The 110,415-nt window shown below is 62.9% G+C and carries 122 protein-coding genes, 2 tRNA genes and 1 pseudogene (2 of these 125 only partly in view); 58 read left to right on the top strand and 67 right to left on the bottom strand.

The window, feature by feature from the left end:
- A protein-coding gene (locus tag C444_RS12650) for a phosphoribosylamine--glycine ligase (RefSeq protein ID WP_004593294.1) crosses the window boundary here: on the bottom strand, positions 1-270 show its 5' end (the start). 1,041 nt of this gene lie to the left of the window's left edge; 270 of the gene's 1,311 nt are visible here — the first part of the coding sequence; its start codon is at positions 268-270; its stop codon lies off the left edge, out of view.
- 177 nt (positions 271-447) lie between these two features.
- On the opposite strand from C444_RS12650, the gene C444_RS12645 reads away from it, so the two are divergent.
- The gene (locus tag C444_RS12645; protein WP_004593293.1) at positions 448-720 is read left to right on the top strand and encodes a DUF7553 family protein; all 273 of its coding nucleotides are present in this window, start codon (positions 448-450) and stop codon (positions 718-720) included.
- Positions 721-797: 77 nt separating this feature from the next.
- On the opposite strand, the gene C444_RS12640 is transcribed toward C444_RS12645, so the two are convergent.
- The gene (locus C444_RS12640; protein WP_004593292.1) at positions 798-1,625 is read right to left on the bottom strand and encodes a hypothetical protein; all 828 of its coding nucleotides are present in this window, start codon (positions 1,623-1,625) and stop codon (positions 798-800) included.
- Between the two features lie 305 nt (positions 1,626-1,930).
- On the opposite strand from C444_RS12640, the gene C444_RS12635 reads away from it, so the two are divergent.
- On the top strand, positions 1,931-2,710 hold the full coding sequence (locus tag C444_RS12635) for a winged helix-turn-helix domain-containing protein (protein WP_004593291.1): 780 nt from the start codon (positions 1,931-1,933) through the stop codon (positions 2,708-2,710).
- Here C444_RS12635 and C444_RS12630 read toward each other — a convergent pair.
- From C444_RS12630 to crtD, 7 genes are all read right to left on the bottom strand, one after another.
- A complete protein-coding gene (locus C444_RS12630) occupies positions 2,707-3,030 on the bottom strand; it encodes a transcription factor S (RefSeq protein ID WP_004593290.1) in 324 nt (107 codons plus the stop codon). The two genes, C444_RS12635 and C444_RS12630, sit on opposite strands and share 4 nt — an antisense overlap.
- Before the next feature lie 32 nt (positions 3,031-3,062).
- Positions 3,063-3,701 carry a hypothetical protein gene (locus C444_RS12625; protein ID WP_004593289.1) on the bottom strand — a complete coding sequence of 213 codons (639 nt, stop codon included), beginning with the start codon at positions 3,699-3,701 and terminating at the stop codon, positions 3,063-3,065.
- Complete coding sequence (locus C444_RS12620) at positions 3,694-4,566, bottom strand: hypothetical protein (protein WP_004593288.1); 873 nt, start codon at positions 4,564-4,566, stop codon at positions 3,694-3,696. Before C444_RS12620 ends, C444_RS12625 begins: the two co-directional genes overlap by 8 nt.
- Positions 4,567-4,699: 133 nt before the next feature.
- Positions 4,700-5,536 (bottom strand): RAD55 family ATPase, encoded by an 837-nt coding sequence (locus tag C444_RS12615; protein ID WP_004593287.1) that lies wholly within the window; start codon positions 5,534-5,536, stop codon positions 4,700-4,702.
- 80 nt (positions 5,537-5,616) lie between these two features.
- Positions 5,617-6,498: a bisanhydrobacterioruberin hydratase gene (gene cruF, locus C444_RS12610; protein WP_004593286.1), complete on the bottom strand. Its 882-nt coding sequence runs from the start codon at positions 6,496-6,498 to the stop codon at positions 5,617-5,619.
- Positions 6,491-7,375, bottom strand: a complete 885-nt coding sequence (locus C444_RS12605; RefSeq protein ID WP_004593285.1) for a prenyltransferase — start codon at positions 7,373-7,375, stop codon at positions 6,491-6,493. The genes cruF and C444_RS12605 overlap by 8 nt, the downstream gene beginning before the upstream one ends.
- Positions 7,376-7,378: 3 nt before the next feature.
- Positions 7,379-8,866 carry a carotenoid 3,4-desaturase gene (gene crtD, locus C444_RS12600; protein ID WP_004593284.1) on the bottom strand — a complete coding sequence of 496 codons (1,488 nt, stop codon included), beginning with the start codon at positions 8,864-8,866 and terminating at the stop codon, positions 7,379-7,381.
- A gap of 134 nt (positions 8,867-9,000) precedes the next feature.
- Between crtD and C444_RS12595 the strand changes: the two genes are divergently transcribed.
- From C444_RS12595 to C444_RS12590, 3 genes are all read left to right on the top strand, one after another.
- On the top strand, positions 9,001-10,176 hold the full coding sequence (locus C444_RS12595; protein WP_004593283.1) for a M24 family metallopeptidase: 1,176 nt from the start codon (positions 9,001-9,003) through the stop codon (positions 10,174-10,176).
- 245 nt (positions 10,177-10,421) lie between these two features.
- On the top strand, positions 10,422-10,592 hold the full coding sequence (locus C444_RS22365; protein WP_004593282.1) for a hypothetical protein: 171 nt from the start codon (positions 10,422-10,424) through the stop codon (positions 10,590-10,592).
- Positions 10,593-10,636: 44 nt separating this feature from the next.
- Positions 10,637-10,846 carry a ribbon-helix-helix domain-containing protein gene (locus tag C444_RS12590; protein ID WP_004593281.1) on the top strand — a complete coding sequence of 70 codons (210 nt, stop codon included), beginning with the start codon at positions 10,637-10,639 and terminating at the stop codon, positions 10,844-10,846.
- 8 nt (positions 10,847-10,854) lie between these two features.
- Here the strand turns inward: C444_RS12590 and C444_RS12585 are convergent, their stop codons facing one another.
- Together C444_RS12585 and C444_RS12580 are read right to left on the bottom strand one after the other, a co-directional pair.
- Positions 10,855-11,265: a hypothetical protein gene (locus C444_RS12585; protein WP_004593280.1), complete on the bottom strand. Its 411-nt coding sequence runs from the start codon at positions 11,263-11,265 to the stop codon at positions 10,855-10,857.
- Positions 11,266-11,312: 47 nt separating this feature from the next.
- The gene (locus C444_RS12580; protein ID WP_004593279.1) at positions 11,313-11,993 is read right to left on the bottom strand and encodes a hypothetical protein; all 681 of its coding nucleotides are present in this window, start codon (positions 11,991-11,993) and stop codon (positions 11,313-11,315) included.
- A 117-nt stretch (positions 11,994-12,110) separates the two neighbouring features.
- On the opposite strand from C444_RS12580, the gene C444_RS12575 reads away from it, so the two are divergent.
- From C444_RS12575 to C444_RS12565, 3 genes are all read left to right on the top strand, one after another.
- Positions 12,111-12,797, top strand: coding sequence for a VOC family protein (locus C444_RS12575; RefSeq protein ID WP_049909508.1), 687 nt, complete (start codon positions 12,111-12,113; stop codon positions 12,795-12,797).
- Between the two features lie 161 nt (positions 12,798-12,958).
- Positions 12,959-13,237, top strand: a complete 279-nt coding sequence (locus C444_RS12570; protein WP_004593277.1) for a hypothetical protein — start codon at positions 12,959-12,961, stop codon at positions 13,235-13,237.
- A gap of 132 nt (positions 13,238-13,369) precedes the next feature.
- A complete protein-coding gene (locus C444_RS12565) occupies positions 13,370-14,695 on the top strand; it encodes a hypothetical protein (RefSeq protein ID WP_004593276.1) in 1,326 nt (441 codons plus the stop codon).
- A gap of 66 nt (positions 14,696-14,761) precedes the next feature.
- On the opposite strand, the gene C444_RS12560 is transcribed toward C444_RS12565, so the two are convergent.
- A complete protein-coding gene (locus C444_RS12560; protein ID WP_004593275.1) occupies positions 14,762-15,064 on the bottom strand; it encodes a DUF5779 family protein in 303 nt (100 codons plus the stop codon).
- Positions 15,065-15,191: 127 nt separating this feature from the next.
- On the opposite strand from C444_RS12560, the gene C444_RS12555 reads away from it, so the two are divergent.
- The 12 genes from C444_RS12555 (at position 15,192) to pfkB (ending at position 27,362) form a co-directional block, all read left to right on the top strand.
- On the top strand, positions 15,192-16,436 hold the full coding sequence (locus C444_RS12555) for a LeuA family protein (RefSeq protein WP_004593274.1): 1,245 nt from the start codon (positions 15,192-15,194) through the stop codon (positions 16,434-16,436).
- A 345-nt stretch (positions 16,437-16,781) separates the two neighbouring features.
- Positions 16,782-18,539 (top strand): biosynthetic-type acetolactate synthase large subunit, encoded by a 1,758-nt coding sequence (ilvB, locus tag C444_RS12550; protein ID WP_004593272.1) that lies wholly within the window; start codon positions 16,782-16,784, stop codon positions 18,537-18,539.
- Positions 18,540-18,553: 14 nt separating this feature from the next.
- Positions 18,554-19,141, top strand: a complete 588-nt coding sequence (gene ilvN / locus C444_RS12545) for an acetolactate synthase small subunit (protein ID WP_004593270.1) — start codon at positions 18,554-18,556, stop codon at positions 19,139-19,141.
- The gene (gene ilvC / locus C444_RS12540) at positions 19,134-20,165 is read left to right on the top strand and encodes a ketol-acid reductoisomerase (RefSeq protein WP_004593268.1); all 1,032 of its coding nucleotides are present in this window, start codon (positions 19,134-19,136) and stop codon (positions 20,163-20,165) included. The genes ilvN and ilvC overlap by 8 nt, the downstream gene beginning before the upstream one ends.
- Entirely contained in the window at positions 20,158-20,421 is a 264-nt protein-coding gene (locus C444_RS12535; RefSeq protein ID WP_004593266.1) for a hypothetical protein, read from the top strand. Before ilvC ends, C444_RS12535 begins: the two co-directional genes overlap by 8 nt.
- Positions 20,418-21,839, top strand: coding sequence for a 3-isopropylmalate dehydratase large subunit (gene leuC / locus C444_RS12530; RefSeq protein WP_004593264.1), 1,422 nt, complete (start codon positions 20,418-20,420; stop codon positions 21,837-21,839). The genes C444_RS12535 and leuC overlap by 4 nt, the downstream gene beginning before the upstream one ends.
- On the top strand, positions 21,836-22,480 hold the full coding sequence (leuD, locus tag C444_RS12525; protein WP_004593262.1) for a 3-isopropylmalate dehydratase small subunit: 645 nt from the start codon (positions 21,836-21,838) through the stop codon (positions 22,478-22,480). Before leuC ends, leuD begins: the two co-directional genes overlap by 4 nt.
- A 149-nt stretch (positions 22,481-22,629) precedes the next feature.
- A complete protein-coding gene (locus C444_RS12520; protein ID WP_004593260.1) occupies positions 22,630-23,370 on the top strand; it encodes an HFX_2341 family transcriptional regulator domain-containing protein in 741 nt (246 codons plus the stop codon).
- Between the two features lie 96 nt (positions 23,371-23,466).
- Entirely contained in the window at positions 23,467-24,228 is a 762-nt protein-coding gene (locus C444_RS12515) for a response regulator (protein ID WP_004593258.1), read from the top strand.
- Positions 24,229-24,623: 395 nt separating this feature from the next.
- Positions 24,624-25,607: an isocitrate/isopropylmalate dehydrogenase family protein gene (locus tag C444_RS12510; protein WP_004593256.1), complete on the top strand. Its 984-nt coding sequence runs from the start codon at positions 24,624-24,626 to the stop codon at positions 25,605-25,607.
- 88 nt (positions 25,608-25,695) lie between these two features.
- Positions 25,696-26,457 carry an HTH-type transcriptional regulator GlpR gene (glpR, locus tag C444_RS12505; protein WP_004593253.1) on the top strand — a complete coding sequence of 254 codons (762 nt, stop codon included), beginning with the start codon at positions 25,696-25,698 and terminating at the stop codon, positions 26,455-26,457.
- Positions 26,454-27,362 (top strand): 1-phosphofructokinase, encoded by a 909-nt coding sequence (gene pfkB, locus C444_RS12500; RefSeq protein WP_004593252.1) that lies wholly within the window; start codon positions 26,454-26,456, stop codon positions 27,360-27,362. Before glpR ends, pfkB begins: the two co-directional genes overlap by 4 nt.
- 38 nt (positions 27,363-27,400) lie before the next feature.
- Here the strand turns inward: pfkB and C444_RS12495 are convergent, their stop codons facing one another.
- Together C444_RS12495 and C444_RS12490 are read right to left on the bottom strand one after the other, a co-directional pair.
- The gene (locus tag C444_RS12495; protein ID WP_004593250.1) at positions 27,401-28,528 is read right to left on the bottom strand and encodes a hypothetical protein; all 1,128 of its coding nucleotides are present in this window, start codon (positions 28,526-28,528) and stop codon (positions 27,401-27,403) included.
- 3 nt (positions 28,529-28,531) lie between these two features.
- On the bottom strand, positions 28,532-29,314 hold the full coding sequence (locus tag C444_RS12490) for a class I fructose-bisphosphate aldolase (RefSeq protein WP_004593248.1): 783 nt from the start codon (positions 29,312-29,314) through the stop codon (positions 28,532-28,534).
- Between the two features lie 119 nt (positions 29,315-29,433).
- On the opposite strand from C444_RS12490, the gene C444_RS22360 reads away from it, so the two are divergent.
- Complete coding sequence (locus C444_RS22360; RefSeq protein ID WP_004593246.1) at positions 29,434-29,583, top strand: DUF7557 family protein; 150 nt, start codon at positions 29,434-29,436, stop codon at positions 29,581-29,583.
- Here the strand turns inward: C444_RS22360 and C444_RS12485 are convergent.
- Positions 29,580-30,026, bottom strand: coding sequence for a DUF5799 family protein (locus C444_RS12485; protein WP_004593244.1), 447 nt, complete (start codon positions 30,024-30,026; stop codon positions 29,580-29,582). The genes C444_RS22360 and C444_RS12485 overlap by 4 nt on opposite strands.
- A gap of 175 nt (positions 30,027-30,201) precedes the next feature.
- Between C444_RS12485 and C444_RS12480 the strand changes: the two genes are divergently transcribed.
- On the top strand, positions 30,202-31,485 hold the full coding sequence (locus C444_RS12480; RefSeq protein WP_049909477.1) for an FIST N-terminal domain-containing protein: 1,284 nt from the start codon (positions 30,202-30,204) through the stop codon (positions 31,483-31,485).
- A 56-nt stretch (positions 31,486-31,541) separates the two neighbouring features.
- Here C444_RS12480 and C444_RS12475 read toward each other — a convergent pair whose 3' ends face one another.
- On the bottom strand, positions 31,542-31,937 hold the full coding sequence (locus C444_RS12475; protein ID WP_004593241.1) for an OsmC family protein: 396 nt from the start codon (positions 31,935-31,937) through the stop codon (positions 31,542-31,544).
- Positions 31,938-32,104: 167 nt separating this feature from the next.
- Between C444_RS12475 and C444_RS12470 the strand changes: the two genes are divergently transcribed.
- Positions 32,105-32,476, top strand: a complete 372-nt coding sequence (locus C444_RS12470) for a hypothetical protein (protein ID WP_004593238.1) — start codon at positions 32,105-32,107, stop codon at positions 32,474-32,476.
- A 52-nt stretch (positions 32,477-32,528) separates the two neighbouring features.
- Positions 32,529-33,383, top strand: a complete 855-nt coding sequence (locus tag C444_RS12465) for a UbiA family prenyltransferase (RefSeq protein WP_004593237.1) — start codon at positions 32,529-32,531, stop codon at positions 33,381-33,383.
- 74 nt (positions 33,384-33,457) lie between these two features.
- On the opposite strand, the gene C444_RS12460 is transcribed toward C444_RS12465, so the two are convergent.
- Positions 33,458-34,117: a DnaJ domain-containing protein gene (locus tag C444_RS12460; protein WP_004593236.1), complete on the bottom strand. Its 660-nt coding sequence runs from the start codon at positions 34,115-34,117 to the stop codon at positions 33,458-33,460.
- A 127-nt stretch (positions 34,118-34,244) separates the two neighbouring features.
- On the opposite strand from C444_RS12460, the gene C444_RS12455 reads away from it, so the two are divergent.
- The 3 genes from C444_RS12455 to C444_RS12445 all read left to right on the top strand — a co-directional run bounded on the left by C444_RS12455 (position 34,245) and on the right by C444_RS12445 (position 36,301).
- The gene (locus C444_RS12455) at positions 34,245-34,793 is read left to right on the top strand and encodes a DUF1684 domain-containing protein (RefSeq protein WP_004593234.1); all 549 of its coding nucleotides are present in this window, start codon (positions 34,245-34,247) and stop codon (positions 34,791-34,793) included.
- 61 nt (positions 34,794-34,854) lie between these two features.
- Entirely contained in the window at positions 34,855-35,715 is an 861-nt protein-coding gene (locus C444_RS12450) for a CPBP family intramembrane glutamic endopeptidase (RefSeq protein ID WP_004593232.1), read from the top strand.
- Between the two features lie 274 nt (positions 35,716-35,989).
- Positions 35,990-36,301: a response regulator gene (locus tag C444_RS12445; RefSeq protein ID WP_004593230.1), complete on the top strand. Its 312-nt coding sequence runs from the start codon at positions 35,990-35,992 to the stop codon at positions 36,299-36,301.
- 446 nt (positions 36,302-36,747) lie between these two features.
- Here the strand turns inward: C444_RS12445 and C444_RS21290 are convergent, their stop codons facing one another.
- The 4 genes from C444_RS21290 to C444_RS12425 form a co-directional block, all read right to left on the bottom strand.
- Positions 36,748-37,500 (bottom strand): HVO_2922 family protein, encoded by a 753-nt coding sequence (locus tag C444_RS21290; protein WP_080509707.1) that lies wholly within the window; start codon positions 37,498-37,500, stop codon positions 36,748-36,750.
- On the bottom strand, positions 37,497-39,209 hold the full coding sequence (locus C444_RS12435) for a sugar-transfer associated ATP-grasp domain-containing protein (protein WP_004593224.1): 1,713 nt from the start codon (positions 39,207-39,209) through the stop codon (positions 37,497-37,499). The genes C444_RS21290 and C444_RS12435 overlap by 4 nt, the downstream gene beginning before the upstream one ends.
- Before the next feature lie 793 nt (positions 39,210-40,002).
- Entirely contained in the window at positions 40,003-41,361 is a 1,359-nt protein-coding gene (locus C444_RS12430) for an NAD(P)/FAD-dependent oxidoreductase (protein WP_004593222.1), read from the bottom strand.
- Between the two features lie 96 nt (positions 41,362-41,457).
- Positions 41,458-41,979 (bottom strand): response regulator, encoded by a 522-nt coding sequence (locus C444_RS12425; RefSeq protein WP_049909475.1) that lies wholly within the window; start codon positions 41,977-41,979, stop codon positions 41,458-41,460.
- Between the two features lie 216 nt (positions 41,980-42,195).
- Here C444_RS12425 and C444_RS12420 point away from each other — a divergent pair, with 216 nt between their 5' ends.
- The gene (locus tag C444_RS12420; protein WP_004593219.1) at positions 42,196-43,149 is read left to right on the top strand and encodes a D-2-hydroxyacid dehydrogenase; all 954 of its coding nucleotides are present in this window, start codon (positions 42,196-42,198) and stop codon (positions 43,147-43,149) included.
- Here C444_RS12420 and C444_RS12415 read toward each other — a convergent pair whose 3' ends face one another.
- The 3 genes from C444_RS12415 to C444_RS12405 all read right to left on the bottom strand — a co-directional run bounded on the left by C444_RS12415 (position 43,150) and on the right by C444_RS12405 (position 45,164).
- Complete coding sequence (locus C444_RS12415; RefSeq protein WP_004593218.1) at positions 43,150-43,530, bottom strand: hypothetical protein; 381 nt, start codon at positions 43,528-43,530, stop codon at positions 43,150-43,152. It abuts the gene before it with no gap.
- 92 nt (positions 43,531-43,622) lie between these two features.
- Positions 43,623-44,660: an aspartate-semialdehyde dehydrogenase gene (gene asd / locus C444_RS12410; protein WP_004593217.1), complete on the bottom strand. Its 1,038-nt coding sequence runs from the start codon at positions 44,658-44,660 to the stop codon at positions 43,623-43,625.
- A gap of 69 nt (positions 44,661-44,729) precedes the next feature.
- Positions 44,730-45,164 carry a hypothetical protein gene (locus tag C444_RS12405; RefSeq protein WP_004593216.1) on the bottom strand — a complete coding sequence of 145 codons (435 nt, stop codon included), beginning with the start codon at positions 45,162-45,164 and terminating at the stop codon, positions 44,730-44,732.
- A gap of 169 nt (positions 45,165-45,333) precedes the next feature.
- Here C444_RS12405 and C444_RS12400 point away from each other — a divergent pair, with 169 nt between their 5' ends.
- The 3 genes from C444_RS12400 (at position 45,334) to C444_RS12390 (ending at position 47,288) form a co-directional block, all read left to right on the top strand.
- The gene (locus C444_RS12400) at positions 45,334-46,374 is read left to right on the top strand and encodes a tyrosine--tRNA ligase (RefSeq protein ID WP_004593215.1); all 1,041 of its coding nucleotides are present in this window, start codon (positions 45,334-45,336) and stop codon (positions 46,372-46,374) included.
- Between the two features lie 12 nt (positions 46,375-46,386).
- Entirely contained in the window at positions 46,387-47,076 is a 690-nt protein-coding gene (locus C444_RS12395; RefSeq protein ID WP_004593214.1) for a class I SAM-dependent methyltransferase, read from the top strand.
- A gap of 141 nt (positions 47,077-47,217) precedes the next feature.
- Positions 47,218-47,288, top strand: a tRNA-Gly gene (locus C444_RS12390).
- A gap of 199 nt (positions 47,289-47,487) precedes the next feature.
- Here the strand turns inward: C444_RS12390 and C444_RS12385 are convergent.
- The gene (locus C444_RS12385; RefSeq protein ID WP_004593213.1) at positions 47,488-47,802 is read right to left on the bottom strand and encodes a hypothetical protein; all 315 of its coding nucleotides are present in this window, start codon (positions 47,800-47,802) and stop codon (positions 47,488-47,490) included.
- A gap of 392 nt (positions 47,803-48,194) precedes the next feature.
- Between C444_RS12385 and dinB the strand changes: the two genes are divergently transcribed.
- A complete protein-coding gene (gene dinB, locus C444_RS12380) occupies positions 48,195-49,553 on the top strand; it encodes a DNA polymerase IV (protein ID WP_004593212.1) in 1,359 nt (452 codons plus the stop codon).
- 6 nt (positions 49,554-49,559) lie between these two features.
- On the opposite strand, the gene C444_RS12375 is transcribed toward dinB, so the two are convergent.
- Entirely contained in the window at positions 49,560-49,907 is a 348-nt protein-coding gene (locus C444_RS12375) for a hypothetical protein (RefSeq protein ID WP_004593211.1), read from the bottom strand.
- Positions 49,908-50,054: 147 nt separating this feature from the next.
- On the opposite strand from C444_RS12375, the gene C444_RS12370 reads away from it, so the two are divergent.
- Positions 50,055-51,959: a helicase HerA domain-containing protein gene (locus tag C444_RS12370; protein WP_004593210.1), complete on the top strand. Its 1,905-nt coding sequence runs from the start codon at positions 50,055-50,057 to the stop codon at positions 51,957-51,959.
- A 27-nt stretch (positions 51,960-51,986) separates the two neighbouring features.
- On the opposite strand, the gene tpiA is transcribed toward C444_RS12370, so the two are convergent.
- Positions 51,987-52,634, bottom strand: coding sequence for a triose-phosphate isomerase (gene tpiA, locus C444_RS12365; protein WP_004593209.1), 648 nt, complete (start codon positions 52,632-52,634; stop codon positions 51,987-51,989).
- Positions 52,635-52,732: 98 nt separating this feature from the next.
- Here tpiA and C444_RS12360 point away from each other — a divergent pair, with 98 nt between their 5' ends.
- Positions 52,733-53,338, top strand: coding sequence for a response regulator transcription factor (locus C444_RS12360; RefSeq protein WP_004593208.1), 606 nt, complete (start codon positions 52,733-52,735; stop codon positions 53,336-53,338).
- Here the strand turns inward: C444_RS12360 and C444_RS12355 are convergent, their stop codons facing one another.
- From C444_RS12355 to hisC, 4 genes are read right to left on the bottom strand one after another with little or no spacing between them, the layout of a single operon-like run.
- Positions 53,339-53,869, bottom strand: a complete 531-nt coding sequence (locus C444_RS12355) for a multiprotein bridging factor aMBF1 (RefSeq protein ID WP_004593207.1) — start codon at positions 53,867-53,869, stop codon at positions 53,339-53,341.
- Positions 53,870-53,910: 41 nt separating this feature from the next.
- Positions 53,911-54,519, bottom strand: coding sequence for a CDP-alcohol phosphatidyltransferase family protein (locus C444_RS12350; RefSeq protein WP_004593206.1), 609 nt, complete (start codon positions 54,517-54,519; stop codon positions 53,911-53,913).
- The gene (locus C444_RS12345; RefSeq protein ID WP_004593205.1) at positions 54,516-55,022 is read right to left on the bottom strand and encodes an adenylate kinase family protein; all 507 of its coding nucleotides are present in this window, start codon (positions 55,020-55,022) and stop codon (positions 54,516-54,518) included. The genes C444_RS12350 and C444_RS12345 overlap by 4 nt, the downstream gene beginning before the upstream one ends.
- The gene (hisC, locus tag C444_RS12340; RefSeq protein WP_004593204.1) at positions 55,019-56,101 is read right to left on the bottom strand and encodes a histidinol-phosphate transaminase; all 1,083 of its coding nucleotides are present in this window, start codon (positions 56,099-56,101) and stop codon (positions 55,019-55,021) included. Before hisC ends, C444_RS12345 begins: the two co-directional genes overlap by 4 nt.
- Positions 56,102-56,356: 255 nt before the next feature.
- On the opposite strand from hisC, the gene C444_RS12335 reads away from it, so the two are divergent.
- From C444_RS12335 to C444_RS12325, 3 genes are all read left to right on the top strand, one after another.
- On the top strand, positions 56,357-57,055 hold the full coding sequence (locus tag C444_RS12335; RefSeq protein WP_004593203.1) for a chemotaxis protein CheC: 699 nt from the start codon (positions 56,357-56,359) through the stop codon (positions 57,053-57,055).
- A 48-nt stretch (positions 57,056-57,103) separates the two neighbouring features.
- Positions 57,104-57,556, top strand: a complete 453-nt coding sequence (locus C444_RS12330; protein ID WP_004593202.1) for a hypothetical protein — start codon at positions 57,104-57,106, stop codon at positions 57,554-57,556.
- Positions 57,557-57,640: 84 nt separating this feature from the next.
- On the top strand, positions 57,641-58,219 hold the full coding sequence (locus C444_RS12325) for a metal-dependent hydrolase (protein WP_004593201.1): 579 nt from the start codon (positions 57,641-57,643) through the stop codon (positions 58,217-58,219).
- Here C444_RS12325 and C444_RS12320 read toward each other — a convergent pair.
- From C444_RS12320 to C444_RS12310, 3 genes are all read right to left on the bottom strand, one after another.
- Positions 58,216-59,847 (bottom strand): GMC family oxidoreductase, encoded by a 1,632-nt coding sequence (locus tag C444_RS12320; RefSeq protein ID WP_004593200.1) that lies wholly within the window; start codon positions 59,845-59,847, stop codon positions 58,216-58,218. The genes C444_RS12325 and C444_RS12320 overlap by 4 nt on opposite strands.
- 279 nt (positions 59,848-60,126) lie before the next feature.
- Positions 60,127-60,200 (bottom strand) — tRNA-Arg (locus C444_RS12315).
- Positions 60,201-60,277: 77 nt separating this feature from the next.
- A complete protein-coding gene (locus C444_RS12310; RefSeq protein ID WP_004593199.1) occupies positions 60,278-60,517 on the bottom strand; it encodes a twin-arginine translocase TatA/TatE family subunit in 240 nt (79 codons plus the stop codon).
- Positions 60,518-61,071: 554 nt separating this feature from the next.
- Here C444_RS12310 and C444_RS12305 point away from each other — a divergent pair.
- The 7 genes from C444_RS12305 (at position 61,072) to C444_RS12275 (ending at position 66,925) form a co-directional block, all read left to right on the top strand.
- Positions 61,072-61,317 (top strand): hypothetical protein, encoded by a 246-nt coding sequence (locus C444_RS12305; RefSeq protein WP_004593198.1) that lies wholly within the window; start codon positions 61,072-61,074, stop codon positions 61,315-61,317.
- Between the two features lie 56 nt (positions 61,318-61,373).
- Positions 61,374-61,841: a peroxiredoxin gene (locus C444_RS12300; protein ID WP_004593197.1), complete on the top strand. Its 468-nt coding sequence runs from the start codon at positions 61,374-61,376 to the stop codon at positions 61,839-61,841.
- A gap of 46 nt (positions 61,842-61,887) precedes the next feature.
- The gene (locus C444_RS12295) at positions 61,888-62,700 is read left to right on the top strand and encodes an HD domain-containing protein (RefSeq protein ID WP_004593196.1); all 813 of its coding nucleotides are present in this window, start codon (positions 61,888-61,890) and stop codon (positions 62,698-62,700) included.
- Between the two features lie 62 nt (positions 62,701-62,762).
- Positions 62,763-63,161, top strand: a complete 399-nt coding sequence (locus tag C444_RS12290; protein ID WP_004593195.1) for a hypothetical protein — start codon at positions 62,763-62,765, stop codon at positions 63,159-63,161.
- A 788-nt stretch (positions 63,162-63,949) separates the two neighbouring features.
- Positions 63,950-65,200, top strand: coding sequence for an alanyl-tRNA editing protein (locus tag C444_RS12285; RefSeq protein WP_004593192.1), 1,251 nt, complete (start codon positions 63,950-63,952; stop codon positions 65,198-65,200).
- A gap of 145 nt (positions 65,201-65,345) precedes the next feature.
- Entirely contained in the window at positions 65,346-66,242 is an 897-nt protein-coding gene (locus tag C444_RS12280; protein WP_239641296.1) for a GAF domain-containing protein, read from the top strand.
- The gene (locus C444_RS12275) at positions 66,239-66,925 is read left to right on the top strand and encodes a DUF7504 family protein (protein ID WP_004593190.1); all 687 of its coding nucleotides are present in this window, start codon (positions 66,239-66,241) and stop codon (positions 66,923-66,925) included. Before C444_RS12280 ends, C444_RS12275 begins: the two co-directional genes overlap by 4 nt.
- Before the next feature lie 11 nt (positions 66,926-66,936).
- Here C444_RS12275 and C444_RS12270 read toward each other — a convergent pair.
- The 4 genes and pseudogenes from C444_RS12270 to C444_RS12255 form a co-directional block, all read right to left on the bottom strand.
- Positions 66,937-67,746, bottom strand: a pseudogene (locus tag C444_RS12270) (DMT family transporter).
- Positions 67,747-67,752: 6 nt separating this feature from the next.
- The gene (gene surE, locus C444_RS12265) at positions 67,753-68,562 is read right to left on the bottom strand and encodes a 5'/3'-nucleotidase SurE (protein WP_004593188.1); all 810 of its coding nucleotides are present in this window, start codon (positions 68,560-68,562) and stop codon (positions 67,753-67,755) included.
- Positions 68,563-68,598: 36 nt separating this feature from the next.
- Complete coding sequence (locus C444_RS12260; RefSeq protein WP_004593187.1) at positions 68,599-70,068, bottom strand: small ribosomal subunit Rsm22 family protein; 1,470 nt, start codon at positions 70,066-70,068, stop codon at positions 68,599-68,601.
- Positions 70,065-70,799: a prephenate dehydrogenase/arogenate dehydrogenase family protein gene (locus C444_RS12255; RefSeq protein ID WP_004593186.1), complete on the bottom strand. Its 735-nt coding sequence runs from the start codon at positions 70,797-70,799 to the stop codon at positions 70,065-70,067. The genes C444_RS12260 and C444_RS12255 overlap by 4 nt, the downstream gene beginning before the upstream one ends.
- 162 nt (positions 70,800-70,961) lie before the next feature.
- Between C444_RS12255 and C444_RS12250 the strand changes: the two genes are divergently transcribed.
- Positions 70,962-71,735 (top strand): fumarylacetoacetate hydrolase family protein, encoded by a 774-nt coding sequence (locus tag C444_RS12250; protein WP_004593185.1) that lies wholly within the window; start codon positions 70,962-70,964, stop codon positions 71,733-71,735.
- A gap of 41 nt (positions 71,736-71,776) precedes the next feature.
- On the opposite strand, the gene C444_RS12245 is transcribed toward C444_RS12250, so the two are convergent.
- On the bottom strand, positions 71,777-72,583 hold the full coding sequence (locus C444_RS12245; RefSeq protein ID WP_049909472.1) for a halocyanin domain-containing protein: 807 nt from the start codon (positions 72,581-72,583) through the stop codon (positions 71,777-71,779).
- Between the two features lie 157 nt (positions 72,584-72,740).
- Positions 72,741-73,661: a halocyanin domain-containing protein gene (locus C444_RS12240; protein WP_239641295.1), complete on the bottom strand. Its 921-nt coding sequence runs from the start codon at positions 73,659-73,661 to the stop codon at positions 72,741-72,743.
- 241 nt (positions 73,662-73,902) lie between these two features.
- Here C444_RS12240 and C444_RS12235 point away from each other — a divergent pair, with 241 nt between their 5' ends.
- A complete protein-coding gene (locus C444_RS12235) occupies positions 73,903-74,265 on the top strand; it encodes a winged helix-turn-helix domain-containing protein (protein WP_004593182.1) in 363 nt (120 codons plus the stop codon).
- The gene (locus C444_RS12230; protein WP_004593181.1) at positions 74,262-74,564 is read left to right on the top strand and encodes a DUF7521 family protein; all 303 of its coding nucleotides are present in this window, start codon (positions 74,262-74,264) and stop codon (positions 74,562-74,564) included. The genes C444_RS12235 and C444_RS12230 overlap by 4 nt, the downstream gene beginning before the upstream one ends.
- Positions 74,565-74,585: 21 nt before the next feature.
- On the opposite strand, the gene C444_RS12225 is transcribed toward C444_RS12230, so the two are convergent.
- Positions 74,586-75,167: a halocyanin domain-containing protein gene (locus C444_RS12225; protein WP_004593180.1), complete on the bottom strand. Its 582-nt coding sequence runs from the start codon at positions 75,165-75,167 to the stop codon at positions 74,586-74,588.
- Positions 75,168-75,337: 170 nt separating this feature from the next.
- On the opposite strand from C444_RS12225, the gene C444_RS12220 reads away from it, so the two are divergent.
- Positions 75,338-76,864, top strand: a complete 1,527-nt coding sequence (locus C444_RS12220) for a cryptochrome/photolyase family protein (RefSeq protein WP_049909469.1) — start codon at positions 75,338-75,340, stop codon at positions 76,862-76,864.
- Between the two features lie 33 nt (positions 76,865-76,897).
- Here the strand turns inward: C444_RS12220 and C444_RS12215 are convergent, their stop codons facing one another.
- From C444_RS12215 to C444_RS12205, 3 genes are all read right to left on the bottom strand, one after another.
- A complete protein-coding gene (locus C444_RS12215) occupies positions 76,898-78,652 on the bottom strand; it encodes an ABC1 kinase family protein (protein WP_004593178.1) in 1,755 nt (584 codons plus the stop codon).
- A gap of 52 nt (positions 78,653-78,704) precedes the next feature.
- Positions 78,705-81,341 (bottom strand): heavy metal translocating P-type ATPase, encoded by a 2,637-nt coding sequence (locus tag C444_RS12210; protein ID WP_004593177.1) that lies wholly within the window; start codon positions 81,339-81,341, stop codon positions 78,705-78,707.
- 129 nt (positions 81,342-81,470) lie between these two features.
- Positions 81,471-82,061, bottom strand: a complete 591-nt coding sequence (locus tag C444_RS12205) for a winged helix-turn-helix transcriptional regulator (protein WP_004593176.1) — start codon at positions 82,059-82,061, stop codon at positions 81,471-81,473.
- Positions 82,062-82,214: 153 nt separating this feature from the next.
- Here C444_RS12205 and C444_RS12200 point away from each other — a divergent pair, with 153 nt between their 5' ends.
- From C444_RS12200 to C444_RS12190, 3 genes are read left to right on the top strand one after another with little or no spacing between them, the layout of a single operon-like run.
- Entirely contained in the window at positions 82,215-83,297 is a 1,083-nt protein-coding gene (locus tag C444_RS12200) for a metal ABC transporter substrate-binding protein (RefSeq protein WP_004593175.1), read from the top strand.
- A 2-nt stretch (positions 83,298-83,299) separates the two neighbouring features.
- The gene (locus C444_RS12195) at positions 83,300-84,103 is read left to right on the top strand and encodes a metal ABC transporter ATP-binding protein (RefSeq protein ID WP_004593174.1); all 804 of its coding nucleotides are present in this window, start codon (positions 83,300-83,302) and stop codon (positions 84,101-84,103) included.
- Positions 84,100-85,074 carry a metal ABC transporter permease gene (locus C444_RS12190; RefSeq protein WP_004593173.1) on the top strand — a complete coding sequence of 325 codons (975 nt, stop codon included), beginning with the start codon at positions 84,100-84,102 and terminating at the stop codon, positions 85,072-85,074. The genes C444_RS12195 and C444_RS12190 overlap by 4 nt, the downstream gene beginning before the upstream one ends.
- A 74-nt stretch (positions 85,075-85,148) precedes the next feature.
- On the opposite strand, the gene C444_RS12185 is transcribed toward C444_RS12190, so the two are convergent.
- The 12 genes from C444_RS12185 to C444_RS12140 form a co-directional block, all read right to left on the bottom strand.
- Positions 85,149-85,547, bottom strand: coding sequence for a hypothetical protein (locus tag C444_RS12185; protein WP_004593172.1), 399 nt, complete (start codon positions 85,545-85,547; stop codon positions 85,149-85,151).
- A gap of 62 nt (positions 85,548-85,609) precedes the next feature.
- Positions 85,610-86,317, bottom strand: a complete 708-nt coding sequence (locus C444_RS12180; RefSeq protein WP_004593171.1) for a TMEM165/GDT1 family protein — start codon at positions 86,315-86,317, stop codon at positions 85,610-85,612.
- Positions 86,314-87,006, bottom strand: a complete 693-nt coding sequence (locus C444_RS12175) for a metal-dependent transcriptional regulator (protein ID WP_004593170.1) — start codon at positions 87,004-87,006, stop codon at positions 86,314-86,316. Before C444_RS12175 ends, C444_RS12180 begins: the two co-directional genes overlap by 4 nt.
- A gap of 82 nt (positions 87,007-87,088) precedes the next feature.
- Positions 87,089-87,238 carry a hypothetical protein gene (locus C444_RS22355; RefSeq protein ID WP_004515676.1) on the bottom strand — a complete coding sequence of 50 codons (150 nt, stop codon included), beginning with the start codon at positions 87,236-87,238 and terminating at the stop codon, positions 87,089-87,091.
- Positions 87,239-87,367: 129 nt separating this feature from the next.
- Complete coding sequence (locus C444_RS12170; protein ID WP_004593169.1) at positions 87,368-87,616, bottom strand: MTH865 family protein; 249 nt, start codon at positions 87,614-87,616, stop codon at positions 87,368-87,370.
- A 160-nt stretch (positions 87,617-87,776) separates the two neighbouring features.
- Complete coding sequence (locus C444_RS22350; RefSeq protein ID WP_004593168.1) at positions 87,777-87,947, bottom strand: hypothetical protein; 171 nt, start codon at positions 87,945-87,947, stop codon at positions 87,777-87,779.
- Between the two features lie 2 nt (positions 87,948-87,949).
- A complete protein-coding gene (locus C444_RS12165; protein ID WP_004593167.1) occupies positions 87,950-88,177 on the bottom strand; it encodes a zinc ribbon domain-containing protein in 228 nt (75 codons plus the stop codon).
- Positions 88,178-88,404: 227 nt separating this feature from the next.
- Positions 88,405-88,995: a DJ-1/PfpI family protein gene (locus C444_RS12160; protein ID WP_004593166.1), complete on the bottom strand. Its 591-nt coding sequence runs from the start codon at positions 88,993-88,995 to the stop codon at positions 88,405-88,407.
- A gap of 66 nt (positions 88,996-89,061) precedes the next feature.
- A complete protein-coding gene (locus C444_RS12155) occupies positions 89,062-89,856 on the bottom strand; it encodes an HAD-IIA family hydrolase (protein ID WP_004593165.1) in 795 nt (264 codons plus the stop codon).
- A gap of 36 nt (positions 89,857-89,892) precedes the next feature.
- On the bottom strand, positions 89,893-91,278 hold the full coding sequence (locus C444_RS12150; RefSeq protein WP_049909467.1) for a response regulator: 1,386 nt from the start codon (positions 91,276-91,278) through the stop codon (positions 89,893-89,895).
- Between the two features lie 80 nt (positions 91,279-91,358).
- On the bottom strand, positions 91,359-92,033 hold the full coding sequence (locus C444_RS12145) for a DUF2071 domain-containing protein (protein WP_004593163.1): 675 nt from the start codon (positions 92,031-92,033) through the stop codon (positions 91,359-91,361).
- 21 nt (positions 92,034-92,054) lie between these two features.
- Positions 92,055-92,759, bottom strand: coding sequence for a YqjF family protein (locus C444_RS12140; RefSeq protein ID WP_004593162.1), 705 nt, complete (start codon positions 92,757-92,759; stop codon positions 92,055-92,057).
- 119 nt (positions 92,760-92,878) lie between these two features.
- Between C444_RS12140 and C444_RS12135 the strand changes: the two genes are divergently transcribed.
- Entirely contained in the window at positions 92,879-93,379 is a 501-nt protein-coding gene (locus C444_RS12135; RefSeq protein WP_049909465.1) for a macro domain-containing protein, read from the top strand.
- 7 nt (positions 93,380-93,386) lie between these two features.
- Here the strand turns inward: C444_RS12135 and C444_RS12130 are convergent, their stop codons facing one another.
- From C444_RS12130 to C444_RS12110, 5 genes are all read right to left on the bottom strand, one after another.
- Entirely contained in the window at positions 93,387-93,680 is a 294-nt protein-coding gene (locus C444_RS12130) for a hypothetical protein (protein ID WP_004593160.1), read from the bottom strand.
- 134 nt (positions 93,681-93,814) lie between these two features.
- Positions 93,815-94,792, bottom strand: a complete 978-nt coding sequence (locus tag C444_RS12125) for an aldo/keto reductase (RefSeq protein ID WP_004593159.1) — start codon at positions 94,790-94,792, stop codon at positions 93,815-93,817.
- A 43-nt stretch (positions 94,793-94,835) separates the two neighbouring features.
- The gene (locus C444_RS12120; RefSeq protein WP_049909463.1) at positions 94,836-95,924 is read right to left on the bottom strand and encodes an ABC transporter permease; all 1,089 of its coding nucleotides are present in this window, start codon (positions 95,922-95,924) and stop codon (positions 94,836-94,838) included.
- Complete coding sequence (locus C444_RS12115) at positions 95,917-97,791, bottom strand: ABC transporter permease family protein (protein ID WP_004593157.1); 1,875 nt, start codon at positions 97,789-97,791, stop codon at positions 95,917-95,919. The genes C444_RS12120 and C444_RS12115 overlap by 8 nt, the downstream gene beginning before the upstream one ends.
- Positions 97,792-98,694, bottom strand: coding sequence for an ABC transporter ATP-binding protein (locus tag C444_RS12110; protein WP_004593156.1), 903 nt, complete (start codon positions 98,692-98,694; stop codon positions 97,792-97,794).
- Positions 98,695-98,754: 60 nt separating this feature from the next.
- Here C444_RS12110 and C444_RS12105 point away from each other — a divergent pair, with 60 nt between their 5' ends.
- The gene (locus C444_RS12105) at positions 98,755-99,186 is read left to right on the top strand and encodes an SRPBCC family protein (protein ID WP_004593155.1); all 432 of its coding nucleotides are present in this window, start codon (positions 98,755-98,757) and stop codon (positions 99,184-99,186) included.
- A gap of 20 nt (positions 99,187-99,206) precedes the next feature.
- On the opposite strand, the gene C444_RS12100 is transcribed toward C444_RS12105, so the two are convergent.
- The 5 genes from C444_RS12100 to sucC all read right to left on the bottom strand — a co-directional run bounded on the left by C444_RS12100 (position 99,207) and on the right by sucC (position 104,030).
- Positions 99,207-100,232, bottom strand: coding sequence for a sensor histidine kinase (locus C444_RS12100; protein ID WP_004593154.1), 1,026 nt, complete (start codon positions 100,230-100,232; stop codon positions 99,207-99,209).
- Between the two features lie 265 nt (positions 100,233-100,497).
- Positions 100,498-100,734, bottom strand: coding sequence for a hypothetical protein (locus C444_RS12095; protein WP_004593153.1), 237 nt, complete (start codon positions 100,732-100,734; stop codon positions 100,498-100,500).
- Between the two features lie 242 nt (positions 100,735-100,976).
- Positions 100,977-101,969 carry an ATP-binding response regulator gene (locus C444_RS12090; RefSeq protein WP_049909461.1) on the bottom strand — a complete coding sequence of 331 codons (993 nt, stop codon included), beginning with the start codon at positions 101,967-101,969 and terminating at the stop codon, positions 100,977-100,979.
- Between the two features lie 43 nt (positions 101,970-102,012).
- A complete protein-coding gene (gene sucD / locus C444_RS12085; RefSeq protein WP_004593149.1) occupies positions 102,013-102,885 on the bottom strand; it encodes a succinate--CoA ligase subunit alpha in 873 nt (290 codons plus the stop codon).
- A complete protein-coding gene (gene sucC, locus C444_RS12080) occupies positions 102,882-104,030 on the bottom strand; it encodes an ADP-forming succinate--CoA ligase subunit beta (protein WP_004593147.1) in 1,149 nt (382 codons plus the stop codon). The genes sucD and sucC overlap by 4 nt, the downstream gene beginning before the upstream one ends.
- A gap of 232 nt (positions 104,031-104,262) precedes the next feature.
- Here sucC and C444_RS12075 point away from each other — a divergent pair, with 232 nt between their 5' ends.
- Positions 104,263-105,045, top strand: coding sequence for an NAD-dependent protein deacylase (locus tag C444_RS12075; RefSeq protein WP_004593145.1), 783 nt, complete (start codon positions 104,263-104,265; stop codon positions 105,043-105,045).
- A gap of 13 nt (positions 105,046-105,058) precedes the next feature.
- Here the strand turns inward: C444_RS12075 and C444_RS12070 are convergent, their stop codons facing one another.
- Positions 105,059-105,484 carry a DUF5793 family protein gene (locus C444_RS12070; RefSeq protein WP_004593144.1) on the bottom strand — a complete coding sequence of 142 codons (426 nt, stop codon included), beginning with the start codon at positions 105,482-105,484 and terminating at the stop codon, positions 105,059-105,061.
- A gap of 102 nt (positions 105,485-105,586) precedes the next feature.
- Here C444_RS12070 and C444_RS12065 point away from each other — a divergent pair, with 102 nt between their 5' ends.
- From C444_RS12065 to ligA, 4 genes are all read left to right on the top strand, one after another.
- Positions 105,587-106,087: a TIGR04206 family protein gene (locus tag C444_RS12065; protein WP_004593142.1), complete on the top strand. Its 501-nt coding sequence runs from the start codon at positions 105,587-105,589 to the stop codon at positions 106,085-106,087.
- A gap of 133 nt (positions 106,088-106,220) precedes the next feature.
- A complete protein-coding gene (locus C444_RS12060) occupies positions 106,221-107,843 on the top strand; it encodes a type II/IV secretion system ATPase subunit (protein ID WP_004593140.1) in 1,623 nt (540 codons plus the stop codon).
- Between the two features lies 1 nt (position 107,844).
- Positions 107,845-110,292, top strand: a complete 2,448-nt coding sequence (locus C444_RS12055) for a type II secretion system F family protein (protein ID WP_004593138.1) — start codon at positions 107,845-107,847, stop codon at positions 110,290-110,292.
- Positions 110,293-110,330: 38 nt separating this feature from the next.
- On the top strand, positions 110,331-110,415 hold the beginning of the coding sequence (gene ligA, locus C444_RS12050; RefSeq protein WP_004593136.1) for an ATP-dependent DNA ligase LigA. It continues 1,577 nt past the right edge of the window; 85 of the gene's 1,662 nt are visible here — the first part of the coding sequence; the start codon lies at positions 110,331-110,333; the stop codon falls past the right edge of the window.

The following is a 110,415-nucleotide window of genomic DNA, read 5'->3' as shown; positions in this document are numbered from 1 at the left end:
GCCAACGACGGCGTGCCCTTCCGCCCGGAGTTCCTGTGCAATCTCACCGGTACCGATGTCGCTGCCGACCCAGATGTCGTCAAAAATCACGACATCGGCCCAGTCGAGATCCCCACGCCAGTCGTCGGTTTTCGGGACGAAACCGTCAGCAATCTCCTGATCGCTGTCGGCCTCGATGTAGTACCGGACGTCGTGGCCCTCCTCGGCGACTTGCCAAGCGATGTCACCGATGAGTGCTGCGTCCAGCGAACAGAAGAGGAAGTGTGCCATGGCACGTCTGCGAGCGGGTGTGGGGTAAAAGTTGCCCGTTCTACCGGCCGCACGTCATTGCTATCGCGATGGTCGTACGCTGGACTGTCATGTCGGCCCGTTGAACACCCACTGTCTATTTAAAAACCCACTCGCGTAAGCCGAACCGTTTTAGTCCCCATCTGTAAATTGCCACGTATGACACGCGACGAACTCGCGTCCGCGAGTGAACTGCTCGAATCAGCAGCCGAAGACACCGACAGCGACGAGGCGAGCGAACGCCTCGCCGAACTCGCCGACCAGCTCGATACCCTCGCGACCGCCGAACGCGGCCCGGACCACGGCCGGCTCGCCCGCATTCAGTCGGCGCTCAACGACCTCAGTAGCGGTGACGCAGAAGACGTGACTGGCGCCATCGGAGACGCCGACGACCAGATCAACGAGTACCGGTCCGATCTCGAAGGGGTCTGAGGCGGCGCTCCTGCGCCAACGCACGGCTGTTCGGTGACGGTCTGCGACGAAAAGACGGCTTTCGAACCGATGGGCCGCTACGACTCGGTCGCGGTTTCCTCGTCGACCGGCTTGATCCGGTGTGTCGCGTCGTTGTGATCTTCGGGGGCCCGCAGATAGTACGTGACTTCACGCGGCTCTGTATTGTCGACGTACGGTGTTTTACCTTCGTGCGTAATTACTTCTGTTTCTCCCGGCTTCAGTTCCCCATCAAACCGGCCCGCGGGCGCGTAGGCGACACGCGGGCCGGTTCGGTTGAGCGCGAGGACGTACCGACCCGCGGTGTCGCCCGTGTTCGTGACCGTTATTTCAAGCGTCGGCATGGCGGGCTCAGTAACGTGTTCCGGACCATCGAGAGTCACGTCGAACGACGGTAACGGCGCTTTGAGCCTGTTCTGAACTGCCTCCGGCGGCGTCCACTCCCCGCCGGGCCAGGACAGTCGGGTGTCGCTGGCTGAGCCGGTTTCCGGGAGGTCGAAGACCAGCGGCCCACCGGCCTCGGTGAACTGTTGGCCCCATTCGCCGTCGCGATACAGACCGTTCCTGAACGTCTCAGGGCTGTACGTCGACCCGTCGAATCTGAGTGAGAACGCGGCGGGGTCCGTTCCCGAACCCTCGACGGTCGCTGTCAGCACAAGGAACTGGCCGTCGGCTGACCGAACATTGATAGAGTCTGTGCCGGGGACCACGACGCCGGGCGTCACTGCGGCGTCCGTGACTGTCACCGTGGGCGGCGACCCAGTGTCGGTTTCGCTGACGCCTGGTGACGGCACTGGCGTCACTGTCCCGGTGTCTTCGGTCTCACCCTGACAGCCGGCACCGGTAATAGCCAGTCCGCAGAGTGCCAGAACGCGACGGCGGTACATGGCTCTGTGTTGCCCCGCCCCGGATAAATGCTTTCAGAACGCCCGGGTTCAGTTTTGACCGACCGTTTCCAGTTCGGCCCGGAATCGGTCTCTCTCCTTGATCTGGGTAGTCTGTGTCGCTGAGGGAGCGGGTGGTGTCAGATTAAATAACATCTTAATTAATGTTTGTGACTAACCAAAAGCTTTTGACAATTCCATTGGTTTTAGTCAAACGTATATCAGGTCGGGGGATTGGGTGGCGGTACCTTCCCTACGTGGTGATCTCAATGAGTAAATCAACGAACGGCCGAACGGCCCCCAAATCGATGCGTCACAAGCAAATACTCGACGTAGCGGCCGAGAACCCAGAAGCGTCCATCGCAGAGCTTGCAGCCGAAGTACCGAGCGCAACAGCGGAACTGGTCGAGCGAGTTCTTGAGGAACACGGCGACCCGGCTGAGGCCGACGAGACGGAAACAGCCGACCAGTCACAGAGTGAACCGTCGACGGAGTCACAGTCATATCCAGCCCCTGCGGACCTCTCGTCGACAGAACGCGAAACGATCCGCGCAATCCAGAAACACCCCACCGCGTCCCAGCGGGACCTCGCGGAGAAGCTCGGCGTCACTGCCTCGACGGTGAGCAACCGTGTCAACGGGATCGATGGGTTCGACTGGGCGAACCGAGAAGCGTTCGCAAACGCCGTTTTCAACGATGGAGAAGCCGAACCAGCGACGGTCTCGGACGAGGCAGAAGCCCAGGCATCCGATACCCAATCGCCGGAGTCAACAGCCAACCCCGACGGAGCCGATAGTCAAGGACCAGGCCCTGATACTGCGCCCGACGACGGCGTCCGCTCGCCAACGGCGGTCGAGACAGCGGCCGGCGAGGTGAACACCACGCTGACTACGTTCCAGTCGACTGTCGAGGACCTCTCCGCACAGCTGGCCGAACTCGAAGGACAGGTCGAAACCGTCGCTGACGGCGGCGGCTCGCCACAGCCGTTTCAGGACCCGGAACTCGTCCATAAGGTCGTCCACGCGTGTATGGACTCCGACAAAATATCCGAGGATGAAGAGCTTCGGATTCTGGATTCGCTGCTCTAGTTGTACTCTCGCCACCGGTGGCCACACTCCTGGCATTTGAAGAACCGCGTCGGCGGTTCGTCGGCTGACCCGGTCTGTTTGATCGTGTACCACGCTTTGCCGTGTCCGCATTCCTCACAGGTCACGTCGTCAGCTGTCGGCTTCCCCTCGAAGTTCGAGCCTTCTTCGGTCTCTATCAGTTCGTCGTCGCTCTGTTCGTCCGTGCTGACGAACGCCGCCGCGCGGTCCTCGTCTTTCGCGACCCGTGCGCCACAGGACTGACAGACCATCTCGTCACCATCGGCGTGCATCATCGAACCACAGTCGTCGCAGAACTGCATACACGCTCGTCGGACACCGAAACAAAAAGCCGTTACTGCTCGCCCTCGATCTCGTGTTGCTCGGCGACGACTGGACAGTCCAGCAGTCGGACCGTCTCCATGTCGAGGAACTCCATGATTTCGGTCCCCTCGTTCGTGCAGTGTGCGTTCGGCGGTGCGGAGAAGTGTTCGCACTGCTCGCAGTAGCGGTGTTTCGATACCTCTGCGTAACGGCTCTCGGGCGCGGCGTCGCCGTCGTCGTCCTCGGCGATTTCCGCCCACACCTTGTCCGCGTCGATGTGGTCGACATCGACCCGCTCGAACGCGCTCTCGCCGCTTCCGAAGGGGTCCTCGCCGCGGTCGTCCATCCCCGAGAAGGGGTCGTTCGTGTCGGGTGACGGCTCTGGAACGGGACCGTCCGATTCAGTCGCCGAATCCGAACGGAACTCCTCGGTATCGACAGCCGAGAGCAGGTCATCATCATCGGCGGTCGAACCGGGACCTGTCTCGGACACATCGTCGACTGGCGTATCGCCTGATTCGACGTCCCCCCAGCCATCGTCGGGTGGCTGGCGTGGATCTGCCGAGCCGTCCGCGTCGTCAGGCCCCTCACTGAGGCGCTCGAACGGGTCGCCCTCGCGGTCGTCGCCGGAATCGAGCTCTTCGAAGGGGTTTCGCTCGTCGTCACTCATTGGTCTCGCCCGGTTCAAGCTGTGCTGCGGCCACCAGCCGCGCCTTCGAGCGGATAATGCCACCCTCGGGGCGCACGTCCGACACTGTCGTGTTGCAGTGTGGACACTGGGGCTCGGTTAGTAGCCCGATCTCGACCTGCTCGTCACAGTTCGAACACCGTGCCGTCGAGATGTTCTCCTGTGCCGCGGCGCGTTTTAGCCGGTCGACCGCTTTCTGGTTCTGGCCCCGGCCGCCCTGGTCGTCGCGAAGGTCGCTGACGACCCAGGCGACGCGGGTGAGTTTGTCTTCGACGTCGTCGAGACGGTCGTCGATATCAGCGACATGCTCGTCCTGCGTTTCGAGCGAGTCGGTCACGTCACCTCGGAGCGCGGCGAGTTCCGTCTCTATCTCTTCAATCTCTTGTGTGAGTGCATCGAGGCGGTCGAACTCTTCGTGGCTATGGTCAGTTGGCGCTTTCGCGTCGGCCTCCTGTTTGACCTGCACAACGCGCTCGCGGACGTCTTCGATCTTCGTCTGAAAGTCCGCTTCGAGCGCGTCGAACCGCTCGGCAAGCTGGCGTTCCACCGTGTCGGCGATATCGGGGAGATGGGAACTGACAGCGCTCTCGGTTGCCGCTTCGACTGAACCGTTCAGCTTCTTGTCCACGGTCGCGGCGACGACGGCATCAAGTTCGTCTGCCGACGGCTGGAGGAGGTCATCCATTTCAGCGTCCGAATTAGCCGCTGTCATGTATGCGGCCAACAGTTGTTCCATGACAGCATCACGAGGCACGCCGAGCGTCTCGGCCTGCTCGGTCAGCCACTCGTCTAGATCTGCAGATAGCTCGACGTACACTCCTCCGTCATCAGTCGACTCGGAGGACATTACGACACTCTTAACGAACAAGACTGATAAGGGTTTACCGCCGATTTCAGATACCGAGAGTGGAAGCGACCACTCAGCAGCCTTCTCGTTGTTCTCTGTCGACAGCTACTGCCAGTTGTACCGCTGACTATCGCTATCGAATCTTGCGAACGTCGCTAATATCGAAGCCCGCATCGCCCAGTTCGGTCTCGAACTGCACGATGTCCTCGTCCTCGATCTGTGAGAGGACGCCACGGAACTGCTGGACGACGAGGGTCCGGGCCCGGGTGGAACCACCGGATTCCCACGCGAACTCCATCGTGCCGTGGGATGCATCGACGAGCTGTCCGTGTTGCACCGACGACAGCGTCTCTGGGTTGACGTGTAAGAGGATGAGGCCACCCCACTGGTGGGCCGCCTTCTGGATCCCCTGAACGAGCGAGCTGATGTCCGACCAGCTGACTTCCTCGTCCGTCGCGCTGACGAGGTCCGACAGCGAGTCGATGACGACGAGATTATCTGCCGACACCTCGTTCAGAACCATACCGAGCGTGCCGAGCAGGTCCTCCCGCTCGTGGCGTGCCCGGAGATCAGTTATCGACGCGGTTTCGCTGGCGTACCAGTCCCGCGGCACCGGACTGATGTGGAAGTACCGCTCAGAGAGGTCGTGGAACTCGACGGCCTGACTCCCTTTGTCGACCACCTCGGCGTCCATCGCCAGTTGCATCTCGCTGACCAATTGCGATTCGTTTGTCGTAAACGAAACGTAGTGGACTTCGTCCGGGGCGACAGCGTCCGCCGAGCGGTCGCCGTAGTAGAGGTCGTGCAGTTCCGAATCAACCTTTTCGAGCCCGTTGATGAGTGCGCTCGTATGCATGAACTCCCGGGAGCCAGCGCCGGCCTCACCGGAGAGCAGGACGACGCTCCCAGCAGGTGCACCACCGTTGATGATGGAATCGAGCTGGCTGATTCCAAACGGGATTCGCTCCATACGTCCACCTACCTACGCCGTCGCTTAAACGCTTGGTCTGTCTCGCTGGTGTGATTAGGGGGCACCAGCAAACTCCGTCGTCACCGCCAGACGGCCCGACCGAGCCGCGTCTCCGAGAGGTCGAAGTCGAAGCGGTCCGTCCAGAGGAGGCCGGCCCCCAGCAACGCGGCCAGACCGAACGGCACCCAGTTCGTGTAAAAGAGGTTGATACCGCCCCACAGCAGGACAAAGCTCACCAGGTCATCGAGCATGAACGGACAGTCCCGGAGCCGCCGTCGGAGGCCCGCGCGGTCGAACCCGAAATCGAACAGGAGGACGGCGACTGATCCCGAGAGGAGCCAGCCGGCGTAGTTCTGCCACGGGACGCCGTAGAACTGCGGCATCTCGTAGATCCAGAAGCCGATAGCTACGGCTCCAGGATCCAGTACAAGGTCGACGAGCATGACCGTCGCCAGCGTCGAAAGCAGCCGAACCGTGGTCGACGCTGCCCTGTTGCCGAGCAACAGCAGGACGAGCAGATAGGCGTTCAGCACCAGAGGGAAGAAGAAGACCGGGAGCCCGAACGGCACATCGCCGAGCAGCATCGGGCCGAGGTCGACACCGTAGGTAAATTCGCCGTAGGGCCAGCCGGTCCGGACGCCGACGAGCTCGATGCCGTAGGAGTACAGCGTCAGCGCGACCAGCGCCAGCCCGGCCCGGCGGTCAACGAGCGGAAAGATACCGGCCACGAGGGGCAACCGCATCACGAACGTCCCGAACAGGACGAAGTAGGGGTTGAACGCGAGCGGGTCCGGCAAGAGTCCCTCGGCACTCGCGAGCAGGGTCACTGCGCCGACGAGCGGAAAGACGACAGCGATGGTAAACCGGTTCTCGGTGACGAACCGGTCGAACTGCGCGGTCGCGTCGGTCTTTGTCTCCGGCAGTGTCCAGCCCGCTAGCGTCCGGTCTTTGCCGCTACCCATACAGCATCACCCACAGCGCGATGAGTGTGAACACCATGCCGACGACGGTGTTGATGGCGGGGTACCACCAGTACGCCTCGTCGATGTCGACGCCAACGCCGAGAATCCCGAAGACGAGGCCGGGGTAAACGAGCAGTAGCACGCCGAACACCCAGTGTGTGAAATTGAATACGAACGCGGCCATAAGCCAGCACATCACGCAGTAGTAGTAGGTGTTTGACTCGCCCAGAAACGTTGCCGTCGTCTGGATGCCGGCCTCGCGGTCCGGTTCGATATCTGGAATCGCCGAGAAGGTGTGCATCCCCATCGCCCAGAGCCACGCGCCGACCACCGCCGTCGCTGGCGGGGCCACACCCTCGATAGCGGCGTAGCCGATGACACCGGGCAGGATGTACAGGCCGTTCGAAATGGAGTCGAGGAACGGTGTCGTCTTGAACCGCAGCGGCGGGGCCGAGTACTCGACAGAGAGCGCCATCCAGGCGAGCAGGGCCACAATCCCGAGCGTCGGCAACACGAGGGCGAACAGCAACGCGAGCGCGCCGCTGGCGACGACGATGGCTGTGACGGCGCTGTCCCCGCGGTAGCTGACCTCCCGGCCGTCGTCTTTTTTCGGATTGTGCTCGTCGATATCGGCGTCGAAGATGTCGTTAACGCCGTAGAGGAAGACGTTCCCAGGGATGGTGAAGTACAGAAACAGGGCGATAGCCAGCGGGGAGAACAGCTCTCCTGGGCCGTCAGCCGCGTAGCTGACGCCGACGATGACCGGACCACCGAGGTAGAGCCAGAACCGCGGCCGGGAGAGGCGCAACAGGTAGCCCAGGAGCGTCTCTTCGGGCGGAATGACGGCGGTGAGACGGTCTGTCGGGAGTTCTGGCATTACTCAGGCGATGTCCTCGATGAGCGCCTCTGCGGTGTGTTCACCGCTGATGAGACACATCGGCACGCCGATGCCTGGCGTCGTGAACGACCCCGTGAAGTAGAGCCCGTCGACGGCCGACGAGCGGTTGTTGGGCCGCAGCAGGGCCGTCTGGCGGAGCGTGTGGGCCAGCCCGAGGGCGGTTCCCTCCGTGGCGTTGTACCGCTCGCCGAAGTCGGAGACGGCGAACTGCTTCTCGTAGACGATGCGGTCGCGCAGGTCGACGCCGGTGTTGTCGGCGATGTCGGCGAGTACCTTCTCGCGGTACTCCTGGCGTATCTCGTCTCCGTCGTGCAGGCCCGGCGCGATGGGGACCAGCACGAACAGGTTCGAGTGGCCGTCGGGGGCGACGCTGTCGTCGGTCTTCGAGGGGACACAGAGGTAATACGCTGGGTCGTCGGGCCATGCAGGCTCGTCGAAGATATCGTCGAAGTGGGGGTCCCAGTCCGTCGGCAGGACGAGCGTGTGGTGTTCCAGCGGCTCTACGTCGCCCTCGACGCCCATGTACATGAGGAAGGCAGACGGCGCGTACGTCTTGTCGTCCCAGTAGTCGTCGTCGTACTGGCGCTCGTGGTCCGGCAGGAGTTCCCGTTCGGCGTGGGCGTAATCGGCGTTGACGACCACTTCGTCCGGATGGGTCGTGTCACCGTGGACCGTCTCGACGAGGAATCCTTCTTTCCGCCGGGAAATCTCTTCGACTTCGGCGTCGGTCTCATAGGTGACACCGAGTTCTTCGCCGAGTTCGACGAGGCCGTCGACGACTGCACCGACGCCGCCGTCGGGGTAGTAGACGCCGAGATTGAAATCGACGTGGCTCATCATGTTGTACAGGGCTGGCGTCGTCCGGGGCGAGCCACCGAGAAACACCAGCGTGTACTGCATGATTTGCTGGAGCTTCGGGTGCTCGAAGTAATCTTCAACGTGGCTCTGCATCGTGCCAATGAGCTGGAGGCCAACCGGCGCGGCAGTCATGACGTCGAGGTCGACCCAGTCGCGAAGCTCCGAGCGGTCCTGGTAGACGAACTTGTTCATGGCCGTCTCGTAGTGGCGTTCGCTGGTCGACAGATATTCTTCGAACGCCTCGCCCGCACCGGGTTCGTACTCCTCAAATTTCTGGGCCATCTCGTCGTTGTCGCCGGTCACGTCGATCTGGTCGCCATCCTTGAAGAAGATGCGGTAGTGCGGGTCCAGCCGCTGGAGGTCGTAGTAGTCGCGGGGCTCCTTGCCGAAGTACGCGAAAAAGCGCTCGAACACGTCGGGCATCAGGTACCACGACGGACCCATATCGAATCGGAACCCGTCCACCTCCAGCCGGGAGGCGCGACCCCCGAGTTGCTCGTTTTTCTCCAGTAGCGAGACGTCCGCGCCTGCGTCCGCCAGATAACACGCAGCGGAGAGCCCACCGATGCCGCCACCGACAACGGTCACGTCTTCACCGGACAAGTCACTCATTATTAGTGTTGAGGGGCTGGAACGTCAATAAATGAGCGGCCAAACTGCATTGGTATGGCATTCGTGGCCACATGTCGGGCCGCCGAGCGGCTCAGTGGGAGACGTATATGGGCATGGGGAACAGACTGACACGTATGGAACCTGATCTCGCAGCACTGGACGCATATCTCGATGACGCCGGCGTCGACGGCTACCTCCTTGACGCGGATTCCGAGGTGTCAGACCAGTACTATCTCTCGGGTTTCGACGCGCCGGACCCGTTCATCACGCTGTACGACGGTGACACACATCTCCTCTTCCCGCGGAGTCTAGAGTTCGGTCGCGCAAAGCGCGAGTCGCGAGCCGATACCGTCGAGCGGTACGTCGATTTCGACCATCAGCGGAAAGTCAAAGAGTACGGCCCGGACGAGGCGGTCTCGCACGTCCTCGCGGACTTCCTCGCAGCCTATGACGTGGACAGCGTGGCCGTACCGCCGCGGTTCCCGCTCCGGACCGCGGACGGCCTGCGGGCACGCGGCGTTGACGTGGCGGCCGACACCGACGGCATCGTCACGGAGATCCGGGCAACGAAAACCGAGACTGAAGTCGACCACATCCGGACGGCACAGCGGGCCAACGAGGCGGCGATGGACGCGGCCGAATCCCTGCTCGAAGCGTCGACGATTGCTGCCGACGACACGCTCGAAGTCGACGGCGAGACGCTGACGAGCGAGCGAGTGAAAGAGGAAATCGAGGTGACGCTGCTCCGGCACGGCTGTTCGCTGGACGAGACTATCGTCGCCTGCGGGGCGGACGCCGCGGACCCCCACGACCGCGGGAGCGGGCCACTCGTCGCTCACGAGCCGGTTATCATCGATATCTTCCCGCAGGACAAGGCGACGAAGTACCACGCCGACATGACGCGGACGTTCGTGAAAGGCGAGCCAAGCGAGACGATACGTGAGTGGTACGATCTGACAGAGCGTGCGATGGAAGCCGCGTTCGATGCGCTGGAACCCGGCACGACTGGTGAAGACGTCCACGACGCCGTGTGCGATGTGTACGAGGACGCTGGCGAGCCGACGCTGCGTGACGACGAACGAACTGAGACGGGGTTCATCCACAGCACTGGCCACGGCGTCGGGCTGGATGTCCACGAACTCCCACAGCTGTCACCGAGCGGCGGCGAACTCGAACCGGGGCATATCGTCACTATCGAGCCCGGCCTCTACGACCCTGCTGTCGGCGGGGTCAGAATCGAGGACATCGCTGTCGTCACCGCCGACGGCTACGAGAACCTGACCGAGTACGAGATCCAGTTCGTCGTCTGAGCCAGCCGAAAGGTCCGAAAGTCGTAGTACCAGTTTTATTCTGACTGCCGGTTCAGGTTGTGCTCATTCTCATCAACACACTTGTTACCATGAACCAGTATTTTCCACAGCTCCATCATGAACATTTATTATGGATGGGGCAAAAGGTGGTGATACTCAATGCTTGTATCCGACGTACGCCCCGCACGCGACACCCACACTGCACTGCCAACAAACCACAGACGCCGGCCGACACGACCCCCAGGATGACAACACGAATCACGACCCCCCGAAACGACGACTCGTACCCGACAACCACGCTGCCCTTCGACGACGCGGACGGCCAGTCCCGGTCCCGCCGCGCGCCGAAGATGTTCTCGCCGACCAATCACGCCACGATGGGCCAGTTCGACACCGAGGCCACGGACCCGCGCTGAACTGGGACACAACGCATATCCCGACGGCACGCCTCCGTCACGATATGGCTGATTACACCACAGTATCGATTCCGAAGGACCTCGCGGAGCGCGTTGAAGAGACAATCGAAGGGACGAGTTTCTCCAGTACGTCCGACCTCGTTCGGTTCCTGCTCCGGAGCATCGTCGTCGAACACCAGCGGGAAGGGGAACTGACCGAAGCGCAGTTCCAGGATATCACCGACCAGTTGCGGGACCTGGGCTATCTGGAGTAGCTGGGTCGCTACTGCGGATACTTCTCGGGCGGTTCGATATCGAGAACCGTGACCTCCTGTGCCTGCCCGGCTCTATCGAATGCCCCGAAGGCGTCGATATCCCACGGGGGGATACCGACGAAGATCACTTCGTGCAGATCGTCGGTTTTGCTCACGCCCATGTACCCATCGGGGTGGGAGACGAACCGGCCCTGTGTTTGGCCGGCCGGCGTGCCCAGATCGACGCCGAACACCGCCTTCACCGAGGCCCCGGCTGAGGGGAGATAAAAGTCAGTGAACACCGGAGTCTCGTCCGGCAAGTCGGCATCCGGGAACTCTCCGGCCGGCGTGACGGCCAGCGAAATCGTCACGTCGTCAGGTTCGGCCTCGCTGGCGAGCCGTAACAGCGTCTCGACGAGTCCGCGTGTGACGTAGACCACGTCACACTTTCGCACGGCCCCGATAAAACGGCGTCGTTTGGCCCGATTCAGCCAAGCACGAGCGACTTGAGGTTCTTCGCGTACAGCCCCGGCGTCCGGCCGCGGGACCCGCGAAGCGCGTAGGCGACGGCCTCGGCGGCGTCTTCCATCACGCCCTCGCCGTGCCCGACCAGCACTCGCTCGGGGTCGAGTCGCGTGAGCTTCTTGGGCGGGAACAGGCGCAACATCGGGTGGACGCCGAGGCGCTCGTCCCCGGCGAGGAAGTAATCCGCCGCCCCGACCGCCTCGGGAACGACTAACGTGTCGTCTTCGTCGCCATACAGCGCGGCTTCTTGCCAGAATGCGTTGTCGATAATCTTGTGTACGCCGTAGTCCGTACCGGATAGCTGTCGGTGAATGCGTTCGACCGGTGCGTCGATATCTTCTTCGACACCTGACATCCAGTCGGGGATATACACCGGCACGTCGTGTCGGTTCGCAACGGCGGCGCTGTCGCGTTTGTGCCGATCTAACAGGATGACAACGCCGGCCACCTCGCCGAACTCCGCGAACAGGTCGTCGATACTATCGACGTCTATCGGGTCGACGACGAACACGCCGGCATCCGTCTTGAGAACGTGACTCGCTCGCACCATCATCTCGTCGGGATAGGGTATGTAGCTCACCCCGCGCTCCCAGCGGTTCGTCTCCAGCCACGCCGCCGTTTCGTCCCGAGTGTTGGTTGGCATACGTCTCTGTACGAGCCTGACGTGAATAAATGGTCGCGACCGGGAGTCACGCGTTCTGTGTGTTTCGTCAGCGATGACGCCCACAGCGGCTTTGTCGGTGGCGGTCGAAGCACCGATATGCTCTCATCGCCCGTCTGGCTTACGCTAGAGGTGAAGTATCCGGACCGTGCGACGGCGTTCTACGAGGCCTTTCTGGAACTCGACGTACTCTCAGAGGCTCCGGACGAGGCCGTCCTTGCGGCTGGCGACACCGAAATACGACTCCGCGCGCCAGGGACGGTCCCACGCGGCGGGCTCCACACGCACTACGCACTAACCATTCCCGAGCAGGAGTACGATGACTGGTACGACCGACTGGACGAGCGCTTCGATCTAGTCGAACACTCCTTCGGGGACGCGCGCTCGCTGTACTTCTACGATCCACAGGGAAACTGCGTCGAACTCGGCGAACGGGCGGTCGACGGCACTGGCGTCACGGGCCTGTTCGAACTCGTCCTCGAAGTCGAGAATCTTTCCTCGGCAGTGGATTTCTACACCACGCTGGGGTTCGAACTGGTCGACGACGGCCGCGACGAAGGCCGCGTTCGGCTCTCGACCGGCGAAATCGACCTGGAACTGTGGTCACCACGGCTCGGCATCGCCGACGCCCGCGGCGGCGTCCACGTCGACTTCGGCGTCGTCGCTGAAGCTCCGAAATCGACGGCCAGGGAGGTCGCTGACGACGCACTCTCGGTCACCTCCGTCGACGAGGGCGTGCGAATCCGGGACCCGGACGGTCACTACCTGACGCTGGTGTCAGCGTGATGAACTCGCGGGGCCGTTAGCCGCAGTGTCCTGGGCCGGAATCGGTACCTCGAACATCGGGCGGGAGGTTATGAATATAATGACCTATGATACCGCTAGTAGCCGTCTAGTGGTATCATAGGCAGGTTCTTTCCGTGTCAAACACCGAGATACAGGTGACGATGTCCCCGACTGATTCCCGGGCTTCGCGGGATGTCCCGTCGAAAGCGACGCTGTTCTGTCCCGATTGCGGCCACCAGGGCCGCTACGACGGCGACTGGATTGTCGTCGAGCGCTACGGCGGGACACACTACCGCTGTCCGGACTGCCACGCCGAACTCACGGTCCGTCCCACCCACACCACTGGCCACCCCACTCGCGTCATGGACACGTACTGGCAGGCGGTCGACCGCAGTGTTCGGGCGTGGCGTGGCCTCTGGCATCGACTCCTCTCACCGTAGTCGAACCACATGCGGACCGTCCAGACCGCGTCTGTTATGCTGAACAGTCTGTCCATTCGTCGTTGACCGGTCAAACAGGTCGGCTGTTCGACACTCTTATCGGCTGGAGTTGGCTACAGCCCGACTGTCCAGATGGTCCCCGCTCCTCCAGCACTTAGCCGACGGCGACTACTCGGCGGTCTCGGGAGCCTCTGTGCTGCGGCGGGTACAGTCGCCGTCGGCCTCACGAAGCCGGCAGTACTGCCGGATGTCCTGACCGACGAAGCGACGAAACACTACCCGACGCCGCCGGAGGTGTCCGCGCATTGGCAGCCGACGGTGACTGAGTCTCACGCACAGGCGGTCATCGACCTGCTCGCAGAAACCGTCGAGGAAGGCAAACAGCTCTGGTCGCAACTCGACACGAACCGGCCGTTCACCGGTGCTGGGGGGTGGCTGGAGGACGCGCGCCAGGCACTCCGGGACGGCGACACGAACGAAGCACTCTCAGACGCAACGTATGGACTCCAGTTCGCAGCGGCGGACCTCGGCGAGGCCCGTGCCGAACTCGGGAACGCGGACCTCCAGGCGCTTGCGACCCAGGCGATTGCCCTCCGAGACCGGAGCCGAAAGGTGGCGAGCAACATCACGCCCTACCTCGTCGACGACCCGGGAACCGATTTGGCGTGGTATCTGCGTATCGAACAGGAGGCTATGATAGGCAAGCACCTGGCGACCTGGGACGGTATGCAGTCCGCGGCCGAGGGTATCGAAAACAACAACGGCGGGACCTCCACGTCTCACGACTACGGCGACCTCGTGGCCGACGTCCTGGTAGCGCAGGTCCACGTTCGGGCCGCCGAGCGGTTCCGGGACCTCTTGGCCGAGGCGCGTAGTGAGTCCGCCACTTCCCATACAGAGCAGCTGCAAACAGCGGCAAACCAGTTCCGGACCCGGCTTGAGGGCGCGCCGACAGCCGAGGAAATTCAGTCCCGATACGGGGTCAACGACCCGGAGTCGGTCGGCCCGTACGAGGTTGCACACATCGATCTCGCTAGGTGGTGTTTTCCCTCCGGCGTCCCGACGCCGTGGACCATCGATGTTGAAGAGGGACTGCTCGTGAGCACTGCTGTGGGGCTTTCGAAAGGCGTCGCCCGGATTCGGGCCCACGAGTTCGCGGTGGACCACCTCGTCGTGGAGCAGGGCGACGGGGGATTCGATTCGGGGCACGCTCTCGCCGAGAAGCGCCGCGCCCGCCGGGTCCACGAGCAGGTCATCGGCTCGGACCCGCCACCCTTACTTACCCGGCAGGCGGCCCGGGCCATCGAGGACCTGCAGGTCGCTGTCGTTGGATTTGCAGACAGCTACGAACAGCCGATGTGGCGCGAGCGACTCGATACGTACCTCTATGCCCTCCTTGGCCGGGCAAAACTCAAACAGTATCCCGCCGTGTACCGGACAGTCGTCGGCGAGGACTGACTCCCATAGCTGGCACACGTTACAGTCTTCGCAGTGTGGTTCGCCACCGGGTGGGCGGCCGCTGTTTCACTCTAGCCGTTCAGAGTCGATGCTGACCCCAGGCGGCGTCACAATCAGGAACCCGCGGAAGTGCATCAGTTCGCCGCCGGCCTCCCGGACCGGCCGGGCGAACCCGGCGGCGAGTTCGTTCAGGTCCCCTTCGACGTTGAGAACCAGTACCGACCCGCTTTCGATTGTGTTGAGCCACTGTTCGGGCGACTCCGACCCGTCGAGGACGCCCAGCACGACACGGTTGCTGCCGGCCCCGTCACGGTCCTCGTCCATCTGGTCCTCCACGGCCTGCAGGTCCAGGCCCTCGAAATCACTCATAGCCACACACATGCGCGGATAAAGCAAAAATCCTCCCCAAGCCGTCTGACGCGCGGCAGTCGCACTGGCTGTGGTTGTTCCCGTGTGCCATGTGTACGTGCCACCGCCTTATGGACAGGTATAAATAGTGGAAGCATCCAGTTACGGGTGCTTATGTCCAACAACGAGGGCACGTCGGAATCTCCGGCGGATCGAGTTCTTCCAGGGCACACTGGATTCCACGTCTGAGATTACAGACGCACGGATTTTCGACACCACGCTGCGCGATGGTGAGCAGTCACCACGTACGTCGTTCAACTACGAGGACAAACGCGAGATAGCCGCGCTGCTCGACGAGATGGGTACCCACGTCATCGAGGCCGGGTTCCCCGTCAACTCCGACGCGGAGTTCGAGGCAGTGCGCGACATCGCCGAGTCCACGCGAGTGACGACCTGCGGACTGGCGCGTGTGGTCGAGAAAGACATCGAGGCGGCTCTGGATTCCGGTGTGGACATGGTCCACACCTTCGTCTCGACGTCGGACGTACAGTTGCAGGATTCCATGCACGCGACCCGTCAGGAGGCGCTCGACACCGCTGTCGACTGTGTCGAGATGATCAAAGATGCGGGCGTCGAATGCATGTTCTCGCCGATGGACGCCACGAGGACCGACGAGGACTTCCTCGTCGAAGTCATCGAGGCCACGTCCGCGGCGGGGGCGGACTGGATCAACATTCCGGACACGTGTGGGGTCGCCACGCCGCGGCGGTTCTACGACCTCATCGAGATCGTCGACGACTGCACCGATGCCTACATCGACGTGCACACGCACGACGACTTCGGCCTGGCGTCGGCCAACGCCATCTCCGGCTTCGAGGCCGGAGCCAGCCAGGCGCAGGTGTCGGTCAACGGCATCGGCGAACGCGCCGGCAACGCGGCCTACGAAGAGGTCGTGATGGCGCTGGAGTCGCTTTACGACGTCGACACCGGAATCGACACCACCCGCATCACGGAGCTATCGCGGATCGTCGAGGAGAAGTCCGACATCGGGGTGCCGGCGAACAAGCCCGTCGTCGGGCGCAACGCCTTCTCCCACGAGAGCGGCATCCACGCCGCCGGTGTCATCGAGAACTCCGACACGTTCGAGCCGGGTGTCATGACCCCCGAGATGGTCGGCGCCACGCGCGAACTCGTGCTCGGCAAGCACACCGGGGCCCACTCGGTTCGGGAGCGACTCGTCGATGCCGGATACGACCCGAGCGAGGCGGAGGTCCGCGAAGTGACCCGCCGCGTCAAGGAGTACGGCGCGGAGGAGCAGGTCACCATGTCGGTGCTTGAACGGTTCGCCGAGGAGATCGGCGTGACCGAGGAGAGCGAGGAGGTCCGGGCGTAGGCCGATGACCTCGCCTCCGGCCGTCACTACGAGTGAGCAGCCACCGGTGAGTACCCGGTGTCGAGCTGCTGCCCGCCAACAACTATCACAGAACGTTTATTATTCGGGACGAACTGCATTCGGGTGTGATGACCGCGGCTGCTGGACGTCAGGTTCGACCACCCGCCAGCACCGCGACCGCTATTCTCGGCGTGCGTATTGTAGGGGCACTATAGCCCCTCTCTTTACCTTTTCACCCCCGGCCGAATTGATTCGTCACACCACCACAGAGTCATCAGTCATGCACGCAGCACACACATCACCGCGGTATCGACCCCGAACACGAACAGACGGAGGGATGACACGATGAGCGAACGCGCATCCGTCCCCAAGGAAGAGGACGAGACAGAGCCAGAAACGGAACAGGAGCCCGTTACGACGGGCGCGCAGTCGGTCATCCGGGCGCTTGAAAACGCCGGGACCGACTACGTCTTCGGCGTTCAGGGCGGCGCGATCATGCCCGTCTACGACGCGCTGTACGACTCCGACATCAACCACGTCACGATGGCCCACGAACAGGGGGCTTCGCACGCGGCGGACGCGTACGGGATCGTCACCGGCGACCCCGGCGTCTGTTTCGCCACGTCCGGCCCCGGCGCGACGAACCTCGTGACCGGCATCGCCGACGCAAACATGGACTCGGACCCGGTCATCGCCTTGACCGGCCAGGTCCCGACGGAGTTCGTCGGCAACGACGCCTTCCAGGAGACGGACACTGTCGGCATCACGCAGCCGATCACGAAGGAGAGCTACTTCGCTGCCGACTCGGACACCGTCGGCGACGATGTTAGCGAAGCGTTCGCGCTCGCTGACGCCGGCCGGCAGGGACCGACGCTGGTCGACCTGCCGAAGGACGTGACACAGGGCGAAACCGAGGTCGAACCCGGCAGGCCGGAGACGCCGGAGACCTACGAGGTGCCTGAGGAAGCAGACGACGAAAACGTCCAGGAAGCCGCAGAAGCATTGGCCGAAGCCGAGCACCCAGTCATCCTCTCGGGCGGCGGCGTCATCAAGGCGAACGCGTCGAACGCGCTCCGGGAGTTCGCAAAGGAGTACGAGATCCCGGTCATCACGACGATGCCCGGCATCGGGAGCTTCCCCGAGGACCACGAACTCTCGCTGGAATGGGCCGGGATGCACGGGACCGGGTACGCCAACATGGCGATTACCAACACCGACTGCATGCTGGCCATCGGGACGCGCTTCGACGACCGCCTGACCGGCGGTGTCGACTCCTTTGCCCCCGACGCGGAGGTCATCCACGTCGACATCGACCCGGCCGAAATCAGCAAGAACATCTACGCTGACTACCCGCTCATCGGGGACGCCCGGGAAGTGCTCCGGCAGCTGTTCGACGCCATGCCGCGCGCGCCGGACGCCGACGAGTGGCGCGACCAGTGCCAGACTTGGAAAGACGAGTACCCGATGGACTACGACACGCCCGACGACGAGCCGCTGAAGCCGCAGTACGTCGTCGAGCAGTTCTCGGAGATGACGCCGGACGACACTATCGTCTGTACCGGCGTCGGCCAGCACCAGATGTGGGCCTCCCAGTTCTGGGAGTACACCGAGCCCCGGACGTGGGTGTCGTCCCACGGCCTCGGAACGATGGGCTACGGCGTGCCCGCCGCCATCGGCGCGAAACTGGCTGCTCCGGACCAGGAAGTCGTCTGCTTCGACGGCGACGGCTCGTTCCTGATGACCGTGCAGGGACTGTCGGTCGCGGTTCGCGAGCAACTGGATATCACCTACGTCGTCCTGAACAACGAGGCGGTCGGGATGGTCCGCCAGTGGCAGGACGGCTTCTACGAGGGCCGCCGGATGGCCTCCGAGTACCCGTGGATCCCGCAGTTCGACAAGCTCGCCGAGGCCTTCGGCGCTCGCGGGTTCACGCTCGAATCCTACGACAACGTCGAGGAGACGATACAGGAAGCACGCGACTACGACGGCCCGAGCGTCATCGACGCCCACATCGACCCCGGGGAGAACGTCTTCCCGATGGTCCCCAGCGGCGGTGACAACGGCCAGTTCGCGCTCAACGAAGACCATCTGGACATGATCTAACAATGACTGGAGGAATGCCAGGCCCCGCGCCGGACGAACGGATGCGCCCGAAGGGCCGACGCAACACGCAGGGAATCCGCGTCGACCCCGAGGCCGAAGTGACCCACGAACCGCGACAGGCGGTGCTGTCGGCCCTGGTCAAACACCGACCGGGCGTCCTCTCAGAGGTGTCGGCGCTGTTTAGCCGACGGCAGTTCAACATCGAAAGCCTCACCGTCGGCCCGACAGTCGACGAGGACACAGCCCGGATGACGATCCTCATCGAGGAGCCGGAACCGGGGATCGACCAGGCGAAAAAGCAACTGCGGAAGCTCGTGCCCGTCATCTCCGTCAGGGAGCTCGAAGGCGAGGCCGTCCGTCGGGAGCTCGCGCTGGTGAAAGTCAGCGGCGAGAAGCCCGACGACATCAACGCCGTCGCCGATATGTACAACGGCCAGGCCGTCGACGCATCGACCGACTCGGTCACCGTCGAAATCACGGGCAGCAAGCAGAAGGTCGACGCCGCTATCGAGGCGTTCAAGCAGTTCGACGTGCAGGAGATCGTGCGAACCGGGGCCGCCGCACTGGAACGCGGCCCGAACACACTGGAGAAAGATGTCTGACGAATTCACCACAACAGTCTACTACGACGAAGACGCTGACGTATCGACACTCGATGACGAAACCGTAGCCGTGCTGGGCTACGGCTCACAGGGCCACGCCCACGCGCTGAACCTCCACGAATCGGGCGTCGACGTGGTCGTCGGCCTCCGGGAGGATTCCTCTTCGCGGGCCGACGCCGAGGACGCCGGCCTCCGCGTCGAGACCCCCGACGTGGCCGCCGCCGAGGCGGACCGCGTCGTGCTGCTGGTCCCCGACACGGTCCAGCCGTACGTGTACGAAGCCATCGAGGACGGACTGGACGCCGGCGACACGCTGCAGTTCGCCCACGGTTTCAACATCCACTACGGCCAGATCGAGCCGCCGGAGGACGTGGACGTGACGATGGTCGCGCCCAAGTCGCCGGGCCACCTCGTCCGCCGGACCTACGAGCGCGGTGAGGGCACACCGGGTCTCATCGCCGTCTACCAGGACGCGACCGGCGACGCCAAGGAGGAGTCCCTGGCCTACGCGAAGGGCATCGGCTGTACCCGCGCCGGCGTCATCGAGACCACCTTCCAGGAAGAGGTCGAGACGGACCTCTTCGGCGAGCAGGCCGTCCTCTGTGGCGGCGTCACCGAGATGGTCAAGGTCGGCTTCGAGACGCTCGTCGACGCCGGCTACGCGCCAGAGATGGCCTACTTCGAGTGCCTGAACGAACTCAAGCTCATTGTCGACCTGATGTACGAGGGCGGCCACATGGGCATGTGGAACTCCGTCTCCGACACCGCCGAGTACGGCGGCCTCACCCGCGGCGAAGACGTCATCGACCGCGAGGGGATGGAGAAGATACTCGAAGAGGTCCAGAACGGCGAGTTCGCCCGCGAGTGGATCAACGAGAACCAGGCCAACCGGCCGGCCTACAAGCAGTACCGCGACGCCGAACAGAACCACCAGATCGAGGAGGTCGGCGGCCGCCTGCGCGAACTGTTCGCGTGGGGCGAGGACGCCGACGCAGAGAAGACAGAAGCCCCAGCAGATGACTAACGAACGCACAGATTCGACGGACGGCGAACAGAGCGACTCACGCACAACGATGGGGAGCATCCAGCACACGCACCCGAAGACGAGTTCGACCTTCGGCGCGGTGTTTCGCCGCGGTCCGGTCGTGGCCGCCGACGGCGGCGAACGCGACGGGGAAGAGAGCGACGAGACGATGGAAGACATCGACCACGAGGCACCCGACGAAGGTGTCACTCGTGCGTACGAGCGCGGAACTGAAGGACGGGACGAGACAGTATGAGTTCGGGAACGCTGTACGACAAGGTGTGGGACCAGCACAAAGTCACGACCCTGCCGAACGGCCAGGACCAGCTGTTCGTCGGGCTACACCTCATCCACGAGGTCACCAGCCCGCAGGCGTTCGGGATGCTCAAAGAGCGCGGCCTTGAGGTCGCGCGCCCGGACCTGACCCATGCAACAGTCGACCACATCGTGCCGACCGCGAACCAGGACCGGCCCTACAGTGACGACGCGGCCGAGACGATGATGGCCGAACTCGAAGAGAACGTTCGCGACGCCGGCATCCAGTTCTCGGACCCGACGACGGGCGATCAGGGGATCGTCCACGTCATCGGCCCGGAGCAGGGCATCACCCAGCCCGGCAAGACCATCGTCTGCGGTGACAGCCACACCTCCACCCACGGCGCGTTCGGCGCGCTCGCGTTCGGTATCGGGACCAGCCAGATACGCGACGTGCTGGCCACCCAGACCATCGCGATGGAGAAGCAGAAGGTCCGCAAGATCGAGGTCACCGGCGAACTCGACGAGGGCGTCGAGGCCAAGGACATCATCCTCGAAATCATCCGCCGGCTCGGTACCGAGGGCGGCGTCGGCTACGTCTACGAGTACGCCGGCGAGACCATCGAGAACCTCGACATGGAAGGCCGGATGTCCATCTGTAACATGTCTATCGAGGGCGGCGCTCGTGCGGGCTACGTCAACCCCGACGAGACCACCTACGAATGGCTCGAAGAGACGGACTACTTCCAGGAGAATCCCGAGAAATTCGAGGAACTCAAACCGTACTGGGAGTCGATCCGCTCGGACGACGACGCCGAATACGACGACGTCGTCGAAATCGACGCCGGCGAACTGGACCCCGTCGTCACGTGGGGGACCACGCCCGGCCAGGGTATCGGCATCGACGACCCGATTCCGGAACCCGAGTCGCTGGCCGACGACAAGGTCGACACGGCCCGCCGCGCCCAGAAGCACATGCGCGTCGAGCCCGGCGAGACGATGGAAGGGTACGACATCGACGTCGCCTTCCTGGGTTCCTGTACCAACGCTCGCCTGCCAGACCTGCGCCGTGCGGCCCGCATCGTCAAGGGCCGCGAAGTCGCCGACGACGTGCGGGCGTTCGTCGTCCCCGGCAGCCAGCGCGTCCAGCGTGCCGCCGAGGAGGAAGGCCTGAAGGACATCTTCGAGGAGGCCGGCTTCGAGTGGCGCAACGCCGGCTGTTCGATGTGTCTGGGCATGAACGAGGACCAGCTGGAGGGCGACGAGGCCTGTGCCTCCTCTTCCAACCGGAACTTCGTCGGCCGACAGGGCAGCAAGGACGGCCGGACCGTCCTGATGAACCCGCGGATGGTGGCCGCCGCGGCCATCACCGGCGAGGTCTCTGACGTGCGCGACCTGAAGGAGGTGGCGCTGCAATGACCGACCCGACCGAGGATATCCCGTCTGTCGACTACGTGGAGGGGTCTGGTATCCCGATCCGCGGGAACGACATCGACACGGACCAGATCATCCCCGCGCGGTTCATGAAGGTCGTCACCTTCGACGGGCTGGGCGAGTTCGCGTTCTTCGACCTCCGGTTCGACGACGAGGACAACGAGAAGGACCATCCGTTCAACGAGGAGCGGTTCCAGGACTCGAACGTGATGGTCGTCAACGCCAACTTCGGCTGTGGCTCCTCCCGTGAGCACGCGCCGCAGGCGCTCATGCGCTGGGGGATCGACGCCATCATCGGTGAGTCCTTCGCCGAGATCTTCGCCGGGAACTGTCTCGCGCTCGGCATTCCGACGGTCACCGCCGACCACGAGACAATCAACGCACTCCAACAGTGGGTCGACGACAACCCCGACGGCGAGATAGAGGTCGACGTGCGGGCGGAGACCGTCACCTACGGTGATAACGAGGTCAACGTCAGCGTTGACCGCGCCCAGCGCGAGGCCCTCGTCGAGGGCAACTGGGACACGACGGCGCTGATGAAGGCCAATCAGAATGCTATCGAGGAGACGGCCTCGCAGTTGCCGTATCTCGATCAGACGCGGTCGGATCTCGAAGCGGACGATTAGCTATACGGCCTCTTGTAGCCGTGGCGTAAGCGTCCGGTTCGCAGAAGCGGACGATTGACGCGAGGTCGCTTTACCACCTCGGTTCGTGCGAACGGATCTTCTGTCTTGGAGATGGTAAGGCCAATAGCTGTGCGGGGCGGCGTTCGCCCATGGACGAGATCCGCGAGATACACATCGCGCCGCTGGGGCACGAACGCGACCGGATCGCCGAGCCGATTCACCAGCACAACGCTGATGACGTGTACCTCCTCACAACAACGACGGAGCCGTCACAGTTGACACCGTACCAGCAGGCACTCGTTGAGGAACTGGACGCTAACGGTGTTCGTGTCAAACTGCGCCGAACGGAGTTACACGACCTCTATGACGTGCTGGCCGAGGTCACGACGCTGACAGCCGACCATCCCGAGGACATCGTACGCGTTAACGTCTCCAGCGGGCCGAAGGTGGCGGCTATCGGCAGCGCTATCGCGTGTATGGCGACGGCAGCGACAGCATACTACGTCCATCCCGAGGAGCACGTCCCGTCGGTCTCTGCGGAGCCACTCACCCGCGGGATGGAGCGTGCGGAAGTCCTGCCGTCGTACCCCATCGAAGCGATCTCTCGGGACCAGGTCGCGGTGCTTGACTATCTCAAGCGGACCAACACGGACAGTTATACGGCAAAGAAATCGGACCTCATCGGGTTCGCCGAGGACGCCGGTCTTTCGTTCATCGACGACGCGGACCCGGCAAACGAGAAGGCGAAGTTTGCGCTGTTGAACGCCAACATCGTCGACCCGTTGGTCGAAGACGGCTACATCGAGGTCAATGATGTCGGGCGGACGAAACAGGTGGAACTGACCGAGACTGGCGAAAACGTCCTTCACGCCTTCCGGCACAAGCTCTGAAGTTCTGTCACTCAGACTGTCGTAACACGTATGAAACAGAACCTAACGTTTTCGTAGTTTCACACTGTAGTTGCATACAGTTGGGCAACGCCCCGCATGAACCACTTCTGGATAGAGGACATCAAGGTACTCCACGTCGACGACGATCCCGGCTTCGCCGAAATCGTCTCAGAGTTTCTTGAACGGGAAGATGCCGCCTTTTCCGTGGAGACCGCGACGAGTGTTGACGATGCGCTGGTGATGCTTCAGGACGGCAGGATCGATTGCATCGTCAGCGACTACGATATGCCGCGAAAGGACGGGCTGGACTTCCTGGAACTGGTCAGAGACGACTTCCCCGATCTCCCGTTTCTCCTGTTCACCGGCAAGGGGTCGGAGGAAATCGCGAGCCGGGCGATATCGGCCGGCGTTACTGACTACCTCCAGAAGGGAGCCGGAACGGAGCAGTACACCGTGTTGGCAAACCGAATCAGGAACGCGGTCCGGAGCGCACGGGCCGAAACTGCGGTCCAGCGCACTGAGGACAGGTACCACAACCTCGTCGACACTGCGCCGATCCCAATTCTCCTCTTTGACCGTGACTGGAAGGCTCTGTATGCCAATGAGGCGGCCATAGCATTCCTTGATGCGGGCTCCTTCGCAGAGATTGCCGGGAAGAAGGCGAGCGACTTCCTCCACCCCGACGAGCGGGACACCGCCAGAGAACGGTTCCAGCGGCTGATGCGCGAGGACGTCTCGGTTCCGGAAAGGGAGTACCGCGTGGTGACCGTTGAGGGCGAGGTGAAGCCAGCGACGATTGCCACTGCACCCGGCTACTACCGCGGCGAGAAGGTCGCTCAGGCGATGCTGTACCGATAACCCGGAGACGGTATTTTAGACCACTCCGTGCATCTGTTTCAGACCCCAATACTGTATCAGTAGTATCTATTGTAGCAATAGTATACACAGTATCAACTATATCTCTAGTATCAAGATAGAACCTACATAGTTACCCTCGCTACGAACAGTTGCGCACGGGTCGCCAGCGATCATCCCCAGATTCGCTTCGGCCCTCCACACGCTCACATCGTCCGCTGGTCGCCCGTGCCACTCCCCTGAACGTGTCTGCTTTCGCTCCAATCGCTGTTTTCTGCGCTGGCGCTCCGATAGAGCTACCGCTCACTCACAGGTGGTGGGTCGGTATCGACGGCGGCACTCAGAACCGATACACCGGAACCGAACCACTTTCACCAGCCGGCTACGTGCCTCCCGCTATGACACACGAGATAGCCGTTATTCCCGGCGACGGAATCGGACAGGAGGTCACACCCGCCGCGGTCGAGGTACTGGAGGCCATCGACGCCGTCGACTTCGACTTCGTCGAAGGCGAGGCCGGCGATGCAGTGAAGGCGGAGACCGGCGACGCGCTCCCGGAGGAGACGCGCGACTTGGCGGCCGACGCCGACGCGACGCTGTTCGGCGCAGCCGGCGAGACGGCAGCCGACGTCATCCTGCCGCTCCGACAAGTCGTCGGCTCCTTCGCCAACGTTCGCCCGGCCCGCTCGTATCCGGGACTCGACGCCGTTCAGCCGGACACCGACATCGTGTTCATACGGGAGAACACCGAGGGGGTCTACAAGGGCATCGAGAGCGAGATCGCCGAGGGCGTCACCACCTGTACGCGGGTCATCACCGAGGAAGCCTCCGAGAAGATCGCCGAATACGGGTTCAGCTACGCCAAGCAGAACGGCTACGACGACGTGACAATCGCCCACAAGGCGAACGTCATGCGGACCACTGACGGGCTGTTCCTCGACACCGCCTCGGCAGTCGGCGAGGACCGCGACGCGTCCTACGACACGGCGCTGATGGACGCGCTCGCGATGCACTTGGTCATGAACCCACAGGACTACGGCGTCGTCATCTGTCCGAACCTCGCCGGCGACATGCTGTCGGACCTCGCCGCCGGCCTCGTCGGCGGCCTCGGACTGCTGCCGTCGGCCAACATCGGCACGGAGAACGCGCTGTTCGAACCGGTACACGGCTCTGCCCCGGACATCGCCGGCGACGGCGTCGCGAACCCCTCGGCGATGATTCTCTCCGCCGCGATGTTGCTCGACCATCTCGGCTACGATGAGCAGGGCGATGCAGTTCGAACGGCTGTCGAGTCCGTGCTCGACTCCGGGCCTCGAACGCCGGACTTGGGCGGCGACGCATCGACTGAGGCCGTGACCGCCGCGGTTATCGACGAACTGTAGACGTTTTTCTCCCGTTCTATCTGGTCAGAAACAAGCACATCCCGATAGAAAGTGGTAAAACCGAAGCGAAACAATCACTGGTGAGAGAATGCTCCCGGCCGAGCGAAAGCGCACAATCGTCCAGTTGGTGACAGAGCGAGACGGCTGTTCAGTGTCGGAGCTGGCCGCGGAACTCGAGTTCTCGAAGGCGACGATACGCCGCGACCTCCGAGACTTGGAGTCACAAGGCCGCATCAAGCGGTCCCACGGCGGTGCAGTTCCGGCGTCCTCCGCCGGGACCGAACGACCGTACGGCCAGCGCGAGGTTGACCACTACGCGGAGAAACAGGCTATCGGTGAGCGGGCCGCACAGGAAGTCCGCGAGGGCCATGTGGTCTGTTTCGATGCGGGCTCGACGACGATGGAAGTCGCTCGCGCGATTCCGGACACGGACTACGTCGCGGCAACGAATATGCCGGAACTCGCCACTGAAGTGGCCGAGCGAGACGTCGATGCGAAGCTCACCGGTGGGAGTCTCCGACCGCGGACCCGGGCGCTCGTCGGCCCGATGGCCGAACGAGCCATCGGACGAATGAACTTCGACCTGCTGTTTCTGGGGACGAACGCTCTCGACAGCGCCGCCGGGCTGTCGACGCCAAATGAAGACGAGGCAGCCGTCAAGGAAATCATGGTCGAGCGGGCCCGCCGAGTCGTACTGGTCGCCGACGAATCGAAGTTCGGCGACCGGAGTTTCGTCAGCTTTGCCGATCTGGACCAGGTCGACCTGCTGGTCACTGACGCCAGCCCGTCAGGGGCGCTCGCCGCGGCACTCGCGGACGCCGACGTGACCGTCGAGGAGGTCAGCACATGATTGTCACCGTAACGTACAACCCTGCAGTCGATCAGACGATCCAGTTCGACGAACAGATGGCCCCCGACCGCGTCATGCGGGCCGACAGCGCGCAGTTCGACGCCGGTGGCAAAGGGATCAACGCCGCGCAGTTGCTCACCGCCATGGACCGGCCCTGCGTCGCGACCGGACTGCTGGGCGGGTTCACCGGGTCGTTCATCAGAGAGACGCTACAGGATGACGGCGTCGAGACGGCCTTCGTGGACGTGGACGGGACGACGCGGCTCAACACCACCGCTATCGCGGCCGCGGAGGAGTACAAGCTGAACCAGGCCGGGCCGACCGTTGACGAGTCGGTCGTCGACGCGCTGCTCGAACAGGTGCGAGCGCAGTCTCCCGACCGCGTGCTCGTCGGTGGGAGCCTACCGCCGGGGCTGTCCCCCGACGCCATCGACCGCATCGCGGCCGGCGGTGACTGGGAGACAATCGTCGACACCGGCGGCGACGTCCTTCGGGAGCTCGACGCCCAGTACGCCCTCTGTAAGCCGAATCGCGCCGAACTCGGCGACGCGACCGGGGCCGACGTCTCCACCGTGGAAGGGTGTGCAGACGCGGCGGACACGTTCCGAGAACGCGGCTTCGACCGGGTGCTAGCCTCCCTCGGCGCGGACGGTGCTGTCCTCGTCGGCGATGCGGGCCGACTGTACGCTGAGGCGCTCGATATCGACGTGGTCGACACCGTCGGGGCCGGTGACGCGCTCCTCTCGGGCGTCTTGAGCGCCTGGGAGGCCGGTGCAGACGACGAGACGGCGCTCCGGACCGGCGTGGCCGTCTCCTCGCAGGTCGTCCAGCGGGCCGGGACGGCCGTTCCCGACCTCGACGACATCGACTCGGTCCGGGACGGCGTGACGGTACGGCGGCTGTAGCGGGCAGAAAAAGCGTCGGAGAAATCGGAGACAGCGACTCAGAACTTTTCGAGGTAGTCGTCGACGAACGCGCGCACGTCTGTCAGCGACGGTTGGTCCGCGGTCCGGACGAAGTAGCCGGCGACGGCGTTGCCGACGACGACGGCAGCGGTGGGCGGGAGGTCGACGATGCGGGCCAGCCCTAGGCCGGCATTGAAGTGATCGCCCGAACTGGTTGTCAGCTCCGGGTCCGAAACGGCTGGCACGGCGACGCTGTCGGTGCCATCCGGAGAGACGGCGACCGAGCGCTCGACGCCGTGGCCGACGAACCAGGTCGGCTCCAGGGCCTCAAACACTGCTTCGGCGTCCTCGGTGAACGACCGCTCGGCCTCGCCGGCGTAGGCGTCCGCGAGGACGCCCGTCTCGGCCCGATTCGACGAGACTACGACGTCGGTTACTTCGTCCAACCGGGCGATGGCTTCCCGACCGGCACGCAGGCGGTCGGCGTCGAGCTTCCGCACGTCGCCGGGGTCGACGAGCACGGTCTCGGGCGGATCATCGATGTCACCCCACAGGTCGCGGAGGCCGTCGAAGATGGTCGGCAGGTCCGGCGTCTCCGACCAGTAGCCGGTCCCTAACAGGCTCGCGCCGTCGAGCGTCTCGGCCAGTCGGTCGTGGCCGAAGGCCGCGTCGAGTTCAGCCCAGTCCAGCGACATCGTGTCGCCGATCTCGGTGAGCATGAGCTTCCCGTCGTCGAACTCGACGGCGTCGGTGACGCCGGGCTCGCCCAGCGAGTGGAGGTCGTAGTCGCCGAACTCCGCCTCGAAGGCGTCGTGGACCGGGTCGCCGTACATCCCGACCATGACGGGGTTGAACGACCAGCCGCCGAAGGCCCGTGCGAGGTGGCTAGTGTGACCGCCGGTCCGGTTGCCCTGCTGGAGCCACTCGAAGGAGAGGGAGCTGTCGGCGGCGACGGAGCGCTCGATGCGGTCCCCAAAGCCCTCCAGCGTGGCGAGACGCTCGTGGCTCTCGGGGTCGATGCGGTCGGCGACGACTTCCCGGACGCGGTCGAGGTAGCCGTCGAAGCCGAACACGACCGGGCCGGTGTCGATAGCGTCGGGAAGCGCGTCGCTGGCGGGCAACGCCTCGTCCGCTGCAGCGACGGCTCGGCGCGTCTCCTCGTCCATGGCCTACAGAACGTCGTCGGTCGTCGCGTCCTCGAAGATGACGCCTTCGAGCTTGTCCAGGATGTCGTAGGGGTCATCGCGCTGCCAGACGTTGCGGCCGACGGCGAGGCCGGCGACGCCGACGTCCATGCAGTCCTCGACGAGTTCGAGGAAGTCACGGTCGGAGGTCTTCGACCCGCCCGAGAGCAGGACGCGGTTGTCCGCCGCCGAGCGGACGGCGTGGGCCATCGCCTCCTTGTCACGGGGGTACTTGACCTTCGTGAAGTCGGCCCCGAGTTCCAGCCCGATGCGGGCCGCGTAGGCGATGGTCGAGGGACTCCGATGCTCCTTGATGGCCTGGCCGCGCGGGTACGACCACATCGCAATCGGCAGGTCGTGGTCGCGGGCGTTCTCCTGGACCGGACGGAAGTCCTCGAACATGTCGGTCTCGCGGTTGACGCCCGGGTAGATGGTGTAGCCGATGGCGTCGGCACCGAGTTCGGCGGCGTAGTCGACCGACCAGTTCTGGGGCGAGTACGGGTCGCCCATCCAGAGGTCCGAGCCGCCGTTGAGCTTCGCCAGCAGGTTCACGTCGTCCTCGTAGCTCGGATAGTACGTTTCGGCGAGGCCCTTCCCAACAGCCAGCGCCGTCACGGCGTCGTGGGTCGCCATCTCGAACACTTCACGGGGGTCGAGGCGCTCCTCGACGCCGCTGAACTGCTTGGGACCGTGTTCCAGCCCGTGGTCGTGTGCTAGCACCAGCGTCTTGTCGTTCCGTACGAGCGGTGAGTCACCCAGTGGTCGCATGTGTCGTGTTTCTACCGAGAACGACCATTAACCGTTTTCGGTTCTGATTTGTTACTACTGTTCGCGTTCGTTTTTGATTGAGGGCGGGAATTAAGTGTGTTCCAGTGAAAGGTTCGCATATGCCATCCGTGGAACTGGACGCGGAGACGGTGGACCGTCTCGACGACCTTCGCGTCGAAGACGAGTCATACAACGACGTCGTAACGGAACTCATCAACATCTACGAGGCCGAGGAGCTAACACTGTTCCACGGCGGCGAAGAATACTAGCGCTGGGCCTGCTCGCAAACGGACTTCCAGCGCCCGTTCGACTCCAACTTCTCCTGCAGTTGCTCAGCGTAGGCCTGCGCGAGGCGTGCTGCCTCTTCTTCCTGTTGTTTGTTCCCGCCACCGGATCCGCCGAGGCCGAGGGCGTCCTTGACACCCGAGAGTAGCCCGCCGCCCGAGCCGCCGCTGTCCCCGCCGGGCCCCCCCATCGGACTCTGGTTCGCGACCCGTTCCATCTCCGGCATCACGCTGGAGAGTTTCGACGTATCGGCGACGATCCGCGCCGCATCGGGGTCGCCCGGGTTCTCGATTTCGAACTCGACGGCAGTCATCACCAGCCCCCACTGCTGGCTGGAGAACGACGACGCTTTGACCTGCTCGTTGAACCGTTGATCGACCGCCATCCGCTCGCCGGCGATGCGGTCGGTCCAGTCTGAGTCACTCATACCCACCTGTTTGCGGGCCGGCGGTATGAGCGTTTCCCGCTCCTCCGGTGTTTTATGGTAAAACGTACCGTTTCTGGGGTGACTGTCGCGTCTCAGATTGAGGCTACTGTTCTGTGCTATTGTCTTCAAAACGGTTCCAATATGTTAAGTTAGCCCACGATATACTTGCATCTCAATGACTACTGAGTTTGGGACAGGGCAGGCAACGGGGGACTCGGGAGATGCCGCAGCTATGGACGCCATACGGGAGGCCATGGCCGACATCTCGGCCAGCGATCCTGACTTTTGTCAGATTTTCTGCTCCCCAACATACGATTACGAGGCGGTGCTGTGGGGGGCTCGAAGTGTTGTCGGATCAGATACCGAAATCGTGGGCTGTTCGTCCTCCGGGGAGTTCACTGAATCCGGTTCGGGGAACGGAACTGTCACAGTCGGCGTCGTTTCCTCGGACTCGATGCGGTTCTTCTCCAGCCTCTCGACCGAACTCAGCGCTGATCCCGAGCGCTGTCTGTTCGAAGCCGTTCACGACCTCCCTGCGAGCGAGGACCCAGCTGTCAAGGGATATCCGCATCGGACGATCATCAACCTTCACGACGGTATGGCTGGAATCGGAAACAAGGTCACTCGGCTCACAGAGCAGTATCTGGACGACGAGGAGACGCCGGTCGTCGGCGGATCTGCGGGTGACGACCTCCAGTTGGAGCAGACCCACGTCTTCCGGAACGACCGGGTCGAGACGGACGCTGTCGTCCTCGCACTCATCGCTGCAGAGGACCCGCTCCCGGTGACAGTCAACCACGGCCACGAACCGATCTCCGAGGCGATGACGGTGACCCGAGCAGAGGGAAGCACCGTGTACGAACTCGACGGCAGACCCGCGTTCGAGGCCTGGCGGGACGCGATTCGGGAGGACGCGATGGAGACATACGATATCGATGTCGACGAACTGGAAGCGGGATCGGAAGATCTCGTCATGTTGCTCGGCCGTTACGAACTCGGTATCGAGTCGGAACCGGAAGCCGATGCCGACGGACTCGCCTCCCGAATCAAGACCTTCATCGAGAGCAAGCTCATCTCGACGACGGGATACAACATCCGATGGCCGGGCCATACAACCGACACCGAGGGGCCGTTGGATTTCGCTGTCAGTGTCTCCGAGGGGACGGAAGTACGGGTGACACATAGCAATAAATCCGATCAGGTGTATGCGGTCCGGAACGCCGCCAACAATGCGGTCAATGAACTCCGCGGCGGAAACGTCGCGGGCGGGTTCGTGTATGACTGCGCCTGCCGTGCGATGATTCTCGGCGACGACTTTGACGACGCCGTCGACACGATTCACAGCGCTATCGACGCGCCCTTCGCCGGCTTCGAAACCTACGGGGAAGTCTGTTCGGCCGACGAGGATTACACGGGCTATCACAACACGTCCTCAGTCATTCTGCTGTTCCCGGAGTGACGACTACAGGCCTGTTACCAGCAAGGAATAAACGCCACCCCTCTGTTCCTGCCCGCTCAGACGCCGGACTCGATAGTGATTTCGGCGTGTAGCTCGTCCTGCAGCGCCGAGTGGACGTGACAGATGTCCTCGGCGAGTTCGATGATATCCTGCTCCTCGTCGGCGAGTGACTCCTCGACCTCGACGTGGAAATCGATGGACTCCAGGTCGTCGTCCTCGTCGAGTTCCGCGGCGACGTCCACGTTGACGCTGCCGATGTCCTCGTGGCCGTACTTGTCTGCGGCGACGCGTAGCGCCGGAATGTAGCAGGAGGCGTAGTCGGCGGCCAGCACCTCGTTCGGCGACGGTCCGTTCTCGCTCAGCGCATCGACGATGAGCTCCCACTCGCCGTTGATGACGCTCTCTACTGTGTAGCCTTCTTCGCATGTACTCTCGACTTCGATATCTGCCATAGCAATCCTGTGGACACAGCCCTCCCCCTAAACAGTTCCTGCGTGGCATTTTTGCCCAGGGGTGCGAAACGCAGTAACTCACCAGCGTAGCACCGGGATACCGCAGGTAGACCGGCTGGTCGGCCACTGCCGAAAGGTAATACACCTCCAGCCCGTATGAACGGGCAATGGAACACCTCGCACCGTCGAACGTGCCGGTGTATGCCACGCGGGACCACCAGCGCGAGATCTGGGAGCGGTGTCGGGACCGGGGACAGCCAGTCCTCGCTGTCAGGGACGCGACACGGGGGTTCATCGTCCGGTACGACCTCCAACATCTATCCTACGAACTCTCGGACGCCACTGTTCAAGCGCTCCGGGACCGTGTCCGGTCCCGCCGACCATATCCGACGACGACGGACCCGATCTCGGAGACGGAGGGCCTCGGCGGCGAGGCCGGCCCGGTATCCGGCGAACTCCACGCGGATACAGAACAGGCTGCCAGAGAACTGTCCTCGCACATCTCAGGGTTCGTGCTGGACCGGTCGAACTGGCGGTAGTACCGAAACAACGCGGCTGAGGATTTTTCCCACAGCCGTGCCTTGGGTTCGTATGGCAGTCGCCCGACACGAAACCGGTCCGTTTGCGACCGTGAGTGCCCTCGCCTCGCAGGTGCATCCGGTGTTCATGCTGCCACCGCTTGCGACCTCGCTGTTCGGGGGGTTGCTCTCCGGCGGGTTCTGGCCACCGGTGGCAGCGCTCCACGCGGGCGCGATGTTCTTCGCTGTCTACACGGCCCACGTCAAGGACGGCTACGTCGATTTCCACATCCGCGGCGAGGACGACGATCATCCCCTCACTGCTTCGGGCTGTCGCATGGCACTGATCGGTGCCGGGGTCGGCTTCGCGCTCTGTACGGGAGCTATCTGGCTGCTGGTCGGTCCCGGTGCGGCGCTGCTGACGCTGCCGACCTGGGTTATCGGCTACACCCACGCGCCACAACTGGATATGAACCCCATTGGTGCGACGATGGGCTACCCGACAGGTATCGCGCTATCGCTGCTGGGGGGTTACTACGCCCAGGTGACGACGCTGACACCGCGTGCTGTCGGTCTCGCGGCCGTGTTCCTGCTGTTGCTGACCGGCATCAAGATCATCGACGACGAACAGGACTACGACTATGACCGGTCGATACAGAAACGGACCGTTGCCGTCGTCCTGGGCCACCAACGCGCTCGGCGGCTCGCGCTGGGCCTGTTCGGCGCGGGTCTTCTCGGAATCGTCGGGCTGTCCGTGGCATTACCTGGGGTCCCGCCGAGTGCTGCAGCGGCTGCGGTCGTCTTCGGTGCAGTCGCGGCTATCGCCCAGCGAGGTGACCCCGAGACTGCGACGATGCTGCTGATTCGTGGATCGTATCTCCTGTTGGCCGTCCTCGTTACCGCTGTCTGGTTCCGCCCGCTAGCGTGAGGCTGTGGCTGTGCTGCCGGTTGCTCGTCCGCTGGCCGCTCGAAACTGCCATCATGCGAGCTGCTTCTCGTCGGTCAGCCCGAAATATGTGTGAGGACGTGGGTCGCCGAGACGACCAGCGAGATCGTCAGCATCGAGACTGCCATGACACCGGCGACGACGGGCGAGAGGTTCCCCGAGAGGCCACCGACTGCGAGCAGTACGGCGGCAATGCTTGTACAGACCAGCAGTGCCAGATGGACGAACAGCCACGGGCCGACACGGCGGAGTGAATCGAGCAGCGTCTCGACTCCCGACGACTGCGTTGGCCGGACTCGCTGGCCGGGCCTGTAGTACTCCGCGGCAGTCCCGTAGCCTGTGCTTCCTCCACGGGTCTGGGTGGGCTGCTGTGTCGATTTCGCCGTTGCCTCACCCGTCTTCTCCGTATCGGCCCGCTGGTCGACGTACTGCTGTGCGATGTCACTGACACCGCCCGTGGCTGTGCCTCCGTCCGCGCCGCTGTCGACGTGCCTGTTGACGTATGCGTCGTGGCCGAGCCGGTCATATCGCTCTCGCTCGGCCTCGTCCGTGAGCACGTCCTTCGCCTGTGTGAGGCGCTTGAACCGTTCTCCCGCAGCAGGGTCGTCACTCACGTCCGGGTGATGCGTTTTCGTCTGCTCCCGGTAGGCGCGGACTATCGTCTCTTCGGTGGCATCTGGGTCCACCCCCAGAATACCGTAGAACGTCGCTTCCATACACACCCCTGTGTATTTGTTCAGTTGGACGAGGTGTATAATAAGGTATCCACTCCCTCACGTCACGATATCGCTCGTCTGTCACCGAGTCGCCGGACTGAAACTGCGTGGTCACCACCGGTTCTGTATGGACGACGACACCGAAGACTGGGCAGCGCAGTTGGAGGCCAACCGGGACGAGAAAGACCGCTTCTTCGCGGAGCACCGCCAATCGCCGATTCCGCCGGAGGAGCGCGACGACTTCGACGGCCTCAGCTACTTCGACCCGGACCCCGACTATCGGGTCGAAGCGACGGTTACGGTCCACGAGACGCCGGAGTCGGTCGATCTGGAGACGAGCGACGACCGAACGGTACGCTATCTCCACGTCGCAACGCTCTCGTTCGACCTCGATGGCGAGTCTCGGGAACTCCACGCGTTCCGGCAGGCCGCCGACGAGTCACGGACGCTCTTTGTTCCGTTCCGGGACAAGACCACTGGCCAGCAGAGCTACGACGGTGGCCGGTACATGGAACTGGAACCCGACCGCGACCTGAGCACCGGCGACGAGATTACGCTGGATTTCAACCTCGCGTACTCGCCGTTCTGTGCCTACAGCGATACGTTCTCCTGTCCGTTACCGCCGGAGTCGAACTGGCTCGAAACCGCGGTGACAGCCGGGGAGCGGATCGACTGAACGCGGTCGCGATACCGATACCAAACGAATTGTTTACACATCGCCACGACCAAGGCAGTGTATGGCAACGGCGACCCGCGACCGTCCGGTTCTGCAGGCCTTCCAGTACGGGTTTACGCTTTTTTCGGCGCTCTCGCTGGGTGTGATAGGACTCGGGTTCGGCTCAATCCTGCTTCTCACCATCGCTTTTTCCCTATCACTCGGCACAGGAGTACAGATAACGCAAGTACAGACGCTCGTGCTGGGGCTGATAACGGTCCAGGGAATCGGCTGCCCGGCCATCGCATACACGTACATCAAACTCAGGCCGGTGATCAGAGCGAAGCTCCGCGAGATGTTCTCTTATGCGCCAGACACCGGTGCATTCAGTATCGGCATTTCTGTGCCGAGTCTCCGTGAAGCCGGCATCGTTGTGCTGGGCTACGCCAGCGCGATGGTCGGGCTCGTGGTGGTGGCCGCTGTCATCACGACGCTCGTCTCGATGTTCGGGATCGAAACGGCAACCAATCAGGCCGCGGAGATCGGGATGGAGAACCCCGATGTCCTCCTCCTGCTGATTCCCGCCTCGTTCCTCCTCATCGGCCCTGGCGAGGAACTACTGTTCCGCGGCGTCGTTCAGGGCCGCATCCGAGACTACTTCGGCCCGATTTCGGGCGTCACCATCGCGAGCGTCATCTTCGCTGGCATTCACTACCCTGCCCTCAGCGGTGGGTCGGTCACGGGGAAACTTGTCGGGGTGTGCGCCCTCCTCATTCCGTCGCTCATCCTCGGTACAACCTACGAGTACACGGACAACATTGTCGTTCCGTCACTCATCCACGGCGCGTACAATGCCACGCTGTTTACTGGCCTGTACGTCACCGTGAAATTCAGTGGTGAACTCTCGTCCGCCGCGGGTGTCATCAGTCGCAGCGGGTTCTGACTAGCCCCTGTCACAGCAGGCCTGTTCTGTCTGTCGTTTGAAAATCATATGACTGGTTGCTCGGCCTGTACACGCAGAGGAAAACGATGGCTATATTCTATGGGAACTTCTAACAGGCGATTTCTTCCCCTAGATGTGCTTTCCCTCCGAACTAGCACTCTATCAATCACTCGTGTTTTCACCCAATGACAGGCAATACATTGATTATATTACTTTGAAATGACAACCGTCGTATTACTGTTTTTGCACAATATCTAAACATATTGTTGGTTCAGTGCGCATCTTACATGTCGATGACGAACCGGACTTTGCCGATCTAACTGCGACATATCTCGAGCGGACCATGGATTCGTTCACCGTCGACACCGCGATATGGGCCGACGAGGTCATCACGGACCGCCCGCGGGACACGTATGACTGTATTATCAGCGACTACGATATGCCTGGATTGAACGGGCTGAAGTTCCGCGAACGGATTCGTGAGGACGCATCGAAGCTTCCGTTTCCGACGCTCTCAGCACATAGCTACGTCTTTACTCCAGTAGTAGAATATCGCCCGGAACACTACCGGGCGAGTTTCTACTAGTAGGCTCGGTGTAACTAGAATCAACCGTTCTATATCTTTCATCCCGTTAATTGGACAGAGTTGTCGAAATGTGCATCTCTGATGGCAGGGCGGCTGGAGTACGTGCGCTACAAGCGATAGATGTTCTCTTATCGAAACGTTGTCGAAAGTTGCCTGCAAGATATAGAGGATAAGTTCAGCATAGCGCTGTGCTTTCTTTCACCACCTCGACGCTGAACGAACTGCTCACTAAACCTGCGTACCTATCGTTGTGAATTCTATCGGTTGCATTTATATTTTCGGCGTCCTGTTGAATACTGCCGCATAGTCAGCCCTGGGTAACTTCTGAATCTGGGTCTCGATAATCACTCAACAGGGATGGTGAACTCAGCATGAACAACTTACCCTTCCAGTATTTTGTTGGTAGCTAAACTGTAGCACTACAAATTTGTGTCCCGCTCTATAATCTATCTCGTTTCTTCACTTGGTGCGCGGGGTGTGTTCTTCTGGACGCTTTGCAGTCCCTGTGTGGCCTTCTTTTTCGAAGAGTAGCCCTGTCCGCTATCGGCGATTATATTCCCGTTGTCGTGGCGGAGTCGCCAGCGCCATTTTTCTCCCGCATCCTCAAATAGTTCGAATGTCGTGTTACTTCCGTGTCCTTCGGGTACTTCTTCATCCTTTGATTGGTCGATTACATAGGCATCAGGTGCGTTGTTCCTGACGCTTTCGAGTCCCTGCTTGACCTTCTGTTTCGAAGCGTAACCTTGGCCACTGTCAGCGATAATGTTTCTGTTCTGGTGGACGAGTCGCCAGCGATAGTCGCCAGTGTTGTCGGTGTAGACTTCGAACGTGGCCTTGCTTGCGGCAGTACCCGTCTCAATGCCAACTTCCTCTTCGACTCGGTCGGGTCCTGACACAAGAGAACCATCATCGTATTCGGGTTCATGTTCATGGTCTATTTCTGGACCGGCAGACACGCTATGGTCTTCGCTATCGGTGCCAAACAGATCATGATACTGCGCTACTCGATAGGCTGCAAAAAGCGCGAAGAGGACCGGCACACCGACGAAGAAGAGAACGATCGCGTCCGTTCTGGTATATGGGCCAGGGAATCCATTCCCGACGTATCGGGGGAAAACAGTAAGCAATAGTGGGACGATGAGCAGTACTCCTGCGATCACCGCAGCAACTGCTTGTCTGGACGAACGGGTGATATTCATGCGTTCACCTCTACTTTTGTATCGATATCCGGTGGTGCATCAGCAGCGTCGGATTGCCAATTGTTCGTAGACCACTCTATTGCCCGTCGAACCCGCTCGTTGGCGCTGATGAACTGGTTCGAAACGCCCTGCGCCTCTACAAATCGCAGTCGCCCGAGTAACCCTGCCATATTGGCATTTTGGATGCCGAGACCAGGACGCCGGTTCACTTCCAACACCATCGGTCCTTGGTCAGCATCGAAGACGATATCCACGCCAGTATACCCAAATCCGGAGGCTATTGCCGCTCTTGACGCAGTTGTAAGTACGTCTTGCCAATCTGGAATTGTAAACGACAGTGAGGCACCTGTATCCGGGTGCTGACTAACGTATCGATCCTGTGTTTGCTGGTACCCACCGGATGCCTTGCCCGACGAGATGTCGATAGCGACAGCTACTGCGCCAGTGTGGATATTGGCGGTCCCCTTCGACTCGTCGGTTGGAAGTCGTGTCATTGCCATTATTGGGAACCCATGTAGTGTTATTACGCGAAGATCAGGCACACCACTCTTGATACGGTCTGCCAGAAGACTCTCCGGGGTGACGAGTGCCTCAACGAGCGCGCTGGTTTTAGCCCCATAATCCGCTGTCCCACCAACACAGATTTTCCGTGTATGAGAAGTTATCTCGTCAGCTGTCAGGTTGCCTCGATTTGTTCTGAATTCCCCGTCGTCTCCTTCTCGTCCCCTAACAACGAGAACGTCTCTCCCACCCATTCCGTCGATTGGTTTCACAACGAATCTATCACGCTTTTTCAATAGAGCACGAAACTCTTCCAAGTCCGACTCTGTCTCAACGATTAGGAATGTCTCTGGTGTCGGTATATTGAGACCGTGGAGGAATTGTTTCATCCGGCTTTTATTATAAAGTCCCATGAGAGGAAGTGGATTGTATCGGCTGACGTAGTCCCGATTTCGGACACGCATCGTGAGTACGTCTGTTTTGTTGTCGGCTTCCAGAGCCCGCTTTAGAACGCGGAATCTAGTATATTCAGCCAGTCGAATATTAGTACTGGCTCCAAGTAAGATATTGACACCAACGAGCGCAACCCACAATTCAGGCGTTCTAATTACTGCGTTCACAAGCGGTTCATAGCCTGCCACCACGAACGCTACAGCTACGCCAACCACTGTGAACGTTAGTCGTCGAGATGCGGGTGCCCAACCGTCTTCAGCAGTTCCTTGTATGAATCGTTCGGCGTACCAGGTTGTGAGAATTATAGGGAACAAAAGTAGTGTTGTTAACGGTGGAACACCCTGTATTTGACCGACAATTTGTAAGACAATTGTAGCGATACTTGCAATTACCAGTAATGATGCAACGCGGTGTGCAGTACCTAAATCTGACCCGCTCAAAGCTATGCGAGCGGTGGCTGTGACGATGAAGACGTATCCAATCAGAATAAAACCCCAAAATGGACCGACTTCAAGCCAGGCGAACGCAAGGATCACCGGACCAAAGACACCTAACGTCGAGTAACCAAGTTCATTCCGAAAGATAGCGAGCGCGGTCCCCCCAATCATCAACTGAAATGCAAACGGGATTGATTCTGCGACCGGAATCACTTCAGTAGCATAGAGCCGCATAAAGAGTGCGATGATTGCTAACACGAACAGCAAAATTGCTGCAGGTATATGCTGCTTCAAGTCTTTTTGCTTCGATTTAAACACATCGTGTATATGTTTGCTCACCAATTAAGTGTTGCTTAACATTAGGTAGAATTCATTACATTATTTCAACAAATGTTTATATCGATAATGCTACAGCATTGGCGACTTTATTTTGAACACAGAATACCAGCGGTAGGAACGCGCGATTCTCAGACGCTAGCTCTGAAAGAACCAGCGACAAAGTGCTGCACTCATCCCCTGTATCTCACTGGCGACTTCGAATATATTTTTGAATAGTTTACGCTTTTGCGATACATCGTTCATCTGTACTGACCGAGCTGAACTGCCCCGAACGGACTGGGTAATCGTATAAGACTCGCGCCTTGTATCTTGCACGGTCATCGAAAGCCGACTGATGTCAGTAATCCCGGCAGACCTCATTCCTGGATCGTTATCATCGCCATTTTCCGATACCCGGCAAGAAAGAGTGGCTACTACGGGTGAATCCCATTCAACGGTAGTCTCTGACTGAAGTGATTTATATTATTCTTAGACTATTCTAATAGCATACTCGAAATGTGCGCCCGGAACACTAACGTCCGGCATCATCCTCGGCGGTGTGCCACGTCAGCCGGCAAACCCTCGTGCCGGGCGGGTGATTACGGCGTAATCACCGAACGCCCAGACGGTGCAACCGTCTGGCGGGTCGTCGTAAGACGACCGGATGCGGTATGAACCGCGGTCATGTCGCGTGCCCGGGTTCTCCGGGTCGTCATCGTCCCGGTGACGGGTCTCAGCCGGGGATTGAAGGCACGCACTAGCAGTTTGCCGGTCGCACACCTAAGGGTGACGTTCAGACAGCGTAGTCGTCCTCGCGCAACTGGACGTACTTGCCGTTGCGGTAGGAGAACTTCCCCCACTTGTAACCGAGGACCATCTTAATACCGTTGAAGCCGCCACGGAGCGCCGCATCGGCCTTGATTCCGCGGGCGTCCATCAGGTCGTTGGCGGTAGTAAAGGCTCGGTCCCAGTCGTTGGGTCGCCAGTCTCGGACCATGTCCGCGAAGGTGACGTTCCGGAGGATTTCGTCGCCGATGGCGTCGTGCCAGGCATCGTTGTACCGTTCGAGGCGGTCGTTTGCGGCGAGGCGGCCGGCGATACGCCCGGTTCGAACGGCGACGTGATCGCCGCCCTCATGGAACGCCGACGTAGTCCCCATTGCACCACCGGCCACAGCGATGCCGGCACCCACTGGGGACTCTATCGGCCGAGTCGAGGAGATGGGATACGTCTCCGTCCCCTTCGATTTCCCGCGGTCTTCGACGAGTGGGAAATCGTCGAGGTCGTACGCCTGAAACTCCCGTTCAAGCAGTCGCTCGATGTACTGCCGGCCCTGTGGAATGCTGTCGTCGCTCGCTCTGAGCAGGTCCCAGTCGCTGCGGTCGTAGGCGTCGATGTCCAAGCCGATGGGCATCGTGAGGCCGATGCGCGCGACCGGGGCGTCGTTCGGGAAGATCCACGGGTACGCTGTGTGGCCGGGCATGATACCCCACCAGAACTCGATGAACTCCGGTGTGAACAGTTCCTCGGGCATCCGGCGGTGCTCCTGATAGGCGATGTGGTTGACCTTGTTCGACGGCATGATATCGGCCATTGTCTGTCCGGCCGGGAGGAACTGGTCGAGCGTACCGCCGGTGATAGTCCGCTGTGGGCCGTCGGCGAGAATCACGTACTCGGCGGCGATGTCCTCGCCGTTGGCCAGGCGAACGGTGTGTCGCGGTGAACTCCGGAGGTCGGTGTCGACGCCGGTGACGCTGACGCCGACGCGGTAGTCTGCCCCTGCTTCCGTCGCCCGCTCGCGGAGCCAGTCGTCGAACCGCGCCCGGTGGAACGTGATGCCGAAGCCATCGGCGCTAGAGCTGATACCGGTCTCCGTGAGCGTCATCTCCGTCGAGGGGCCGTAGAACTTCGCCCCGTCGAGTTCGCTCAACACTACGTCCTCGGGGAACTCCGACCGCGGAATACCCATGATGTCGAACCAGTAATCCAACAGCCCGGCGGCGTCCGTCGAGTCCGGCCCCGTCCCCTCGCGGTCGGCTCTGGGGACCCCCTTTTCGAGGAGGACGGCGTCGGCCCCGTGGTCGGCTGCAGCCTCGGCCGCCGACGACCCGGCCGGGCCACCACCCACAATGGCGACGTCTACGTGTTCCATACCCGCTACGGCGTCCCGCGCCCGCTAAAACCTATTGTCTTGCATCGGATTCGCGGTCTGACGCCCCGATGTGTCTGCACTGGAGCGCACTACGCGCTACGGTTCCGATACTACGTCGGCGAGTGACACGTCGTGTTCTTCCAGCCGTTCGACGGCCCGCTGGTACGCCTCGCTCTCCGCAAGCGCTGTGGCCCGTACAGCGTCGGCAACCGTTGCTCGGCGGTCGGCAAGTCCCAAGAGTTCCCGACGGTGCGTCTCGTACTCGCATCGGGCACGAACTGTCGAGAGTACCGACAACAGGGTATCCCGGTCAGCGGGCTTTCTGAGATACGAATCGACGGGGATATCCAGAATATCCACGTCCGGCTTGACGCTACTGATCATTACGACCGCAGGGGTAACTGACCGCTGTCGAAGTCTTGTGGCGACGGCTTCGCCGTTCAGTTCCGGCATCTGGCGATCCAGCAGTACCGCATCAACAGAGTCATCGATCCGCTGTAACCCCGTCCGGCCGTCTCCAGCCTCTATAACCTCGTATTCCCCCGGAAGCCAAAGTTTGTAGAGCTGTCTATAGTCCTTATCATCATCGATCACCGCAACGCTAGTCGGTCTCCCCATTCCTTCGAGGTTATACGCTGGTCATCCTACAAATATGCTAAGATATCGGCGAACTATTACTACAAATTTTACTAATTCGTGCTGGTATTTCTCCTGTTCTCTAACTATTGTTAAAACAACACTATTCCTGGCATGCGATCGACGGACTGCCGGCACCGTTTTGAGGCCCCCGCGTGGAACAGCCGGTATGGCTCCGCACGCAACAGGAGGGGTTCAATGGCCGATATCGTCCTGACCCGATACGCCGTTCACGGAATGCCGGCCGACCAGTACGCGGCAGCGCTCCGGGAGCGACTGCCGGAGTGGGATATCGCCGTCGCAGAGACGCCCGAGGCCGAGCGGGACTTGATCGCGGATGCGACAGTCCTGACCGGCAACGACCTCTCACCGGAGTTGGTCGATGCTGCCGACTCGCTGCAGCTGTTTGCAGGGACATACGCTGGATACGACCATCTCCCACTCTCGGAACTGGCGGACCGCGACATCGCGCTTACGACGGCCTCCGGCGTCCACGGCCCGAACGTCGCCGAGAACGTCGTCGGCTCGTGGCTCGCCTTCGCTCGGGGCTTCTTCACCGCTCGTCGCCACCAGCGCGACCACGTCTGGCAGTCGTTCCACACTGACGACTTCGCCGGCAGCCGTGTCTGCATCGTCGGCCTCGGCGAAATCGGCGAGGCCATCGTCGACCGCGTGCAGGGATTCGACGTGGAGACCGTCGGCGTCCGCCACTCCCCGGAGAAGGGCGGCCCGACCGACGAGGTGTACGGCTTCGACGAGATTCACGAGGCGGTCGCCGGCACAGAGTACATCGGACTCGCCTGCCCGCTCACTGACGAGACACATCACCTCATTGATGATGAGGTGTTCCAGACGATGCACCCCGACGCGGTGCTCACCAACGTCGCCCGTGGCCCGGTCGTCGACACCGACGCGCTGGTCAGTGCGCTCCAGCGTAACCACATCGACGGTGCGGCCCTGGACGTGACCGACCCCGAACCGCTGCCCGGCGACCACCCGCTGTGGGGCTTCGAGAACGTCCTCATCACGCCCCACAACGCCGGCCACACACCGAGCTACTACCAGCGACTGGCCGACATCGTAGCGGAAAACGTCCAGCGAGCCGAGCAGACCGGCGAGTGGGACGGCCTCCGGAATCAGATCGAACTCTAATTACTGCTGGCTGGCGAGATAGCCAGCCCGTGCCTCGTACACCAGATAGAACACCAGTGCCACAGCGAACACAGCTCCCAGTAGCTGTACGACCGTGACACCCCCGACAGTTGTCTGTCCGACGGTTTCCTGCAAGACGAAACCCACAGCAACCATCGCCGCAAGTCCGACGAACCGCCAGCGGGCAGCGACCGGAATCGTCTCGCTATCACCCGCAAGAGCGAGGTACAGGTGTACACCACCGAAGATGAGGAAATACGTGCCTGCAAAAAGCGCGACAGAGCCGAGCGGTCCGAGCGGAAACACGAATTGGCTGAGCACCGAGAGAACGATGGCCACGCTCACCAGTCCGATTTGAAGCTTCGTTTCGCGGGAAACCATGCGCTGGTGGTCGAGCCTGGGCGTGAAAAAATATCGGACTGACTACCAGTGGACGTTCGGTTCGGAAGAACGACCCTCGGCGGCTGCGACCGCTACAGATAGCCGCGCTTGTTCAGCAGTTCGCCGTTCAGCACGCTCGCACCGGCGGCACCGCGCATTGTGTTGTGCGCGAGGCAGTTGAACTGGACGCCGTCGGTCGTCTCGCGGAAGCCGCCGACTGCGACGCCCATGCCATCTTCGACGTTTCGGTCGAGGCGAGGCTGCGGACGGTCCGGTTCCTCGAACACAGTGATGAGTTTCTCCGGGGAGGACGGCAGGTCGATACCGGTAACTGCCTCCATCGCGGCTTCGGCATCGGCCGCGGAGATATCTTCAGCGGTGTCGGCCCAGACGTTTTCGAGGTGGCCATCGAGCGTCGGGATGCGATTACAGGAGGCGGCCACATCCATCTCGTTGAGGTGGACCTCCGCGCCGTCGAACGAGCCCAGCAGCTTGCGCGATTCGGTCTCCATCTTCTGCTCTTCGCCGCCAATGTGCGGGATGGCGTTGTCGATGATTTCCATCGACGAAACGCCGGAATAGCCCGCGCCCGAGACGGCCTGCAGTGTCGAAACCCGCACGTCTGTCAGGTCGAACTCGCGGTCAAGGCCGGCCAGCGGCGGGACCATCGTAATCGTCGAGCAGTTGGGGTTCTTCAGCAGCGCGCCGTCCCAGCCGCGCTCGTCGCGCTGGACTTCGAGGAGGTCGACGTGGTCAGCGTTGACCTCGGGGATGATGAGGGGCACATCCTCGTCCATTCGGCCGTTCGAGGAGTTCGAGGAAACTGTGTAGCCGGCCTCGCAGAACTCCGGTTCGACCTCCGCGCCGACGCTCGACGGGAGCGAGGAGAAGATGAGATCGACGTCGTCGGGTACCGAATCCGGGTCGGTAGCGCGGACTTCTGACCCAGCCACGTCCTCGGGAATCGGGGAGTCGACGCGCCACTTGGCGGCGTCCTTGTATGTCTCACCAGCGCTCGCGTCGCTGGCGGTCAGTGCTGCGATTTCGAACTCGGGGTGGGGGTCAAGCAGTTGGATAAGTCGCTGCCCGACTGCGCCCGTCGCACCGAGCACACCTACGCGTACAGTCATCGCTTGACACACGGCTATGGGTGGTCAAAACAGTTTGGATACGAAAGCGGTACCACTGCCCTCGTAGGATTACTCGCCCTCAGTATCCTCGAACACCCACTCGATGACGCGGGCCTCCACGAGGTCCCGCTCTTCGACGTAGGGGTCGTCGCGGTTCGCCAGCGTCTCTTCGGCCTCGGCGCGCATCTCGGCTTCGATTTCCGTGTGGTCCGGCTCGTCCCGGATGTCGTTCAGCAGCGCCTCGAAATCTTCACGGAGGTCGAAGGAGGCGCGGGCGGCGTTACACCTCGACAGCGGGCTCATCCCGGTCTCCAGCACGAGGTCCCGCACTGTCTCCCAGTCGGAGCCACAGAAGTAGATGGACACCTCGCCCACGATGTCCTGCCAGGCGATAGGGTCTGCGTGCTTGAGTAGCGGGACCGCCCGCGGCGGCAGATCGAGACGGGTCGCAGTGTCCGGGTTCCCACACAGACAGCAGGCCTTCTCCGTCTTCCCCGTGTACATGTGCGGATATTGGACTGGGCGTATTTGGGCCCATCGACGCTATACTGCCCCAATGGGCGCAGTATCTACGCCTGACCGTCCATTACAGTCACAAAAAAGCACGGCCAACCCCGACAGCCCGTCACACCGGACAGGAACGTTTTAATCGCCGGACCGGCCACACTGCGGTATGGATACCGCCGAGCGACTCGATCTGGTGACGCGACACACCACAGAGGTCGTCACCGAGGACGAACTGCGGACGCTGTTCGAGGAGCGCGACCCGTCGGCGTACATCGGCTACGCGCCGACTGGCGAGATGCACATCGGGCACTTCACGACGATGCGAAAGCTCGCGGACTTCCTGCGGGCCGGCGTCGACGTGACGGTCCTCATCGCGGACCTGCACGCCCACCTCGACGACAACAAATCACCCTTCGACCTGCTCGATGCCCGCTCGGCCTACTACGAGACGGCCATCGAGGGCATGATTGAAGCGGCCGGGGCGGACCCCGAAGACGTGACCTTCGTCCGCGGGACCGACTTCCAGCTCGACGAGGAGTACACACTGGAGATGTACCGGATGGCCGCCGAAACGACCATCTCTCGCACGCAGCGCGCGGCCAGTGAGGTCGTCCGCGAGTCCGAGAGCCCGAACCTCGGCGGGCTCATCTACCCGCTGATGCAGACGCTTGACGTGAAGGCACTGGACGCCGACATCGCCTACGGCGGTGTCGACCAGCGCGGCATCTACATGCTCTCGCGCGAGATTCTGCCCGACCACGGCGGCGAGTCGCCGATCTGCCTGTTCGCGCCGCTGCTGTCGGGCCTTTCCGGCGGCAAGATGAGCGCCTCCGACGAAACGTCGAAGGTCAACCTCACCGACAGCCCCGATGAGGTCGACGAAAAGATCAATCAGGCGTACTGCCCAGCCGGTGAGGTCGAGGAAAACGGCGTACTGGAGTACCTCAATCACCTCGTCTTCCCGATTCTGGAGGTCCGCGACGAATCGTTCGTCGTCGAACGCCCGGAGGAGTACGGCGGCGACCTGACCTACGAGAGCTACGACGAGGTCGAATCGGACTTCGTCAGCGGCGACCTCCACCCCGCCGACCTGAAGCCCTCGGCCGCCAGCGCGATCTCGGACGTGATCGACCCGGTCCGAGAGCGACTGAGCGACGAGGAAGCGCTACTCGCCGAGGCGTACCCCGAGAAGTACGGCGCGGAGTAACGCCGTCGACCGATGCCGTCCCCCGACCAGAGCGCCGACAGTAACGAACCGGCGCGCTCCCGGGCCGCCGTCCGCCGGACGTACGAGGACATCGGCGACCACTTCTCGAAGACTCGCGAGTACGCCTGGCCGGAGGTCGAATCGTTCGTCGACGACGCCGGCGGCGTAGAGACGGCACTCGATGTCGGCTGCGGCAACGGCCGCCACGCGGAACTGCTCGCGGAGGTCGCTGACAGCGTCGTCGGCCTCGACGCCAGCCGCGCGCTCCTACAGGCGGCGACCGACCGTGTCGGTGACAGCGTCACGCTCCTGCAGGGTGACGCGACCCGCCTCCCGCTCACTGCCGCATCTGTCGACGTCGCGGTGTACGTCGCAACGTTACACCACCTCCCGTCGCAGGCTGCCCGCCGCGCCAGTCTGGACGAGTTGGCCCGCGTACTCGCGCCGGGCGCTCGGGCGCTCGTCAGCGCGTGGAGCACGGTCCACGACCGCTTCGACGCCGACTCCGATTCGGATGTGGGCTTCGACACGACCGTCGACTGGACGCTCCCCGGCGGCGAGACGGTCCCGCGGTTCTATCACATCTATACGCCGGCCGAATTCGAGCGCGATGTCGCCGACAGCGACCTCCGTCTCGTCTCGCTGGAGCTGTCAAGCGGCAACTGTTACGGGGTTGTCGAGCCAGAAGGGAAACGCACTTAATTGCCTTCCATCTATGGATGTGTACGTTCGCACTCGGGCGGAACAGTCCCCTTCGGGACAGCGTCTCTGCGCGAGTGAGCGGCGGTGGTGAGCAAATCCCACGGATTTGCGAACGACGCCGCGCGCGAACGAAGTGAGCGTGCGGCGGTGGTCTAGTGGTAGGACCTGAGCCTTCCAAGCTCATGGCCCGGGTTCAAATCCCGGTCGCCGCATTCTGTGAGGAACGAACGTGACGAGCGGATGCTGTACAGAGTGATTTGAATCACGCGAGGCGAGTGAAGCGAGTCTCGCCATCAGGTTCAAATCCCGGTTGCCGCACTTCTCCACAGATACTGGCGACCAGCGAGGCGTTATCAGGCGTTTTGAGCTTCGCCGGAGTCTCTCAACCGACTTCGGAGCCACCTGACGCCCTCACTCTGGTTCGCCGGCAGCCGCTTCAAACTCCTCCCAGTCGTCGCCCATCCATTCTTGCAGGCGGTCGGTGACGCCGGCGAAGTCCTCGCTGTCCTCGAAGGACTCGACGACGACCCAGCCGTCGCCGTTGCGGTCGTAACCGAGGCTGTAGCCACGGTCGCCGTTGATGATGACGACGAACGCGGCCACCACGTCGAGGTCGGGGAAGAACCCGACCGGCGCGAACCCGTAGTCGTCGTGTTGGGCTTCGAGGGCCGAGATCTCGCTCGTCGAAAGCGGTCTGTCCGGCAGTGAGTCCGTCAGTTCGGTCATTACGTCGCAGTCGTGTGGAGAGGACTGAAAACGTTTCGAGGGGGATTCGGTCAGTGACTCCCAAAGTGTGACTGAAACATAACTTCGGCCAACATTGAAGTGTTACCATGACTTTTGTTAACATGGAGCTTCCTACGCTCCCGGCGGGAACGACCGTCGTACCATCCGGGATTGGCATCGGCGGACGATCATCGCCGGTGGAGGCTGGCCACTCCACCGGCCACGTATCGCTTTGAAACTAACGGCAGACGGAGCAGCTGACACCTCACCCCCACCCCACCACTTTCTCTGCTCCCGTTTTTCGCCGTACTTTCGACACACTGGTTCGGGTACTGACGTGACAGCCCCGGCGAGGCCGGTGGGGTTTTCTGCCAGTACGCGTAGCGTCGGGTATGGACGCCGCGCGGCTCCCTGGGACCAGCGGACCCGAGCAGATAGTCGCGCACGTCGACATGGACTGTTTCTACGCCGCCTGCGAACAGCGTCGGGAGCCGGCACTCAGGGGCGAACCGCTCGTCGTCGGCATGGGCTACGAGAACGGCGCGACCCACGGGGCCGTCGCAACAGCGAGCTACGAGGCCCGGGCGTACGGTGTCGAGTCGGCGATGGCGATCTCCGAAGCACTAGAACGGCTCCCCCGCAAGGTCGAGGCCGTCGAGGACCCGGCCCTGGACGTCGAGGACGCTGGGTTCTACCGCCCGGTGGACATGGATTTCTACGAGTCCGTCGCCGCGGATGTCAGGGAACTCCTCCACGCGGAGGCGGACGTCGTCCGCGAGGTGAGCATCGACGAGGCGTATCTGGATATCACCGACCGCATCTCCTGGGAGAACGTTGCGTCGTGGGCAAGAGATCTGAAAGACACCATCGAGTCAGCAGTCGGGGTGGTCGCGAGTGTCGGCGTCGCACCGACGATGAGTGCCGCAAAGGTGGCTAGCGACCGCGACAAGCCGGACGGGCTGGTTATCGTCAAACCCGGGACCGTTCGGGAGTTCTTCGCCGATTTGCCCGTCGAGGACGTCCATGGCGTCGGCCCGGTCACCGCCAGGGAACTCGACTCGGTCGACATTCAGACGGCGGGCGACCTGGCGGCCGCCGACCCGGAACTGCTGGCCGAGCGCTTCGGCGAGCGCGGCCGCGAGATACGCCGCTACGCCCGCGGCGAAGACGAGCGCTCGGTGACACCGAAAGGCGACCCCAAGAGCCTCTCGCGGGAGTCCGCGTTCACCGACGCGACGGCGGATATGGAGGCCAAATGTCGGCAGGTCCACACCCTCGCCGACGCTGTCGCTGACCGCGCCCAGCGGAAGGGCGCGCGCTACCAGACCATCGGTATCAAGGTCGTGACGCCGCCCTTCGACGTGAACACGCGCGCCCGGTCGCTCCCCGGACCGGTCGAGGAACCCGACCTTGTCAGGCGCGTCGCGCTGGACCTGCTCGGCGAGTTCGACGACGACCCGGTTCGGAAGGTCGGGGTCCGCGTCTCGAACCTTGATTTCTCGGCCGGCGAACAGGCTAATCTGGACGGGTTCGGCGGTGATTCTGGAACCGAGGAGACGAGCGATGGCTCCCGCGCCAGCAACGGCGCGGAGATGGTCGAGAATCGGGACGAGGGACAGGTCGGCCTCGGGACGTTCGCCGAGAACGACGAGGGCAGCGAAGGTCCCGGAGATACGGCGAACGGAGAGTCGGATACGAGCGAACCGCACGTCTCACTCCCGCCCGGCCAGACCACCCTCGCGGATTTTTAGGGCCGCTCAGGCAACACCGTGTTCCAGGTTCTCCAACAGTTTCCCGACGAACAGCCCGGCCCGCGGCGAGATGGTGTCGTCGGCCGGGACCGCGGTGGGATGCGCGGCCAGCGTCTCGACGAACCGCTGGCTGTGGGTCATTGCGTGTAACATGTCGACCACGTCGACCACCAGTCCCTCGTCGCTGGTGTCCATCCCGGCGTAGCGCTCCTTCTCGGCCTCGGAGTAGGTGATCGTCCAGGCCGGGCCGCCGGCGGTCGCGACGATATCGTCGAGCGGTGCCACTTCCAAGGGACCGTCGTCACTCCCGACGTACACAGTCCCGTCCTCGACGAACGTCTCGTATCTGTCCATGGACAGCCCCACCGAACGGCTATGTCAAGGTGTCCCATCGCAATAGCCGTTACCCCTCCCTACGTTCCGTCGTGAACCTGTACCACAGTTGACGGTCGTCTGACGGAGAGTTATGGGGCCTGCGCGTCTCCGTTCTGACAGAAACGCATGGCAGAGACCGAACAGATAACTGTCGCGACGACGAGCGCGGGGCCGGGTGGGACCGGGGAACCGGGAGAGACGGTCAATCTCCCGGTGGTGGAACTGCTGACCGGCCGGGGGTTCATCACCGGCAAAAGCGGGTCCGGGAAGTCGAACACGGCGAGCGTCGTGGCCGAGAAACTGCTGGACAACGGCTTCGGCCTGCTCATCGTCGACATCGACGGCGAGTACTACGGCCTGAAAGAGGAGTACGAGATCCTGCACGTCGGCGGTGACGAAGAGTGCGACATTCAGGTCACGGAAGACCACGCCGGCAAGATCGCCTCGCTGGCGCTGGAACAGAACGTCCCCATAATTCTGGACATCTCCTCGTTCCTCGACGAGGAAGAGGCCGAGACGCTGCTGACCGAGGTCGCCAAGCAGCTGTTCGCCAAGGCGAAAAAGCAGAAACAGCCGTTCCTGATGCTCGTCGAGGAGTGCCACGAGTGGATGCCGGAGAAGGGGTCGATGGGTGAGGTCGGGAAGATGCTCATCAAAATCGGGAAGCGCGGCCGGAAACACGGTCTCGGCATCGTCGGTATCAGTCAGCGCCCGGCCGACGTCAAGAAAGACTACATCACCCAGTGCGACTGGCTGGTCTGGCATCGCCTGACCTGGAACAACGACACGAAGGTGGTCGGGCGCATTCTCGACAACAAGTACGCCGATGCCGTCGAGGACTTGGACGACGGTGAGGCGTTCATGATGAACGACTGGGCTGAGCAGGTCAGCCGGGTCCAGTTCCACCGCAAGCAGACGTTCGACGCCGGCGCGACGCCCGGCCTCGACGACTTCGAGCGCCCGGAGCTCAAGTCCGTCAGCGACGACCTCGTCTCCGAACTGGAGACCATCAGCGACGAACAGCAGGAGACGGAGGACCGCATCAAGGAACTCCGCGAGGAACTGGACAAAAAGAACTCCCGCATCGCCGAACTGGAGGCGGAACTGCAGGACGCCCGAGACCTCTCGCGGATGGCCGAGCAGTTCACCGAAGCGATGCTGGATCAGGCCGAGGACTACAACCCCGGTCGGACAGAACAGGAAAAGATGCGCCGCCAGCGCGAACGGTTCGCCGAGCAATCCACGTCGGACGGCGACGCAGACACCGATAGTGAGACGGACACTGACGGTCCTGACGAGCAGCCTCCGGAACCGGACGAGACGGCCGACGCCACGTCCGGCGGCGGGTTCGGTGACGCGTTCAGTGCCTTTGCCGAGGACGGGGCCGCGATGAACGGCGGCAGCGCCAGTGGCGGTGCAGACGTGAACGGTAGCAGTGCGGACGCTGAATCGGAGTCGGATGCCAGCAGCGCGGATGCGGAACCGGCGTCGAACGGTCACGCTGAAAATGCCGACGTAGCGGCGAACGGGAGCGTTGCAGGCAACGGTGCGGCGACCGTGTCAGTCAACGGCCAGGCTGAGACAGACACTGCTCCGGCTGATGACGAAGACCTGAAAGCGGCCATCGCCGAGGCCGTCGAAGCTGAGCAGTCGGACGAGGCAACTGGGTCCGCTGCAGACGAGACGCCGTCCGATGTCGACGGCCCCGCTGTCTACGCCGATCTTCGAGCCGACATCGAGGAACTGGACCGAAAGACCCGCCGAATGCTCGCCTACTACCGCGAGCAAGGTCCTGGGACGCCATTGAATGCCCACTTCTCGGCGGGCGGCTCCGGCGACCGGACGGCAGCCTACGCGCGAAACAGGGAACTCCGCCTCCGCGGACTGGTCGAACACGTCGGCCGCGGGAAGTACGACGGACGGTTGGCAGCACTGGTCCGAGAAGAGAGTGACCGCCGACTCGAGGCGGACGAGGTCGAGTCGGTCGTGTCCCGGCTTGAGTCGGCGTTTCTGGACGGGGACAGCGACTGAAAAGCCAGTATCGCGATACCGGCGATTTTATAGCAGCGGTTCGACGAGGTCTTCGAGCGCGGCGCGCGGGTCATCAGCCTTCGCAACGCCGCTCGCCAGCAGGACGCCGGTCGCACCGAGGTCGCTCGCCGAGACGAGGTCTTCCCCGGTCGAGATGCCGGCCCCACAGAGCACGTCCACGTCGCCGTTGACGCGAGCGGCAGCGTCGACCGCGCCGGTCACGATGTCCGGGTCGGCCTTGCTGACGGGCGTGCCGGTCCCGATGAGCTCTGGCGGCTCGACGGCGACGCCGTCGGGGTCGAGCGCGGCGGCCGCGCCGATCTGTGCGGGGTTGTTCGCACAGACGATAGTTTCGAGGTCGGCGCGGTCGGCGGCGTCGAGCGCTCCGTCGATGTCTGCGAGCTTGAGTCGGTTCTCGGAGTGGTTCAGCAGTGTGCCGACGGCACCGGCGTCCGCCGCGGCTTCGGCGAGGGTACTGCCGGTGTGGCTGCCGTGTTCGACGGCGCTGACGTGCTGGGCCCACGTCTCGACACCGGTCTCCGCCACAGCGCTGATCTGTGCGGCCTGTGGCGCGACGGCGACACGAACGCCGGAATCGTCGCTCACGTCAGCAGCGGCGGTCGCTACTTCCACTGGATCACATGGGTACGCCTTCAGATTGACAAGGACGAACATACGAAACGCACCGGCTGCTGTGGGGAAATAGGTTGCGAAGCCGCCGTTTGGCGTCCCTACCACTGTGCCGTCGTTCCATCTCAGTCCACCGCTTGGGGATGACAATTATTACGCTTCAGCCGAGACAAGAAACGAGACAAGCCGTGACAGCAGGGGATGACGACACACCGACCGTTCTGATAGTTGAAGACGAGCAACATCTGGCCGACCTGTACACCGATTATTTATCCGAGCAGTATCACGTGCAGACGGCCTATAGCGGCGAGGAAGGCTTGGAACTGCTGTCGCCCGACATCGACGTGGTGCTGCTCGACCGCCGGATGCCGGTCGTCTCCGGCAACGAAGTGCTCGCACAGATCGAGGAGAAAGGCCTTCGGTGCCGCGTCGCGATGGTTACCGCTATCGACCCAGACTTCGACATCATCGAGATGCGCGTCGACGACTATCTCGTCAAACCCGTTACTCGCGACGATCTTCAAGAGGTCGTCGACCGACTGTACAAGATCCGGGAATACAACGACAGACTCCGGACACTCACGTCGAAAAAGCTCAAGCGTAACGTCCTCCGCGTCGAGAAGACCGACCGGGAACTGCAGGACAGCAAACGCTACCAGGCGCTTCAAGATGAGATCGAAACCATCTCGTCGAACGTCGAGTCACTCGCCGACGAACTCGACGTCGAGGAAGGAGACCTCCAGCTGTAGCTAGTCCTTTCGCTTCACGACGTCGCCGAGCGTGTACTCTCCGTCGCTGCTGCCGCCGGACCATTCCGTCTCGTCGGCGCTACCGCCGGCGCTCAGGGAAATCCCAAGTGCGCTTTCGAGTTTCTTCTGGACGTCGTCGCTGGGCAGTGAGTTGCCCTGTTCGAGCTTCCGGATCAGGCTCGCCTTCTCGTTGAGTTGCTTGGCGAGTTCCTCCTGGCTGAGACCCTGGGATTCCCGACCCTTGCGGATTCGGTCGTGGTAATCCTGTGCGATCTCGTCCATCTCGTCGAACATATCCCGACGGCGGCCACTCGACCCGCCACCACCCGAGGAACTCGACGAGGACGACGAACTCGACGACGATGATGAGGAGGACGACGTCGAGTACTTCGTCGACGTGGACGACGTCTCCTCCGTCTTGACTTCCGTGCCGAAGTCGGTACACTCGTCACAGACGTCGAGTTCGGCTCCCTCGATTTTGACGCGGTTCGGAGACGAAACCTCCGTTCCGCACATCTCGCACTGAACCATATGGACGGCTTGGACGGGGCGCGGTATAAATGGTGCGCTGGCTACTCCAGCGCGGCCATCGCGTGATAGAACCGCTGGACGGCGGTAACGTGCCCGACGACGGCGAACACGACCAGTAGCCAGCCGACCAGCGTCAGCCCGGCGAGTGCGGTCGGAACGAACGCCGCGACGCCTGTGACGACACCGACGAGTGCGAGCCGGTCGGCGCGACCGAGCAGGCCGCCGTACACGCGGTCGAGGCCGACCGCCTGCGCCTGCGTCCCGAGGTATGAGGTCATCAGGACGCCGGTGACGGCGGCAATGCCAAGCTCCCACTGGCTCACACCGGCGGCGAGGCCGACGATGATGCCGATGTCGGCGTAGCGGTCAAGCACGTGGTCCAGCAGGTCACCGCCCGATGATGCGACGTTCAACTCCCGTGCGAGCGCGCCGTCAACGAGGTCGAGCCAGCCGTTCAGAAAGACGAGGACGGCACCGCCGAGATACAGCATGGGTTCCCGCGCCGCGACGGCGTACACCCCGCCCGCACCGAGGGCCAGCAGGAACGCGATGACGCTGACGCCGTTGGGTGAGAGGCCGGCCACCTTGGCGGCGCTGACGAACGGCCCGAGCGCGCGGTCGGCCAGCGGGCGGAACTTATCGAGCGTCATAGCCAGTCGATGTAGGAGACAGTCCCTGCGCTCGGCTCGCGCTCGCCGGCCACGACCGCTTGGATTTCACCCGCCACCTCGTCGGGGTCCCGGTCCGTCGTCTCGATCTCGTAGACGGAGTCCATGCCGTGCTCCTCGACGGCTTCCCCGAGGATAACGTCGAGCGCTTCCGACTCCGCGTTCTCGTAGGCCTTCGAGTCGTCGTCGCCGCGCTCGCGGAGCCGTTCGACGATGGTTTCGGGGTGCGCTCGCAGCACAATCACCCGGTCAGCGTCGAAGTGATGCGCGAGGTGGGATTCGAACAGCACGTCGTCGCGGCTGTCGAGCCACTCCGACAGCCTGTCGAGGTCGGCGACGAGGCTCCCCCGGTCCTCGTCGATTCCCGTCGAGAACCCCTCCTCTTTGATAACGTCGTTAAGGTGGAGCACGTCGAGGTCGGTGTCGAGATGCTCGGTCGCGGTTGTCTTACCCGTGCCCGGCGTGCCGGTGACGGCGACTCTCACGCCTCGACCACCTCGATGACCTCGTTCAGTACCGAAACGGCGTGTTCGGTGTCCTCACGGGTACCACAGGTGATTCTGATACACTCGGGCAGCCCGAATGAGGAGCAGTCGCGGATGATGACGCCCCGCTCTTGGGCGGCATCCGCGACGGCTGACGCGTCGCCGACCTCTGCGAGGATGAAGTTCCCCGCACTGTCCCAGGTCGGCGCATCAAGTTCCGCGGAGATGTACTCCCGCGCCCACGCGGCGGTTTCGACGGAGCGCTCAACGTGTTCGTCGTCGTCAAGCGCCGCCAGCCCGGAACGGCAGGCGAGTTCGCTGGCCGAAAAGGGCGTGTTGATACGGGCGTAGGCGTCGGCCCAGTCCTCCGGGACCACCGCGTAACCGAGCCGAACGCCCGCGAGCCCGTAGGCCTTCGAGAACGTACGCAGGAGCGCGACGTCGTCGCGGTCGTCCAGTAACGACCGCTTACCCGGCCGTTCGGAGAACTCCCCGTAGGCCTCGTCGACGACGACGAGGGTCTGTTCGTCGGTTTCCTCGGCGATTGTCCGGACTGCATCGGTCGTGAACTCCGCGCCGGTCGGGTTGTGCGGACTGGTGAGGTAGACGATTCGCTCGCCGTCGTAGTCTTTCAGGACGGTATCGGCGGTCTGTGCGAAGTCGTCCGCCTTCGAGAGCGTGTACTCGTTGACCTCGCCGTGGTGATAGCGGGCGCTCATCGCGTAATATGCGAAGCCCGGCGACGGGACGAGCACGTCCTGGCCGGGGTCGAGCATGGCGCGGGCGAGGCAGTCCAGCGCCCCGTCGCCGCCGTTGCTCAGCCACACCTGTTCCGGCGTTACGTCCCACAGCGCCGCCAGCTCGTCGACGAGGTCGGCGTGGGAGGCCTTCGGATAGGAGTGCATCCGCTCGGCCGCCCCGCGAATCGCCTCGACGGCTTTCGGGCTCGGCCCGTACATGTTCTCGTTCGACGCCAGCTTCACCATGTCATCCGGGTTGAGACCGAGTTCCCGAGCGACTTCCTCGATACCGCGACCTGCCCGGTAGACAGTGTGAGCGGAGAGGTCCCGTGGTTCCATGGCTGTGCAAAACGGACGGGGCGGCTTAAGCGTGCTCACATCGGGCGTGGCCGTGGCTCCCTAGCCAGACCCGTAGAAATCCGCTGGCGGCTTCCCGTGAGAAACCCGTCGATGACGGGTAAGGCACGGAATAGCACGCTCCCCACCGAAGCCCTGTCAGTCAGTGGTAATGAGCGTTACGGTGAACCGCTGTTCAATCGCCAACAGCTGTAGCCACCGAAAACGGTAACACACCATAGGTCCTGGTAGCCTGCAATGCCGCTTCTCATCGATATTCGGAAACTCACACTCATCACCAGACTCATTCAGGACGGGGCTGAACAGGTCGCCGATTCGCTGGCGACGCTGGCCGGCGTCGACGCCGCCGTCGAGATCAAGAGCCTCTCGTTCGTCCAGCCGGAGGACATTGCTACTGAGATGGGCGGCGGGACCATTTATAGCGCTCGCGTCCGGCTGACAGAGCCACCGTACGGCGTTTTCTTGATGACTTTCGAGACAGAGACAGCTGCGGAGATTGCGGAGCTGATGACCGGCTCCAGCGTCGACGACGGGTTCACACAGCTCCACGAGTCCGCGCTGCAGGAGATGTGTAACATCCTCACCTCAGGCTTCATCGACGGCATCGCGAACACGCTGGACGCGACCATCAACATGGGGACGCCGACAGTCGTACAGGACGACGCAACCGAGATCGCCGACAAAGCGCTCTCGCACGTCCGCCGGGATTCGCTGACTATCGTGCTCGACTCGCTCGTCGACATCAAGGAGAGCGACGTCGCGTTCTCGCTCCGCATCTTCTTGATCCCCGATCCCGGCTCGTTCGTCCATCTCATCGACCAACTGGACTATGACACCGACCGCGAAACACACATCTCGGCCGACACCGACGCGGTCAAAGAACTCGATATGTCCGGTGACGCAGGCGCGCTTGATGCCTTCGATTCCTCGGAGTAACCGTACCGAACCCACGACGTTGAAGGGGGTTGCGTCCAACCGCCGCATATGAGTGTCGTAAACGCGGCTGTCTTCGGGGTGCACCTGATATTCGCCGCGCTGTGGGCTGGAACCGTGTTGTTCATGACCTACGCCGTTCTCCCGACGGCGCTGAACGGCGACTCCTCGCCGGGACCGCTGTCGACGATTACCGGGAAGCTCAAGACGGTGTCGCGGACGAGCGCGCTGCTCCTGTTTCTGACGGGTGGACATCTGGCAGCGACCCGTTACACCGCCGAATCGCTGACGGGGACTGGTCGCGGCCACCTCGTCATCTCGATGATCGTCCTGTGGTTCATGTTGGCTGGCCTCGTCGAGGTCGGGGCGTCGAAGCTCAGCGACGGCTTCGACCAGCAGAAGGTCCGCGAACCGGCCCGGAACGCACGCCCGTTCCTGCTCGGTGCGTCCGTCGTCGCCATCCTGCTCCTGCTCGACGCTGGCGCGATTCTGGGCCTGTACTGAACAGTCCACACGCCGGTTGCCGATTTCTGCGCATGCATACCTGTATCAGCAGATACAAATCACTATCCGGCATATGGGTACCCAATGTGGCCGTGGGGACACCTCGCCGTCGCCTATCTCGTCTACGTCGTCTACACTCGCCTTGACTCGACCCATCGACAGACTGCGGCGACGCTCACTGCACTGGCGGTGGGCTCGCAGTTCCCGGACCTGATCGACAAACCGCTGGCTTGGACGTTCGGCGTCTTACCGTCCGGGCGGTCGCTCGCGCACTCGCTGTTCACGCTCCTCTTGCTTGCCGTAGTCTTGCACTGGCTCGCAGTCCGATATCGCCGAACGGACCTCTCGACAGCGTTCACGCTCGGTGCATTCGTACACACGCTGACAGATATGAGTCCGACTGCGGTAGCGGGGCTGCTCGGCGGTGACCTGACGCAGACCCAGTGGCTGCGCTTTCTCGTGTGGCCGCTCCAGCCTCCGCCGCCGTACGCCAACGACACGTCCTTCGTCGAGCAGTTCGCCTCGCTCTCTTTCGAGCCGTACGTCCTGTTCCAGTTCGGGCTGTTCGGCCTCGCCGTCGCCGTGTGGCTCGCCCACGGCGCGCCCGGTTTCCGGACGGTCACTCGCCGGAGCAAGGCAGTGTTCACCGAATCTGCGGATTAAAGACGCTCGGAAACGTGGTCCGCACATTTCAGTGCGAGCGCGGCGATGGTCAGCGTCGGGTTCATCGACCCGGCAGTGACGAACACCGACGAGGACGCGATTGAGAGGTTCGCCACGTCGTGGGTCCGTAGCTGCGGGTCGACCACGCTCGCTTGCGGGTCGGTCCCCATCCGCGTCGTTCCCATGTGATGGTACGCCGGCCCGGTGTCCGCCGGACCGACCGTCCAGGAGATGTCGACCCCCAGCTCCGATAGCACGGCGTGCTGTATCTCGTTCGCCCGCGAGAGCGACCGCTCCAGCCGGTCGCCCCACGACCACTGAATATCTGGAACTGGGTTGCCGTGGTCATCCGTCGTTGACGTGTCCAGCGTTACGCGGTTTTCCTTCCGCGGCGGCTGGCCGACCAGCCCGCCCATCGCGATGCTGTTGCCGTAGCTTTCGCGGAGGCTCGACAGCAGCGTATCGCCCCACTCCTCGCCGGAGAGCGCCAATTCGACCGGTGACGGGCCAGCGTAGTTCAGGAACTCCAGTTTGAGCGGCGACAGCGCTTCGGCAGTGGGCCCGACGATTGTCTCGCCGTCCGCGACGCGCTCGACCGCTTGCCCGGGGTCGTCGTAGAACTGGTGGCACTCGCTCGTGAGAAAGCCGACGTGATTCTGGCGCGTTTCCCGGTCGAGCGTACCGCCCGCCCCAGCGAACAGGTGGTCCATGAAGTAGTGGCCGACCAGCCCAGAACTGTTCGCCAGCCCGTCCGGGTGGTCGTCGCTCGCCGACAGCAGGAGGAGCCGCGGCGTCTCGACGCCACCCGCTGCGATGACGAACTCGCGGGCAGTCTGGCGATGTTCGGTCCCATCTGGTGTCGCGTAGACGGCCGCTTCGACGCGTCCATCGTCGTCGGTTTCGAGGCGCTGGACCGGCGCGCGGTCGATGAGTCTGGTTCCCTCGGCTTCGGCGTCCTCGATGTGGACGCTGGCGTCGTACTTTGCGCCGGAGGGACAGACCGGCTGGCAGGTCCCGTAGCCCACGCACGGCCCCCGATCGTCGTACGGTTCCGAGTTCCGAGCGTTCGGCACAGAGTGCATCGTGATTCCCAGGCGCTCACAGGCCTCGGCGAACAGCGAGTCGCTGTACGACGGCGGAAAGCCGGGCAACGGGTACGCGCCGTCCCGCGGCGGGGTAAAGGGGTTGTCCGCGTCACCGGCGACCCCAAGCGCCCGCTCGGCGTCGGCGTAGTACGGCCGCAGGTCGTCGTAGCTGATCGGCCACGCCGGATCGTCGGTGTCGTGGCTGCCGTCGAAATCCGAGGGATGCAACCGCATCACCATGCCCTGCCAGTGCAGCGTCGACCCGCCGACGCCTTTGACCCGTGAGATGTTCAGTGGGTAGTGCCGCTCGCCGTTCGCACTGAACGCGTCGCGGTCGCCGCCCATCTCCCAGACTGAACCGTGGTCGCCAGGCCGAATCGCCGCCTCCATCTGTTGCTCTCGCTTCGACTTGTCGAACCGCGGCCCAGCCTCTAACACGACCACTTTCTGTCCGTCGCTGGCGAGCTGGCTCGCGATGAGTGCCCCTGCCGGCCCGGCCCCAATGACACAGACATCCGCCCGCTCGGACGGCTCCCGGTCCATTTCAGCAGGAGTTAGGCAAGCCTAAACTTATACGTTGGCATCTCAGGTGCTGTGTGCGGCGACCACGCCGCCTCACAGTCGTCATGGGTCTTATTGGCACGATAGTATGGCCAGCCGTGTTCGCACCGCTGCGTGCGACCGCCCTGATTAGAACCCCGTCATACCGGTTCGCTCCCCTCGGTCGCTGCACGGGCGTGGCGGGAGTGAGCAAACGCGGAGCGTTTGCGAGCTACGCCACGGTCGTGAGTGTGTTTCGAGCGGACGCGAGAAACCACGAAGCGGGCGTGGCGGGATTCGAACCCGCGTTCTAGGGGTTAGGAACCCCTCACCCTAGTCCACTAGGCCACACGCCCTACCGGGTGGTTGATTGAGCGGTGAAAAATCCTTTCGTTATCACTATAGCTCGCTGAAAACGGAGAAGTGGTCGAGATTACGTCTCGGTTTCCGTCGCCGTCTCGGTTGACTCGCCCGAGTCCACGGTGGACGCGTCGGCCCCTTCTGCAGCGCCGCCATCACGCATTTCTTCGAGTTCCTGTTCGACTTCTTCGCGCCCCTTCTGGAACTCGCCCATGGCTTCGCCAGTCGACCGCGCTAGTTTTGGAATCTTGTTCGCGCCGAACAGCAGGACGGCGATGAGGAGGATGACCATCATCTCCGTCGTCCCGGGCATCCCCGGGAACAGTACTCCGGATGTCCCTAACATTGTATCCGAAGGTTACGTGGTTGCTATTATAACCTTTTTGCTCAGGACGGCCTGGCAGGTGAGCCACTGCCGTCGAGACCAACTCTCCAGTATTGTCTGGCATGGGCAGCAGACCGAACGGTAGTCATAACTGAGCCGTGGTCGCTTGGTCTGTCGAAACGGCCTCGCCGGGAACCGACGGCGAGGCCTGACATAGGGGGCGTGGGCAATGGGTGTGGCTCGGAAGCGGCAACACGAGGCACTGGATCTCTGATTTCCCGGTGTCACTGGCTTGGGACGCCGACAGATAGACCGCAGCATGTCCACGGGACTGAGTTGATAGCTGGGCTGTTCAGGTGACACGGTTTCCGTGGCCATGTTCGGCATACATGGTCTGCTTGCGTGCGGGTTCGCACCCGCAGTACCGGCTACACGGTCCTATCAATTTATTATATTCTTGTTAAGCCACTGCTCACCAGCCACAGCGCAGGACAGGTACCCGCCCGGAGATATAACTACTGTCGGGCGCTCAGAGATACCAGATGCCGGCTGATAGTCACACGATGGAAGTCAGGAGCGGGGAAGAGGTAACGATCCGACCGATCAAGCCCGTCGGGGAAGACGTCGTTCGAGTCGATATCGAGGCTGACGGGGTGTGGCGACTCGATATCACGCGTGAGGGCGAAATCGCTGACGTCGTCACGACCCGTGACGCCGACGGGATACTTGCGGACCGCGAACTGCCGGAGTGGATCGACGAAGTCACGGCGAAGTTTGCGCAGTTCTGAGTCGGGACTCGACCACGTCGGAAAGGGTTTTATCTGCCAGGACCCAGGTCGCCAGTATGGTATCAGTCGGAGACGCTGCACCTGATTTCACGGCACCGATCGCAAACGGCGACGTTGACGAGATAACGCTGTCCGAGGCGCTCGACGACGGGCCTGTCGTGCTCGCGTTCTTCCCGGGCGCGTTCACCAGCGTTTGCAGTCACGAAATGAACTCGTTCCAAGACCGACTCGACGAACTCACCGAGGCAGGAACGACGCTATACGGTGTCAGCATCGATACACCGTTCTCACAGAACGCGTTCCGGGACGAACTGGGACTCGAATTCGACCTCGTCAGCGACTCCGGGCGGGAGATCGTCGATGCCTACGACATTTCGATGGATTTCGAGGCGCTCGGCGTTCCGAACGTAGCCAAACGGGCCGTCTTCGTTATCGACGAGAACCAGGAAGTCACGTACGCCTGGGTCAGCGACGACCCTGGTGTCGAACCGGACTACGACGAAGTTATCGACGCCGCTACCTGATCGCGCCGGTGGGGGATTTTTCGCTGTGGGTCGTCTGGCATGTGGTATGAGCGTTGACAGAGACGATACCAGCGGCCGAATTTACGACCCCGAGGCGGACCACGCGTTCCCGGATGGGCGACTGAACGCAGTTCTCGATACCATCACGACTGACGAGGAGATCAAGGCGTATCTCGAAGCCCAGAACATCAACCCCGTCGCGCGCAAACAGTACAACGACCACGGCGCGAAACACATCGGTATCGTTCGGAACCGAGCGTTGTGCCTGTATGACCTCCTCAAACAGGGCGGCGTCGAGTTCAACGGTGCGGCCGACCACGGCCTCGATGAGGCTGACGAGGCTGTCATCATCGCACTTGCGACGACGCTACACGACATCGGCCACGTCGTCCACCGCGATTCACACCCGTACTATTCGATCCCGCTGGCGGCCGACATCCTCGATGACATCCTCCCGGAGTTCTACGGCATCCGTCAGGCGGTTCAGGTAAAGGGCGAGGTGCTCCATGCCATTCTCTGCCATCACACCGAAGAAAACCCGCTGACGCTGGAAGCCGGCGTCGTTCGCGTCGCCGACGCGTTGGACATGGAGCGCGGTCGGTCGCGCATTCCGTACAAGCGCGGCGGCCGCGGTATCGACACCGTCTCCAGCCAGGCTATCGAGACAGTGACGCTGAGCCCGGGCGACGAGTACTCTGTCCTTGTCGAAATCGCAATGAACAACGCGGCCGGCGTCTATCAGGTCGATAATCTTCTGAAAGCCAAACTCAAGCATTCTGGACTGGAAGAACACGTCCGCATCGTTGCGCTCAACACCCGAGAGGACGGCAACCAGATCGTCGAACGAATCGAACTCTAAACTGGATCGACCCAACGGTTTTGTATCGGGCTTCCCTAGCTATGTCCATGAGTCTCACACCCATGGATGAGCCACGGGGTGCCCGGGGCAAGACGGACGACGGCGACGTGCCGTCGCCCTCGCTTCTGGACCGGGTCAGGTACCGCGTGCGCTCAGCCATTGAGACCATTTCGTTTGGGGAGAGGTGTTTTGAGTGGCTTGATGGACGTGGTCGAGACAAACCACAGTCGAAGATTCACACTGATGGGTTCGCTGACGACGTCGTCGCGCCGCCGGAGTGCCCGTCGATCAGCGCTCTTCCGACGCGGTCACGGCCGTTTACGTACCCGACGCGGAATCACGCGGAGAGCAACACTGTTGACCTCGTCGCAGTCGAGGGCGGGGACCAGCTCATCATGACACATCCGGACAACTCGGACGCGAAGATAACATCTGATATCTGGATGGACGTCGAGCGGTAATCAGCAGAATATCTGCTCCCTTTTCCGCCAGTATCCGCATTCCATCGATGCAACGTTCATAGTCGCTGTAGATTGGAAGGCAGTACCCTGCTGTTTCGCTGTCAGACAGTACAGAGCGCCTCCGCTCTCCCGTCGCACAGTTTGATGTACAGGACCAGCAGGCCCGGTCAGGGTCTGTGTGTGCAGGCGCGACGACGGACTAACCGGGAGACAACGACTAGAAATCGTACTGCGCGATATCACTGGAGCCACAGGCCGGACAGGTCGTCCCGTCCGCTTCGAGGGTGGTTCCACAGCGTCGACACTCCAGATGTGACTGCTGTCGAGTCCCCACGACTCGGCGTAATCGCTCCATCATATTTCCAGACAGGGAGCCATGCCGTATATAATCGGCTAATTCGCGGTGAAAGTGAAAACCGCAAGACATGGGTCCGATTCGGATGGTCCGTCAGCCAAGCGTCAGACGCCGCTGTCACACCGTTCGGCCCGCACAGTCACCCCAGTTACGCGCGGGCCTGCTCATGTCGGTCCCGCCTGCCGGACGCGTACAGAAGCGCCAGAAACAGTCCAACTGCGAACAGCCAAACCACCACCAGCCAGAGTAGTATCGGTTGACTCCCACTCCCGAGCATGGGCTGTAAGCGTCACTATCGGTACTTAGTTAGTAGTACTGTATCGGGGCCGGGCACAATGTCACGAGTGGATTATACCTCGGATAACCGTGACACCGGCGTTGGTAGCCCTGGGCCGCCCAGACGTTTTTGTTTATGCCGACGTAGCCACGCCCGATGACGGGAACAGCCGCGGCCGAGCCCACTGTGACGACGTTCACGTCGACTGTCGACCGTATCGATACGACCGCTGTCGTGCTAGCCGAAACGTACTTCTACGCCGAAGGCGGCGGACAGCCGGCTGATCGAGGCACACTCGGTGGCGTCGAGGTCGTCGACGTCCAGCACCGAAACGGCGATATCGTCCACGAACTGGCCGAGCCACCGTCCTTCGACCCGGGCGAGACAGTCGAAGGCCAGATTGACACGGCGTTCCGGACGTACTGCATGCGTGCCCACACGGCCAGTCACGTCCTCTATGGGGCTGGTCGTCGGCTGCTATCGGATCTCGGCTACGGCGGGTTCGACATCAGCGCGACGGCCCCGGACGACGCCGGTGGCGACGACTTCGGACCGGCTATCACTGGGAAGGTACGGGTGGATTTCGAAACGACGACCGAAATCGACGACGAGACACTCACCGAACTTGAGCGGCTGACCAACCGCGCGGTCTGGGAATCATACGACGTGACCTGGGAAGAAATTCCGCGTGACGAAGCACTGGACCGCGACGATATCGCGTTCAACACGAAGACTGAAGAGGGAATCGAGGGCGAGACAGTCAGGGTCGTCACCATCGAGGACTGGGACGTTGCGGCCTGTGGTGGGACACACGTCGGGAACACGCAAGAGATCGGGCCGGTGACAGTGCTCGGTCGGTCCAACCCCGGCGAGGGCCTGACTCGCGTCGAGTTCGCCGTCGGCCCGCGGGCGATCCGCCAGCGGGCGACCGAACACGAGCGGGCGATGGCTGCCGCCCAATCGCTGGATACGAACGTTGCTGAACTCCCGGATGCTGTCGACGGACTCCAGTCGGAGCGTGATGACCTCCGGAACACGGTATCGGACTTCCGGGAGCGTCTGGTTGAGTCCCGTCTCGCTGACCTGCGTGACGACGCCATCGAAGTGGACGGGAAGCGATGGCTCGTCGGGACCGTGGCCGGCCTCGACGCGAACGCTCTCGCTGACCGAGCGGAGTCCGCTGTCGACGACGATATCGACGTGGCCGCGCTGGTGGACGCCGATGGCCAGTATCTGGGCGTCGGTACGACCGGCGGCGTCGATGCCGGCGATGTAGTGGACCAAGTGACGACGGAGTTCGGAGGCGGGGGTGGCGGGCGGCCAACGGTCGCACAGGGCGGGGGACTCGATGCTGACGGGAACGATATCGTTGCCTTTCTCACAGACCTTCCCGGGAACGTAGACTGAGACAGGTGCACCTGGTGGGGGCTCAGTTCGTCCATCTCACAGTCGGGCTCTGCTCCCGTTTTCGCGGTTGATAGCTGGGCCAGTACGTACATCCCTGCCGGCCGGAATCTCAAACCAGATACCGATGGTACATCACATTCTCTGTGTGGACCCGGACGAGGACGCCCGCGAGGAGACGGTCGACAAACTCCGGTCTGAGTTGGCGGCCCAGGACCTCCGCTTCGAGACGGCTGGGTCGCTGGCCAGCGCGGAGGCCGAGCTGACTACGGACACCGCGGCAGTTATCACTGAGTACGAACTCCCCGACGGCACCGGGTTCGACCTCATCGGGGCGGCACAGACGGCCTGTCCGGACGCCGGGTGTATTCTCTACACCGATACCGACCCGGACACCATCGATACAACTGCGCTTCGCGGTTCGATCACGGAATACGTCGGCAAGGATTCGATTTTCGGGACGGAACGCCTCTCACAGCTCCTAGGGACGACCATCGAAACACGGGTGCAGGCGACCTACCCGGTGCCACAGAACGAGACCGAGCGACTGGCGGCGCTCCGGTCGTATGACCTCGACAGCCCGGACCTGCTGGCATCGCTGGACCGAATTACTGACCTCGCGGCTGACCACTTCGATGTCGACCGGGCCTCGATAAACATCATCAACGAACACAGCCAGGACTTCCTGGCCTGCTATGGCGACGCCCAAGATTGGGAGTCGATGGACCGCGAGGACTCCATCTGTACGTTTACCATCCTCGAAGACGACGACGTGATGACCGTCGAGGATGTCACTGAAGACCCTCGCTTCGAGACCCGGAGCGAGACGCTTCTGGACATGGGTATCCGGGCGTACCTGGGTGCAAACCTCATCACGTCGAACGGGCTTGTCATCGGGCCGCTGTGCGTGTACGACGACGACTCACGGGAGTTCTCGGCGGCAGACGAGGCGTACCTCCGTGACCTCGCCGACGTCGCGATGGACCTCATCGAACTCCACTCACGGCTAGACAGCGTCGCCGGAGACATGGGGGAAGCGCAATGACCACAGAGACTGATGGCGGGTACGAGTTCGCCGACGGCATCCCGATCAATCCTATCGACCCGGGGAACATCGTGATGGTCGCTGGGCCGGCCCTCAGCCGCGCGGAGGACGTCGCGCGAACCCTCGTTGCCGACGGGAGCGACAACGGAGAGGGGATGCTGTATATCTCGACAAACATGACCGCGGAGAAACTGTTGAACGCCTGTCGGCAGACCCATTCGCCGTTCGACGACACCCAAATGGGAGTCATCGATTGCAGCGGGCAGGACGCCGCGCAGTCAGTGCTCGGCGAACGTGTCAAGTACGTTTCGACCCAGAGCGACCTGACTGGGATCGGGATGAAGTTCTCGGCACTGTACGAGGGACTGTACGGCGTTGTCGACCAGGGTCGTGTCAGGACGGGACTCATCAGCCTCTCGTCGCTATCGATGTACGTTGATCTGCGGGCGCTGTTCCAGTTTGCACAGACTGTCTCAGGCCGTATCGATAGCGCCGGCGGCCTCGGTGTGTTCGCTATCGACCCGACGACCCACGAAACGAAGGCAGTTAACACGCTGAGTCAGGTCGCTGACGGGCGTATCGAGGTCAGAGAGTCCGAGAACGGATCGGGCGACGGCGAACTCCGGGTCCGTGGTTTGCCAGACCAGCCCAGCGGCTGGCAGTCGTTCACCCTATCAGAATAGCAACGGGGGACTCAATCGCCCCGGTTTGGCGTCCCGTTGAACCGTGCAACCTCGTTTCGCAGGGCGTCCCGTTTCAACAGTCCGAACCCGATGAGAATACAGGCGAATCCGACACCCGTGTAAACCGTCGGCGTCTCGTCGAGGAACAGCAGTCCGGTAGCTGTCTCTTATACACATCTNTCAGCAGTCCACTGAACGTCGGCTATCGATTCGGAGGCCCCGAGGCTGACACCGTGCATGAGCACCGCACCGAGCAGCATCGACCACGCTTCCATCGTCTCTATCTCTAGATCGTCGTCGAAGCGGCGGGTCAGCACGCTCCCGAGGGCGAACGACGTGGCCGCGAGGAAGACCAGGAATAGCGACACGGTTCGGGGGTCGAGGAGGTTCCCCGGGTCGGGGTTGCTGAGAACGCCGACCCCGACGAACCCGACGAGTAAGCCGATAATACCCAACGCCGTGAGCCGTTCATCCGGGAGGAACGCACGTGCGAACCCGGTCGTGAGAATCGGCGAGAGGCTCACGACGATAGCGGCGGCGGCACTGGTGGTTCCCTGCTCGCCGACGAACAGGAAGATGTGGTACGCGGCGATCAGGAGTGAGCCGCCGATACCCACGACAATCCAGTCGGTCCGACTCTTCGGGACCCACTGGTCGGTGGCGTACACCGCGTAGCCGAGCATCAACAGGCCGGCGAGGTCGTACCGGAACGCCGCAAACAGTATCGGCGGGAAGTACTCCAGCCCAGCCTTGATGGCGGTGAAGGCGCTGCCCCAGGCGGCTGCGAGCGCGACGAAGAGGATGGCGTTGCGGAACCGCATCGCCGGTCAGTCGGCCGCCTCGCTGTCCTTATCCGGCTCGTACGTCTCGGCGAGCGCGTCGAGTGACTCGTGGTGTTCCGTCGTGTGGGGTGCGGTCAGCGGCGAGACGCTGACCTTTCCGTCGACGACGGCACGGCGGTCAGTCCCTTCGGGGTCAGGGATATCGCCGTCGGCCATGTGCTCCCAGATGCGGTCGTGGAGCGTCACGGCGTCGCCATCCTGCACGGCGTCCATCTCGTAGAGGTGAGACGGTCGTGTGACCGTCATCTGTGCGTCGCCCCACTCGGCGACGGGGGCGTTGACGTTCAGGTAGTCACACTGTTCGAACACACCGGCGTCGACGGCATGGTCGGCCAGATAGGTCGTCGCCTTCGCTGCCTCACGGTAGCTGTCGCCGTTGGCCTCGATGTCGGCGAAGGCGGCGTCCTCACGGACCGGGATGTACATCGAGACGGCCATCGCCGGCACGTCGAAGAAGGTGGCTTCGACGGCAGCGCTGACAGTCCCCGACCGGCCCAGAACGTACGCGCCGAGGTTCGCCCCGCGGTTACAGCCCGCGACGACGAGGTCGGTGTCGGTGACAAGCGCTTCCAGTCCCGCCACGACGCAGTCCGAGGGCGTCCCCTCGACGGCATAACCGAGTTCGTGCTCGTGGACGGTCACTTCGTGTGAAATAGCCCGACCGACCGCGCTCTGGTCCTCCGCCGGGGCGACCGCGGTCACGTCGCCGACTGTCGAGAGACCGTCGTACAGCGCCCGGAGGCCGGCGCTCTCGATGCCGTCGTCGTTCGTCAGCAGAATCGTCGGCTCGTCCATACGCTCCGTGGGGCCGTCTGCGAGAAAAGCCCACCGCTAGCGGGCCCGGTCGACGACCGTCTCACCGTCGACGACGACGTTGTACGCTTCCTCGTCGTCGTTCCACAGCACCAGCGCGTTCTCGAAGGACAGCAGGTCGCCGTAGTCGGCGTTCCGGAGGTCCTCGTTCAGAATTGAGGACTCAGTCAGGACAGCGAAGTGGTCGACCTTTTGACTCCCGTCGCCCAGCAGATACAGCGGATTTGCACCCTCACGCTCGGCGAGGTCGTGGCTGAGCTTGACTCCGAGGAAATTCACGCGGTCAGTGACGTAGTTCTCGGCGTCGGCCATCGGCGCGTGGATGCCCCGGTCCGGCGTCACGTCGTGCTTTCGCTTGCCGTCGGTTCGCAGGACGCTGTAGGCGAACTGCACGTCCGTGTTGACGAACTCGCCCGTCCCGCCCGCGGGGTCGTCGAGGCGCTGCTGCATGGTCGGCACCTCGATGTCGGGCTTGCGGTCGAAGGACCACGACTCGCTGTCGGGGGATTGGTGGGGCCAGAGCCGCACCGTCGGCCCGTACACCGTCGCCGGGCCGCCGTCGGCCACCTCGCGCTCGACTGTTCGGAGCTCTATGGCCGTGTTCCGGTCGGCCGGAGCCAGCGCCAGCAACGTCCCGTCGTCGGCAAGCGCTTCGACGTATCGGTAGAGGGTCGCCGCCGCGTCGTCGAGTTCGCTGAGGACGTTGCCGAAGATGATGAGGTCGTATCCCTCGGAGTCGGTGTCGCCGTTGCCGCTGTCGCTGCTGATGTCTTCACCGCTGTCGTCGCCGAACGGCGACGACGGGTCGAACTCCTCGGCGAGCGCCCGGTGAATTTCCCAGCGGACGTTCTGGCCGCTGTCTTCCAGTAAGCTCTCCAGCACATCGGCGGCGGCGCTCGGCTCGACGGCGTGATAGTCAAGCAGGGCGTCGTCCGGGAGCAGGTCCCGCAGGGCGAGCGCCGGGCCGCCGACGCCGGCCCCTACGTCCAGCACTCGGAGCTGTGACGGGAGCAGACCGTCCGCGGCGAGGTCCGCGAGGACGTATTTCGCCACGGCGTAGTAGTCCGGCAGGTGGTAGACGGCGTAGCCAAGCGCGGTCAGTTCGTCGTATTCGACAGCCTGGCCCTGGAGGTACCGCTCCTTGATGTCGCGGATGCGCTCCCTGAGTTCGTCACCGCTGTCGCCGCTGTGCCACTCCAGTCCGCCCCACTCTGTCAACAGGTCGATGACCTGCTGCTCGTAGCGGTCCGGGAACCGGTCGACACCGTCGAAGTCTACCGAGAGCCGTCCCTCAGGTGCCGGAACGAAGGTCCCGTCGTCCTGTTCGACGAGGCCAAGGTCGAACGCCTCCTCCCTGAGTACCTGCTTGACGACGGCGGGGTGGGGCTGGCCTTCGACGTATTCGTGTAGCTCCTCGGGGTCCAGCGGTCGGACGTTGCGGAGGTACTGGGCGTTGTCGCGTATCTGCTGGCGTGTGTCCTGGTTCATGAGAGTTGCTCGTAGAGCCGCTCGAAAGTATCTGCGTCGGCGTCGGCGATCTTCTGGGCGGCGTCGGCGACTCCGTCCGCGCCGTCGAATGTACGCTGGATATCGGAATACACCCGCGGGTCGCCGCCGGTGACCTGCTCGATGAGGTCGAACAGACCGGCCGAAATCGGCGTCTGAAACCGGTCAGGCACGTCGGCGGCGGCCATCGCGAACGCGAGTACAGCGGCGTGGGCGCTGGCTTGGACCGTTTCCATGGCTTCGTCGTGTTCCGCCGCCGTTGTCTCGAAGCAGTTGTTCCCTGCTGCAGCGAGTGCGTCGACGATAGCAGTAGCGTCGGGGCCCGGTCCATCGGCAACGACGGCGACGTTACCGGGCGCGTTCTCGGGGGCAAACAGCGGGTGGAGGCTCAATCGCTGACCGCCGGGCATCGCATCCCGCATCGCCGCGACGGGGCCGGCCATGCTCCCAGTCACGTCGACGATTGCATCCGTAGCACACGGCGCGAACTCGTCGATAGCCGTCTCGGCGACGGGCATCGGTACGGCGATACAGACAATATCGAAAGTCCCGGCCGCGTCGCTGGCGACAGCGCGCCCGCCGACCGCGTTTGCAGCGGCTTCGGCGGCCGCCTGGTCGAGGTCGGTGAAGGCGACGGTCGCGTCGGCGTGGGTCCGGACCGTGCGTGCGAACCACTGGCCCATCGCGCCGGCACCAACGACGAGGACGTTCATCGGCCCAGCGTAGCCCGTCCCGTCTCAAAAGCCGTTCGGTCACACGGCCGCTCACCGCGACACCGCAGGTGACGATGGTCGGGTAGACAGCCGTCGAACAGCCCGCTGTGGTACGGTTTCCCCTCCTAAACGCTTATCTGTCGGCCCTGAGAGAACGGTGACATGAAGCGCGTTCGATTCCGTGATACCGCGGGGAACGTCCGGGGGGGCCGCTGGACTGTCGAGGACGGCGAGCCCGTCGTCACCGCCGCCGCCGGGCCATACGGCCGTATCGCCTTCGGCGACGAGTCCTACGACCCCGACGAGGTGGATATTCTGCCGCCCTGCGAGCCGACGAAAGTCGTCTGCATCGGGCGCAACTACGCCGACCACGCCGAGGAGATGGACTCGGACGTCCCGGACCGGCCGATGCTGTTCCTGAAGGCCCCGAACGCCGTCGCCTCGCACGGCAAGCACCTCACGATGCCCTCGGGGAAGGAGCGAATCGACTACGAGGCGGAACTCGGCGTCGTCATCGGCGAGCAGTGCCGGAACGTCAGCGAATCGGGCGCGATGGACGTCGTCGCGGGCTACACCTGCGTCAACGACATCTCCAACCGCGACGACCAGCGGCGGGAACAGAACTGGGTCCGCGGGAAGGCCTTCGACAACGCCTGCCCGATCGGCCCGCTCGTGGCCACACCGGAGCACGTCCCGGAAGACGCCAGCATCGAACTCCGACTGAACGGCGAGACGAAGCAGTCTTCTTCCCGCGAACACCTCATCTTCTCGGTCCCCGAACTGATCGCAGAGATAACCTCGTACATGACGCTGGAACCGGGCGACGTCATCGCCACGGGGACGCCCGAAGGGGTCGGCCCGATGGAAGACGGCGACGAGGTCGAGGTCGAGATCGAAGGTATCGGCACACTCAAACACAGCGTCAAGATTCCATAGGCGGCCAGCAGGTCAGTTCCTACGCGGTTCGATGACGATTGCTATTCGACAACGATTGCGCCTCTCATCCCCAGGCCCTTATGCGGTTTACACGAGTACAGGTAGGTCCCGGTCTCCTCGAAGGTGTGCTCGTAGGAGCTCCCTTCCTCGACGACGAGTTCCGAGCCGAGCGGTCCGTCACCTTTGGAGACGACGTTGTGCGGGCCGCCGTGGCCGGTCCACTCCCACCGGACGGTCGTCTCAGTCGAGATCTCCACCGCCGGGGGGTCGAACGCGAACTTCCCACCATTGCCTTCCGCGCCGGCGGTTACAGTTGCGGTGTCAGTGTCGGTACGGTCGACGATGGTACCGTCGAAGTTACTCGCCGCTGCGAGCCACTCGTCGACTTTTGTATTGCCTGAAGATGGCGGCTCTTTCACAATAATCGCACCTTTCATCCCATCGTCGCGATGGGGTTCGGAGACGTAGCGATACTCGCCGGTCTCCTCGAAAAAGTACCGATACCCGGTCCCGGGCTGGGCGTTCGTCCGGCCGCTGTCGAAGGGTCCGTCGAGGGCAACCACGTTCTGCTGGCCGCCGTGGCCGGTCCAGTCCCACCGGACGAGTGTCCCCGGCGGGACTTCGATGACAGGCGGGTCGAACGCCAGGCCGCCGTCCATCTCTTCGCCGACCATGACCGTTGGCCGGGTTTGGGGGCCGAGCCTGCGGGGTTCGCCGTCGTAGCCGTTGGCATCATCAAGCCAGTCGTCAAGCGACTCGGGCGTCGATTCAGGCGTTTCGGTTGATGTCGCAGTTTCGGTTGGCGTCGCGGTTTCGGCCGCTGGTTCTGAACTACTTCCCGAGGACACGCATCCGGCGGTAGCGGCGAGCGCTGTCAATCCTGTGCCTGCGAGAAACTGTCTGCGAGTGGAGGGCCGTTGCATAGCAAGCTAGTTGTTGTTATTCGGTGATAGAAAAGTAGGTGTGCCCTTTCCAGATTCTGGAAATGAGTCACCGATTGCTGCGCTATTCGACGACGACCGCACCTTTCATACCGAGGCCTTGGTGCGGTTGACAGGTGTACAGAGATACCCCGGTTTCCTCGAAGGTGTGCTTGTAGGTACTGCCTTCCTCTGAGACGAGTTCTGAATCAAGCGGGCTACCGTCGGTCGAAATGACGCCATCCGACGCCATCTGACTCCCGTCAGTCGAGAAGACATTGTGTGCTGCGCCAGCGCCGGTCCACTCCCAGGAGACCGTCGTTCCGGTTGATATCTTGATGGCGGGCGGGTCGAACGCGTACTGACCGCCGTTGCCTTCTGCACCCACGGCAACCGTAGCTTCGGACCTCCCGGTTCGGTCAGTAATGGTTCCATCGAAATTACCCGTTGACCCGAGCCACTGGTCGATGGCTGGATATCCTGAAGATTCCCGTTCCTTGACGATGACTGCCCCTTTCATACCCTCATCGCGGTGGGGCTCGGAGACGTAGCGGTACTCGCCAACCTCGTCAAAGATGTAGTGGTAGCTCGTCCCCATCTGGGCGTTCGTCCGGCCACTGTCGAAGGTGCCATCAAGCGCGACGACGTTCCGTTGACCACCGTGTCCAGTCCAGTCCCATGTGACGTTTGTCATCGGCGACACTTCGATGACTGGCGGATCGAATGCCAGGCCCCCATCAGTTCCCTCACCGACCATGATTACTGGCTGTGAGCGTGGACCGTACGTACGGGGCTCGCCGTCGTAGCCGTTTGCGTCGTCAAGCCAAGTGTCAAGAGATTCTGGTGTCGAAGCCGCCGTGACGGCTTCTGTGGGCGTCGATGTAGCGGCTTCGGTCTCATTGTCAGCCTGGCTGGTACTGCCTGAGGAAACGCAGCCAGCAGTAACGGCAAGCGCTGTCAACCCTGTGCCTGTAAGAAACTGTCTGCGGGTGGAGGGCCGTTGCATAGCAAGCTAGTCGTTGCTGTTCGGTGATAGAAAAGTAGGTGTGCCCTTTCCAGATTCTGGAAACAAACAGTCGCCCTTTATCTGAGGGTGTTTTATATTCCCGACACTGGCCGGGAGCTGCTACCGGAGGACCGCGGGACACCGTGATCGCAGTATCCCACAGGTTTCACGTCGCTGCCCCGTCATATCGAAATCGAACCGCGCGCAGAACCACCTCCACCCGTCCCCTGAAGGGTCCGCCGTGGCACACAACGACGCGAGCAAGACACAGGCGCTGTTCGACGCCCTCGCCGACCCTGACTGTCGCGACATCCTCAGGGTGCTCGACGAGCCACTGCCAGCCAAGGAAGTCGCCTCGGTCTGTGACCTACCCCAGACAAGCACCTACCGGAAGCTCGAACAGCTGAGCGAGGCCGAGCTGGTCGCCGAGGAGACAGAAGTACGCCCCGATGGCCATCACGCGACGGCGTACGTCCGGGACTGTGACGGTGTGTTTGTCGGTGTCGACGACGATGGCGTGCTTGATGTTAACGTTCTGCCGGCTGAAGAACGGCCGAGCGACCGACTCGCCCTCCTGTGGTCACGCGTCAGTGAGGAACTATGAACGGAGATATCCCACTCATCGTCATCGGATTCAAGACTGTGACAGTGTTGCTTGGCGGACTCATTACTTACTTTGCCGCTCGGGCAGCGTTGAAAACGAGGGCGACCGGACTCACGTATCTCGCCGTCGGATTCGCGACCATTACTGTCGGCTCGCTCACCGCTGGTATCGCGGACCAACTGTTCGGTCTGAGTACCAACGCTGCACTGATCTTCGAGAACGCGCTCACCGCGGTCGGCTTCGCGGTCATCGCGTATTCGCTGTACGTCACCAGTCGCTCCGCACTAGTAACTCGATGAAAACCGTCCGGCAGCGATCCGTTATTCGACGACGACTGCGCCGACCATCCCGAGCGCCTTGTGCGGGACACAGTTGTAGAGATAGGTCCCGGTTTCTTCGAACGTGTACTCGTAGGTGTTTCCTTCCTCTGAGACAGCCGAACCCGAGTCGAGCGGGCCGTCGCCTTCGGACTTGACGTTGTGGCCGGCTCCTTGACCGGTCCACTCCCAGACGACCGTCGTTCCGGTCGAGACGTTAATTGCCGGCGGATCGAAGGCGAACGCGCCGCCGTTGCCTTCGGCCCCGACGGAGACGGAGACCTCGTCCTGGTCAGTCATCACGACCATAGAGCCATCGAAGTTCGACGACTCGCCGACGTAGTCCGCGACCTCGCCCGGCGCTTCGACAGTCTCCATTCCACCGCTGCTCTCGGTGTCCATCTCCTCGGCCTCGGTGGACTCCATTTCCTCGCCTCCGGTAGCCTCCATCTCTTCGGCTTCCGTTTCGCCGTCGCCACCATCGCCACCATCGCCGCCGGATCCGCCACAGCCAGCAAGGAGTCCAGCGCCTGATACGGCCGCAGTCGTGCGGATGAACGTCCGTCTGTCGAGGTCGTCTGTCATGCGTTTAAAGTTATGACTGTTCACTTATAAGGAAGTCGTTTCTGTCGTTTGGCTGGAAACAATAATGAGGGTTTCTACCGCCCCACGACGTCTCGATACCAACACAGTTCGGACTGGGTTTGATGCTGATACAGGCCCGCACTGTACTCAATGGGAGTGTCCGCTTGTCGATGACAGTCTGGCTTCGCGGTGACCACCTCGTCCGGCGGTCCGGCCCCGTCGCTCGACGACCTGACGAACCGGTACTCCTCGTCGAGGCGCGGTCGTTCGCTCGCAAACTGCCCTACCACCCGCACAAGCTGATTCTGCTGTTCAGTGCAATGCGGCATTTCCGCGACAGCCTCCGAGACGATGGCCGAACGGTCCACTACCAGGAGACAGAGACCTTCGAAGACGGCCTGGCGGCACACTTTGAGGCCAATCCAGGCGACACGCTCCTGACTCACCGGCCACAGACTGAGTCCGCACAGGCGTGTCTCGAATCGCTGGTGGCCGAGGCCGGTGGAACCGTCGAATTTGTCGCCGACGAACGCTTCCTCTGCCCACCGTCTCAGTTCGACGAATGGCGCGGCGACGGCCGCTACCGCCACGAGGATTTCTACCGGTTCATGCGCCGTGAAACGGGCTACTTGATGACGGACGGCGACCCCGCCGGCGGCGAGTGGAACTACGACGACCAGAACCGTGAGACGCCACCCGATGAGTGGACGCCACCGGATCCACCGCGGTTCGAGCCAGATGACGTGACCGAGGACGTTATCGAGTGGGTCAATTCGACGTTCGAGGGAAGCTACGACGAGCGGCCATACGGCGGTGACTGGGCCGACCCGGAGCCGTTCCACTGGCCTGTCACTCGCCGGCAGGCCGTTCGCGCGCTGGACCACTTCGTTACGGACCGGCTGACGGAGTTCGGGCCGTATCAAGACGCGATGCTGGAGGACGAGTGGGCGATGAGCCACAGCCTGCTCTCCACGTCGCTCAATCTCGGCCTCCTGGGTCCGGATGAAGTCATCGAGCGTGCTATCGCCGCCTACGAGGACGGTGATGCGCCCCTCAACAGCGTCGAGGGGTTCGTCCGGCAGGTGCTCGGCTGGCGCGAATTTCTCCGGCACGTCTACCGTCGGGAGATGCCGGACCTGGCTGCGGCGAACCAACTCGGCGCGAACGAGGCCCTGCCCGAGTTCTACTGGGACGGTGACACCGACATGGCGTGTCTCTCGGACGTGGTCAACGGGGTCCGGGAGCGAGGGTATTCACACCACATCGAACGGCTGATGATACTCGCCAATTTCGGCCTCATCTACGGCGTCGAGCCGGCGCAACTGAATCGCTGGTTCCACGCCGGCTACGTCGACGCCTTCCACTGGGTTACGACGCCGAACGTCGTCGAGATGGGGCTGTACGGCGCGGGCGTGTTCGCCACCAAACCCTACGCCTCGTCGGCGAACTACGTGGACAAGATGAGCGACTACTGTTCGGGTTGTCCGTACTACAAGACGAAGACCACCGGCGACGGAGCCTGCCCGTTCAACGCGCTGTACTGGGACTTCCTCGACCGCAACGAAGACACGCTTCGGTCGAACCACCGGATGGGACTGATGTACAGCCACGTCGACAACAAAGGCGACGAGGAACTCACGGAGATACGCAAACGGGCCGAAGAGATCCGCAAAATGGCGGCCGAAGGCGAACTCTGAACGCCGCTGTCTCGTGGGAGAACCGGAATTTGGTTACTCGTCTCCGTCCGCGGCGTCAGTTGCCTGCCGCTGTTGCATCTCGTGACGGGTGAACTGTGGCGTCGATAGTGCGGGCCCGCGGCGTCGGCGGAACGACCACGCGAGAATTCCGATCACCGCCGCGCTCCCACCCAGTGCGAGCACGGCCGCCTGAATGCCGTCCACCGTATAGAGATATGCACTCAGCGGGATTCCCGCACTGGCGACGATACCGAGCAGGAGTCGCTTGGCGAGCACCCGACTCAGTCCGTCAGAGTCTTCGAGCACGGTCTTGACGAGCAGTTCTTCGCGCTCGACTCTGTCGAGTGTGTCCTCCACCTTCGGCGCAGCCCGTACCGCTGACCGGGTCGACGTAGTCACCGCGTCCTGTATTTCTGCTTTCACTCGCTCTCGGACATCGTCTCCTGCGCCCTGCTCCATGACGTACTCGGAGATGATCTCGATGAAGTCGAACTCAGGGTCGAGCGTCCGACAGACGCCTTCGAGCACCGTTGTTACCCGGACCACCAGCGCCAGGTCCTGTGGCAGTCGCATCGGGAACTCGTACAGTTGCGTCTCGAACTGGCCGACGAGCTGTTCGATGCGGTATTCGCTGATGTCCTCACCGCGGAACTGCTCGATGACGATGTCGAACGCCTCCCGCATCACGTCCCGGTCGGCCATCGGGTCCAGCGCGCCCATCTCGACGAAGGCGTCCATTACGCGGTCCACGTCGTCGGTCGCCAGACCGACGTAAAAGTCAAGCAGTTGGTCCTGTGTCCGGGGACCGAGGTAGCCAGTCATACCGAAGTCGTAGAACACGAGTGTCCCGTCGGGCTGGACCGCCAGATTGCCCGGATGGGGGTCGGCGTGGAAGAGGCCGTCCTCGACGATCATCTGGATGTACACCTCTTCGAGGCGGCGGACCAGAGCGGGGCGGTCGACGCCGAGTTCGTCCAACCGCTCCACGTCGTCGATTTTCACCCCGTCGAGGTATGTCATCGTCAGCACGCGGTCCGTCGAGTGGCTTTCGACAACATCCGGGATGGCGATATCGTCGTCGTTTGCGAAGTTGTCGCCGATCTCCCGGAGCATCCGTGCCTCGTGGCCGTAGTCCATCTCCCGGCGGACCGTCGACGCGAATTCCTCGGTGAGATTTTCCAGCGTGAACGCCTGACCCGGGTCCGCGCCGTAGGTGAGCACCGGCAGTAACGTCGATAGTACGCGCAGGTCTGACTCGACGCGCGTCCTGATGTTTGGGCGGAGGACCTTTACAGCGACCCGTTGGCCGTCGATCTGTGCCTCGTACACCTGCCCGAGCGAGGCTCCGGAGATGGCTGTCGTGTCGAATTCCTCGAACAGCGTGTCGATGTCGTCGCCCAGTTCCCGTTCGATGACTGGCTCGATGGTGGCCCACGCGTCCGGTGGAACGTTGTCCTGTAGCTCCGAGAGCACGTCGACGTACGCCCGCGGCAGGGCATCAGGCCGGGTCGACAACATCTGACCGAGCTTGATAAACGCCGGGCCGAGGTCGACGAAGGTGTCTTTCAGGTAGCGGGCGCGCCGCGTCCGCGTCTCGGGGGTCACTGACCGGGACCGGCCGAACAGGAGGAACCGCTTGCGGTCCCGGCCCCACTGCCAGAGCAGCGGGACGAACTGCCAGACAATGACCAGCGCGCGCCAGAGTGCACGGAGCCGGACGCCGACGCCGCCCGGCTGTGACACTGTCCCTCCCGTCGGCTCGTCGGCGACACGCTCCTCACTTGTCACTGTTCGCAAGTGAGGCCCGGCGACAAATGAGTCTGCTGGAGACGGGCCCCGTTCAGCGACGGAGGAAGCCGAGGAGACTGTACTCCGAGTCCGGAGTGTACCGGCGGAACGCGAGGCTGTTTGCGAGCACCGATACGGACGAAGCGGCCATCGCGGCGGCGGCGAGCACCGGCTGGAGCAGCCCCAGCGATGCCAGCGGAATCATCACCGTGTTGTAGCCCAGCGCCCAGAAGAGGTTCTGCTTGATCTTCCGGAGCGTCGCCTCGGAGATCCGGATGGCCTTCACCACGTCGGCGGGGTCGTCCCGGAGCAGCGTCACGTCGCCGGCCTCAATCGCCACGTCGGTCCCGGAGCCGATGGCACAGCCGACGCTCGCGGCCGCCAGCGCCGGCGCGTCGTTGACGCCGTCGCCGACCATCATCGCCTGGTCGCCCTCACTCTGGAGGTCGTCGACCGCGTCGGCCTTGTCCTCCGGCAGTACGTCGGCCATCACGTTGTCGGGGTCGATGCCGACTTCCTCGGCGACGGCGCGGGCGGTCCGCTCGTTGTCGCCGGTGATGAGCCAGACGCCGAGCCTGCGCTCTTGCAGGCCGCTGACGGCGGCTTTTGCGGATTCTTTCACCGTGTCGGCGTCGGCGACGACGCCGATGAGGCGGAAGTCCGGTTCGCCACCGCCCACTGTCTCGTCACCGTCCGCATCCTCGGCCAGCGCGACCAGCATCGCCGTCTTCCCCTCGCGTTCGAGGGCGTCCATCCGCTCCTCTGCCGGCGCGGTGTCGACGCCGGCCTCGGACAGCAGTTTCCGGTTGCCGACGAGGACGCGACCGTGGCGCGTCGTCGCCTTCACGCCCTGTCCGGGGACGTTCTCGAACTCGTCGGGGTCTTCGACCTCGATACCGCGCTCGCGTGCGCCCTCGACGATGGCCTCGGCCAGCGGGTGCTCACTTGCGTGTTCGGCGCTGGCGGCGACTTCGAGGACGAACGCCTCACTCAGTTCGCGCTCGGGTTTGAGCGCCCCGCCGTCCGCAGCGGGGCCGACGACTTCCACATCCGTGAGTTCCATCTCGCCTTTCGTCAGCGTCCCCGTCTTGTCGAAGACGACAGTGTCGACCTCGTGGACGCGTTCGAGCACGTCCCCGCCCTTGAACAGGACGCCGTTGCGCGCGCCGATGGCCGTCCCGACCATCGTCGCGGCGGGGGTCGCTAATCCGAGTGCACAGGGACAGGCGATCAGGACGGCGGAGGCGAACACGACGACGGCGAACTCGCTCACGCCGACGCCGGCCGGGCCGCCCGCGGCCAGCCCCCACAGCGGGAGCGCGTCGACGACTGCGGCCAGCGTCTCCGGCGCGGCCGCCCACAGCACCGCCCAGAGGACGGCGTTGCCGATGACCGCCGGAACGAAGTATGCCGAGATGCGGTCGGCGACGTTCTGGATGTCGGGCTGGCGGGACTGGGCCTGCCGGACCCGCTCGGCGATCTGCTGGATCGCCGTCTCCGAGCCGACCTTCGTCGCCTCGACTTCGAGGACACCGTTCTGGTTCACCGTCGAGCCGATGACCTCATCGCCTTCTCCCTTTTCAACTGGGACCGACTCGCCGGTCACCATCGACTCGTCGACCGCCGAATCGCCATCTACCACGACCCCGTCTGTTGGAATCTTCTCTCCGGGCCGGACTTTCAGCCGGTCGCCGACCCCGACCTCGTCGATAGGGATTTCCTCCTCGCTGCCGTCCTCGCGGACGACCGTCGCCGTGTCTGCCTCCATTTCGAGGAGTTGCTGGATGGCGGCCCCGGCCTGGCTCTTCGAGCGCGCTTCGAGGTAGTTCCCGAGCGTGATGAACACGAGAATCAGCGCGGCCGTATCGAAGTACAACCCCGTGCTCGCGATGAGGCCCGCCAGCGCGGCCACCGAGTAGACGTATGCCGTCGAAGAGCCCAGCGCGATGAGCACGTCCATGTTGGCTCGCCCGTTGTTGACCAGTGCCTTGTAGGAATTCTCGTAGAAGGGCTTGCCCAGCAGAATCTGTACCGGCGTTGCCAGCGCAAAGGCGACCCAGCCTTGGGGAACCCCCAGAATCGTATCACGGATAAGTCCGAGCGAGAACAGGTGGTCCGCCATGAACAGCAAGAGTGGGGCCGACAGTACCGCTCCGAACAGCGTGAGCCGGAGCTGTCTGCGCGTCTCCTCGTTGCGCGCAGCAGCACGGCGGTCAGCGCCGGACTGCTCACCGTCGTCGCCGTCCCCGCCGTTTGCACTCCTGCTGCCCTCCCGTACGGGCGTGTAGCCGGCGGATTCGATAGCGTCGTAGAGGTCCGCACGCGACACGTCGGCCGGGTTGTACGTGACCTGACCCTCGTCGGTGGCGTAGTTCACGCTGGCGTCGATGACGCCCGCGGTCCCTTCCAGCGCCTCCTCGGTGGTATCCGCGCAGTTCGCACACGACATATCGGTGATGCCGATAGTCATCGTCTCCGTCGCGACGCCGTAGCCAGCGTCCTGTACGGCGGCGACGATGTCGGCCAGTGACACCACGTCTGGGTCGTATTCGACGCTCCCCTCGTCGGTGGCGTAGTTCGCGTCGACGGACGAAACCCCGTCCAGTTCGCCCACTGACTCCTCGATGGTGCCCGCGCAGTTGGCACAGCTCATTCCCGTCAGTTCGAGCCGAGTGGTCCGGTTACTCATCTTGTCTTATTGTACGCCTCCCTTGTTCATGCGGTTTGTCCCTTTGATTCGAATGTCACATTCGCCTGATTGCTTGGTATCCAAACTGCCATCGCCAGCAACTCAATAATCAAAAACGACTGTCGCGGTTCAGGCCCCATCCTTCAGCGACTGGTACTGCTTGACGAACCGCTCCGCACAGGAGCCACAGCAGAAGTAGTAGCGCTCACCGTCGAGCGTGCGCTGTTCGCCCTCCTCGTCGACGGAGTTGCCACACTCCGCGCAGTCGGGTGCGAACTCCGCCGCACCCAGCCCAGCGGTCCACTCGCTGTCCGCAATCATCCGGACTTCGTAATGGTCGACGGCCGCGAGGTCGACGTGTTCGGCGAGGAGTTCGCTGGCGTCGGATTGGGGAACAGTCGCTACCAGAACCACGCGGCCGCCGGCGGTCCGGTAGACCCGCTCGACGGTGTCGGCGTCGCTGACCGCCCCAGCAATATCGGCGGCCCGACCCGGCTTCGCGTCTATCTCTATCAGGACTGGCACGCCGGCCTGCAACAGTGAACGGTCGACATCGACGGTAAACCCCTGTATCAGTCCCATTTCGACGAGTCGGTCGACGCGATCCGAGACTGCCGGAGCCGAGAGGTCCACTCGCTCGGCGATATCACTGTAGGGCCGTCTGGCGTCTTCGAGCAGGAGTCGGAGGATCTCGTGGTCCGTATCGTCGAGGCCGGGCATATCGGATCAACTTCGAGCGCCGATTTATGCGTTGTGACCGGTCGCGTCTATGGCTAGCCGCGGTATCGAAGGTAACCCATGAGATGTATTAGACTAGTCTAATTTTTTAATTAGATGCAAACTACTATATACTTCTGCGATAGCAATCCACACATGACGACTACCGAACACCGCAGCGAGCCATCGCGTGGACGCACCCGCAGGAAGGCCCTGGGTGCCGGCGCGGGAGTGCTTGCATCCGCACTTGCCGGCTGTCTGACCGGCGGCGGGGCCGAAGCGTCCACAAGTGACCGCAGCGAAAGCGGTACGGAGGGACCGGTCGCTGTCGCGTCCTTCTTCAGCTTCTACGATTTCGCCCGCGAGGTCGCACGCGGAACACCGATAACAGTCAAGAACCTCATCCCGACAGGACTGCACGGCCACGGCTGGGAACCGGACGCCGGGATCACGCGAGATATCATCGACGCGGACGCGTTCATTCACGTTGGTCCGGACTTCCAGCCGTGGGCGGACCGGGCGATCCAGACGCTCGAAGACGACAACGTCGATACCGAACTCATCAACGTCCGCGAGGGTATCGAACTCGAATCGCTCGCGGCGAGCCTCGACCGCGACGAAGAGGGTGTCGGACAGAACAGGGCCAGCGACCCCCACTTCTGGCTTGACCCCCAGCGCGCGAAGCAGTCGGTCGACAACATCACCGAGGGACTGGTCGCGCTCGCACCAGATTTCGAAGATACGCTCCGGGACAACGCCGAGGCGTACAACTCGGACGTTCTCGACCGCATCGACGCGGACTACGCCGATATTTTCGACCGGGCAGACAGGAACGTGGTCCAGCTCGCGGCGCACAACGCCTTCCAGTACATCGGCTCGCGCTACGGCGTCGAGATGCGCCCGCTCGTGGTCAACCTCGCGGCCAGCGGTGACGTGAAGCCCTCGGACATCACCGAGGCGAAAGCGGTCATCGAGGACAACGATATCCGGTATATCGGGGCCGGTGTCTTCGAGACGCGCAAACCCGCGAAGCAGTTACTCGCCGAGACCTCGGTCGAAGCCTACTACCCGGTGACCCCGTACGCTGGCGTCCGTGAGGAGTGGGTCGCAAACGGTTGGGGATACGAGGAGATCGCCTATCGAATAAATATGCCGACGTTCGAGGTCGTTCTGGGCAACACGGCACCTGAAGACGCCGGTCCCGACGGCTGGAGCGAGGAGTGGCGGAACTTCGAATAAGAATGACCGCGCGCTCACACTACCGAGACGGTGGCGACGAAGCGACGACCGAATCGAACGAGACTGAACCGCCCGTCATTGAACTCACCGACGTGTCGTTCGGGTACACGTCGATGCCGGTCGTCGAAGACGTCAGCGTCAGTATCGACGCCGGCGAGTACGTCGCCGTGGTCGGCCCGAACGGGTCCGGCAAGTCGACGCTCATGCAGTTGCTGCTCGGGCTGCTGGATCCCGATAGCGGGACTGCACAGCTGTTCGGCGTTGACGCGACGGCGTTCGACGACGGGGCCAGAGTCGGCTACGTCGCGCAGGGCGCTGGCACGAGTCGGGAGATGCCCATAACAGTCCGCGAAGTGGTGAAGATGGGGCGGTTCCCACACGTCGGGTTCGGGCGCCTCTCTGCGGCCGATTGGCGTATCGTCGACAGGGCCATCGACACGGTCGGGATGTCGGCGTTCGCTGACCGGCGAATCACCCAGCTCTCCGGCGGGCAGCGCCAGCGTGCGTTCATTGCTCGGGCGCTTGCGGGTGAGGCCGACCTGCTCGTACTGGACGAACCGACCGTCGGCGTGGACACCGAATCGGTTGACGCCTTCTACGGGCTGCTCGAATCGCTCCACGACGATGGCATCACCGTCCTGCTCATTGAACACGACCTGCAGGCCGTCACCGAACACGCAAAACGCGTCATCTGCCTCAACCGGGAGATCTACTTCGACGGGCCGTCGGCGGAATTCACCGACAGCGCGGCGCTGGCCAGAGCGTTCGGGACGGGTGCGCGGTCGCTGACCGGAGGCAACTCATGACGCTTGGCTTTGCCGCCGGCGGCATCTACGAGACGTTCGTCCCGATCCTTGAAGTGTGGTACTGGCTCCTGACACAGCTCTACTACCTGACCGGGCTGGAACTCATCAGCCCCGAGTACACCTTCATGTACCGGGCGATACTGGTCGGGCTGTGTGTCGGTGTCATCGCGCCGTTAATCGGGACCTTTCTCGTCCACCGCCAACTCGCCCTTATCGGGGACGCACTGGCCCACACGGCCTTTGCGGGCGTCGCCGTCGGGCTGTTTCTCAACGCCGTCCTCGAACTGAGCGTTTCGCCGTATCTCACCGCTGTCGTCGTGGCCGTTATCGCGGCGTTGCTCATCGAACTCATCTCCGAGGCGACCGACGCCTACAACGACGTGTCGATGGCGATTGTCCTCTCAACGGGGTTCGCACTGGGGACGGTCCTCATCAGCCTCAACGCCGGCGGGCTGGCCGTCGGTATCAACCAGTACCTCTTTGGCAACCTCTCGACGGTGTCGGCCGAGAACGCGGTTATCATGCTCGGGCTGTTCAGCGTCATCGTCGCAACGGTCTCGCTCACTCGCAACCAGTTGCTGTACGTCACGTTCGACGAGACCGCCGCCGCCGTCGCCGGGATCCCGGTCGCCTGGTACAACCGAATCATGGTGATGTTGACGGCACTTGTCGTCGTCGGCGCGATGCAGATCATGGGCGTCATTCTCGTCGCAGCCATGCTCGTCGTCCCGGTCGCCGGCGCGACACAGGTGTCCCGGAGCTTCTCGGAATCACTGCTGGTCTCGATTGTCTTAGCCGAACTCGCCGTCCTGCTCGGCATCGGCGTCTCGTACTACGCCGGTGCGACAGCCGGCGGCGTCATCGTTCTCGTCGCAGTGGGGATCTACGTCCTCTCGGTTCTCGCCGGGAAAGTCCGACAGACCGGCGCTCCGAATGAAGCGCGTGAACTCGACAGCATCAGTCAGGACTGAACGACGACCTCGACTGGGCTCGATGGCCGCACTGTGAGCCACAGCTAGCGACTAAACGCTGGCCGATGAGCGAGTCAGTGGAACGCGTCACAGTCGCTGTGCCCGCTTTGCCAGTGAACGACGTTGTCACCAGTGTACTCAACAATGACGTCGTAACAGTTGTCGTCGTCGAACGTTGTCTCCTCCGAGATATCGGTCCCGGCAATGGCCGTCGCTATCGTTATTGTCCCCTGTCTGTCCGGCAGCGCATCGTCCAGTTCCACGGTTGCGCTGTCCTCCGCAGCCCCGACGGTATGTGTCTCCTCGTACACCGTCTCGCCGTCGACCGTGACGGTGAACTCGAACTCCTGTGTCGCCGAACCGGTGTTCGTTAGCCGTACGCCGGCGAGTCGCGCGCTCGCAGGACTGAGTGCCGTACATCCCGAGAGTGCAAGGAGTGTTCCTGCTGTGAGGACGCTACGTCTGGAGGGCATCACCCAGTACTGTTCAGCCGTTCTCGAAAAGCCTTCTGTCGCTCAAATCAGCTACACCATTCTCAGGCACCCACCTGCGCCGCGACGGATGAGACTATCGTTTCCCACAGCGAGACCCCCATCGTCACGCTCAGGGCGAAGTCCGCGGCGAAAAACAGGAACAGTCCTGCGCCGACAAAGTGAGCTTTCCGCAGGTCAAACCGGTGGGCGAAGCGGTGGAAAAACAGCGCGTTGGCGAGGCTCACCGGAATGATAGCGAGCATCTCGCCGGTCCAGATAGCGCTGGCGTGGGCGCTGTACTGCGCGGCGAGCGTGATCGTAATGAGCTGGGTCTTGTCGCCGAACTCGCCGAAGGCCATCATCGCAAAGATGGGTAGAAAGCCGCCGAGCTTGTTCGGTACTTGCCAGTCGACGACGGGAACGCGAACGTCTAGCTGTCCGCCGTCAGTGGTGAAACCGGACGCGGGTTCCTGTTGCTCTGCGTCGGCTGCCGGAGCGCTGCGGAGCAGTAGTATCGCGAACAGCAGGAACATCCCGGCGGTGAGGCTTTCGAGGACGATACCGGGTAGTAGCGATGTGATTGCGGAGCCAAACCAGACCTCAAGCACCGTCCAGCCGGCGAAGGCACTGCCTGCGGCGCTGACGACGAGGAACGGATTGAATCGCGTCGACAGGCCGGCGATGATGAACTGGACTTTCTCGCCGGGGAGAACTGCCAGCTGTGCACCGGCCGCTATCGCGACCACTGTCAGCCACGTCGCGTCGCTCACGCTTGGCTCACTCCGTCTTCGCCGTGCGTCTCCGGTGCGCGGACCTGAATCGCATCGGCGATATGGTCCGGGAGCGACACTGACGCCCCGCTCTCTAGCTGGACGGTCACCATCCCGATAGGAGCGACTTCCTCGACGGTCAACACGGTCCCCGGCGTGATGCCGGCATCGGAGAGGTACGTGAGCTCGTCGGGGTCACGGTCTCTGACCCGTGCAACTTCGACCCGCCCCCCTTCGCTGTGTTCTGACAGCGCTGTCGCGGACTCGTCATCGATGGGGTCGAGCGAGTCACTGGGAATCGGGTCTCCGTGGGGGTCGAACTCCGGTTCGTCGAGGACGGCCGCGACCCGACGCTCGAACTCCTCGCTGATGTGGTGTTCGAGTACCTCCGCTTCCTCGTGGACCTCGGCCCAGTCGTACCCCAGCTGTTCGGTGAGAAACGTCTCAAGCAGGCGGTGGTGGCGAATAATCTCCAGTGCTACTGTCTCACCTTCCGGTGTCGTCCGCACGCCCTTGTACTTCTCGCGTTCAATCAGCCCGCGGTCGGCCAGTTTCTCGACCATACTGGTGACCGTCGGTGCCGTAACGTCCAGCATCTCGGCGATAGTAGAGGGGGAAATCGGCGGGTCGCCGTCCCGCTCAAGACGATAGATGGCCTTCAGATAATCCTCCATCTTGGCACTCAGCATACACCAAATTAGACAAGTCTAATGCAAAAGATTGGCGATTCCAACAACTTTGAACTCACCGGCAGTATTCGGATGGCCGCCATCACTCGTCAGCAGCGTACGTTTCGCGCCGGTTCCGGGTCAGGAGCCACAGGAACAGATAGCCGATGGCACCCAGAACAAACAGCGTTGCGGGGATGAGAAACGGACCGAACGTCCGAACGAGTGTCTCGATCCCCGGCAAACCGACCATACACAGAGTAGGGACGTTGCCCTGATAAATATCAAGGGTCTGGCGGGTACGGCTACCGACTCGTTCGCCCGGAAATCTCGCGAATTATTGCGCGAAACCGGTACAGCGGCTGGAGTCAGTGTGGTCCGCTCAGATGAGGTCTTGATCTTCCAGCGAGGCCATGACATCGTCGACGAAGTCATCGACACTCTCGTACGGGAACTCCCCGTCGAGCTTCGTATTCAGTTCCATCGCTGTCATCGAGAAGTCGCCGGACTCGAACTTCGTCGACGGGCCGCCCGGGAGCGCCGGAACGAGATCCATCGGGCTGGAGATCGGGTAGTCTGCTTCCTCAAACGCCTCGACAAACTGTGATCGGAGGTCTTCTTTGTCAACCATGGTCGGACGTTGTGCGAGTGTTATGATAAAAGGTTCGACACCGGTACACTTCCCCATTGTTTGGAGTTTATTCGAGACCTGTGCCGTTCTGGACCTTCGTATCGCTGTATCAATGTGTGAACGACTGACCGCTACACTCGACGAGACGGCTCCGGGCTACTCACCGGGCTCGGCCGTCGTCGTCCGTATCGCGCCGGGCAAGCCGTTCGGCAGTCTCACGGTCCGTTTCGACGCGCTGGTCGTGTTCGCTTCGGACCAGCGCGTACAGGGCTAGCGGCGCGGCCACCGCGAGCAACACGACGATGAGAAACAGCCCGGTCACGGCGGCCATCGTCAGCCAAGGAAGATATCCGCCAGGTCACTGCCTGCGGACCCGGTGTCACGGTATAGCTCCGAGTAGCCGCAGTTCGTACACGTGACGACCTGAAACTGATTGGTCTGGATGTCGAACATTTTCGAGAGGCCGCCGCCGGTGGTCGAGATGTTACCCACGTCGGTACCGGTGTGGCCGCACTTCGGACAGCCGCGGTCACGGTCTTGCGATGAAGTGTTGGAGGGCATTGTACGCTACCGTTCTCTCTCCAGCATAACAAATCTGGTGCCACCGTGACACGTACTCGGCTATCTGCCGGTGGTCGCAGTCAGTTACTGATATCTGTTATTTTCTATAAGCGTTGAAAACGAGGCGGGAGAACTCAGTGGTGCACTATGCCAGAACCCACCCGCCTCAACAGAGAGAAACGCCCACGTTATTTGTTTGTTATGAATCCCTCCAAAACTGTGTGACCTCAGTCGTCGGCGGGGATCGGCTCGCCGTGAGATACGTCGTCGCCGAGCAGGTCCATGAACCCCGCGAGCCACTCGGGATGGTCGGGCCAGGCCTGGCCGGTGACGAGGTTGCCGTCGGTGACCACTTCATCGACCCACGAACAGCCGGCGGCCTCGCACTCGGCGCGACAGGCCGGGTACGACGTCATCTCGTAGCCGTCCAGTACGTCGGCAGCGGCGAGAATCTGCGGGCCGTGACACAGCGCCGCGACTGGTTTGTCCTCCTCAAAGAAGTGCTGTACTGCCTCTAGCACCTCGTCGTACGTCCGGAGATACTCGGGGGCGCGACCGCCGGGGACGACGAGTGCGTCGTAGTCGCTGGGTGTCACGTCGGCCATCGTCGCATTCAGGACGAAGTCGTGGCCACGGGACTCCATGTAGGTCTGGTCGCCGCGGAAGTCGTGTATCGCTGTCTTGATGGTCTCCTCGGCCGCTTTGTCGGGACACACCGCGTCGACCTCGTGGCCGACCATTTGCAGCGCCTGGAACGGCACCATTATCTCGTAGTCTTCACCGAAATCGCCGACGATCATGAGGATGTCTTTACCCATTGGAAACACCACTGACACCTACGGTCGCCGTCGAAATAAAGTCGCAGGTGAATTACCAGTTTCGTGTCACACGTCCAGCGACGCAAGCACCTCTTCGATGTCCCCCAACGAGTCGATGACGTAGTCGGGCGTCACGGCGCTCCGCTCCAGCGACTGCTCGTTGGACACGCCGGTTCGGACAAGAACGGTTGTCATGCCGTTCCGCTCGCCCATCGCGATATCCGTCTCCAGCCTGTCACCGATGATGAAACAGTCTTCTGGGGCACAGTCCAGCCGTTCCAGTGCCGCCTGGACGGCTATCTCCGAAGGCTTGCCGAGTATCCGGTCCGGGTCCCGCTCGATGACGCCGGCGACGGCGTTGATTATCGCCCCGGAACCGGGAACCGGGTCGCCGTCTTCGCCAGGGAACGTCCGGTCCGGGTCGGTCCCGAGAAAGACGGTGTCGTCGCGGACGGCCCGGAGCGCATCGACCATGTCGTGGTAGTGAAACTCGTCCGTCCAGGAGGCCAGTAACACATCAGTCTCGGCAGGGTCCTCGATCAGACGTGCCTCCGTCCCCGCAACCAGATTGCGGAGCTGGTCGCTTCCGATGACGAACACGTTGTCCCCCGCGTGGGCTCCGTTGAGGTATTCTCGGGTGACGACACCGGAGGAACAGGCCTCGCCCTCGCGGGCATCGATACCCATACCCCGCAACCGTTCGACGTACTCGTTCCCGTCGTGGATGGGGTTGTTTGAAAAGAAGCAGATTCCCAAACCACGCTGCCTGAATGTATCGATTGCCGACGCCGCGCCCGGCAACAGCGTATCTCCGTGGTACACCGTTCCGTCCAAGTCGATGATGGCCCCCGCGACTGTCATTACCACTACTCGGAACCCGCCAGTGAAAAGTCCGTCTCAGTCGTGTAGTTCGACGTCCGTCACCTCGAAGCGCGCTCCGCCGCTGTCGCTGTCCGTTAGCGACACCTCCCAGCCGTGGGCCTCGGCGACCTGTTCGACGATAGCCAGGCCGAACCCGGTTCCGTCCTGTGTTGAAGAGTAGCCCATCTCGAACACGTCCTCGGCGTCGCCCTCGACACCTTCGCCGTTGTCCGCGATGTAGAAACCGTTCCGCGATTCCAGCAGTCCGACCTCGATTTCGACGTCGCCGTCGTTGTGTTCGATGGCGTTCCGGAACAGGTTCGCCAGCAGGTCCTGGACGCGCCCGCTGTCGGCCGCGAGGTCCGCGCTCGACTGGACCGACATTGACGACTGTTCCGCCTCGATCCAGGTCCAGGCAGTCGACGCCAGCGTCGATAGCTCCGTCTCCTGTGGGTCATTGACGGTTCGGCCCTGCCGAGCCAGCGCCAGCACGTCCTCGATGATACAGCCCATCCGGTCCAGGGACCGGTCGATCTTGGCGACCAGTTCGGCGTCCTCGCTATCGGCAGGCTCGGTGAGCAGATCCACCGCGCCCTGAGCGACGTTCAGGGGGTTCCGGAGGTCGTGGCTGACGACGCTGGCGAACTCCTCCAGTCGCTCGTTCTGGCGCTCCAGTTCGCGCTGGCGTTCGACGCGCTCGGTGATGTCCCGCGAGACCAACTGGAACGTATCGGTCTCGCGGTGGCTGTCGACGGGGATGAACTGGTTCTGGTAGTGCTGCCCGTCGACGGCGTCTTCCGTCCGCGTCGCGGCACCGTTCTCGACCGCGTTCCGGCCGGCTTCGATACGCCGGGTCGCCACCTCGCTGTCCATCACTTCATCCAGTGTGTAGCCGATGAGTGCGTCGGGGTCATCGCCCAGCCAGTCTGCCATCGACGGGTTCACCGAAAGGATGGTCCCGTCAGTCGTCAGGTGGGCGATACCGTCCGGCGAGTCCGCGACCAGCGACTCGAATTTTCTGCGGGTCCGTTCCTGTGACACGACGTTCTCGATCCGGTTCGCCAGTCGGCCGTACTGCTTGTCTTCGACGACTTCGAGCTTCAGAAGATAGTCGGCGACACCGGCCGCGATAGCTGCACTGGCCGTCTCTTCGTCCCCCCGCCCGGTAAGGAGAATGAACGGAATGGACGGGTTCGTCTCCCTGATCGCCTCCAGCAGTTCCAGCCCGTCCATCTCGGGCATTTCGTAGTCGCTGACGACGCAGTCGAACCCGCCCTCGTCGAGCCGTTCCAGCGCTTCCGCAGCGCTGTTCGCAGCAACGGACTCGATGCCGTGTTGTTGCGTGAGCGTATCAGCGGTCATCTCCGCGAAAAAATCGCTGTCGTCAACAACAAGCGTTCGTATATTACTTTCAGATGTCATATGGGCGGCAGGGTCCTTATCCCCCCAATGGTCTGTCCGTACTTATATTTCAAGGGAGCTAGGTTGCCCGCTGGTCCCGGCTAGGGCGGTACCGGTGGGGCAATCGAAACTCGAAGCCCAGGACTGTGATGGACTAACGGCTCTACCTCACGAACAGATATGTCAACCAGTGGGAGTACAGAGCCGGTCACAGTGGCGTCAATGCGGTCGAGTCGCCACGGGTCGTGACTGACGCTGCCGACGAGGTGCGTCCCGAAGCGGCCGGTCGTGAAGTATCGCTGTCGGTCGACGAGAAAAGAGGCCAGCGAGTCGGGTGGAATCGCCGCTGGGCTACCACTGACTGTGTACCGACACTCGAACAGCCGGCGGTCGCCGGCGTCGAGGACTCGCCGACAGTCGGCCGTCGGGAGCGTCCGCGGCACGGCGTCACCAACCGTGATGCGAAACAGTTCCGAAACCGCTGTCGCTGTCCGCCTGTCGTCACCGAACAGCCCGAGTACGCAGACCCCGCGCTGGCCGGTCGGCCCGCGGACGTAGGTCCGAACCGTGAGCAACTCAGACGGCCCAGCGATCTCGATACCAAACGTCTCAACGCGGTCGACGGTCGCCGCGACGGCCGACACCCAGGCGTCGCCGTCGGCTGTCTCAACGGTGAGCCAGTCGGGGGCTACCGACTGCACCGCTGTCTCGGGGACTGGCCAGTGACAGAAGCACACGTCGTCCAGCGTGACCTGCAGCGGGCGGAGGGCGACCACATCTTCACTGGGGCCGACACGCTAATCAGTGTACTGGGCAACCCCGCCGAGTCGGTGGAGCCGCCCGGCAGTCACCGGAATCTCGGCGCAGTAGTGGACGAGCGGGTCCCCGTCGGGCCTGTTGAACCCCGACGCGGCGAACAGCCCGTTCGTCCGGATATCTGCTTGCCCACGCTGGAGCGGCCACGGTTCGTGGTCGATGTCGGCGTAATACACTGTCCCGCCGTCGCTCGCGGCGTAGAAGCGGTACCGTTCCACCAGGAACGACGCCACCGAGCCCGGTTCGGGTGTCGACGGCGGCTCAGTCGGCTCGTAGGTGGCGTGGAAATCCGCCGGCGGTGCCCGCGAACTGGTCCGACGGCTCCGGAACTCGACGCTGTCGCCGTCGGTCCGGACCCGCATCGACGCCTGGTAGTAGGACAACTGGAACAGCCGCCGGGCCAGCGTCACGCTGAGCCGGTCGTCGGCGTCGAGGTTGTAGAAGTACACCCCCGGCGTCCCGTCGGCGACCACGTAGGTCCGGAGATTTAGCTCGCCGAAGGACCGCCCGATCGGACTGCCGCGCGGCCTGATGTCTGCCATCTGGAACGGGACCACACTGAGCCACGCCTGCCCGTCGTACGTGTCGACGGCGAGCCCATCCGGCAGCGTCGACTGGACGATGTCGGGCTCGACCGGCCAGTGCATGAACCCCACGTCCCGCCACGTCATCGTCAGCAGGTCCATGTCTGTTAGTAAGGGCCAGACGGGTTTCTGCCTGTTGTGGGGCGCGATGACAGACGACAATGAGGGCGTTCGGCCGCGTTGGCGCTAAAACTTTCATCGTGCCGCTCCCAGCATCGCGCATGGAATTCGAGGTAATCCAGGGCGACATCGCTGCACAGTCGGCGGACGCACTGGTCAACGCGGCGAACACGAGCCTGCGGATGGGCTCCGGCGTCGCCGGGGCGCTCAAGCGTGCCGCCGGGTCAGGACTGAACGACGAGGCCGTTGCGAAGGGACCGGTCGACCTCGGCGGTGTCGCCACGACCGACGCGTACGACCTCGACGCCGAGTACGTCATCCACGCCGCTGCGATGCCGCCGGGCGGCCAATCAACCGCCGAGAGCATCCGCGACGCAACCCGGAACGCACTGGCAGAGGCGGACGCGCTGAACTGCGAATCGGTAGTCCTCCCGGCCATCGGCTGTGGAATCGCCGGGTTCGACTTCGAGGAGGGTATCAGAATCATCTGCACTGTTATCGACGAGTACCAGCCCGAATCGCTGACAGACGTGCGACTCATCGCCTACTCCGACGACGACTTCGAAGGAATGCAACGAGTTGCGGCTGGCGTTCGCGACTGACAGTCCGCTACGGCAGGTGTACCCGTCCGGCACGCCACTCCCAGGCGACTTCCAGTGCGATCCAGCAGACGAGCCATATCGCGGCGAAGCTAAACACCAGCCACGTCGACCCGAGATACGACATGGTATCGGCGATGGACTGGAGCCACGGATAGACCTGCAAACCGACGACCAGCGTCGCGACGAGACCCAGTATCCCAGTCACGTAGTGTTCGGTCGCGTTGCCTATCGAGCAGACGCAGGCGTCACTGCCCGTTGTCTCCTCGAATGTCTCGCTGCTCGGCCCCCGAGCGTTGGTCATTGTTACCTTTCCTCAAGCTAGGACTTTATGTCACTACGTATTAACCATTTCGGCAGGATAGACCGCTGTCTGTACCCGTTTCAGGACACTCACTCGGGGCAGCGAAACGCCCCACGGGTGGACAGCCGACAGTATTACTCGTGGCCCGACACCCGAACTGGCTCGTAGGGTTCCTCCAGCCACGCCACGTCACTTGCCGAGAGATCGATCTCCAGCGCCGCGACCGCTTCTTCGAGGTGGTCGAGGCTGCTCGTCCCGATAATGGGCGCATCGACCCACTCCTTGTCGAGCACCCAGGCCAGCGCGATCTGTGCCATCGAGGCGTCGTACTCGTCGGCCAGTTCCTGCACGCGTTCGTTGACTTCGCGGCCGTTACCCTCGTAGTAGGGGTGTTCGCGGGCGTAGTCGTCTGTCTCGCCCCGGACCGTCTCCTCGACCTGCTCGTGTGGTCGGGTGAGATAGCCCCGAGCCAGCGGACTCCACGGCATCACGCCGACGGTCTCCTTCTCGCACAGCGGCAGCATCTCCCGCTCTTCCTCCCGGTACAGGAGGTTGTAGTGGTTCTGCATCGTCTCGAACCGCTCTAGCCCCTCGCGTTCGCTCGTGCGCAGCGCGTCGGCGAACTGGTGGGTCCACATCGACGACGCGCCGACGTAGCGCGCCTGCTCCCGCCGGACGGCGTCATCCAGCGCCCGGAGTGTTTGTTCGATGGGGGTGTCGTAATCCCAGCGGTGGATCTGGTAGAGGTCGACGGTGTCCATCCCGAGCCGGTCCAGCGAGTTCGATAACTCCTGTTCGATGGCCTTCCGCGAGAGCCCCCCGGAGTTGGGGTCGTCCTCGTCCATCTGGAAGTAGCCCTTCGTCGCCACGACCTGGCTGTCGCGGTCGTAGTCGTCGAGGACGGTCCCGAGGACGCGCTCGGACTCGCCCATCGAGTACATGTTCGCGGTGTCGAAGAAGTTGATGCCGAGGTCGATAGCCCGTTCGATGACCTCGCGGCTCTCGTCCTCGTCGAGCACCCAGTCGCGCCACTCCGAGGTTCCGAAGCTCATACAGCCCAGACAGAGCCGGCTGACCTCCATCCCGGTCGACCCGAGTGTCGTGTACTCCATGCTCGGATTCGGGGGCGCACAGGCGAAAAATGTTGGGCGTCGCCTACAGCGCTTCCGCCGCGACTCGTCCGATGTACACCCTGGCAACGGTGTAGCCGGTAACCGCCAGCAGGACCGCGCCACCGACGTGGCCGTAGGTCAGCAGCGTCGGACTATCGACCGCAAGCTTCGCTACCGTGGTCGCCGGATGCTCCGGGAGGAGGACGGCCCCGCCAAAGAGCACGAGCGTGAGTACGGAGAACAGCAACTGCGCCGGGCGACGGTTCTGGAGCGTGATTCCCAGTACAACGCCGAGCGTCACGACGACGACGGTAACGGCGGTGATGAACAGCAGAATCGCCGCGGGGTTCGAGACGGCGATACCGTTCGTCGACAGCAGTGCGAGCCACAGCATCGCCTGTGCAGGGGCAAGCAACACCATTCCGAGTGCCTTCCCGTCGATGATATCGAGCAGCGACACCGGGGCCACGCGGAGTAGTTCCATCGTACCCCGCTCAATCTCCTCGGTAACGGTGTCGACGGCCACCGAGCCGCTGATGAACGGTGGGAGGAACAGCAGCAGCGGAATGAGGATAGTGTAGGTGAACCCGAAGTACTGGCTCGCGCTGACGGTATCGGGCAGCGGCACGGGCGGCTGTTCGAGGTACGGCGTCCGCTCTAGTCGCTCCTGCCGCTCCAGCGCGCTGAGGACCCGGCGCACTTCGACGACGATAAGCGTCGACCGGATGCTTCCCTCGGGGACGACGGCAGTGACCTGTATTTGCTCCCCCGGCCCGCGTGTCGACGGGACGTACTCGCCGCGCAGTATTGCATCTACCTGACGCTGGTTGAACGCCCGCTGTGCGGCGGCCTCGCTCTCGAAGGCCGTGACACTGGTCCCGTCCTGTTCAGCGGCCGCGGCCTCCAGTTCCTCGCGGGCGTCGCCGGTGACGGCCATCTCCACCTCGCCGGCTGCGACCGAGCTGGGGTCGTACAGCGACGTGAGACCGACGACGAGGAACGAGGAGAACCCCGCGACGAACAGTTGAATGAGCAACGCTAGGACAATTGTCTTCTCGCGGGAGAGCGACCGGATGTCCCGCCGGGCCACGACTACCCGTGGGTCGCGCCAGAGGGGACGGTCCTCAGACAAGGGTGCTCACCACCGTGAAGTTGTAGGCGAAGTGGATGACGATAGCCACGGTTAGCGCAGCGACGTAGGCCCGTCGCCCGCGGCTCGCGCCGACCGACGAGATGGCCGCCGTAACCGTGTGTAACGCCAACGGCAGCATGAACAGCAGCCCCGCAACCCACAGCGGCAGGCCGGCGGGCAACGTTGCACCCTGCAGGGCCGCTTCCCCGATGGGGAGACTTTCCAGGTCAGAGAGTCTGGCGATAAGCAGCCCTTTCTCCCCGATGAAGAAGCCGAGCCCGGAGAGCGCACCGATGCCAAGCGCCGACCGGAGCGTCCGCTCGTAGCGGGCGTGTTCGTAGCCGGCGTAGACGTGCAGACTCTTTGCCAGTTCCTCGATGATGACGATGACACCGAGCACGAGCACGATGCCGAGCGACTGGTTCGTCCCGAAGACGTTCAGCGACACCGAATCGAGGACGAACAGGAACGCGATGGCCGCCAGTTCGGCGACGATGACCAGCGGTAACAGGACGATACTCATCTTCAACGCGCTCCGACGGGAGTTGATACCACCGGCCAGCGCATCGAGCACTTTCAGCGGAATCGGCCGCTGGGTGAACATGTCCTCTTCCCGGTAGAGACCGGCTCCCAGACCGAACAGCACCAGTCCGGTCAGCAGCGGCGGGACCGTCGAGAAAACGAACGACGAGAGCCCTACAGACTGGCCAGTCAGGTCGAGCACGACCAGCGTCAGCGGCGAGATGAGCGCGATGGGGGTCACGTCAGTGAAGATGGCCGGCACGAATGCGTAGGAGGTCAGCGTCACCGTTATCGTCACCGTCACGAAGGTGAGTTCCTTGAACGAGCGGGCGAACATCGCCCCGCAGAACGTCGCCGAGAGGAACAGGACGACGAGCGGGACCACCGCCAGCACCGCGACGTAACTCCCTGCCGGCGCGATATTTCCGAACCGTAGCGCCGCGGTGATGAGCGCCGCCACGCCGACAGCGCCCGCAAGGTACGGAAGCGTCTTGCCGCCGATGATGTCGCCCCGCGAGGCCGGCGTCACCAGCAGGAGTTCACCGCGGCGGTTCAACCGTTCCGAGAGCATCGACGAGCCGTAGGCCTGGATGACGAAGTTCATCGGCACGATGTACAGGAAGGCGAGCACGAGCGACTCGAAGGGGAACGGTGGCGAGATGTCCGAGGGAGTGCCGCCTTGCACGTCACCGGTCAAGCGCGCGCCGATAGCGCCGAGGTTCGCGCCGCTACCGCCAGCGGTTCCGCTGTCACCGCCGCCACTTGCAGCTGAGCCGCCAGTGCCGCTCGTATCTGAACCGTCACCGCTGCCACCGGTACTCGATCCACTCCCGTCCGAGGAATCCGACCCGCCACTGCCGTCGCCACTTCGAGGATCAAGCTGGCTGCTCCCTGACTGTTGCTCGTAGACGAGCGTCACAGACACCGGGAACGCGGCGGTCTGGTTGTCGTCCCGAGCGAGTGTACGGTCGTTGTATTGCGCCGTGCTATCGCGGAGTTCAGTGAGTGCGGCCCGCTCTTTAGCCGTTCGTGGAACGCTCCGTAGCTGGGTCCCCCGGTACAGGAGTTCCTGTTGGCGTCGCTCGACGGCAGCAGGGTCCGGCTCACGGATATCGAACGTCGAGTCATCAGCCGCGACGCCGTAGTACGGGCTGCTCTCGTCGACGCCGATCCGGTAGATGCCGTCGTCCATCCCTGCACCGGTACCGCCACTGACGGCTATCGCGGCGACCGCGCCCATCGCAACGAGGGACAGCGCCATCACGAGGATGGTTCGCTTGTCGACGCCACCGGCGTTTTTTGTCACCTCCCACTTCGCGACGCGCAGGAGCGTATCCAGTTGCATCTACTCCGCGTCCTCCTCGACGTACCGCGTGCCGCGCGTGCCGGCCTCGGCGACGTTGAGGAACACCTCCTCAAGGCTGGATTCCTCGGTCCGTATGTCGACCACGTCACCGCCATTGGCCTCAGCTCGCTCACGCGTCTCCTCGACGGCGTCCATGCTCTCGACGACCCGCTTGTACGACCCGTTCTCCTGCACCGCATCGGGCACGTCGACGGTCGTGTAGACGTGATACCGCGTGTGGCCGTACTCGGCCTGGAGTTCTTCGAGATCGCCACGGGCAACGATTTCGCCCTCGTTCATGATGACGACCCGGTCACAGATAGATTCGACATGAAAGAGATTGTGTGCAGAGAAAACGATGGTCTTGCCTTCGTTCGCCAACTGCTCGGTGAACTCGATGACGTAGTTCGTCGTCAACGGGTCCAGCCCCGACGCCGGCTCGTCGTAGATGAGCACGTCGGGATCATTGATGAGCGAGCGGGCGATGGCGACTTTCCGTTTCATCCCCTTGGACATGTCGCCGAGCTTCCGGTCGCGGTGTTCGAGTTCCAGTTCGTCCAGCGTGTCGTGCATCCGTTCCTCGGCCACATCCGGGTCCACGTCGTAGAGGTCAGCGAAGAATTTCAGATAGGAGATCGGTGTCATCTCCTCGTACAGCGGCGATTCCTCGGGCAGAAAGCCCAGCTGCTGGCGCATCTCCGCTGTCTCGGTGTCGAGCCCCGCTATCTCGGCGGAGCCACTCGTCGGCTCCAGCAGGCCCGCGAGCATTTTCAGCGTCGTCGTCTTGCCGGCCCCGTTCGGCCCGATGATACCGAACACCTCGCCGCGGTCGACCGAAAACGAACTGCCCTGTACAGCGACGAAACCGCCGTACTCCTTTCGAATATCTCGGGCGTCAATCATCTGCCGGTTCGTTGTGAGTGAACTAACCTATACCTTGGCTCCGGCCTATTGCTTCTGATAATGGCACTCGAACTCGGCGGGAGTCGCGTCTCACTCGAACGAACACCGGATGGCCGACGCCTTCTCGTCCGGCACGACGTCGACGCGTCGGTCGACACTGTGTGGGAGGTCCTGACCGATACCGACTGCTGGCCTGACTGGGGACCGTCGGTCTCAGCCGTCGAGATATCGGACCGGCACATCACTGCGGAGACGACCGGCCGCGTCCGCGTTGCTGGTGCGGTGTGGCTGCCGTTCGAGGTGACCGCGTGTGCGCCGTACCGCTGGACGTGGAACGTTGCACGGCTCCCCGCGACAGGTCACTTCGTCGAAGACCGGGCTGGCGGCTCCGTCGTCGGGTTCGAAATTCCGCCGCTGGCGACTGGCTACGCCCCGGTGTGCGCCCGAGCCTGCCGGCGGATTGCCACTCTGGCACAGCAACGCGAGTCGTAGGCAGTGACCGCGCCGACCCGTCAGGGCTGTATTGGCGTCTTCGAGCGCGTATCGGTGTCTTCTTCGGGGCCGTCCGTCCTCGTGATATCTGTGATTTCGAACCGTGTCCCGCCGCCGTCGCTTTCCGTCACGTCGATTTCCCAGCCGTGGGCTTCGACGATGCGCTGGACGATTGCCAGCCCCAGCCCGCCTTCGCCGTCAGTTGTGGTGTAGCCGTCGTCGAGTACCGCATCACGCTTTTCGGGCGGGATTCCGGAGCCGTTATCGGCGACGTAAAAGCCACCAGCCATTTCACCGACACGAACCGTCAGGTCGGTACTGCCATGGTCGAGGTTGTTGTCAGCCTCTGGCCGACCGCTTGTGGGGCCATGTTCCACGGCGTTCCGAAACAGGTTCTCGAACAGGTGACGGAGCCGATCCGGATCGGCGTCGATGACGGCTGTTACTTCGTTTTCTAGCGTCGCATCCGCCGTCGGCACGGCCTCCCAACAGCTATCGACCAGTTCCCCGAGAGCAACGGCTTCCGTATCGCTGATGACGTGTCCGCTTCGAGCCAGCGTCAACGTCCGGTCGATGAGTGTTTCCATCCGGTTCATCGCTGTCGCAGCCGTCTCTAGGTGCTCCGAGTCGCGGTCCATTCGTTCCAGTTCCAGCTGACCGGACGCGACGTTGAGCGGGTTCCGGAGGTCGTGTGCCACGACGGCCGCGAACTCGTTGAGGCGTTCGTTGCGCTGCTCGATGGCCTCCCGGCGGAGTCGCTGTCGCTCGGCCTCAACGGCGCGGGATATCGCACGCGCTTCGAAGACACCCATCACGAGGCCACCAGCGCCGCCGACGTCAGCCGCGAACAGTGCCCAGCCGATGTCTTCACTCAGCGACCCCGTCGGCCAGGTGAAAATCATCACCACATTCAACAGTAGAAAAGAGACGAGTCCGCCAGCGAACCAGACCCCGATACGTCGATACTGATCCGGACCGATCTTCGAGTTACCGAGCCAGAATCCGCCGACGATGATCGCCGCTGCAAATGGTACGATTGCCAGCATACTGACCACGAAATCTGCGGTGAAAAGGACTGGTAGTCCAGTGTCAGAGAAATAAAAATAGTTACCCACGCCTCCGAGGAGGAACAGCCACCCCACTCCCTGAATAAGGGCTGGCAGGCGATCTGAGCGGCGATCTGGGTCTATCACTTCCGCATCGATTTGTTAGACGTGCATTTACATCTACTGGCCAACAGAACAGATGTTCGGCGTATTTCCCAGCATCATCGTCCGTGTTACTGCCGGCTCGACCTGCTCTTCCTGCCAGTTACTGTTTGGTTACGCGTGCGTCCGATACTTTGTGGATGTCGTCGTCGATCCCGGTGCCGTCACAGTCGTCATTCGGACATCGATAGTGCCAGCCGTCCTCCGTCGCCGCTCGCTCGGTAAACCGGTCACCACATTCGTCGCAGTAGAGTTGCCCGTCCGAACATGTGTCACGGTGGAGTTCGAGTTCGAGTTCTGTGCCGAAGGTCCGCTTGCAGTTCCGACAAATATGAGGCATATTCGAAACTACAGATTCATCCCTTATAGCGATACCGGAACGTTCACGGCCGCTTCTTTCCGTTGACGGATGTTTCAGGTAGGCCGCCGTCCGTCGATTTTCGATCATTCATACACCTCACATCTTGGACAGTAATGGTTGACAATACTGACTACCAATGTACACATCTCTCCAACAGCCAGTTCGGGACCAGACCCCTCGCAGTCTTCCAGATACCGACAGTGATTATGGGTGCAAAACCGCTATGTTGTCGTCACGTCGATCCGCGTACCGCCGGATTCGCTGTCCCCGACCGACACCGTCCACCCGTGGGCTCTCGCTGCGGTATCGACGAGGAACAGTCCGTACCCCTCCCCTTCCCGCGTCGTCCCGAAGCCCTGATCGAACACTTCGACGCGGTCCGCTTCGGGAATCCCCGGGCCGTCATCGGCCACGTAGAACCCGGACGCCGTGGCACCGATGGTGACGGTTACGGGTCCTTCGCTGTGTGTGACCGCGTTGTCGAACAGTTCGCGAAGGAGCAACTGCAGTCGGTCGTTTTCGGCGTCGACAGACGCGTCGGTCTCCACTTCCAGCGTCGCATTCTCGTAGCTCTCCGTGGCCCAGACCTCAGTGGCTACGTCAGAAAGCGAGAGCGAGTCCGTTTCCGAGACGGGACACGCGGTGCTTCCGATGCGGGAGAGGTCGGTAAGCAGCGTGCCGACTCGGCTGACGGACCGAAGCAATGCGTCTTCGTGGGGCTCACCGATATCGAGTAACTCCAACCGGCCCATGACGACGTTTAGCGGGTTCTTCGCGTCGTGGGAGACGCCGCTCGAAATGTCGTCCCACTGTATCGCGCCGACCCGCCAGTCCGTCGGCCACCGGGTCGCGTACGCTTCGAGTTTCGCAGCCAGCAAGGCTGCCGGCGTCTCCGCGGTCACGTAATCGGTGGCACCGGCCCGGAGCGCCTCGGTGACTCGGTCCGGTTCGGGGTCGGTTGCGATGAGGACAATCGGAATCTCGGCTCCTGTCGCCCGCAATTCCTCGAATACCGCAACCCCGTCGTGGTCACCGTCGTCACTGACGACGACACCCCTGACATTCCCGTCACTCAGCCGGTCCCGTACGGTGCTCGTGTCTCGGATCGGCTCGGCTGTTGCCCCGTCCGTTGTCAGTGCTTCGGAAAGTGCCTCAGCTAGATCAGTAACTTCGGTACCGGCCACGAGATAGACAGTCCCACGAGCAGGCGTCATCTCCTGATATTACGAAAACAGGTGATAAGAAACCGACGGTGCCCTACAGCAGGTCTTCGACGTGGTCGGCGACTTCTTCCGGCGTGTCACCGACGGGGACACCGTTGTCCTCTAGGGCGGTAATCTTCGACTGCGCGGTCCCGGTGCCGGAGCCGGAGACGATAGCACCGGCGTGGCCCATCCGCTTTCCGGGCGGCGCGGTCCGACCAGCGATGAAGCCGGCGACCGGCGTGTCCATGTGCTCGCCGATGTAGCGGGCGGCCTCCTCCTCGTCCTCGCCGCCGATCTCGCCGCACATGACGACGGCGTGGGTGTCGGGGTCGGCCTCGAACTGTTCGAGCGCGCCGATGAAGTCCGTTCCGATGATCGGGTCGCCGCCGATGCCGATGGCCGTCGACTGGCCGATACCGCGGTTGGTGAGGTTGTCGACGACCTGGTAGGTCAGCGTCCCCGAGCGGGAGACGAGGCCGACGTTCCCCTCGGAGAAGATGTTCCCTGGGAGGATGCCGAGCTTGGCGACGCCAGGCGTGATGACGCCGGGGCAGTTCGGACCGACGAGGTGCGTGTCGGTCTCCTGCAGTTTGCGGTAGACCCGGGCCATGTCCTGGGTCGGGATGCCCTCGGTGATGGCGACGACGAGGTCCAGGCCGTCGGCATCGAGCGCCTCGAAGCAGGCGTCGCCGGCGAAGGCCGGCGGCACGAACACGACGGCGGCGTTCGCGTCTTCCTCGCGGGCCGCGCCCTGAACGGTGTCGTACACCGGGACGCCGGCGACCTCCTGGCCGCCCTTGCCGGGCACTGCGCCGGCGACGACGTTCGTGCCGTACTCCAGCATCTGTTCGGTGTGGAACTTCCCTTCACCGCCGGTGATTCCCTGTACGACGACGCGCGTATCCTCATCTACCAGAACACTCATGCTTCCACCTCCTTTGCGTACTCGACCGCACGCTGGACGGCGTCCTCCAGCGTGTGCTCGACCGTGACCAGATCTTCGTTCAGAATCTCCATCCCCTCCTCGGCGTTGGTCCCCGCGAGTCGGACGGTGACCGGCTTCGGAATCTCGTCGAACTGCTCCAGGGCCTGATTGATGCCGTTTGCGACCTCGTCACCACGAGTGATGCCGCCGAAGATGTTGAACACGACCGAATCGACGTTGTCGTCGGAGAACACCATATCGAGCGCGTTGGCGATGCGGTCGGCTTTCGCGCCGCCGCCCACGTCGAGGAAGTTGGCGGGCTCGCCGCCGTAGTAATCGACGAGGTCCAGCGTCGTCATCACGAGGCCCGCACCGTTGCCGATGATGCCGACGTTGCCGTCCAGTCGGACGTAGTCGAAGCCGTATTCGTCGGCCTTCTGTTCGAGTTCGTCGCCTTCCGCTGCCTCCTCACCCATCTCGGCGATCTCGGGCTGGCGGAACAGGGCGTCGCCGTCGATGTTCATGACGGCGTCGGCCGCGATGACCTCGTTATCGGCCGTAATCATCAGCGGGTTGATCTCCGTGTCTGCGCCGTCGCGGTCGTCCCAGAGCTGGTACAGCGTCGTGAGGATGCTCGCCACGTCGTTTGCGACCGTGCGGTCGACGCCGGCCTCGTAGACGACCTTCCGGGCCTGGAACGGGTGCATCCCGAAGGCGGGGTCGATGTGCTCGCGGGCGATGGCGTCGGGGTCCTCCTCGGCGACCTCCTCGATGTTGACGCCACCTTTCGTCGAGACCATCGCGACGGGGCGACCCTCGTTGCGGTCCATCGTCACGCCGACGTACAGCTCGTTGACGAAGTCGACGGCTTCCTCGACGAGCACTTTCGAGACGTGGTAGCCCTTGAGGTCCATCCCGATGATGTCCTCGGCGGCCTCGCGAGCCTCCTCCTTGGACTCGACGAGCTTGATGCCGCCGGCCTTGCCGCGGCCGCCCACGTGTACCTGTGCCTTGATCGCGACCGGATATCCGATCTCCTCGGCCGCGTCGACGGCCTCGTCCACTGTCTCGGCCAACTGCGATGCGGGCGTTGGAATCCCCGCGTCAGCGAAAACCTGCTTCGCCTGGTATTCGTGCAAGCGCATGTCATACAGACACGCGAGCGGTGGCGATTTAAATCCGTCTTTCTCTTCCCGCGGTCGTGTTACATTCTACCAGCCCACTGTCGATTGCCTATCACGATTCGGAGGTTTCTCTGGACAGAACGACACGGGCCGCTCCGAGATACGTGGACCCCGAAGCGGCGTCTACCGCCGTCACCCTCACCGTCGATGACCTGTCCGATAGACCCACGGCATCGCATTGCGAAGTGTGCGTATGGCCGATGACAGGCACGAACCCGAGGGTGGTACCGACGAGACACTCGATGCCGTCGCCGAAGCGCTCCGTACCGCCGAAACGGGCGTCGCCCTCACCGGCGCAGGCGTCTCGACGGCATCGGGCATCCCCTCCTTTCGCGGCGACGACGGCGTCTGGGAGCGCCACGATCCGGCGGACTTCCACCGCCGCCGACTCGATGCCGACCCAGCTGGCTTCTGGGCGGACCGACTGTCGTTGCGAGAGGCTATCTACGGCGATTTAGACCCCGAACCCAACGCCGCCCACGAGGCACTGGCGGCGCTCGAATCAGCGGGCCATCTCGACGCTGTGCTCACGCAGAACGTCGATGGATTACACGACGCCGCCGGCACGGAGCGAGTCGTCGAACTGCACGGGACCCACCGGCGTGTGGTCTGTGACGACTGCGGCCACCGCCGGGACGCCGAGGCGGTATTCGAACAGGCTGCCGAGGACGGCGACTTGCCGCCGCGGTGTGACTGTGGCGGCGTCTACCGGCCCGATGTGGTGCTGTTCGGCGAACCAATGCCTGACGTGGCGATGAACGAGGCCCAGCGCCTCGCCCGCGACAGCGACGTATTCCTGGCAGTGGGGTCGTCGCTATCGGTCCAGCCAGCGTCGCTGCTGCCGAAAATCGCGGCAGAGGCGGACAGTACACTGGTCGTGATAAACTACGAGGAGACGCCGCGGGACGCGAATGCGGCGCACGTGCTCCGTGCGGATGTCACGCAGGTGCTGCCGGCGATTGTCGAGCGGCTGTAGCGGGTCGTCCCGGCTACAGCTCGACGCCGCCGGGAATCAGGCTCTGCCCGCGCAGGAGGCTCCCGTCGTGGTCGTAGACGAGCAGCGTCCGTAGCTCGTAGGTCCGTGACTCACCCTCGCCGTCGGTGAGACGGACTGTAAACTGTGGGTCTTCTTGGGCGTCCGCCGTGGAAACGAGTGCATCGATGTCCGCTGTCGGTGCTGTCGCCTCGAAGACGTACTCGCCGGTGAGCCGGTTCGTCAGCGAGAGCACGCCGTCGCTCTCTGGCTGGCGGCGGAAGGTCACGTCGATATCCTCCCCGTCGAGTGTGCCCCCGTCTACTTTGGTGAGGCGCTCGCGAAGCTCTCCTGTCGGCCCATCGTATACAATCGCGATCGTCGGGTCGTCGTTGTCGGTGGCCGAAGCCTGGATGTCGACGGTGAAGTAGTCACGCCTCATTCCGGTGTTTACAGGTACGTGGCCCGGCCAAATGAACGTAACGGCGCACCGACTGTTGGTATCGGTAGCTTTTACCGGACCGGCCTACCCTCTGACAGTAGTATGGCCTGGGTGAAATCAGAGTACGCGGGCGAGTTCGCGGTGCTTGCGACGTGGCTCGTGGGGCTGGCTCCGTGGTCGGTGTCGCTGTTCGAGATCGAGGGGGTCACTGTCGTCGGGCTTCGCTTTCTCCCGTTTCGGTTCCAGTTCATCTTCGGTGCGACGCTTCCCGGAGAGCGACCGTTTCTCTGGGCCTGGCAGGTCGCCGCGTTTCAGGAGTCGGAGCCGCTTGCACTCGCCGGGACCCTCGGGTTCGCGGCCCTGGTCGTTTTCCTGTTCCCGCTCGGACTCAGTCTCTATTATTACGTCGCTGAGGACCGCGTCGAAGCGGCTCTCCCTGTGGACCCCGTACGCCTGTTCGGCGGGCTACTCGGGCTTGTTGGCGTCTTCACGCTCGCGGCCAGCGGGCTGTTCATCACGTCGTTTCCCGGCATCACCGTCCCCATCGGGGCGCTCGTCGCGCTCGTGTTCGCCTATCTGCTGCTGACCGTCGACCGAGCGTAACAGCCAGTTCGGTCCTGTTCGTCCGACCGCTGGCGATTATACTCCTGATAATTTGGCGAGCGAATTTAAGTAGGTGGATACGATAGCAGAGGTATATTCCGCGGAGCACCGTCTGCTCCCCACTGTACCACCGATGTCGAACCCAGAATCCCCCGAACCCGGTGACTTCGTTTCGGACCCGCTCGGCCACATCCAGTCGTGGCTCTCGCGGACCGCGACGGTGTTGAGCGGGTCAGCGGTTCCGACGGCGAACTACGACCCCAGTCGCCACGGGACGCTGGTCGACTTCGATGGTCTGGACGGCTACAACGAGGTCGACCGCTACTGGCTGAACGCCCCGTTCGCCTTCGCCTCGATCAACCACAATCCCGACCGCGACGAGCACCTGTACCACGTCGTTGAACCGTCGCTGACCGATATCGAGCGAGAACTACTCGACCGCCTGTTCGAAGACATCCGCATCCCGCTCATCTACCGCGAGGAGGTCGACACCGACCCGGAGCGCGTCCTCGCCGAGGAGCTCGAAGCCAGGCTGGAGGAGTACGGCGTCGTCATCGAGCCCGAGACGTTCTACCGGCTGTTTTACTACCTGTATCGCTCGTTCCAGGGCTACGGCCACATCGACCCCCTGATGCACGACCCGGACATCGAGGATATCTCCTGTGACGGGGCGAACCTCCCCATCTTCGTCTACCACGACGGCTACACGGACATTGAGACGAACATCACATACGATGCCAACGAACTGAACGATTTCGTCATCCAGCTGGCCCAGCGCTCGGGGCGACACGTCTCCGTTTCGGACCCTGTCGTCTCCACGACGCTCCCGGACGGCTCGCGTATCGAACTGGCGCTCGGCGAGGAAGTGACCCCACGTGGCTCCGCGTTTACCATCCGGAAGTACGCCGACGAGCCGTTCACGCCAATCGAACTGCTGGAGTACGGCACGTTCTCCGTCGAGATGCTTGCCTACCTCTGGCTCGCCATCGAGTCCAACAAGTCGCTCATCTTCGCCGGCGGGACGGCGGCCGGCAAGACCACGTCGATGAACGCGCTGGCGATGTTTCTCCCGCCCCGATCGAAAGTCCTCTCAATCGAGGACACCCGCGAACTGTCGCTGTACCACGACAACTGGCTCTCCTCGGTGACCCGCGAACGGTTGGGCGACTCTGACATCACGATGTACGACCTGCTACGGTCCGCGCTCCGGCACCGCCCCGAGTACATCATCGTCGGGGAGGTTCGTGGCGAGGAAGCGATCACGCTGTTCCAGGCGATGAACACCGGTCACACGACGTTCTCGACGATGCACGCGGACTCGGTCCAGACCGTCATCAACCGGCTTGAGAACGAGCCCATCAACGTTCCGCGGCCGATGGTCCAGAGCCTCGACATCCTCTGTGTGCAGGTGCTGGCCCGCTCGGGCGACGAGCGGGTCCGCCGCGCGAAGACGCTCGCCGAGATCGAGGGCATCGACCAGCGGACCGGCGAACTGGACTACTCGACGACGTACAACTGGCGGGCCACTGAAGACCGCTTCAGCGAGAACAACAGCGAGCTACTGGACGAAATCCGGGAAGAACGCGGCTGGACGCACTCGGAACTCCTCACCGAACTCCGCAACCGGCAGCGGTTCCTCCGCTATCTCCAGTCCGAGGGTATCACTGACTACCGGAAGTTCACGGCGATGGTCAACAAGTACTACGCAGACAAAGAGCAGGTCATGGCAAACATCGACGACGACGCGATAGCCTGACATGGCGCTGAACCTGCTCGGTCTGGCACCGCTCGCCGTCGTCGCCGTGATTCTCGGGCTTATCAGCTACAGCACTGTCAACGAGCGCTTCGACCGCAACGTCACGCGGCTGTCCCGCCGGCTCTTCGGTCGGTACGTAGGACAGTCACCAAAACGCGAGCGACAACTCGAAGCCGCATACGTCGATAAAACCTACCGCGGGTACGCCGCCAGGACGCTGGTGTACGCCTGCGTGGGAGCCGTCGCCGGCGCTATCACCGGGGCGTACGCTATCGGCGGCCTACTGTTGATTCTGCCGGCGCTGGTGGAGCTTGCACAGGGGCTCCCTTCGACGATGGTGACTGCCTTCGGCTTGCGCACGTTCGAACTCGTGTTGACGCCGACGCAGACGCTATACATCCTCATCGGTGGCGGTGTGCTTTCCGGTGCGGCGACGGCTGGCCTCACGTACCTCTACCGCTGGGAACGGCTGAAAAATCAGGCAGACGTGCGGAGCCGGAATATCGATGAGGGAATGGCCCGCACTATCGCCTTCATGTACGCACTCTCCCGCGGTGGCATGTCGTTCCCGGACGTGATGCGCGTACTGGCCCGGAACCAGGAAATCTACGGCGACACGGCCAGAGAAGTCGGCGTCGCCGTCAGGGAGATGGACCTGTTCGGCCGGGACATGATCTCGGCGCTCGAACACGTCTCCCGACGGACGCCCAGTGAGCAGTTCAAGACCTTCACCGAGAACCTCTCCAGCGTCCTTCAGAGCGGCCAGTCGCTGGCCCCGTTCCTTCGCGAGCAGTACGAGCGCCATCAGGAGCAGGCCGCCGAGCGGCAGGAAGACCTGCTGGAGCGGCTGGCAACGGTCGCCGAGGCGTACGTCACCGTATTCGTTGCCGCCGTGCTGTTCCTGATGACGATTCTGCTCGTCTTCGGCCTGACGACGACGGACACGCTCTGGCTGTTGCAGATGATGGCGTATCTCGTCATCCCGCTGGCCAACGTCGGGTTCATGGTGTATCTCGATAGCAAGCTCCAGTCGCTGGGAATCGGGAGCGGCGGAACGACGGATATTCTGGAGCGATACGAAACGGCGACGCTGGGGAAACCCAGTCTGGGGACAGGCCGTCTCGGTCTGACTGACGGCGGCGTCGTCCCGGCAGACGAGGCAAACTGGCTCCGCCTCCAGTTCTACGACCGCGTCGAATCGATCCGGAATCTACTCAGCTCCCCGATTCAGTCGCTCGTCTGGAACCCGGTGTACGTTCTCTACCTTGCCGTGCCCGTCGCGGTGATGCTGCTGCTCGTCCGTTCCCCCGCGGCGTTCCAGACCTCGTCTGTTAACATCCGCATCCTCGATGACTTCGTCATCCAGTCAGTCCTGCTGATTCTGGGGCCGTTCGCGCTGGTGCGGTTCATCTACACTCAGCGGCTGTCCCGTATCGAGAACGCGACGCCGGACCTGCTCGAACGGCTGGCAAGCCTGAACGAGGCCGGGATGACTGTCGTGGAGAGTCTCCGACGGGTCCGGGGCAGTGACATCGGCGTTCTCACGAAGGAGATGCACCGCATCTGGGCCGACATCAGGATGGGTGCGAACGTCACTGATGCCCTGGTTCGGTTCGGCCGCCGGGTCCAGACCACGGCGATAACGCGCATCGTGACGCTGCTGACCCACGCGATGCACGCCTCGGGCCAGCTCGGCCCGGTGTTCCGCATCGCGGCCACCCAGTCGCGGGCCGACCTCCGGCTGAAGCGGCGGCGACGCCAGCAGATGCTCACCTACCTCGTCGTCATCTACGTCGCCTTCCTGGTGTTCCTGGTGATTATCGTCGCCGTCCAAGAGGTACTCGTCCCGAGCCTCCCCTCCAGCGTGCCGACACCCGCCGGGGAGTCGAACCGCCTCGGCGTCAACGTCGACCAGTTCGCTCGGTTCGGGCGCGTCGATAAGGCCGCGTACACGCTCGTGTTCTTCCACACCGCCCTCATTCAGGCGGTATTGACCGGCTTCATCGGCGGCCAACTCGGGGAGGGAACGCTCAAGGATGGCGCGAAACACGCCGCGATTTTGCTGGGCGTCGCTTACGTCGCGTTCATTCTCCTCTCTTCGCCGGTCGCGTCGATGACGGTCACCAGCCCCGCCGTTTCCGGCGATCAGATAACGGTCGAATCAGCGTCTCTTTCCGAGGGTGGATTCATCGTCGTTCGGGAGTTCGAAGCGGACGGCAGCGTGCTGGGGACCTCCGAGTACCTCTCTTCGGGGTCCCACAGCGACGTACAGATAACGCTGGATAGGCCGCCGTCAGCCGGTCAGTCGCTCGTGCTTGTCGCCCATCAGGACACTAACGGGAACCAGCAACTCGACTATCCCTTCGGCAGTAATTCAGGGTCGCCGGACCGACCGTATGCGTCGTCGACAGCCGGTGAGAACGTCACCGTCGCGTACACGGTCGAGTGACGCTGGATTTACGGTTCCCAATCGGGTAGGAGGCGCTGATGGAGTTCGCCGCCTTCGCCGACCGGGCCGAGGAGATCGAAGCCGAGAGCGCCGACACCGCGATCACCGAAGCGGTGACCGACC

Source organism: Haloarcula japonica DSM 6131 (assembly GCF_000336635.1).
GTDB lineage: Archaea > Halobacteriota > Halobacteria > Halobacteriales > Haloarculaceae > Haloarcula > Haloarcula japonica.
Note: the sequence above shows the minus strand (reverse complement) of the source record. Positions and strands in the feature narration are given on the sequence as shown.

What these genes read in the sequence shown, in the direction of transcription:
- C444_RS22365 (WP_004593282.1), top strand. Translation starts at nt 10,422, where the DNA reads ATGACAACACGAATCACGACCCCCCGAAACGACGACTCGTACCCGACA.
- C444_RS12065 (WP_004593142.1), top strand. Translation starts at nt 105,587, where the DNA reads ATGGCCTGGGTGAAATCAGAGTACGCGGGCGAGTTCGCGGTGCTTGCG.
- C444_RS12055 (WP_004593138.1), top strand. Translation starts at nt 107,845, where the DNA reads ATGGCGCTGAACCTGCTCGGTCTGGCACCGCTCGCCGTCGTCGCCGTG.
- C444_RS12625 (WP_004593289.1), bottom strand. Translation starts at nt 3,701, where the DNA reads ATGAGTGACGACGAGCGAAACCCCTTCGAAGAGCTCGATTCCGGCGAC.
- C444_RS12225 (WP_004593180.1), bottom strand. Translation starts at nt 75,167, where the DNA reads ATGACAGACGACCTCGACAGACGGACGTTCATCCGCACGACTGCGGCC.
- C444_RS12510 (WP_004593256.1), top strand. Translation starts at nt 24,624, where the DNA reads ATGACACACGAGATAGCCGTTATTCCCGGCGACGGAATCGGACAGGAG.
- C444_RS12560 (WP_004593275.1), bottom strand. Translation starts at nt 15,064, where the DNA reads ATGAGTGATTTCGAGGGCCTGGACCTGCAGGCCGTGGAGGACCAGATG.
- C444_RS12275 (WP_004593190.1), top strand. Translation starts at nt 66,239, where the DNA reads ATGACCACAGAGACTGATGGCGGGTACGAGTTCGCCGACGGCATCCCG.
- cruF (WP_004593286.1), bottom strand. Translation starts at nt 6,498, where the DNA reads ATGGGTAGCGGCAAAGACCGGACGCTAGCGGGCTGGACACTGCCGGAG.
- C444_RS12295 (WP_004593196.1), top strand. Translation starts at nt 61,888, where the DNA reads ATGAGCGTTGACAGAGACGATACCAGCGGCCGAATTTACGACCCCGAG.
- C444_RS12590 (WP_004593281.1), top strand. Translation starts at nt 10,637, where the DNA reads ATGGCTGATTACACCACAGTATCGATTCCGAAGGACCTCGCGGAGCGC.
- C444_RS12105 (WP_004593155.1), top strand. Translation starts at nt 98,755, where the DNA reads ATGGCACTCGAACTCGGCGGGAGTCGCGTCTCACTCGAACGAACACCG.
- C444_RS12475 (WP_004593241.1), bottom strand. Translation starts at nt 31,937, where the DNA reads ATGGCAGATATCGAAGTCGAGAGTACATGCGAAGAAGGCTACACAGTA.
- dinB (WP_004593212.1), top strand. Translation starts at nt 48,195, where the DNA reads ATGGACGCCGCGCGGCTCCCTGGGACCAGCGGACCCGAGCAGATAGTC.
- C444_RS12310 (WP_004593199.1), bottom strand. Translation starts at nt 60,517, where the DNA reads ATGCCCGGGACGACGGAGATGATGGTCATCCTCCTCATCGCCGTCCTG.
- C444_RS12350 (WP_004593206.1), bottom strand. Translation starts at nt 54,519, where the DNA reads ATGACGCTCGATAAGTTCCGCCCGCTGGCCGACCGCGCGCTCGGGCCG.
- C444_RS12645 (WP_004593293.1), top strand. Translation starts at nt 448, where the DNA reads ATGACACGCGACGAACTCGCGTCCGCGAGTGAACTGCTCGAATCAGCA.
- C444_RS12100 (WP_004593154.1), bottom strand. Translation starts at nt 100,232, where the DNA reads ATGCTGGCAATCGTACCATTTGCAGCGGCGATCATCGTCGGCGGATTC.
- surE (WP_004593188.1), bottom strand. Translation starts at nt 68,562, where the DNA reads ATGGACGAGCCGACGATTCTGCTGACGAACGACGACGGCATCGAGAGC.
- C444_RS12165 (WP_004593167.1), bottom strand. Translation starts at nt 88,177, where the DNA reads ATGCCCTCCAACACTTCATCGCAAGACCGTGACCGCGGCTGTCCGAAG.
- C444_RS22355 (WP_004515676.1), bottom strand. Translation starts at nt 87,238, where the DNA reads ATGGTCGGTTTGCCGGGGATCGAGACACTCGTTCGGACGTTCGGTCCG.
- C444_RS12130 (WP_004593160.1), bottom strand. Translation starts at nt 93,680, where the DNA reads ATGACCAACGCTCGGGGGCCGAGCAGCGAGACATTCGAGGAGACAACG.
- C444_RS12425 (WP_049909475.1), bottom strand. Translation starts at nt 41,979, where the DNA reads ATGGGGAGACCGACTAGCGTTGCGGTGATCGATGATGATAAGGACTAT.
- C444_RS12260 (WP_004593187.1), bottom strand. Translation starts at nt 70,068, where the DNA reads ATGAACCAGGACACACGCCAGCAGATACGCGACAACGCCCAGTACCTC.
- C444_RS12370 (WP_004593210.1), top strand. Translation starts at nt 50,055, where the DNA reads ATGGCAGAGACCGAACAGATAACTGTCGCGACGACGAGCGCGGGGCCG.
- hisC (WP_004593204.1), bottom strand. Translation starts at nt 56,101, where the DNA reads ATGGAACCACGGGACCTCTCCGCTCACACTGTCTACCGGGCAGGTCGC.
- ilvB (WP_004593272.1), top strand. Translation starts at nt 16,782, where the DNA reads ATGAGCGAACGCGCATCCGTCCCCAAGGAAGAGGACGAGACAGAGCCA.
- C444_RS12640 (WP_004593292.1), bottom strand. Translation starts at nt 1,625, where the DNA reads ATGTACCGCCGTCGCGTTCTGGCACTCTGCGGACTGGCTATTACCGGT.
- C444_RS12490 (WP_004593248.1), bottom strand. Translation starts at nt 29,314, where the DNA reads ATGCGACCACTGGGTGACTCACCGCTCGTACGGAACGACAAGACGCTG.
- C444_RS12470 (WP_004593238.1), top strand. Translation starts at nt 32,105, where the DNA reads ATGGAACACCTCGCACCGTCGAACGTGCCGGTGTATGCCACGCGGGAC.
- C444_RS12155 (WP_004593165.1), bottom strand. Translation starts at nt 89,856, where the DNA reads ATGACAGTCGCGGGGGCCATCATCGACTTGGACGGAACGGTGTACCAC.
- C444_RS12565 (WP_004593276.1), top strand. Translation starts at nt 13,370, where the DNA reads ATGGTCCCCGCTCCTCCAGCACTTAGCCGACGGCGACTACTCGGCGGT.
- C444_RS12615 (WP_004593287.1), bottom strand. Translation starts at nt 5,536, where the DNA reads ATGGAGCGAATCCCGTTTGGAATCAGCCAGCTCGATTCCATCATCAAC.
- C444_RS12395 (WP_004593214.1), top strand. Translation starts at nt 46,387, where the DNA reads ATGCCGTCCCCCGACCAGAGCGCCGACAGTAACGAACCGGCGCGCTCC.
- C444_RS12090 (WP_049909461.1), bottom strand. Translation starts at nt 101,969, where the DNA reads ATGACGCCTGCTCGTGGGACTGTCTATCTCGTGGCCGGTACCGAAGTT.
- C444_RS12240 (WP_239641295.1), bottom strand. Translation starts at nt 73,661, where the DNA reads ATGCAACGGCCCTCCACCCGCAGACAGTTTCTTACAGGCACAGGGTTG.
- C444_RS12070 (WP_004593144.1), bottom strand. Translation starts at nt 105,484, where the DNA reads ATGAGGCGTGACTACTTCACCGTCGACATCCAGGCTTCGGCCACCGAC.
- C444_RS12200 (WP_004593175.1), top strand. Translation starts at nt 82,215, where the DNA reads ATGACGACTACCGAACACCGCAGCGAGCCATCGCGTGGACGCACCCGC.
- C444_RS12195 (WP_004593174.1), top strand. Translation starts at nt 83,300, where the DNA reads ATGACCGCGCGCTCACACTACCGAGACGGTGGCGACGAAGCGACGACC.
- C444_RS12170 (WP_004593169.1), bottom strand. Translation starts at nt 87,616, where the DNA reads ATGGTTGACAAAGAAGACCTCCGATCACAGTTTGTCGAGGCGTTTGAG.
- ilvC (WP_004593268.1), top strand. Translation starts at nt 19,134, where the DNA reads ATGTCTGACGAATTCACCACAACAGTCTACTACGACGAAGACGCTGAC.
- C444_RS12495 (WP_004593250.1), bottom strand. Translation starts at nt 28,528, where the DNA reads ATGGACGAGGAGACGCGCCGAGCCGTCGCTGCAGCGGACGAGGCGTTG.
- C444_RS12450 (WP_004593232.1), top strand. Translation starts at nt 34,855, where the DNA reads ATGGCAACGGCGACCCGCGACCGTCCGGTTCTGCAGGCCTTCCAGTAC.
- C444_RS12060 (WP_004593140.1), top strand. Translation starts at nt 106,221, where the DNA reads ATGTCGAACCCAGAATCCCCCGAACCCGGTGACTTCGTTTCGGACCCG.
- C444_RS12300 (WP_004593197.1), top strand. Translation starts at nt 61,374, where the DNA reads ATGGTATCAGTCGGAGACGCTGCACCTGATTTCACGGCACCGATCGCA.
- C444_RS12185 (WP_004593172.1), bottom strand. Translation starts at nt 85,547, where the DNA reads ATGCCCTCCAGACGTAGCGTCCTCACAGCAGGAACACTCCTTGCACTC.
- crtD (WP_004593284.1), bottom strand. Translation starts at nt 8,866, where the DNA reads ATGAGTGACTTGTCCGGTGAAGACGTGACCGTTGTCGGTGGCGGCATC.
- sucC (WP_004593147.1), bottom strand. Translation starts at nt 104,030, where the DNA reads ATGCGCTTGCACGAATACCAGGCGAAGCAGGTTTTCGCTGACGCGGGG.
- C444_RS12415 (WP_004593218.1), bottom strand. Translation starts at nt 43,530, where the DNA reads ATGGTTTCCCGCGAAACGAAGCTTCAAATCGGACTGGTGAGCGTGGCC.
- C444_RS12520 (WP_004593260.1), top strand. Translation starts at nt 22,630, where the DNA reads ATGGACGAGATCCGCGAGATACACATCGCGCCGCTGGGGCACGAACGC.
- C444_RS12125 (WP_004593159.1), bottom strand. Translation starts at nt 94,792, where the DNA reads ATGGAGTACACGACACTCGGGTCGACCGGGATGGAGGTCAGCCGGCTC.
- C444_RS12075 (WP_004593145.1), top strand. Translation starts at nt 104,263, where the DNA reads ATGGCCGATGACAGGCACGAACCCGAGGGTGGTACCGACGAGACACTC.
- C444_RS12190 (WP_004593173.1), top strand. Translation starts at nt 84,100, where the DNA reads ATGACGCTTGGCTTTGCCGCCGGCGGCATCTACGAGACGTTCGTCCCG.
- glpR (WP_004593253.1), top strand. Translation starts at nt 25,696, where the DNA reads ATGCTCCCGGCCGAGCGAAAGCGCACAATCGTCCAGTTGGTGACAGAG.
- C444_RS12305 (WP_004593198.1), top strand. Translation starts at nt 61,072, where the DNA reads ATGCCGGCTGATAGTCACACGATGGAAGTCAGGAGCGGGGAAGAGGTA.
- C444_RS12255 (WP_004593186.1), bottom strand. Translation starts at nt 70,799, where the DNA reads ATGAACGTCCTCGTCGTTGGTGCCGGCGCGATGGGCCAGTGGTTCGCA.
- C444_RS12580 (WP_004593279.1), bottom strand. Translation starts at nt 11,993, where the DNA reads ATGCCAACCAACACTCGGGACGAAACGGCGGCGTGGCTGGAGACGAAC.
- C444_RS12355 (WP_004593207.1), bottom strand. Translation starts at nt 53,869, where the DNA reads ATGGTTCAGTGCGAGATGTGCGGAACGGAGGTTTCGTCTCCGAACCGC.
- C444_RS12140 (WP_004593162.1), bottom strand. Translation starts at nt 92,759, where the DNA reads ATGGACCTGCTGACGATGACGTGGCGGGACGTGGGGTTCATGCACTGG.
- C444_RS12620 (WP_004593288.1), bottom strand. Translation starts at nt 4,566, where the DNA reads ATGTCCTCCGAGTCGACTGATGACGGAGGAGTGTACGTCGAGCTATCT.
- C444_RS12135 (WP_049909465.1), top strand. Translation starts at nt 92,879, where the DNA reads ATGGAATTCGAGGTAATCCAGGGCGACATCGCTGCACAGTCGGCGGAC.
- leuD (WP_004593262.1), top strand. Translation starts at nt 21,836, where the DNA reads ATGACCGACCCGACCGAGGATATCCCGTCTGTCGACTACGTGGAGGGG.
- leuC (WP_004593264.1), top strand. Translation starts at nt 20,418, where the DNA reads ATGAGTTCGGGAACGCTGTACGACAAGGTGTGGGACCAGCACAAAGTC.
- pfkB (WP_004593252.1), top strand. Translation starts at nt 26,454, where the DNA reads ATGATTGTCACCGTAACGTACAACCCTGCAGTCGATCAGACGATCCAG.
- C444_RS12325 (WP_004593201.1), top strand. Translation starts at nt 57,641, where the DNA reads ATGTGGCCGTGGGGACACCTCGCCGTCGCCTATCTCGTCTACGTCGTC.
- C444_RS12330 (WP_004593202.1), top strand. Translation starts at nt 57,104, where the DNA reads ATGAGTGTCGTAAACGCGGCTGTCTTCGGGGTGCACCTGATATTCGCC.
- C444_RS12210 (WP_004593177.1), bottom strand. Translation starts at nt 81,341, where the DNA reads ATGAGTAACCGGACCACTCGGCTCGAACTGACGGGAATGAGCTGTGCC.
- C444_RS12430 (WP_004593222.1), bottom strand. Translation starts at nt 41,361, where the DNA reads ATGGAACACGTAGACGTCGCCATTGTGGGTGGTGGCCCGGCCGGGTCG.
- C444_RS12455 (WP_004593234.1), top strand. Translation starts at nt 34,245, where the DNA reads ATGGACGACGACACCGAAGACTGGGCAGCGCAGTTGGAGGCCAACCGG.
- C444_RS12460 (WP_004593236.1), bottom strand. Translation starts at nt 34,117, where the DNA reads ATGGAAGCGACGTTCTACGGTATTCTGGGGGTGGACCCAGATGCCACC.
- tpiA (WP_004593209.1), bottom strand. Translation starts at nt 52,634, where the DNA reads ATGTTCGTCCTTGTCAATCTGAAGGCGTACCCATGTGATCCAGTGGAA.
- C444_RS22360 (WP_004593246.1), top strand. Translation starts at nt 29,434, where the DNA reads ATGCCATCCGTGGAACTGGACGCGGAGACGGTGGACCGTCTCGACGAC.
- C444_RS12320 (WP_004593200.1), bottom strand. Translation starts at nt 59,847, where the DNA reads ATGGACCGGGAGCCGTCCGAGCGGGCGGATGTCTGTGTCATTGGGGCC.
- C444_RS12290 (WP_004593195.1), top strand. Translation starts at nt 62,763, where the DNA reads ATGGATGAGCCACGGGGTGCCCGGGGCAAGACGGACGACGGCGACGTG.
- C444_RS12150 (WP_049909467.1), bottom strand. Translation starts at nt 91,278, where the DNA reads ATGACATCTGAAAGTAATATACGAACGCTTGTTGTTGACGACAGCGAT.
- C444_RS22350 (WP_004593168.1), bottom strand. Translation starts at nt 87,947, where the DNA reads ATGGCCGCCGTGACCGGGCTGTTTCTCATCGTCGTGTTGCTCGCGGTG.
- C444_RS12575 (WP_049909508.1), top strand. Translation starts at nt 12,111, where the DNA reads ATGCTCTCATCGCCCGTCTGGCTTACGCTAGAGGTGAAGTATCCGGAC.
- C444_RS12635 (WP_004593291.1), top strand. Translation starts at nt 1,931, where the DNA reads ATGCGTCACAAGCAAATACTCGACGTAGCGGCCGAGAACCCAGAAGCG.
- C444_RS12405 (WP_004593216.1), bottom strand. Translation starts at nt 45,164, where the DNA reads ATGTACACGGGGAAGACGGAGAAGGCCTGCTGTCTGTGTGGGAACCCG.
- C444_RS12250 (WP_004593185.1), top strand. Translation starts at nt 70,962, where the DNA reads ATGAAGCGCGTTCGATTCCGTGATACCGCGGGGAACGTCCGGGGGGGC.
- C444_RS12095 (WP_004593153.1), bottom strand. Translation starts at nt 100,734, where the DNA reads ATGCCTCATATTTGTCGGAACTGCAAGCGGACCTTCGGCACAGAACTC.
- C444_RS12465 (WP_004593237.1), top strand. Translation starts at nt 32,529, where the DNA reads ATGGCAGTCGCCCGACACGAAACCGGTCCGTTTGCGACCGTGAGTGCC.
- C444_RS12360 (WP_004593208.1), top strand. Translation starts at nt 52,733, where the DNA reads ATGACAATTATTACGCTTCAGCCGAGACAAGAAACGAGACAAGCCGTG.
- ilvN (WP_004593270.1), top strand. Translation starts at nt 18,554, where the DNA reads ATGCCAGGCCCCGCGCCGGACGAACGGATGCGCCCGAAGGGCCGACGC.
- C444_RS12285 (WP_004593192.1), top strand. Translation starts at nt 63,950, where the DNA reads ATGACGGGAACAGCCGCGGCCGAGCCCACTGTGACGACGTTCACGTCG.
- C444_RS12630 (WP_004593290.1), bottom strand. Translation starts at nt 3,030, where the DNA reads ATGCAGTTCTGCGACGACTGTGGTTCGATGATGCACGCCGATGGTGAC.
- C444_RS12420 (WP_004593219.1), top strand. Translation starts at nt 42,196, where the DNA reads ATGGCCGATATCGTCCTGACCCGATACGCCGTTCACGGAATGCCGGCC.
- C444_RS12400 (WP_004593215.1), top strand. Translation starts at nt 45,334, where the DNA reads ATGGATACCGCCGAGCGACTCGATCTGGTGACGCGACACACCACAGAG.
- C444_RS12205 (WP_004593176.1), bottom strand. Translation starts at nt 82,061, where the DNA reads ATGCCCGGCCTCGACGATACGGACCACGAGATCCTCCGACTCCTGCTC.
- C444_RS12175 (WP_004593170.1), bottom strand. Translation starts at nt 87,006, where the DNA reads ATGCTGAGTGCCAAGATGGAGGATTATCTGAAGGCCATCTATCGTCTT.
- asd (WP_004593217.1), bottom strand. Translation starts at nt 44,660, where the DNA reads ATGACTGTACGCGTAGGTGTGCTCGGTGCGACGGGCGCAGTCGGGCAG.
- C444_RS12375 (WP_004593211.1), bottom strand. Translation starts at nt 49,907, where the DNA reads ATGGACAGATACGAGACGTTCGTCGAGGACGGGACTGTGTACGTCGGG.
- C444_RS12485 (WP_004593244.1), bottom strand. Translation starts at nt 30,026, where the DNA reads ATGAGTGACTCAGACTGGACCGACCGCATCGCCGGCGAGCGGATGGCG.
- C444_RS21290 (WP_080509707.1), bottom strand. Translation starts at nt 37,500, where the DNA reads ATGAATATCACCCGTTCGTCCAGACAAGCAGTTGCTGCGGTGATCGCA.
- C444_RS12335 (WP_004593203.1), top strand. Translation starts at nt 56,357, where the DNA reads ATGCCGCTTCTCATCGATATTCGGAAACTCACACTCATCACCAGACTC.
- C444_RS12110 (WP_004593156.1), bottom strand. Translation starts at nt 98,694, where the DNA reads ATGATTGACGCCCGAGATATTCGAAAGGAGTACGGCGGTTTCGTCGCT.
- C444_RS12535 (WP_004593266.1), top strand. Translation starts at nt 20,158, where the DNA reads ATGACTAACGAACGCACAGATTCGACGGACGGCGAACAGAGCGACTCA.
- C444_RS12480 (WP_049909477.1), top strand. Translation starts at nt 30,202, where the DNA reads ATGACTACTGAGTTTGGGACAGGGCAGGCAACGGGGGACTCGGGAGAT.
- C444_RS12385 (WP_004593213.1), bottom strand. Translation starts at nt 47,802, where the DNA reads ATGACCGAACTGACGGACTCACTGCCGGACAGACCGCTTTCGACGAGC.
- C444_RS12595 (WP_004593283.1), top strand. Translation starts at nt 9,001, where the DNA reads ATGGAACCTGATCTCGCAGCACTGGACGCATATCTCGATGACGCCGGC.
- C444_RS12160 (WP_004593166.1), bottom strand. Translation starts at nt 88,995, where the DNA reads ATGGGTAAAGACATCCTCATGATCGTCGGCGATTTCGGTGAAGACTAC.
- C444_RS12230 (WP_004593181.1), top strand. Translation starts at nt 74,262, where the DNA reads ATGAACGGAGATATCCCACTCATCGTCATCGGATTCAAGACTGTGACA.
- C444_RS12220 (WP_049909469.1), top strand. Translation starts at nt 75,338, where the DNA reads ATGACAGTCTGGCTTCGCGGTGACCACCTCGTCCGGCGGTCCGGCCCC.
- C444_RS12115 (WP_004593157.1), bottom strand. Translation starts at nt 97,791, where the DNA reads ATGCAACTGGATACGCTCCTGCGCGTCGCGAAGTGGGAGGTGACAAAA.
- sucD (WP_004593149.1), bottom strand. Translation starts at nt 102,885, where the DNA reads ATGAGTGTTCTGGTAGATGAGGATACGCGCGTCGTCGTACAGGGAATC.
- C444_RS12515 (WP_004593258.1), top strand. Translation starts at nt 23,467, where the DNA reads ATGAACCACTTCTGGATAGAGGACATCAAGGTACTCCACGTCGACGAC.
- C444_RS12570 (WP_004593277.1), top strand. Translation starts at nt 12,959, where the DNA reads ATGTCCCCGACTGATTCCCGGGCTTCGCGGGATGTCCCGTCGAAAGCG.
- C444_RS12605 (WP_004593285.1), bottom strand. Translation starts at nt 7,375, where the DNA reads ATGCCAGAACTCCCGACAGACCGTCTCACCGCCGTCATTCCGCCCGAA.